The 113,989-nt window shown below is 72.1% G+C and carries 101 protein-coding genes and 3 pseudogenes (2 of these 104 only partly in view); 55 read left to right on the top strand and 49 right to left on the bottom strand.

Annotation, left to right across the window (positions count from 1 at the left end):
* Together IM778_RS02240 and IM778_RS02235 are read left to right on the top strand one after the other, a co-directional pair.
* Positions 1 to 77 carry the 3' end of a dihydrodipicolinate synthase family protein gene (locus IM778_RS02240; protein ID WP_194410490.1) on the top strand. 1,273 nt of this gene lie to the left of the window's left edge, so only the last 77 of its 1,350 coding nucleotides appear in the window; the start codon falls outside the window, past its left edge; its stop codon occupies positions 75 to 77.
* Entirely contained in the window at positions 74 to 970 is an 897-nt protein-coding gene (locus tag IM778_RS02235; RefSeq protein ID WP_194410489.1) for a sugar phosphate isomerase/epimerase family protein, read from the top strand. The genes IM778_RS02240 and IM778_RS02235 overlap by 4 nt, the downstream gene beginning before the upstream one ends.
* 103 nt (positions 971 to 1,073) lie before the next feature.
* Here IM778_RS02235 and IM778_RS02230 read toward each other — a convergent pair whose 3' ends face one another.
* Complete coding sequence (locus tag IM778_RS02230; RefSeq protein WP_194410488.1) at positions 1,074 to 3,377, bottom strand: beta-xylosidase family glycoside hydrolase; 2,304 nt, start codon at positions 3,375 to 3,377, stop codon at positions 1,074 to 1,076.
* Between the two features lie 215 nt (positions 3,378 to 3,592).
* On the opposite strand from IM778_RS02230, the gene IM778_RS02225 reads away from it, so the two are divergent.
* From IM778_RS02225 to IM778_RS02195, 7 genes are all read left to right on the top strand, one after another.
* Complete coding sequence (locus tag IM778_RS02225; protein ID WP_194410487.1) at positions 3,593 to 4,669, top strand: LacI family DNA-binding transcriptional regulator; 1,077 nt, start codon at positions 3,593 to 3,595, stop codon at positions 4,667 to 4,669.
* Positions 4,666 to 6,270 carry an FAD-dependent oxidoreductase gene (locus IM778_RS02220; protein WP_194410486.1) on the top strand — a complete coding sequence of 535 codons (1,605 nt, stop codon included), beginning with the start codon at positions 4,666 to 4,668 and terminating at the stop codon, positions 6,268 to 6,270. The genes IM778_RS02225 and IM778_RS02220 overlap by 4 nt, the downstream gene beginning before the upstream one ends.
* 10 nt (positions 6,271 to 6,280) lie before the next feature.
* On the top strand, positions 6,281 to 7,564 hold the full coding sequence (locus tag IM778_RS02215; RefSeq protein WP_194410485.1) for an ABC transporter substrate-binding protein: 1,284 nt from the start codon (positions 6,281 to 6,283) through the stop codon (positions 7,562 to 7,564).
* A gap of 93 nt (positions 7,565 to 7,657) precedes the next feature.
* Positions 7,658 to 8,536, top strand: coding sequence for a carbohydrate ABC transporter permease (locus IM778_RS02210; protein WP_228484699.1), 879 nt, complete (start codon positions 7,658 to 7,660; stop codon positions 8,534 to 8,536).
* Entirely contained in the window at positions 8,526 to 9,455 is a 930-nt protein-coding gene (locus IM778_RS02205) for a carbohydrate ABC transporter permease (protein WP_194410483.1), read from the top strand. The genes IM778_RS02210 and IM778_RS02205 overlap by 11 nt, the downstream gene beginning before the upstream one ends.
* A gap of 131 nt (positions 9,456 to 9,586) precedes the next feature.
* The gene (locus tag IM778_RS02200; protein WP_194410482.1) at positions 9,587 to 10,621 is read left to right on the top strand and encodes a LacI family DNA-binding transcriptional regulator; all 1,035 of its coding nucleotides are present in this window, start codon (positions 9,587 to 9,589) and stop codon (positions 10,619 to 10,621) included.
* 243 nt (positions 10,622 to 10,864) lie between these two features.
* Positions 10,865 to 11,875 carry a LacI family DNA-binding transcriptional regulator gene (locus IM778_RS02195; protein ID WP_194410481.1) on the top strand — a complete coding sequence of 337 codons (1,011 nt, stop codon included), beginning with the start codon at positions 10,865 to 10,867 and terminating at the stop codon, positions 11,873 to 11,875.
* Positions 11,876 to 11,887: 12 nt separating this feature from the next.
* On the opposite strand, the gene IM778_RS02190 is transcribed toward IM778_RS02195, so the two are convergent.
* Entirely contained in the window at positions 11,888 to 12,199 is a 312-nt protein-coding gene (locus IM778_RS02190; protein ID WP_194410480.1) for an NIPSNAP family protein, read from the bottom strand.
* A gap of 146 nt (positions 12,200 to 12,345) precedes the next feature.
* Between IM778_RS02190 and IM778_RS02185 the strand changes: the two genes are divergently transcribed.
* The 5 genes from IM778_RS02185 (at position 12,346) to IM778_RS02165 (ending at position 18,268) form a co-directional block, all read left to right on the top strand.
* Positions 12,346 to 13,707 (top strand): Gfo/Idh/MocA family protein, encoded by a 1,362-nt coding sequence (locus IM778_RS02185; RefSeq protein ID WP_194410479.1) that lies wholly within the window; start codon positions 12,346 to 12,348, stop codon positions 13,705 to 13,707.
* Positions 13,704 to 14,735 carry an NAD-dependent epimerase/dehydratase family protein gene (locus IM778_RS02180; protein ID WP_194410478.1) on the top strand — a complete coding sequence of 344 codons (1,032 nt, stop codon included), beginning with the start codon at positions 13,704 to 13,706 and terminating at the stop codon, positions 14,733 to 14,735. The genes IM778_RS02185 and IM778_RS02180 overlap by 4 nt, the downstream gene beginning before the upstream one ends.
* Position 14,736: 1 nt before the next feature.
* Positions 14,737 to 15,636: a 5-dehydro-4-deoxyglucarate dehydratase gene (locus tag IM778_RS02175; RefSeq protein WP_194410477.1), complete on the top strand. Its 900-nt coding sequence runs from the start codon at positions 14,737 to 14,739 to the stop codon at positions 15,634 to 15,636.
* The gene (locus tag IM778_RS02170; RefSeq protein ID WP_228484698.1) at positions 15,633 to 16,757 is read left to right on the top strand and encodes a mandelate racemase/muconate lactonizing enzyme family protein; all 1,125 of its coding nucleotides are present in this window, start codon (positions 15,633 to 15,635) and stop codon (positions 16,755 to 16,757) included. Before IM778_RS02175 ends, IM778_RS02170 begins: the two co-directional genes overlap by 4 nt.
* 65 nt (positions 16,758 to 16,822) lie before the next feature.
* Positions 16,823 to 18,268 carry an aldehyde dehydrogenase (NADP(+)) gene (locus IM778_RS02165; protein WP_194410476.1) on the top strand — a complete coding sequence of 482 codons (1,446 nt, stop codon included), beginning with the start codon at positions 16,823 to 16,825 and terminating at the stop codon, positions 18,266 to 18,268.
* 348 nt (positions 18,269 to 18,616) lie between these two features.
* On the opposite strand, the gene IM778_RS02160 is transcribed toward IM778_RS02165, so the two are convergent.
* Complete coding sequence (locus IM778_RS02160) at positions 18,617 to 19,756, bottom strand: glycerate kinase (protein WP_194410475.1); 1,140 nt, start codon at positions 19,754 to 19,756, stop codon at positions 18,617 to 18,619.
* 91 nt (positions 19,757 to 19,847) lie between these two features.
* On the opposite strand from IM778_RS02160, the gene IM778_RS02155 reads away from it, so the two are divergent.
* Positions 19,848 to 20,537, top strand: a complete 690-nt coding sequence (locus tag IM778_RS02155) for a ThuA domain-containing protein (RefSeq protein ID WP_194410474.1) — start codon at positions 19,848 to 19,850, stop codon at positions 20,535 to 20,537.
* Between the two features lie 284 nt (positions 20,538 to 20,821).
* Positions 20,822 to 21,802: a UDP-glucose 4-epimerase GalE gene (gene galE / locus IM778_RS02150; RefSeq protein ID WP_194410473.1), complete on the top strand. Its 981-nt coding sequence runs from the start codon at positions 20,822 to 20,824 to the stop codon at positions 21,800 to 21,802.
* Between the two features lie 598 nt (positions 21,803 to 22,400).
* Here galE and IM778_RS02145 read toward each other — a convergent pair.
* A pseudogene (locus tag IM778_RS02145) lies at positions 22,401 to 23,391 on the bottom strand (LacI family DNA-binding transcriptional regulator).
* A 60-nt stretch (positions 23,392 to 23,451) separates the two neighbouring features.
* Between IM778_RS02145 and galT the strand changes: the two are divergent.
* The 6 genes from galT to IM778_RS02115 all read left to right on the top strand — a co-directional run bounded on the left by galT (position 23,452) and on the right by IM778_RS02115 (position 29,466).
* On the top strand, positions 23,452 to 24,627 hold the full coding sequence (galT, locus tag IM778_RS02140) for a galactose-1-phosphate uridylyltransferase (RefSeq protein WP_194411683.1): 1,176 nt from the start codon (positions 23,452 to 23,454) through the stop codon (positions 24,625 to 24,627).
* Positions 24,624 to 25,817 (top strand): galactokinase, encoded by a 1,194-nt coding sequence (gene galK, locus IM778_RS02135; protein ID WP_228484697.1) that lies wholly within the window; start codon positions 24,624 to 24,626, stop codon positions 25,815 to 25,817. The genes galT and galK overlap by 4 nt, the downstream gene beginning before the upstream one ends.
* Before the next feature lie 332 nt (positions 25,818 to 26,149).
* Entirely contained in the window at positions 26,150 to 26,692 is a 543-nt protein-coding gene (locus IM778_RS02130; RefSeq protein ID WP_228484696.1) for a TetR/AcrR family transcriptional regulator, read from the top strand.
* Positions 26,692 to 27,474: an ABC transporter ATP-binding protein gene (locus IM778_RS02125; protein WP_194410471.1), complete on the top strand. Its 783-nt coding sequence runs from the start codon at positions 26,692 to 26,694 to the stop codon at positions 27,472 to 27,474. Before IM778_RS02130 ends, IM778_RS02125 begins: the two co-directional genes overlap by 1 nt.
* Positions 27,471 to 28,223 (top strand): ABC transporter permease, encoded by a 753-nt coding sequence (locus IM778_RS02120; protein WP_194410470.1) that lies wholly within the window; start codon positions 27,471 to 27,473, stop codon positions 28,221 to 28,223. Before IM778_RS02125 ends, IM778_RS02120 begins: the two co-directional genes overlap by 4 nt.
* Before the next feature lie 400 nt (positions 28,224 to 28,623).
* Complete coding sequence (locus tag IM778_RS02115; RefSeq protein WP_194410469.1) at positions 28,624 to 29,466, top strand: alpha/beta fold hydrolase; 843 nt, start codon at positions 28,624 to 28,626, stop codon at positions 29,464 to 29,466.
* Positions 29,467 to 29,562: 96 nt separating this feature from the next.
* On the opposite strand, the gene IM778_RS02110 is transcribed toward IM778_RS02115, so the two are convergent.
* The 4 genes and pseudogenes from IM778_RS02110 to IM778_RS02100 all read right to left on the bottom strand — a co-directional run bounded on the left by IM778_RS02110 (position 29,563) and on the right by IM778_RS02100 (position 35,608).
* Positions 29,563 to 29,880: an LPXTG cell wall anchor domain-containing protein gene (locus tag IM778_RS02110; protein ID WP_194411973.1), complete on the bottom strand. Its 318-nt coding sequence runs from the start codon at positions 29,878 to 29,880 to the stop codon at positions 29,563 to 29,565.
* A 678-nt stretch (positions 29,881 to 30,558) separates the two neighbouring features.
* Positions 30,559 to 30,801, bottom strand: a pseudogene (locus tag IM778_RS17965) (hypothetical protein); the annotation flags it as partial.
* 1,192 nt (positions 30,802 to 31,993) lie between these two features.
* Positions 31,994 to 32,710, bottom strand: a pseudogene (locus tag IM778_RS17960) (lamin tail domain-containing protein); the annotation flags it as partial.
* A 573-nt stretch (positions 32,711 to 33,283) separates the two neighbouring features.
* The gene (locus tag IM778_RS02100; RefSeq protein WP_194410467.1) at positions 33,284 to 35,608 is read right to left on the bottom strand and encodes a glycoside hydrolase family 3 C-terminal domain-containing protein; all 2,325 of its coding nucleotides are present in this window, start codon (positions 35,606 to 35,608) and stop codon (positions 33,284 to 33,286) included.
* A gap of 84 nt (positions 35,609 to 35,692) precedes the next feature.
* Between IM778_RS02100 and IM778_RS02095 the strand changes: the two genes are divergently transcribed.
* A complete protein-coding gene (locus tag IM778_RS02095; RefSeq protein WP_194410466.1) occupies positions 35,693 to 36,322 on the top strand; it encodes a TetR/AcrR family transcriptional regulator in 630 nt (209 codons plus the stop codon).
* Positions 36,319 to 37,812 (top strand): carboxylesterase/lipase family protein, encoded by a 1,494-nt coding sequence (locus tag IM778_RS02090; RefSeq protein WP_194410465.1) that lies wholly within the window; start codon positions 36,319 to 36,321, stop codon positions 37,810 to 37,812. The genes IM778_RS02095 and IM778_RS02090 overlap by 4 nt, the downstream gene beginning before the upstream one ends.
* Positions 37,813 to 37,852: 40 nt before the next feature.
* Here IM778_RS02090 and IM778_RS02085 read toward each other — a convergent pair whose 3' ends face one another.
* From IM778_RS02085 to IM778_RS02065, 5 genes are all read right to left on the bottom strand, one after another.
* Positions 37,853 to 38,839: an LLM class F420-dependent oxidoreductase gene (locus IM778_RS02085; RefSeq protein ID WP_194410464.1), complete on the bottom strand. Its 987-nt coding sequence runs from the start codon at positions 38,837 to 38,839 to the stop codon at positions 37,853 to 37,855.
* Positions 38,840 to 38,890: 51 nt separating this feature from the next.
* Positions 38,891 to 39,961 carry a DNA-methyltransferase gene (locus tag IM778_RS02080; RefSeq protein ID WP_194411681.1) on the bottom strand — a complete coding sequence of 357 codons (1,071 nt, stop codon included), beginning with the start codon at positions 39,959 to 39,961 and terminating at the stop codon, positions 38,891 to 38,893.
* 77 nt (positions 39,962 to 40,038) lie between these two features.
* A complete protein-coding gene (locus IM778_RS02075) occupies positions 40,039 to 41,088 on the bottom strand; it encodes a lipoate-protein ligase LplAB (protein WP_194410463.1) in 1,050 nt (349 codons plus the stop codon).
* 131 nt (positions 41,089 to 41,219) lie between these two features.
* Positions 41,220 to 42,788, bottom strand: coding sequence for a glycoside hydrolase family 6 protein (locus tag IM778_RS02070; protein ID WP_194410462.1), 1,569 nt, complete (start codon positions 42,786 to 42,788; stop codon positions 41,220 to 41,222).
* A 190-nt stretch (positions 42,789 to 42,978) separates the two neighbouring features.
* Entirely contained in the window at positions 42,979 to 43,830 is an 852-nt protein-coding gene (locus IM778_RS02065) for an alpha/beta fold hydrolase (protein WP_194410461.1), read from the bottom strand.
* 146 nt (positions 43,831 to 43,976) lie between these two features.
* Between IM778_RS02065 and IM778_RS02060 the strand changes: the two genes are divergently transcribed.
* Positions 43,977 to 44,441 (top strand): MarR family winged helix-turn-helix transcriptional regulator, encoded by a 465-nt coding sequence (locus tag IM778_RS02060; RefSeq protein WP_194410460.1) that lies wholly within the window; start codon positions 43,977 to 43,979, stop codon positions 44,439 to 44,441.
* 65 nt (positions 44,442 to 44,506) lie between these two features.
* Positions 44,507 to 45,847: an MFS transporter gene (locus IM778_RS02055; protein ID WP_194411680.1), complete on the top strand. Its 1,341-nt coding sequence runs from the start codon at positions 44,507 to 44,509 to the stop codon at positions 45,845 to 45,847.
* 192 nt (positions 45,848 to 46,039) lie between these two features.
* Here IM778_RS02055 and IM778_RS02050 read toward each other — a convergent pair whose 3' ends face one another.
* The gene (locus IM778_RS02050; RefSeq protein ID WP_194410459.1) at positions 46,040 to 47,410 is read right to left on the bottom strand and encodes a D-alanyl-D-alanine carboxypeptidase family protein; all 1,371 of its coding nucleotides are present in this window, start codon (positions 47,408 to 47,410) and stop codon (positions 46,040 to 46,042) included.
* A gap of 96 nt (positions 47,411 to 47,506) precedes the next feature.
* On the opposite strand from IM778_RS02050, the gene IM778_RS02045 reads away from it, so the two are divergent.
* Together IM778_RS02045 and IM778_RS02040 are read left to right on the top strand one after the other, a co-directional pair.
* Positions 47,507 to 47,827, top strand: coding sequence for a hypothetical protein (locus tag IM778_RS02045; protein WP_194410458.1), 321 nt, complete (start codon positions 47,507 to 47,509; stop codon positions 47,825 to 47,827).
* Positions 47,828 to 47,855: 28 nt separating this feature from the next.
* Complete coding sequence (locus IM778_RS02040) at positions 47,856 to 48,692, top strand: hypothetical protein (protein WP_194410457.1); 837 nt, start codon at positions 47,856 to 47,858, stop codon at positions 48,690 to 48,692.
* Positions 48,693 to 48,738: 46 nt separating this feature from the next.
* Here the strand turns inward: IM778_RS02040 and IM778_RS02035 are convergent, their stop codons facing one another.
* The 16 genes from IM778_RS02035 to IM778_RS01960 form a co-directional block, all read right to left on the bottom strand.
* Positions 48,739 to 48,945, bottom strand: a complete 207-nt coding sequence (locus tag IM778_RS02035) for a hypothetical protein (protein WP_194410456.1) — start codon at positions 48,943 to 48,945, stop codon at positions 48,739 to 48,741.
* Positions 48,942 to 49,442 (bottom strand): hypothetical protein, encoded by a 501-nt coding sequence (locus IM778_RS02030; RefSeq protein ID WP_194410455.1) that lies wholly within the window; start codon positions 49,440 to 49,442, stop codon positions 48,942 to 48,944. The genes IM778_RS02035 and IM778_RS02030 overlap by 4 nt, the downstream gene beginning before the upstream one ends.
* Positions 49,439 to 50,356, bottom strand: a complete 918-nt coding sequence (locus IM778_RS02025; RefSeq protein WP_194410454.1) for a phage tail protein — start codon at positions 50,354 to 50,356, stop codon at positions 49,439 to 49,441. The genes IM778_RS02030 and IM778_RS02025 overlap by 4 nt, the downstream gene beginning before the upstream one ends.
* A complete protein-coding gene (locus IM778_RS02020; protein WP_194410453.1) occupies positions 50,346 to 52,913 on the bottom strand; it encodes a baseplate J/gp47 family protein in 2,568 nt (855 codons plus the stop codon). Before IM778_RS02020 ends, IM778_RS02025 begins: the two co-directional genes overlap by 11 nt.
* A gap of 1 nt (position 52,914) precedes the next feature.
* Positions 52,915 to 53,361: a GPW/gp25 family protein gene (locus tag IM778_RS02015; RefSeq protein WP_194410452.1), complete on the bottom strand. Its 447-nt coding sequence runs from the start codon at positions 53,359 to 53,361 to the stop codon at positions 52,915 to 52,917.
* Positions 53,358 to 53,705: a hypothetical protein gene (locus tag IM778_RS02010; protein WP_194410451.1), complete on the bottom strand. Its 348-nt coding sequence runs from the start codon at positions 53,703 to 53,705 to the stop codon at positions 53,358 to 53,360. The genes IM778_RS02015 and IM778_RS02010 overlap by 4 nt, the downstream gene beginning before the upstream one ends.
* Positions 53,702 to 55,246: a phage baseplate assembly protein V gene (locus tag IM778_RS02005; protein WP_194410450.1), complete on the bottom strand. Its 1,545-nt coding sequence runs from the start codon at positions 55,244 to 55,246 to the stop codon at positions 53,702 to 53,704. The genes IM778_RS02010 and IM778_RS02005 overlap by 4 nt, the downstream gene beginning before the upstream one ends.
* Positions 55,243 to 56,073 (bottom strand): CIS tube protein, encoded by an 831-nt coding sequence (locus IM778_RS02000; RefSeq protein WP_194410449.1) that lies wholly within the window; start codon positions 56,071 to 56,073, stop codon positions 55,243 to 55,245. Before IM778_RS02000 ends, IM778_RS02005 begins: the two co-directional genes overlap by 4 nt.
* The gene (locus tag IM778_RS01995) at positions 56,073 to 57,161 is read right to left on the bottom strand and encodes a hypothetical protein (RefSeq protein WP_194410448.1); all 1,089 of its coding nucleotides are present in this window, start codon (positions 57,159 to 57,161) and stop codon (positions 56,073 to 56,075) included. The genes IM778_RS02000 and IM778_RS01995 overlap by 1 nt, the downstream gene beginning before the upstream one ends.
* Positions 57,154 to 57,639: a phage tail protein gene (locus IM778_RS01990; protein WP_194410447.1), complete on the bottom strand. Its 486-nt coding sequence runs from the start codon at positions 57,637 to 57,639 to the stop codon at positions 57,154 to 57,156. Before IM778_RS01990 ends, IM778_RS01995 begins: the two co-directional genes overlap by 8 nt.
* Positions 57,636 to 58,934: a phage tail sheath family protein gene (locus IM778_RS01985; protein WP_194410446.1), complete on the bottom strand. Its 1,299-nt coding sequence runs from the start codon at positions 58,932 to 58,934 to the stop codon at positions 57,636 to 57,638. Before IM778_RS01985 ends, IM778_RS01990 begins: the two co-directional genes overlap by 4 nt.
* A gap of 18 nt (positions 58,935 to 58,952) precedes the next feature.
* Positions 58,953 to 59,672, bottom strand: coding sequence for a carboxypeptidase-like regulatory domain-containing protein (locus tag IM778_RS01980; protein WP_194410445.1), 720 nt, complete (start codon positions 59,670 to 59,672; stop codon positions 58,953 to 58,955).
* A gap of 63 nt (positions 59,673 to 59,735) precedes the next feature.
* Complete coding sequence (locus tag IM778_RS01975) at positions 59,736 to 60,647, bottom strand: hypothetical protein (protein ID WP_194410444.1); 912 nt, start codon at positions 60,645 to 60,647, stop codon at positions 59,736 to 59,738.
* A gap of 39 nt (positions 60,648 to 60,686) precedes the next feature.
* Positions 60,687 to 61,553: a hypothetical protein gene (locus tag IM778_RS01970; RefSeq protein ID WP_194410443.1), complete on the bottom strand. Its 867-nt coding sequence runs from the start codon at positions 61,551 to 61,553 to the stop codon at positions 60,687 to 60,689.
* A 95-nt stretch (positions 61,554 to 61,648) separates the two neighbouring features.
* Positions 61,649 to 64,102 carry a glycoside hydrolase family 2 TIM barrel-domain containing protein gene (locus tag IM778_RS01965; protein ID WP_194410442.1) on the bottom strand — a complete coding sequence of 818 codons (2,454 nt, stop codon included), beginning with the start codon at positions 64,100 to 64,102 and terminating at the stop codon, positions 61,649 to 61,651.
* A complete protein-coding gene (locus IM778_RS01960) occupies positions 64,099 to 64,821 on the bottom strand; it encodes a TetR/AcrR family transcriptional regulator (RefSeq protein ID WP_194410441.1) in 723 nt (240 codons plus the stop codon). Before IM778_RS01960 ends, IM778_RS01965 begins: the two co-directional genes overlap by 4 nt.
* 196 nt (positions 64,822 to 65,017) lie before the next feature.
* Between IM778_RS01960 and IM778_RS01955 the strand changes: the two genes are divergently transcribed.
* From IM778_RS01955 to IM778_RS01925, 7 genes are all read left to right on the top strand, one after another.
* Positions 65,018 to 66,550, top strand: coding sequence for an ABC transporter substrate-binding protein (locus tag IM778_RS01955; protein WP_194410440.1), 1,533 nt, complete (start codon positions 65,018 to 65,020; stop codon positions 66,548 to 66,550).
* 59 nt (positions 66,551 to 66,609) lie between these two features.
* Positions 66,610 to 67,551, top strand: coding sequence for an ABC transporter permease (locus tag IM778_RS01950; RefSeq protein ID WP_194410439.1), 942 nt, complete (start codon positions 66,610 to 66,612; stop codon positions 67,549 to 67,551).
* Positions 67,548 to 69,410 (top strand): dipeptide/oligopeptide/nickel ABC transporter permease/ATP-binding protein, encoded by a 1,863-nt coding sequence (locus IM778_RS01945; protein ID WP_194410438.1) that lies wholly within the window; start codon positions 67,548 to 67,550, stop codon positions 69,408 to 69,410. The genes IM778_RS01950 and IM778_RS01945 overlap by 4 nt, the downstream gene beginning before the upstream one ends.
* Positions 69,407 to 70,270, top strand: coding sequence for an ATP-binding cassette domain-containing protein (locus IM778_RS01940; RefSeq protein ID WP_194410437.1), 864 nt, complete (start codon positions 69,407 to 69,409; stop codon positions 70,268 to 70,270). Before IM778_RS01945 ends, IM778_RS01940 begins: the two co-directional genes overlap by 4 nt.
* A gap of 85 nt (positions 70,271 to 70,355) precedes the next feature.
* Entirely contained in the window at positions 70,356 to 72,791 is a 2,436-nt protein-coding gene (locus tag IM778_RS01935; RefSeq protein WP_194410436.1) for a glycoside hydrolase family 3 protein, read from the top strand.
* Complete coding sequence (locus tag IM778_RS01930; RefSeq protein WP_194410435.1) at positions 72,788 to 73,924, top strand: serine hydrolase domain-containing protein; 1,137 nt, start codon at positions 72,788 to 72,790, stop codon at positions 73,922 to 73,924. The genes IM778_RS01935 and IM778_RS01930 overlap by 4 nt, the downstream gene beginning before the upstream one ends.
* Positions 73,925 to 73,940: 16 nt before the next feature.
* Positions 73,941 to 75,461 carry a glycoside hydrolase family 43 protein gene (locus IM778_RS01925; RefSeq protein ID WP_194410434.1) on the top strand — a complete coding sequence of 507 codons (1,521 nt, stop codon included), beginning with the start codon at positions 73,941 to 73,943 and terminating at the stop codon, positions 75,459 to 75,461.
* 24 nt (positions 75,462 to 75,485) lie between these two features.
* On the opposite strand, the gene IM778_RS01920 is transcribed toward IM778_RS01925, so the two are convergent.
* From IM778_RS01920 to IM778_RS01910, 3 genes are all read right to left on the bottom strand, one after another.
* A complete protein-coding gene (locus tag IM778_RS01920) occupies positions 75,486 to 76,976 on the bottom strand; it encodes a DUF1593 domain-containing protein (protein WP_194410433.1) in 1,491 nt (496 codons plus the stop codon).
* Positions 76,973 to 78,049, bottom strand: a complete 1,077-nt coding sequence (locus tag IM778_RS01915) for a nucleoside hydrolase (protein WP_194410432.1) — start codon at positions 78,047 to 78,049, stop codon at positions 76,973 to 76,975. The genes IM778_RS01920 and IM778_RS01915 overlap by 4 nt, the downstream gene beginning before the upstream one ends.
* A 529-nt stretch (positions 78,050 to 78,578) precedes the next feature.
* On the bottom strand, positions 78,579 to 79,316 hold the full coding sequence (locus tag IM778_RS01910; protein ID WP_194410431.1) for a FadR/GntR family transcriptional regulator: 738 nt from the start codon (positions 79,314 to 79,316) through the stop codon (positions 78,579 to 78,581).
* A gap of 136 nt (positions 79,317 to 79,452) precedes the next feature.
* Between IM778_RS01910 and IM778_RS01905 the strand changes: the two genes are divergently transcribed.
* The 8 genes from IM778_RS01905 to IM778_RS01870 all read left to right on the top strand — a co-directional run bounded on the left by IM778_RS01905 (position 79,453) and on the right by IM778_RS01870 (position 88,567).
* Complete coding sequence (locus IM778_RS01905; protein ID WP_194410430.1) at positions 79,453 to 80,844, top strand: MFS transporter; 1,392 nt, start codon at positions 79,453 to 79,455, stop codon at positions 80,842 to 80,844.
* Positions 80,841 to 82,601, top strand: coding sequence for a dihydroxyacetone kinase family protein (locus IM778_RS01900; protein WP_194410429.1), 1,761 nt, complete (start codon positions 80,841 to 80,843; stop codon positions 82,599 to 82,601). The genes IM778_RS01905 and IM778_RS01900 overlap by 4 nt, the downstream gene beginning before the upstream one ends.
* Entirely contained in the window at positions 82,588 to 83,073 is a 486-nt protein-coding gene (locus IM778_RS01895; RefSeq protein WP_194410428.1) for a ribose-5-phosphate isomerase, read from the top strand. The genes IM778_RS01900 and IM778_RS01895 overlap by 14 nt, the downstream gene beginning before the upstream one ends.
* Positions 83,073 to 83,966, top strand: a complete 894-nt coding sequence (locus tag IM778_RS01890) for a triose-phosphate isomerase (protein WP_194410427.1) — start codon at positions 83,073 to 83,075, stop codon at positions 83,964 to 83,966. Before IM778_RS01895 ends, IM778_RS01890 begins: the two co-directional genes overlap by 1 nt.
* Positions 83,963 to 84,757 (top strand): sugar phosphate isomerase/epimerase family protein, encoded by a 795-nt coding sequence (locus IM778_RS01885; RefSeq protein ID WP_194410425.1) that lies wholly within the window; start codon positions 83,963 to 83,965, stop codon positions 84,755 to 84,757. The genes IM778_RS01890 and IM778_RS01885 overlap by 4 nt, the downstream gene beginning before the upstream one ends.
* Positions 84,754 to 85,638, top strand: coding sequence for a phosphogluconate dehydrogenase C-terminal domain-containing protein (locus IM778_RS01880; RefSeq protein ID WP_194410423.1), 885 nt, complete (start codon positions 84,754 to 84,756; stop codon positions 85,636 to 85,638). The genes IM778_RS01885 and IM778_RS01880 overlap by 4 nt, the downstream gene beginning before the upstream one ends.
* Position 85,639: 1 nt before the next feature.
* A complete protein-coding gene (locus tag IM778_RS01875; RefSeq protein WP_194410421.1) occupies positions 85,640 to 86,395 on the top strand; it encodes an SDR family NAD(P)-dependent oxidoreductase in 756 nt (251 codons plus the stop codon).
* A gap of 423 nt (positions 86,396 to 86,818) precedes the next feature.
* Positions 86,819 to 88,567, top strand: coding sequence for a D-apionate lactonase family protein (locus IM778_RS01870; RefSeq protein WP_194410419.1), 1,749 nt, complete (start codon positions 86,819 to 86,821; stop codon positions 88,565 to 88,567).
* Positions 88,568 to 89,259: 692 nt separating this feature from the next.
* On the opposite strand, the gene IM778_RS01865 is transcribed toward IM778_RS01870, so the two are convergent.
* The 3 genes from IM778_RS01865 to IM778_RS01855 all read right to left on the bottom strand — a co-directional run bounded on the left by IM778_RS01865 (position 89,260) and on the right by IM778_RS01855 (position 92,693).
* Positions 89,260 to 90,777, bottom strand: a complete 1,518-nt coding sequence (locus IM778_RS01865; RefSeq protein WP_194410417.1) for an apiosidase-like domain-containing protein — start codon at positions 90,775 to 90,777, stop codon at positions 89,260 to 89,262.
* A gap of 67 nt (positions 90,778 to 90,844) precedes the next feature.
* Positions 90,845 to 91,861 carry a LacI family DNA-binding transcriptional regulator gene (locus tag IM778_RS01860; RefSeq protein ID WP_194410416.1) on the bottom strand — a complete coding sequence of 339 codons (1,017 nt, stop codon included), beginning with the start codon at positions 91,859 to 91,861 and terminating at the stop codon, positions 90,845 to 90,847.
* Position 91,862: 1 nt separating this feature from the next.
* Positions 91,863 to 92,693, bottom strand: coding sequence for an NAD-dependent epimerase/dehydratase family protein (locus IM778_RS01855; RefSeq protein ID WP_194410414.1), 831 nt, complete (start codon positions 92,691 to 92,693; stop codon positions 91,863 to 91,865).
* Positions 92,694 to 92,779: 86 nt separating this feature from the next.
* Between IM778_RS01855 and IM778_RS01850 the strand changes: the two genes are divergently transcribed.
* Positions 92,780 to 95,374 carry an alpha-L-rhamnosidase gene (locus tag IM778_RS01850; RefSeq protein ID WP_194410412.1) on the top strand — a complete coding sequence of 865 codons (2,595 nt, stop codon included), beginning with the start codon at positions 92,780 to 92,782 and terminating at the stop codon, positions 95,372 to 95,374.
* A 52-nt stretch (positions 95,375 to 95,426) separates the two neighbouring features.
* Here IM778_RS01850 and IM778_RS01845 read toward each other — a convergent pair whose 3' ends face one another.
* Positions 95,427 to 95,840, bottom strand: a complete 414-nt coding sequence (locus IM778_RS01845; protein ID WP_228484695.1) for an NUDIX hydrolase — start codon at positions 95,838 to 95,840, stop codon at positions 95,427 to 95,429.
* A 50-nt stretch (positions 95,841 to 95,890) separates the two neighbouring features.
* Here IM778_RS01845 and IM778_RS01840 point away from each other — a divergent pair, with 50 nt between their 5' ends.
* Positions 95,891 to 97,372 (top strand): SDR family oxidoreductase, encoded by a 1,482-nt coding sequence (locus tag IM778_RS01840; RefSeq protein ID WP_194410410.1) that lies wholly within the window; start codon positions 95,891 to 95,893, stop codon positions 97,370 to 97,372.
* Entirely contained in the window at positions 97,366 to 97,626 is a 261-nt protein-coding gene (locus tag IM778_RS17955; RefSeq protein ID WP_420488842.1) for a putative acetyltransferase, read from the top strand. Before IM778_RS01840 ends, IM778_RS17955 begins: the two co-directional genes overlap by 7 nt.
* Positions 97,627 to 97,806: 180 nt before the next feature.
* On the opposite strand, the gene IM778_RS01835 is transcribed toward IM778_RS17955, so the two are convergent.
* Positions 97,807 to 98,313, bottom strand: a complete 507-nt coding sequence (locus IM778_RS01835) for a hypothetical protein (protein WP_194410408.1) — start codon at positions 98,311 to 98,313, stop codon at positions 97,807 to 97,809.
* 101 nt (positions 98,314 to 98,414) lie between these two features.
* On the opposite strand from IM778_RS01835, the gene IM778_RS01830 reads away from it, so the two are divergent.
* Positions 98,415 to 98,795 carry a RidA family protein gene (locus IM778_RS01830; protein ID WP_194410407.1) on the top strand — a complete coding sequence of 127 codons (381 nt, stop codon included), beginning with the start codon at positions 98,415 to 98,417 and terminating at the stop codon, positions 98,793 to 98,795.
* 187 nt (positions 98,796 to 98,982) lie between these two features.
* On the top strand, positions 98,983 to 99,483 hold the full coding sequence (locus IM778_RS01825; RefSeq protein WP_194410405.1) for a nitroreductase/quinone reductase family protein: 501 nt from the start codon (positions 98,983 to 98,985) through the stop codon (positions 99,481 to 99,483).
* Positions 99,484 to 99,498: 15 nt separating this feature from the next.
* Here the strand turns inward: IM778_RS01825 and IM778_RS01820 are convergent, their stop codons facing one another.
* The 5 genes from IM778_RS01820 to IM778_RS01800 all read right to left on the bottom strand — a co-directional run bounded on the left by IM778_RS01820 (position 99,499) and on the right by IM778_RS01800 (position 103,401).
* Positions 99,499 to 99,666: a hypothetical protein gene (locus IM778_RS01820; RefSeq protein ID WP_194410403.1), complete on the bottom strand. Its 168-nt coding sequence runs from the start codon at positions 99,664 to 99,666 to the stop codon at positions 99,499 to 99,501.
* 83 nt (positions 99,667 to 99,749) lie between these two features.
* Positions 99,750 to 101,369: a VWA domain-containing protein gene (locus tag IM778_RS01815; RefSeq protein ID WP_194410402.1), complete on the bottom strand. Its 1,620-nt coding sequence runs from the start codon at positions 101,367 to 101,369 to the stop codon at positions 99,750 to 99,752.
* 332 nt (positions 101,370 to 101,701) lie between these two features.
* Positions 101,702 to 102,079 carry a YciI family protein gene (locus IM778_RS01810; protein ID WP_194410401.1) on the bottom strand — a complete coding sequence of 126 codons (378 nt, stop codon included), beginning with the start codon at positions 102,077 to 102,079 and terminating at the stop codon, positions 101,702 to 101,704.
* Between the two features lie 189 nt (positions 102,080 to 102,268).
* Entirely contained in the window at positions 102,269 to 102,661 is a 393-nt protein-coding gene (locus IM778_RS01805) for a hypothetical protein (RefSeq protein ID WP_194410400.1), read from the bottom strand.
* Positions 102,658 to 103,401: a CDP-alcohol phosphatidyltransferase family protein gene (locus IM778_RS01800; RefSeq protein WP_194410399.1), complete on the bottom strand. Its 744-nt coding sequence runs from the start codon at positions 103,399 to 103,401 to the stop codon at positions 102,658 to 102,660. Before IM778_RS01800 ends, IM778_RS01805 begins: the two co-directional genes overlap by 4 nt.
* A gap of 86 nt (positions 103,402 to 103,487) precedes the next feature.
* Here IM778_RS01800 and IM778_RS01795 point away from each other — a divergent pair, with 86 nt between their 5' ends.
* The 3 genes from IM778_RS01795 to IM778_RS01785 are packed head-to-tail and all read left to right on the top strand — an operon-like array spanning position 103,488 to position 105,888.
* Entirely contained in the window at positions 103,488 to 104,465 is a 978-nt protein-coding gene (locus IM778_RS01795) for a zinc-dependent alcohol dehydrogenase (protein WP_194410398.1), read from the top strand.
* Positions 104,462 to 104,857 (top strand): 6-pyruvoyl trahydropterin synthase family protein, encoded by a 396-nt coding sequence (locus IM778_RS01790; protein WP_194410397.1) that lies wholly within the window; start codon positions 104,462 to 104,464, stop codon positions 104,855 to 104,857. The genes IM778_RS01795 and IM778_RS01790 overlap by 4 nt, the downstream gene beginning before the upstream one ends.
* Positions 104,854 to 105,888: a glycosyltransferase family 4 protein gene (locus tag IM778_RS01785; protein ID WP_194410396.1), complete on the top strand. Its 1,035-nt coding sequence runs from the start codon at positions 104,854 to 104,856 to the stop codon at positions 105,886 to 105,888. Before IM778_RS01790 ends, IM778_RS01785 begins: the two co-directional genes overlap by 4 nt.
* 59 nt (positions 105,889 to 105,947) lie before the next feature.
* On the opposite strand, the gene IM778_RS01780 is transcribed toward IM778_RS01785, so the two are convergent.
* Together IM778_RS01780 and IM778_RS01775 are read right to left on the bottom strand one after the other, a co-directional pair.
* Positions 105,948 to 106,397: a hypothetical protein gene (locus tag IM778_RS01780; RefSeq protein ID WP_194410395.1), complete on the bottom strand. Its 450-nt coding sequence runs from the start codon at positions 106,395 to 106,397 to the stop codon at positions 105,948 to 105,950.
* A complete protein-coding gene (locus IM778_RS01775) occupies positions 106,397 to 106,669 on the bottom strand; it encodes a hypothetical protein (RefSeq protein ID WP_194410394.1) in 273 nt (90 codons plus the stop codon). Before IM778_RS01775 ends, IM778_RS01780 begins: the two co-directional genes overlap by 1 nt.
* Positions 106,670 to 106,683: 14 nt before the next feature.
* On the opposite strand from IM778_RS01775, the gene IM778_RS01770 reads away from it, so the two are divergent.
* The 4 genes from IM778_RS01770 to IM778_RS01755 all read left to right on the top strand — a co-directional run bounded on the left by IM778_RS01770 (position 106,684) and on the right by IM778_RS01755 (position 111,123).
* Complete coding sequence (locus IM778_RS01770; RefSeq protein WP_194410392.1) at positions 106,684 to 107,664, top strand: lysylphosphatidylglycerol synthase domain-containing protein; 981 nt, start codon at positions 106,684 to 106,686, stop codon at positions 107,662 to 107,664.
* Complete coding sequence (locus IM778_RS01765) at positions 107,661 to 108,419, top strand: RibD family protein (protein ID WP_194410391.1); 759 nt, start codon at positions 107,661 to 107,663, stop codon at positions 108,417 to 108,419. The genes IM778_RS01770 and IM778_RS01765 overlap by 4 nt, the downstream gene beginning before the upstream one ends.
* Entirely contained in the window at positions 108,403 to 110,049 is a 1,647-nt protein-coding gene (locus IM778_RS01760) for an alkaline phosphatase family protein (protein WP_194410390.1), read from the top strand. Before IM778_RS01765 ends, IM778_RS01760 begins: the two co-directional genes overlap by 17 nt.
* A 96-nt stretch (positions 110,050 to 110,145) precedes the next feature.
* Positions 110,146 to 111,123, top strand: a complete 978-nt coding sequence (locus IM778_RS01755) for a sugar-binding transcriptional regulator (protein WP_194410389.1) — start codon at positions 110,146 to 110,148, stop codon at positions 111,121 to 111,123.
* Positions 111,124 to 111,206: 83 nt separating this feature from the next.
* On the opposite strand, the gene IM778_RS01750 is transcribed toward IM778_RS01755, so the two are convergent.
* From IM778_RS01750 to IM778_RS01735, 4 genes are all read right to left on the bottom strand, one after another.
* Positions 111,207 to 111,875, bottom strand: coding sequence for an aspartate/glutamate racemase family protein (locus tag IM778_RS01750; RefSeq protein ID WP_194410387.1), 669 nt, complete (start codon positions 111,873 to 111,875; stop codon positions 111,207 to 111,209).
* A 20-nt stretch (positions 111,876 to 111,895) separates the two neighbouring features.
* Entirely contained in the window at positions 111,896 to 112,813 is a 918-nt protein-coding gene (locus IM778_RS01745) for a carbohydrate ABC transporter permease (protein ID WP_194410385.1), read from the bottom strand.
* Between the two features lies 1 nt (position 112,814).
* Positions 112,815 to 113,696 (bottom strand): carbohydrate ABC transporter permease, encoded by an 882-nt coding sequence (locus IM778_RS01740; protein ID WP_194410383.1) that lies wholly within the window; start codon positions 113,694 to 113,696, stop codon positions 112,815 to 112,817.
* 80 nt (positions 113,697 to 113,776) lie between these two features.
* On the bottom strand, positions 113,777 to 113,989 hold the 3' portion of the coding sequence (locus IM778_RS01735; RefSeq protein ID WP_194410382.1) for an ABC transporter substrate-binding protein. The gene runs 1,116 nt beyond the window's last position; only the last 213 of its 1,329 coding nucleotides appear in the window; the start codon falls outside the window, past its right edge; its stop codon occupies positions 113,777 to 113,779.

Genomic DNA, 113,989 nt, shown 5'->3' with positions numbered 1-113,989 from the left:
GCCCCGAGCTCGCGATGATCCGCTGGCACGGCATGCTCCGCCACAACGGCATCGACGTTCCCGGGGTGATCGCATGAGCCTCTCGCTCAACGGCGGCGTCGACCCTCGCCTGTCGATCAACCAGGCGACGATCAAGCACGCCGACCTCGCGACAGCGCTGCGCGTGACCTCCGATGCCGGCGTGCCGGCGATCGGGCTGTGGCGCGAGCCCGTGCAGGAGGTGGGGCTCGCGACCGCGGCGTCGATGCTCGCCGACTCGGGGCTGCGCTTCACGACCCTGTGCCGCTCCGGCTTCTTCACGATGTCCGAGGGCCCCGCGCGACGCGCCTCGATCGACGACAACCGCGTCGCGATCGAGGAGGCGGCCACGCTTGCGGCCGCGGGCGCCGACGACTCGACCGCGATCCTCGTCCTCGTGGCCGGGGGGCTCCCCGAGGGCTCCCGCGACCTGGTCGGCGCGCGCGAGCGCGTGCGGGACGCGATCGGCGAGCTGGCACCGGATGCCGCGGCCGCGGGTGTCACGCTCGCCATCGAGCCGCTGCACCCGATGTACGCCTCCGACCGCTGCGTGGTCTCGACGCTCGGGCAGGCGCTCGACCTCGCCGCGGACTTCGACCCCGCCGTGGTGGGCGTGACCGTCGACACGTTCCACATCTGGTGGGACCCCGATGTGCTCGCCTCGATCGAACGGGCCGGCCGCGAGGGGCGCATCGCGACGTATCAGGTGTGCGACTGGAAGACCCCGCTGGCCGCCGACGTGCTCCTGAGCCGCCACTACCCCGGCGACGGCGTCATCGACTTCGCGTCCCTCACCGCCGCCGTCGAGGCCACCGGCTACGACCGCGACATCGAGGTCGAGATCTTCAACGAGGAGATCTGGGCGACCGACCCGCTCGTCGCGGTGCAGCGGACGGCCGCCGGGTTCGCGGCATCCGTCTCTCCTCACCTGCGAGCGCGCGTGGCGGGCTGATCCGGCCCGCACGGCGCGGGTGGCGGTGCACGCCCCGCGCGGTCACGAGTCGACCACGCGGGTGCGGGATACGCCGGTCGGCGGCATCCCGCACCCGCCTCGGTCAGGTCTTCACGAGCACGCTCAGCACGGCGCTGCGCGTCGAGCCGGCCGCGTTCTCGAACTCGATCACATAGCGATGCTCGCCCCGCGCGCGGCCCTCGAGCGGGACCTCGACGCGCTGGGCGTCGGGCGTGGCCGCAGCCAGGTCGCCCGACGCGATCTCGACGTCGTCCTCGAAGAGCCGCCACGAGGTCGCATTGGTGCCCCACCAAAGGTTCGCGGCGATCGCGTAGTCGCCGTCGCCGTCACGGTTGGACGTCGACAGTCGCGGCACGCCGGGTGCGGCATCCGTCACCGTCACGGTGAGCGGAGCGGGACTGCTCACGCCCTGTGAATTGACCGCCTCGGCCGTGTACACGTAGTCGCCGTTGACGCGCCCCGCGACCGGCACCGTCACCACCTGGGCCTTCGGCCCGGCGGCAGCCAGATCCGCGGTGTGGATCAGCAGGCCGTTCTCGTAGACCTTCAGCCGTGCGGCGTTGGCTCCCCACCACATGTTCCAGCGAAGCTCGAAGGCGCCGTCGTGCAGGCCATAGGCCCATCCGCTCGTCGACGAGAGCACGCCCGCCCCCGGCACGGCCGTCTCGGCGTCGGGCGGGAGCGGTTGCTCCTGCGAGCCGGCGAGGCACTCCTCGTACTCCTCGGTCGTGGGCGACCAGCGGAACCAGTCGAAGCTGCCGGTGATCTCGGCCGCGGCGGTCGAGCCGCGGAACGCGTACGGGCCGACGTGCGTGAAGCCCGCGTCCGCCACCTGGATCGGACGCCCGAAGCCCGTGAAGGTCGCGCCGTCGTACGAGACGGATGCCGTGATCTGGGTCCCGTCGCTGGTCAGCCGCAGCCAGAGCTTGGTCGTTCCGGCGACGGCGGGCGGCGACGAGTCCTGGCGGTTCGAGCCGTTGCGGTGGTATACGAGCTCGACGGTGCGACCGGGCGTCGCGCGTCCGAGGTCGAACTTGGCGTAGTGCGTGTCGGTCGCGTAGAGCAGCAGACCGGCCTGCTGGAACGTCTGGGTCGGGTCGATCTCGACGGGTGCCGTGAGCTGCCACGCTCCCTCGGGAAGCTCCTGCTGCAGCAGCGGGGCCGCGGCGACTCCGCCGGTGTAGGTGGGCACGATGAGCTTGCCGTCGGCGACCGTGTGCCGCGCGGCTCCCTCCCGGACGACGCGATCCCAGACGTCGCCCAGCGCGCCGTCGAACTCGTCGGAGCCCTGCGCCGCGCACGTGTCGAAAACCGGGTTCTCGGGGTCGACGGGGAATCCGCCGGGCACTTCCACGACCGGATCCGCGCCCTCCTTGGCCCAGGCGATCGTCGCACCGAGGCGGTCGCCCGACTCGTAGAAAAGGTACGTCTCGCCCTCGTGCGTCACGATCTCCGGCGCCGCGACGCGGCCGACGTCGGCACCCAGGCCGCTCGACTGATGGAGCACGATCGGCTCGGTTCCCACCTCACGCAGGGTCTCGTCGATGGTGCGGGCATAGCTCTTGCCGCTGGAGGCGTGATAGATCACGTACAACTGGCCGTTCCATTCCCACAGGTCGGCGGCCGAGACGTTCTGCCCCTCCTCGGGGCCCGGTACGACGACGTAGGCGGGGTCGACCGTCCAGGTGATCCCGTCGACCGACTCCGCGAGGCGGATGCGGCGGATGTTGTCGCGCTCGTTGCCCATGTAGAACATGCCGTAGGCGAAGCCCGACTCGGCGTCGGGGTGCCGGAAGACGCGCGCGTAGCTGGTCTCGGTGACGTTCGGGCCGCCCATCGCGTTCGAGACGACGATGGCGCCGTACTCGAAGTGGATGCCGTCATCGGAGGTCGCGTAGCGGGTGACCGAGTTCTCGCCGTGGAAGTACATGAACATCTTCCCGGCCTCGTCGTTCCAGATCGCGTCCGGGCTCGAGGTGTGGCTGACGTTGTAGTGCGGCGGCCAGGCGCTCGCGATGATCGGGTTCGCCTCGTACTCGATCCACGGCCCCTCGAGGCTGTCGGAGTACATCAGGACGATTCCCGCCGGTGAGTCGTGCGGCGCCGTGTACAGGTACCACTCGCCGAGCGGATCGTCGAGATGGGCGCCGGCGTGGAAGACGCTCGGGAAGATGTACTCGTTCGTGGGGTTGTAGATCATCTTCGACTTGTCGGTGATGACGCCCTGGTAGCCGAACTCGGGCCAGCCCTCGGGGGCCGGGGCTGCCGCGGCCGCGATCGGCGCCGCGTGCGCGGAGGGCGCGATCAGCACCCCCGCGACCAGCACGGCCAGCGCCGTCCCGAGCGAGGCGATGGCGCGTGTGCGCCGTCTCGCTGTGGTTCTCATCCGTATCTCCTTTGATGGGATTCCGCGGCTTCCGATGATCGTTTGACACACCTGCGCGGTCTGTGCGTATACTCGGGCGGCATCTGCTAATGCGCATTACCAGCCACGAACCGCTATGCTAATGCGCATAACCAGAGTTCGGCTAGAGGCAACCACGATCTCGACCGAACCGGCAGGGCGCACGGCGACGACGCCGTCTCACCAGAGGAAGACCGATGACGACACCCCCGAGCACGCAGGGCCGGATCACCCAGCGCCGCATCGCCGAGCTCGCCGGCGTGAGCCAGGCGACCGTCTCGCTCGTCTTGAACGGCAAGGCGGACGCGTCCAGCCGCATTCCCGAAGAGACGCGCAAGCGCGTGCTCGACGTCATCAACAGCACGACGTACGTGCCCGACCCGGCCGCTCGGCGGCTGGCCGGCGTCGGCAACAAGATCATCGGCGTCTTCACCTACGAGCCGGCGTTCCCGAGCGCGAGCCTCGACTTCTACGCCGCCCTCCTCACCGGCATCGAGTCCGAGGCCGAAGGGCTGGGGTGCGACCTGCTGCTGTTCACGAGCGCCCCGGTCGAAGGCACGCGACGCCGGCTCTTCCACGAGAACAACCGGCTGCGCCTGGCCGACGGATGCCTCCTGCTCGGGCGCGAGATGGACACCGGCGAGCTCGAGCGACTGGTCGAGAGCGGGTTCCCCTTCGTCGCCATCGGCCGCCGCGAGGCGACCGGCGTCCCGTACGTCGCGGCCGACTACGTCACCGGCACCGCCGCGCTCGTCGCGCGGGCGTGGGATCTCGGCCACCGCCGCTTCGCGTACGTGCATCCCGACAGCACCGGCGAGTCCGTGCTCGACCGTCAGCGCGGCTTCCGCGAGGAGCTCGCGCGCCGCGGGGTCGACGCCGACGCGGTGACCGCCTTCATCGCGAGCGACGGCGACGCTCCCGCGGGCGACTGGGAACGCGTGCGCGACTCCGGCGCGACCGTGCTCTTCGTCGAGAACCCGACGTACGCCATCGGGATGCTGCCGCACATGGCTCGCGCCGGCGTCTCGATCCCCGGCGATCTGTCGGTCGTCGCCCTCGCCGACCCGTCCCGGTCCACCGACAGCGATCCGGACTTCACACGCTTGAGCCCGCCCCGCACTCAGCTGGGCTCGGAGGCGCTGGCGCTGCTCTCGCGGATCCTCGACCCCGCGGCCGAGGTGCCGCCGGCCGACCTTCGCCTCACCCTCGACTGCGCCGTCCACGACGGCGCCACCCTCGCCCGCCCCCGCACCACCCAGGAGAACACCCGATGACCGAACTGCGCACCGACATCCTCGTCGTGGGAGGCGGCCTCGGCGGCGTGGCCGCCGCGCTCGCCGCCCTCGAAGCGGGTCGCCGCGTGGTGTTGAGCGAGGAGTACCGCTGGCTGGGCGGACAGCTCACCAGTCAGGCCGTCCCCATGGACGAGCACAGCTGGATCGAGCAGTTCGGCGCCACCGCACGGTACCGGCGCCTGCGCGAGGGCATCCGCGATCACTACCGCCGGTGGTACCCGCTGACCGCCGCGGCACTGGCCGATCCCACCCTCAACCCGGGCAACGGCATGGTCAGCCGGCTGTGCGCGGAGCCTCGCGCGGGCGTCGCGGTCATTTCGGCGATGCTGGCTCCCCACCTGGCCAGCGGCGCCCTCACCCTCATCCAGCCCGCCGTGCCCACCGCCGTCGACGTCGACGGCGACCACGTCCGCGCGGTGACGCTGCACCACCTGACCGACGGCACCGACGTGGTGGTCGCGGCCGACTACGTCATCGACGCGACCGAGCTCGGCGACCTGCTGCCGCTCGCCGGAGCCGAGTACGCCACCGGATTCGAGGGACGCTCCGACACGGGCGAGCCGAGCGCGCCCGAGCAGGCGCAGCCCGCGAACCAGCAGGCGTTCAGCTGGTGCTTCGTCGTCGACCACGTCGACGGCGACCACACCATCGACCGGCCCGCCGACTACGACACGTGGCGCCGCCAGCAGCCGCCGTACTGGGGTGCGCCGATGCTCTCGCTCACCGGGCCCGACCCGCGCACCCTTGCCAGTCTCACCCGCACGTTCACGCCGCACGGGCCCCGGCCGTCGGCCGTCGCCGACCAGGGCAAGGACCCCGGAGACCGCGAGCTCTGGACATTCCGCCGCATCCTCGCGCGCGACAACTTCACCCCCGGCGCCTTCCCCAGCGACCTCGTGCTCGTCAACTGGCCGATGATCGACTACCTGGGCGGCACGCTCGTCGACGTCACACCCGAAGAGGCGGAGCATCACAAGCAGCAGGCGCGGCAGCAATCGCTGTCGATGCTGTACTGGCTGCAGACGGAGGCCCCGCGCCCGGACGGCGGCACCGGGTTCCCCGGACTCCGGCTGCGCGGCGACGTCACCGACGGCCCCGACGGCCTGGCGATGGCCCCCTACATCCGGGAGTCGCGCCGCCTGCTCACCGAGACCCGCGTCACCGAGCACGATCTGTCGATCGCCCTGCGCGGGCACGGCCGCCCGTTCACCACGACCGAGTCCGTCGGCGTCGGGATGTACCGGATCGACCTGCACCCGTCCACGGGCGGCGACAACTACCTGGATGTCGCGAGCGCTCCATTCGAGGTCCCGCTCGGCATCCTCATCCCCCGCCGGCTCGAGAACCTCCTGCCGGCGGGCAAGAACGCCGGCACGACGCACATCACCAACGGCGCGTTCCGCCTGCACCCCGTGGAGTGGAACATCGGCGAGGCCGCCGGGTCGCTCGCCGCCTTCAGCCTGCACCGCACGACCACCCCCCGCGCGGTGCGGAACACTCCTGCGCTCCTGCAGGAGTTCCAGTCCCTGCTCACCATCAACGGCGTCGAGCTGCACTGGCCCGACGTCACCGGCTACTAGGAGAAACCCGATGAGATCAGCAAAGCCGCTGACCGCCGCCGCCCTGCTCGCGGCGACAGCGTTCGTCGCCACCGCCTGCGCGGGCGGACCGGCCCCCGAGGCCGAGCCCGCGGAGGACATCGATCTGCGCATGACCGTGTGGACGTCCAATGAAGACCATCTCGCGCTCTTCGACTCGATCGCCGAGGAGTACATGGCCGATCACCCCGAGATCGCGTCCATCACGTTCGACCCGCTCCCGTTCGACGACTACACCTCGACGGTGACCACCCAGGTGGCCGGCGGCAACGCTCCCGACCTGGCGTGGATCCTCGAGAACTCGGCGCCCGACTTCGTCTCGAGCGGCGCACTGCTCCCGCTGAACGAGGTGCTCGAGGGCACCGAGGGCTACGACTTCGACGACCTCGCCCCGAGCGCGACCGCGCTGTGGGAGAGCGACGGCGCACTGCTGGCCTACCCGTTCAGCACGTCGCCCTTCGTCGTGTTCGCCAACGACGACCTGCTCGCCGCCGCGGGTCAGCCCACGTCCGCGCAGCTGCAGGCCGACGGCGCGTGGACGTGGGAGGACGTCAGCCGGATCGGCGCCGCGGTGAACGACAGCACCGGCAAGGCCGGCTTCGTCATCCGCGACTTCGACTACCTGAACTGGGACTACCTCAGCACCGTGTGGAACGGGTGGGGCGCCGCGCCGTGGAGCGAGGACGGCTCGACGTGCACGTTCGACGACGAGGAGATGGTCGAGGCGTTCGAGTTCCTCCACGACGCCGCTTTCACGTCGCAGTCGATGCCCGGGCCGGGCACGACGGCCGACTTCTTCGCCGGGGAGTCGGCCTTCACGGTCACGCAGATCTCGCGGGCGAACCTCCTCGCGGACGGCGGCTTCGCATGGAATCTGCTCCCGCTTCCCGAGGGTCCCGTCGGCGACTACTCCGTCACCGGCCAGGCCGGCATCGGCGTGATGAGCCAGGGCGAGAACACCGCGGCGGCTGCCGAGTTCCTCGCGTTCTTCACCAACCCCGAGAACGCCGAGAAGCTGGCTGCGTACTTCCCGCCGCCGCGAACGTCGCTGCTGAACGCCGAGACGCTCGCCGCCGCGAACCCGCTGCTGACCGAGGAGCAGATCGAGTCCGTGGTGGTGCCGGGCATCGAGAACGGCGAGGTGCGCCCGAGCCACACCGACTCGGCCGAGATCGGCCAGCAGGTGCGTGCGTCGCTCGACGACCTGTGGGTGGCGGGTGCCGACATCCCGGCGGTCCTCGAGGGTACCTGCGCGGCGATCGAACCGCTCCTGTAACCGGCGAAGGAAGACATGACCGTCACAACGGACGCACTCCCGGGCCGCACGTCGCGGCCCGGGGGTGCCCCCCGTGCCGCGAGGCGACCGTGGTTGACCTACCGACGCCGCGACGCGCTCAGCGGGTACCTCTTCATCGCTCCGCAGCTCGCCGGCATCGTCCTGTTCGTGCTCGTGCCGCTCGTGCTGGTCGTCTACTACTCGTTCCACGAATGGAACGTCCTCGCGGGCACATTCACGTTCGTCGGACTCGACAACGTCGAGAAGCTGTTCACCGATCCGCGGCTGGGCTCGGTGCTGACGGCGACCGCGGTCTTCTCGGTGGGTCTCGTCGTCTTCAACCTCACGCTGGCGCTCGTGCTGGCCGTGCTGCTCAACCGGCGCTGGCGCGGCATCACGGCCTTCCGCACGATCTTCTTCTCACCGGTCGTCGTCTCGCTCGTCGCCTGGACGATCGTGTGGGGCTTCCTGCTGCAAGACAACGGCGGCATCAACGGCCTCCTCGCCATGATCGGCATCGACGGTCCGAACTGGCTGCGAGAAGGCCCGACCGCGATGCTCAGCGTCATCGTCGTCCAGGTGTTCAAGAACGTCGGCCTCAACATGGTGCTGTTCCTCGCCGCCCTCCAGGGCGTGCCGCGCGAGCTGCAGGAGGCGGCACGGGTCGACGGTGCGAACGACCGCCAGATCTTCGGCCGGGTCGTCCTCCCCCTCATCTCGCCGACCATCCTGCTCACCCTCATCATCACGATCGTCGGCTCGCTGCAGGTGTACGCGCAGATCGCGGTGCTCACGCAGGGCGGGCCCGGCATCTCCACCACGGTGCTGGTCTACTACCTCGTCCAGCAGGCGTTCGACTTCCACCACTTCGGGTACGGCTCCGCCCTCGCGCTCCTGCTGTTCCTGATCGTCCTCGTGCTGACCATCGCCCAGTGGCAGCTGCGCAAGAGATGGGTCTTCTATGAGAACTGACGTCGCTGCGACGGCCGAGCCCGCGGCATCCCTCATTCCCAACCTGGACGAGATCGCCGACCACCCCTCACGCGCGCCGCGCCGCCTCTCGCCGGCGTGGAAGAAGGTGATCTTCTACGGGGCGCTCAGCGTCATCGCGATCCCCTTCGTCTTCCCGACGTGGTGGATGATCACGTCGTCGCTGAAGCCCGTCAACGAGATCTTCGCGTTCCCGCCCTCGTTGTGGCCCGCCGACCCGACCCTCCAGGCCTACGTCGACGCGTTCACCATCCAGCCGTTCGCGCGGCAGTACTTCAACAGCGTCTACATCGCCGTGTTCGTGACCCTCGGCACCATGCTCATCTCGGCGATGGCCGGCTACGCCTTCGCGCGCATCCGGTTCCCCGGGCAGAACCTGCTGTTCATGGTCGTCCTCGTGGGGCTGCTGATCCCCAGCGAGGTCACGATCGTGCCGCTGTTCCAGATGTTCAACTCGTGGGGCCTGGTGAACACCCACTGGCCACTGCTGCTGGTGACGACGTTCGGCGCCCCGAGCGTGCTGGCGACCTTCATCATGCGGCAGTTCTTCCTCACGCTGCCGGTGGAGCTCGAGGAGGCCGCGCGTCTGGACGGGCTCGGGCGCTGGGCGATCTGGTGGCGCATCGCCCTCCCGCTGTCGCGCACCGCGCTCGCGGCGGTCGCGATCTTCACCTTCCTCCACGTGTGGAACCTGTACCTCGAGCCGACCGTCTACCTCCTGTCGCCCGAGCTGTTCACGCTGCCGCAGGCGCTGACGCGCTACACCGACGCGTACGGCGGCGAGATGTGGAACGTGCAGATGGCCGCCTCCACCATGACCGCGCTTCCCGTGCTCATCGTGTTCGTCTTCGCGCAGAAGCAGTTCGTCGAAGGGCTCGCGCAGACAGGGCTGAAGGGCTGACGCCCGCGCCGGCGCGGCTGCTCTGCGCGCCGGCGCGGCTGCCCTGCCCCGTGCAGTCCGTCGGGGCGGGCGGAGGAAATCGCTTGCCGTGCTCCCTGGGGCGGCGCAGATCAGGCCCTAGAATCTGCCCTGTGAGCGACATCTCCGCGCCGCCCCGCGGCGCAGCCACCCTTCACGACGTCGCCCGCGAGGCGGGCGTCTCGCTCGCGACCGCGTCGCGCGTCCTGAACGGCTCGACGCGCAAGGTGGCCGACAGCTACCGCGAGCGCGTCGAGGCCGCCGCGGAGCGGCTCGGCTACACGGCGAACCTCTCGGCGCAGGCCACGGCGCGGGGCACGTCCGCCATCGTCGCTCTGCTGGTCGCCGACATCGCAGACCCCTACTTCGGGCAGCTCGCCTCGGGCGTCGCCCGCGGCGCCGACGAGGCCGGGCTCGTCGTGACCATCGCCATCACCGAGCGCGACCCGCAGCGAGAGGTCAAGCTCGTCCGGGCGCTGCGCGGGCAGCGGCCTCGCGGACTCATCCTCGCGGCGTCGCGCGTCGACGGTCCCGATGCGGTGGGCCTGCAGAGCGAGCTCGACGCCTTCTCGTCGATGGGCGGTCGCGTCGTGGTCGTCGGGCCCGGGGGCGGGCCGGCTCGTTCGGTCGCCGTCGACAACCGCTGGGCCGCTGCGGCCCTCGGCGCCGAGCTCGCCGCGCTCGGGTACCGCGACGCGGTCGTGCTCGCGGCATCCCAGGGAATCCGTACGTCGGATGACCGCCTCGCCGGGTTCACGGAGGGCTTCGCGGGCGGGGGCGGAGTGGTGCGCGAGGTGCGTCGCGCCGGGTTCACGCGCGACGCCGGCTACGACGCGGCGCGGGAGCTGCTCGCGGGCGACGTCGCGCCCGGCACGCTGATCTTCGGCATCAGCGACGTCGTCGCGATCGGGGCCATGTCGGCCGTACGGGATGCCGGACGCCAGGTCGGCGCCGATGTCGCGGTCGCCGGGTTCGACGACATCGCCACGGGTCGCGACATCCGTCCCGGCCTCACGACGGTGCGAGTGCCCCTCGAGGATCTCGGCTACCGCGCGCTGCACGCCGCGACCGACCCGGAGTGGGACTCTGCGGCGCCGCCGCTGAAGCTCGAGGTCGTCGTGCGAGGGTCCACCCCGCCGCGCGGCTGACGCGAGCGCGGGCAGGGTCGGCCGGGGTCGGCCAGGGTCGGCCGCGCGAATTTCGGATCCGGAAACCGGAGTCGCGGCCGTTTTCCGGGTCTGCGGCGGCGCGGCGCTCCGGAAACGGGCGCGAACTCCGATTTCCGGATCCGGCAAACCGCGTCCGCGCGCGCGGCCGCGTCCACCGCTGTCCCCGCACGGCGAGGAAGCGCTTCCTCCCGGTTAGGCTGAGGCGACCGGAAGGAGTCACGGATGCCTCGACCGCCGCGCCTGGACGGTTCGGCGCGCGTCACGATCGCGGACGTCGCCGCACGCGCCGGCGTCTCGCTCTCGACGGTGTCGCGCGCCCTGAACGGCAACCCCACGGTGGATCCGGCACTGGCGGCGAAGGTGCAGGATGCCGCGGCCGCCCTCGACTACACCGCCAGCCCCGTCGCGCGCAGCCTCGTGCTCGGTCGCACCCAGACGGTCGCGGTCGTCGTGCCCGATCTCGGCAATCCGACCTTCCAGGCGATCCTGCGCGGCCTCAGTCGCGCCGCCGCAGCCGACGACTACCACGTGCTCGTCGCGGACTCCGCCGAGTCCGTCGACGAGGAGCGCGTCCTCGCGACCGCGACCCGCCGTCGCACCGACGGCGTCATCCTGTGCGCGCCGCGCCTGCCGCAGGACGAGCTCGACCGTCTCGTCGGCGGGCTGCGACCCGTCGTGCTCATCAACCGCTCGTCGGGCGACGTGCCGTCGGTGCGCGCCGACTACCGCACCGCGCTCGCGGCCGAGCTCGAGCATCTGCACGCCCTGGGTCACCGCCGTGTCGTGTTCCTCGCCGGCGCGCCGGGCAGCGTGGCGAATGCGGCCCGCCTCGAGGCGATCGAGCAGTTCCGTGCCGGGCACCCCGAGACCGACGTGACCGAGATCCCGTGCGGCGTCGACTTCGAGGCCGGCGCGGCTGCGGCCCCGGCCGTGCTCGCATCCGGCGCGACGGCGGCGCTCGCCTTCAACGACCTCGTCGCGATGGGCCTGCTGAGCGCCGTGCAGGCGAGCGGATGCCGCATCCCGGACGACCTCTCGATCGCCGGGTTCGACGACATCCCGTTCGCGCAGTACACGACGCCGCCGCTGACGACGGCCGCCGTCCCGGCCGCCGAGCTCGGAGCCCAGGCGTGGTCGCGCATGCGCGGGCTGCTCGAGGGCGCCGAGCCGGGGCATCCGCTCACCCTCCTGCCCGAACTGACGGTCCGAGGCTCGACAGGCCCCGCGGCGTGAGAGCGAGGCGCGTCAGCTGAGGACGGGCGCGAGGAACCGCCGCTCGTAGCGGCGGATGCACCCGGTCTCGCGGGCGTAGTCGAACATCGCGACGCACTCCGGGTCGGAGAACGACGCCGTGCGGTAGGCCTCGTACTCGGCGAGCGACGGGAAGGTGAAGAGCGCGAACGCCTCGTCGCTGTCGCCCTCGCTCGGCAGGAAGTAGCCGTGGTGCGTGCCGCCGAGCTTGTCGACGAGGCGGATCCACTCACGCCCGTAGTGGGTGAACTCCTCGAGCTTGTCGGGGTCGATCTCGTAGCGGAGGTGGACGGTGACCTGGGGCATCCCCCGAGTCTGCCGAGCGCGAGACGACGGATGCCGCGATCCGAGGCATCCGTCGAGTCATTGGCCGGATGGCGTCCACACGTGGCAGTCCGCGCCGCACCGGAGGGGTCGTGGTAGCCTGAGAAAACGTTTCCTGAAGGAGTGAGATGACCCACCGCCGGTACGCCCTCGTCGGGGCGGGTCACCGCGCCCAGATGTACGTCGACGCGATCACGGGCCGCTACGCCGGCGACGCGGTGCTCGTCGCCATCTGCGAGCCGAACCCGGTGCGCGCGCAGTACTACGTCGACCGCGTCGTGGCGGCCGGCCACCCCGCGCCCGCCGTCTACGGCCCCGACGATCTCGAGGCGACGATCCGCGGCGAGCGCATCGACCGCGTGATCATCTGCGCGCGCGACGACCTGCACGCGCCGCTCATCGTGCGGGCGACGGATGCCGGAGCCGACGTCGTCGTCGAGAAGCCGCTCACGATCGACGGACCGTCGGCCGCGGCCATCGAGGACGCCATCGAACGCACCGGCCGCGAGGTCGTCATCACCTTCAACTACCGCTACTCGCCCCGCAACTCGGCGCTGCGCCGGGTCATCCAGGACGGCACGATCGGCGACGTGACCTCGGTCGACTTCACGTGGGTGCTCGACACCAAGCACGGCGCGGACTACTTCCGTCGCTGGCACCGTGAGAAGCAGCACTCCGGCGGGCTCCTCGTCCACAAGGCGAGCCACCACTTCGATCTCGTCAACTGGTGGATCCGCTCGGCACCGCGCCGCGTGTTCGCCTCGGGCGGCCTGCGCTTCTACGGTGCCGAGAATGCGGCGGCTCGCGGCATCCGGAACCGACCCGAACGCGGCACGCACGACGGGGGGCCTCGGGAGGACGCCGACCCGTTCGAGCTCGATCTGCGGGACGACGAGCGGCTGAAGGCGCTGTACCTCGACGCCGAGCAGCACGACGGTTACGTGCGCGACCGCGACGTGTTCGGCGAGGGCATCACGATCGAAGACAACCTCGCGCTCGTCGTCGACTACGCCTCGGGCGCGACGCTCAGCTACTCGCTCAACGCGCACGCGCCGTGGGAGGGGTACCGCGTGGCGGTCAACGGCACGCTCGGCCGCGCCGAGCTCGATGTCGTCGAACGGGGTGCGGTGCTCGCCGGCGAAGGGCTGCACCCGGTGCTCGACCCGTCGGCCGTGCACGCCGGCACGGCGCCGTCGCTGCGGCCCGAGGGAGAGCGGCTCGTCGTGCAGCGGCACTGGGAGGCCGCGTACGAGGTGCCGATCGAGAGCAGCGGCGACGGCCACGGCGGCGGCGACGTGCTGCTGCTCGCCGACGTGTTCGAAGGCCCCGGCGACGACCCGCTCGCGCGTCCCGCGGACTGGCGCGACGGCGTCCGCTCCATCGCCGTCGGCATCGCCGGCAACCGCTCGCTCGAGACCGGGCTCCCCGTCCAGGTCGCCGATCTCGGCATCCGTCTTCTCGTCGCCGGCGCCCGGGGCGAGCGCTCATGAGCCGCATCGTCGTCACCGGCGGCGCGGGCCGGCTCGGCCGCAGCCTCGTCGCGGGTCTCGCAGCCGCCGGGCATGAGCTGACCTCGCTCGACCGCACGCGGGCCGACGCCCTCGCGCTACCCGGTGTCGAGCAGGTCGCGGTGGACCTGACGGATCCGGATGCCGCGTCCCGCGCGATCGCCGCCGCCCGGGCCGACGCGCTCGTGCACCTGGCGGCGATCGCCGTGCCGTTCAGCGCGCCCGAAGACGTGATCCTCCGCACGAACGCGACGCTCGCGCTGAACGTCCTGTCGGCGGGGATCGAAGCCGGCATCCCGAAGCTCGTGACGGCGTCGAGCCCGACCGTGCTCGGCTACGGCGCGCCGACCGGCTGGCTCCCGGACCGATTCCCCCTCGACGAGGACACACCGCCCCGCCCGTGGAACGCGTACGCGCTGTCGAAGCACCTCGGCGAGCAGACCATCGCGATGCTCGCCCGCCAGACCGGCGATGCGACGCGGTTCGCGGCCTTCCGCCCGTGCTATGTCATCGCGCCCGAGGAGTGGGCGGGCGCGCCGACGCAGCAGGGGCACACCGTGCTCGAACGTCTCGACGACCCGGCCCTCTCGGCGCCGGCGCTTTTCAACTACGTCGACGCGCGCGACGTCGCGACGTTCATCGACACGCTGCTCGACGCGCTCGGCGACATCCCGAACGCCGAGGTGTTCTTCGTCGGCGCCGACGACGCGCTCGCGCGCGAGCCGCTCGCGCGCCTGCTGCCGCAGTTCGTGCCCGGCTCGGACGAGCTGGCGGCCGGGCTCACCGGCACCGCCCCCGCGTTCTCGAACGCGAAGGCGGGGCGCCTGCTCGGCTGGCGCCCCGCGCACTCGTGGCGCGGTGCGCTCGGCGAGGCGCCCGAACCCGACACCGCGTCCGAGGCGTTTCGGCCCGCTCGTTCCTCGCGGGTCCTGAGTGGCGAGGAACGAGCCGTATCGAAGAGCGCTCGACGACCGGGTGCGGACCTCCCCCGACCCGAAAGGACGCGCTGACGTGAACTTCGACGGCATCCTCTTCTTCCCCGTCACCCCGTTCGACGCCGACGACCGGGTCGACGACGACCTCCTGCGCGCACACGTCGGCACGGCGCTCGAGCACGCGCCTGGCGGCGTGTTCCCGGCGTGCGGCACCGGAGAGTTCCACGCCCTGTCGACCGCCGAGGTCGCGCAGGTCGTGCGCGTCGCGACCGAGACGGTCGCGGGCCGCGTGCCGGTGGTCGCCGGCACCGGCGGTCCGCTCGGGCACGCGGTCGAGCTCGCGCGTGCGGCGGCGGACGCCGGCGCCGACGCGCTGCTCGTGCTGCCGCCGTACCTCGTCGGCGGGCCGCAGGCGGGACTCGTCGCCTACGTCGAGGCGGTGGCCGCGGCATCCGACCTGCCCGTCGTCATCTACCACCGCGCGAACGCGCAGTACTCGGTCGACTCGGTGCGCCGGCTGGCACGCAACCCGAAGGTCGTCGGGTTCAAGGACGGCGTCGGCGACATCGGCCTCGCGCAGCAGATCGTGCGGGCGGTCGCCGCCGAGGGACGCGACGACTTCGCGTTCTTCAACGGTCTCCTCACCGCCGAGCTCACGCAGGGCGCGTACCGCGGCATCGGCATCCCGCTGTACTCGTCGGCGGCGTTCGCGATGATCCCCGAGGTCGCGAACGCGTACTACCGCGCGTACGTCTCGGGCGACGAGGCGCGCCGTGCCGAACTGCTCGACGGCTTCTACTCGCCGCTGGTGCGGCTGCGCGACGAGACCCCCGGCTTCGGCGTCTCCCTCATCAAGGCCGGCCTGCGCCTGGGCGGCCTCGCCGTCGGCTCGGTGCGCGCGCCGCTCGTCGACCCGACGCCCGAGCAGGAGGAGCGGCTCGCCGGGATCCTCGAGGCGGGACGGGCGCTGCTGTGACGACGGATGCCGCGACGCCCGGCTTCGCCGCCGGCCCCACGATCGCCAGGTTCGAGGCGCGGCTGCTGCGCGTGCCCCTCACGCGTCCGTGGGCGGCCGACGTCACCTCGGTCGGTGTGATCGCGACGCACGTCGTGCGCTCGGACGGCGCCGAGGGGTGGGGCTTCTCGTGGACCCCGCAGATCGGGGCGGAGGCGGTGCACGCGCTGCTGACGCACGACATCACCGCGTTCGCGATCGGTCGCCCCGCCGACCCGGGCTCCGAGTGGCTGGCGCTGTGGCAGCACCTCCACGAGGCCGGGGGCGGCGGCATCACGACGATCGCGATGGCGGGGCTCAACCTCGCGCTGTGGGATGCCGCCGTCCGCGCCCACGGCACGTCGCTCACGGGTTTCCTCGGACGACAGCGCGAGAGCGTCCGGGCGTACGGTTCGGGCGTGAACCTCCACTACACGCAGGACGACCTGGTCGCACAGGTGCGGCGCTGGGTCGACGCCGGGTTCGACGCGGTCAAGGTGAAGGTCGGCAAGCCCGACGTCGCCGAAGACCTCGACCGGATGCGCGCCGTGCGCGAGGTGCTCGGCCCCGACCGCGCGCTCATGATCGACGCGAACCAGCGGTGGGAGCTCGACCGCGCGACGCGCGCGCTCGAGGTGCTCGCCGAGGTCTCGCCCGCGTGGATCGAGGAGCCGCTGCGCGCCGACGACCTGTACGGTCACGTCGAGCTGTCGAAGCGCCTCGCGGCGTCGAGCGGCATCCCGATCGCGGTGGGCGAGAACCTCCACACCGTGTACCGGTTCGACGACTTCCTGCGGCTGGGCGCGGCGCAGATCGTGCAGCCGAACATCGTGCGGGTCGGGGGCATCACCCCGTTCCTCGGCATCGCGGCGATCGCGGCCGAGTACGGCGCGGCCGTGCACCCGCACCTGCTGCCCGAGCTGTCGGGACAGCTCGCCCTCTGCCTGCGCGCCGTGCCCGGCGTCCCCGAGCCGATGGCCGAGGACGTCGAAGACGCGGGCTTCGGCCGGCTCGGCGCGCTCCACGGCCCGTCGCCCGTGCGCATCGCCGACGGAACCCTGACCGAGGTCGAGCACGCCGGGCTCGGCATCCGCTTCTCCTGAATCGCCCCGGGAACGAGCCACGCCATCCCCCTCGACTCGCCCGCACGCTCCGAAAGGACACCGACATGACCACCACCCCTGAAGAGCTCGACGCCCTCGCGAATGCCGCCGCTGCTGCGGCCCCGATCTGGCGGGCGACGGATGCCGCGACCCGCGCCGCGTGGCTGCGCGCGGCCGCGGACGCCCTCGACGCGCACATCGACGAGCTCGTCGCGATCGCCGACGAGGAGACGCGGCTCGGCGAGCCCCGCCTGCGCGGCGAGGTGGGCCGCACCACCGGGCAGCTCCGGCTGTTCGCCTCGGTCGTGGAGGAGGGCTCGTACCTCGAACTCACCGTCGACGACGCCGATCCGTCGGCGGTGCCGCCGCGGCCGGACCTGCGACGCATGCTCGTCGGCGTCGGACCCGTCGCGGTGTTCTCGGCCTCGAACTTCCCGTTCGCGTTCTCGGTCGCCGGCGGCGACACCGCGTCGGCCCTCGCGGCCGGCAACCCGGTCATCGTGAAGGCGCACTCGGGGCATCCGCGCCTGTCGGAGCGCACCGCCGCGATCGTCGGCGAGGCCCTCGTCGCCGCGGGCGCCCCCGCCGGCTCGCTCGCGCTCGTCGAAGGGCGAGAGGCCGGCAACGCCCTGGTGCGGCATCCGGTCATCCAGGCCGCCGGCTTCACCGGCTCGCTCGGCGGCGGCCGTGCCCTGTTCGATCTCGCCGCCGGGCGTCCCGACCCCATCCCGTTCTACGGCGAGCTGGGCTCGGTCAACCCGGTCGTGATCACGCCGGCCGCCGTCGCCGCGCGCGGCGAGGCGCTCGCGCAGGGGCTCGTCGGATCGTTCACCCTCGGCGTCGGTCAGTTCTGCACGAAGCCCGGCGTCGTGTTCGTGCCGGAGGGCGCCGGCTTCGAAGAGCTCATGGCGGGCTTCGCGGCAGGCGCCGCGGGCGGACCCCTGCTCACCGACCGCATCACATCGGCGTTCCCGGCAGGCATCGAGCACCTCGAAGCCGACCCGTCGGTGTCGATCGTCGCGCAGGGTCTTCCGGCGGAGTCGGGCGCCGCCCAGCCGGTGGTGCTGGCGACGGATGCCGCGGCCGTCGCCGCGCGCCCCGAGACGCTCCTCGAGGAGTGCTTCGGGCCGGTCACCCTCCTGGTGCGCTACTCGTCGGAGGCCGAGCTGCTCACCGCGCTGCACGCGGTGCCGGGATCGCTCACCGGCACGCTGCACTCCGAGTCGGGCGACGACGTCGCCGCGGTGCTCTCGGTGCTCGAGCGCAAGGCCGGCCGTGTGCTCTTCGCCGGGTGGCCGACGGGCGTCGCCGTGACGTGGTCGCAGCAGCACGGCGGACCGTGGCCCGCCACCACCTCGCTGCACACCTCGGTGGGCGCCACCGCGATCCGGCGCTTCCTGCGCCCGATCGTCTTCCAGGACGCCCCGGCGGCCCTGCTGCCTCCCGTGCTGCGCGACGAGTCGCTCACGACGCTGCCGCACCGCCGCAACGGCGTGCTGCAGGTGCCCTGAGCCGGGAAACCCCTCCGGCGCCGCGGCGGGTCGGGCGGTCGGCGGGCCGGCGTGTCGGGCGGTCGGCGGGGCGCGGTCGGCGGGGCGCGGTCGGCGGGCGGCGGTCGGCGGGGCGGCGGTCGGCGGGTCGGCGGGGCGGTGGTCGGGCGGTCGGCGGGGCGGCGGTCGGCGGGGCGGCGGTCGCCTCGTGCGAAAACACCAGTCGGTCACGCCGACACGCCGACAGAGTCGTGCCACACCCGGCGTGTCGCACGACGGACTGGTGTTTTCGCAACCACGACGGATGCCGAACGCGAGATGCCGAACCCCGGGCATGCCGGACGGCGGTCCGGCAGACACCGCGGCGGCTCAGCCGTCGGAGAGGCTCCGGGCGAGCGCGGCGCCGGCCTCGGTGAGCCAGCGCACGGGGTCGGCCATCGCACCCCGGCTCGAGCCTGCGAGCTCGGTGAGCGAAGCCGTCGCGGCGAAGCCCGCGACGTCGGCGTCCGGGGCGATGCGCCCGGCCACGAGTGCGACCGGCACTCCCGCGGCCGCGGCCACCGCGCCGACGTGGGCGGGTACCTTGCCCGCGGCGGACTGCCCGTCGTACGACCCTTCGCCGGTCACGACGACGGATGCCGCGGCCACCGCGTCGTCGAGTCCGATGAGCTCGGCCACCGCCGCCGAACCGGGCACGAGCCGGGCGCCCCACGCCAGGAGACCGAATCCGGCACCTCCGGCGGCGCCCGCGCCGGGCGCGTCCGGGTCCGCGCCGAGCAGCGACGCCAGCCGGGCGAGCGCGGCGTCGAGAACCGCGACGTCGTCGGTCGCCGCGCCCTTCTGCGGTCCGAACACCGCGGCGGCGCCGTGCTCGCCGAGGAGCGGGTTCGTCACGTCGCTGAGCACCGTCGCGCCCTGCGGCGGGAGCGGAGCGAGCCGCGACAGGTCGGCGCGCGACACCGTGGCGAGCCCGCGCGCGCCGTCGGCGATCGGCGAGTCCGAGGCATCCGTGAATCGCGCCCCCAGCGCCGTCAGCAGGCCGGCCCCGCCGTCGGTCGACGCACTCGACCCGATGCCCAGCACCAGCCGCGAGACCCCGCTCGCGAGGGCGGCCGCGATCGCCTCGCCGAATCCGCGCGTGTGCGCGTCGAACGGGCGCAGGCGCGGCGGCGTGCCGAGCAGTTCGATGCCGCTGGCGCTCGCGAGCTCGACGACGCCGGTTCCACCCGGCGCGTCGGCCGTCGCGTCGGCCGTCGGCGGGAGGCGGACCCAGGATGCCTCGACCGGCGCCCCCTCCGGCCCCGTCACGGTGACCGGCATTCGGCGGGCCCCGGGCACGGCTGTCGCGAACGCGTCCACCGTGCCTTCGCCGCCGTCGGCCATCGGCAGGAGGCGCACGTCGTCCGACGGACGCTCGCGGCGCCACCCCTCGGCGATCGCCTCTGCTGCGGCCGCGGCCGCGATCGTGCCCTTGAAGGAGTCGGGGGCGATCACGACGGTGCCGGTCATGGCGTCATTCTCCTCGCCGGCGCGGGGCCCGCGTTCGACACGGGTCCGCTCCACAAATTGGGAAAGCGTTATCCTACGGATCATGGTAGCCATGGAGCGAACGCAAGCCCAACCCGCGCCGCGCGCCGTCATCGCCACGGGCACGGGCCGGTACGCGGATCCGTGGCATCCGTTCCCCGCGACCTCCGCCCGCCTCGCCGGCGCGCTGCGCGACGACGGATGGGACGTGACGATCGAGGACGACGTCGACCGCGCTCTCACACGACTCGACGGCGTCGATCTGCTCGTGGTCAACGCGGGCGATCCGTGGCGCGACGGCGACACCGAGCTCGCGCATCGCACCGACGCGGCAGCGGATGCCGGCCTGCGGTCGGCGATCGACCGCGGTATCGGCATCATCGCGGTGCACGCCGCGCTCTCGACGCTGCGCGACCATCCGGCGTGGCGCGAGGCGATCGGGGGCGAGTGGGAACCCGGCCGGTCGTGGCATCCGCCTCTCGGCGACGCCCACGTGCGGGTGGTGGATGCCGAGCACGCCGTCACCGCGGGCGTGCCGGGCTTCGACGTTCTCGACGAGCGCTACAGCGACCTCGCGGTCGACGACGGGTCGCACGTGCTCGCCGAGCACGACGTCGACGGCACCGCCCACGCCGCGGTGTGGGTGCGCGAGCGCCCGACCCGCGCGGTCGTCTCCTCGCTCGGCCACGACGAGCGCGCGTACGACTCCCCCGAGCACATCGCACTGTTGCAGCGGGCCGCACGCTGGGCCGGAAGGGTGTGATCCGGCGCCCGCCCGACGCGGAGCCCGGCGCGCGACCGCACGCCCGCCCCGCCGAGCACGGCCCGACGTCCGCACCGAACGCGGAGTGCGCCGCCCACCACGCCGAGCCCGGCGCGCGACCGCACGCCCGCCCCGACGCGCGGCGCCGGGTGCCGATTCAGTGACCAGCCGGGACGAGAGGGCGAGGCATCCGTCGCCTGCAACCACCGGTCGACACGGCCCGCGACCCGGAGCGGGCAGAATGGAACGCGGCGCCGCTCGGCGACCCCGACCCCCGGAGTGACATGACCTGGCTCGTGACCGGAGGCGCCGGCTACATCGGCGCCCACATCGTCCGCGCTCTCGCCGATGCGGGACTCTCGCCCGTCGTGCTCGACGACCTGTCGAGCGGGCACGCGTCGTTCGTTCCCGAGGGCGTGCCGTTCGTGCCGGGCTCGATCCTCGACCGCGACCTTGTCAAGCGCACGCTGCGCGATCACGACGTCGAGGGCGTCATCCATGTCGCGGGCTACAAGTACGCCGGGGTCTCGGTGCGCCGCCCTCTGCACACCTACGCGCAGAACGTCGAGGGCACGCGCGTGCTGCTCGAGGCGATGGAGGCGGCGGATGTCGCGAACATCGTGTTCTCGTCGTCGGCCGCGGTGTACGGCACCCCCGACGTGCCGCTCGTCACCGAAGACCTGCCCAAGCGCCCCGCGTCGCCGTACGGCGAGTCGAAGCTCATCGGAGAGTGGCTGCTGCGCGACCAGGCGATCGCGACGGCCGACTCGGCGCACCCCCTGCGTCACACGTCGCTGCGGTACTTCAACGTCGTCGGCTCGGGCGACCCGAGCGTGTACGACACCAGCCCGCACAACCTCTTCCCGCTCGTGTTCGAGGCGCTCCTCGACGGCCGGACGCCGCGAATCAACGGCGACGACTACGACACCGCCGACGGCACCAATGTGCGCGACTACGTACACGTCGCCGACATCGCCGCCGCACACGTCGTGGCGGCGAAGCGGCTCGCGGCGGGCGAGCCGGTGGAGCCCGCGTACAACCTGGGCTCGCAGAACGGGCTGAGCGTGCGCGAGATCATGGACGCGATGGCCCGGGTCACCGGCATCGACTTCACACCCCAGATCGGTCCGCGCCGTGCCGGCGACCCCGACCGCATCGTCGCCACCGGAGAGCTCGCGGCCCGCGACCTCGCGTGGGCCAACCGCTACAGCGTGGACGAGATGGTCCGCTCGGGCTGGGAGGCCCGTCGCGCCGCCGGCGCCTGAGGACCCGGCCCGGCGTGCCGCCGGACGCGCCACCCCCGCCGATCTTCGGATCCGGAAATCGGACATCCACACGCTTTCCGGATCCCACGAGGCGCGGCGATCCGAGAACCGACGCGAACTCCGAATTTCGGAGCCCGCGCCCCGCGCGGCGCCCGCGCGAGCGCCGAGTCCCGCAGCCCCACCCCACCCCGCTGGCCAGCCCTGAACGCCGAATCCCGCACCCCGCCCCGCCGATCTTCGGATCCGGAAATCGGACATCCACACGCTTTCCGGAGCCCACGAGGCACGGCGATCCGAGAACCGACGCGAACTCCGAATTTCGGAGGCCGCCCGCCGCGAGGCGCCCGCGCGGACGCCGAGTCCCGCAGCCCCACCCCACCCCCCTGGCCAGCCCCGAACTCCGAATCCCGCAGCCTCACCCCGCCGATCTTCGGATCCGGAAATCGGACATCCACACGCTTTCCGGAGCACACAACGCGCGGCGATCCGGCAACCGACGCGAACTCCGAATTTCGGAGGCTGCCCCGGCCCCCTCACCCCGCCCCGACCCTCACTCCACCCCGCCGCCAGCCAACCCCGCCCCGCGAGCCGCGCCGGCTCAGCGGGCGGGGGCGGTGCTCGCCCGCACGACGAGACGCGTCGGCACCGTCTCGAACTCGGCGGAGGCGCCGGTCTCGATCCCCTCGACGAGGGCGGTGACCGCGCGGGATCCGAGCGCATCGAAGTCCTGGTGCACCGTCGTCAGCGGCGGACGGTAGTCGGCGGCATCCGCCACGTCGTCGAACCCGACGACGCTCACCTCGGCCGGAACCCCCCGCCCCGCCTCCGCGAACGCGCGCAGCAGCCCGAGCGCCATCTGGTCGTTGGCGGCGAACACGGCGGTCGCGTCGGCGGCGACGAGGGCGGATGCCGCGGCATGCCCCGACGCGGACGTCCAGTCTCCGCGCACGATGGGCGGCACGGGCGCTCCTGCCGCGGCGAGCGCCTCGCGCCAGCCGCGTTCGCGCTCGGCCGCGGCGAACGATCCGGCGGGGCCCGCCACGTGGTGCACGCCGGTGCCCCAGCCCGAGCAGGTGCTCGACCGCGAGCCGCGCGCCGCCGGCGTGGTCGGTCTCGACGATGCCGAAGCGGTCGTCCCGCGGCGAGTCCACGACGATCAGCCGCAGGCCCGCCGCACGCAGGTCGGCCTCGCGCACCCGTTCGGTGGCCTCGTTCAGCACGATCGCGCCGTCGACCCCCTGCTCGGCCAGGCGTTCGAACGCGGCGGCCACGTCGCCGTCGGCGGCGAGCGTCACCACCGTGAGGGCGTAGCCGCGGTGGGCCGCGGCATCCGCCACCGCCTGCAGCATGCGGGAGTTGCCCACCGAGGCGAGAGTCGACACCACGAGCCCGATGGTGTGGGTGCGGCCGGTGCGCAGCGCGCGGGCGGCACGGTGCGGCCGGTAGCCGAGCTCGGCCATCGCCGCCTCGACGCGGCCCCGCGTCTCGGGGTCGACGCGCGGACTCGCGTTCACGACGCGTGACACGGTCTGGCCCGACACGCCCGCCCGTGCCGCGACGTCCGCCATCGACACCCGTCTGTCCGTCATGCGACCCCCGATTCCGTGTTGACGATAACATAGCGCCGCTGTTAGCGTGTTGACGTGAACATGCCTGGAAACGCGACGGATGCCGTCACCCTCGGCGCCGGTGTCGTCAAACGCCCGACGCGCCTCGCCGACGGCCGCGAGCTGATCTACTACGACGATCCGGGCACAGCTCTCGGCGCGGAGCGCGCGGTCGATTCGCGCGAGCTCGCCCCGCGGCCCGCCACAGCGACGATGCGCCGCGACGTGCTCACCGGCGACTGGGTCTCGATCGCCGCCGCGCGGCAGAACCGCGCGTTCCTCCCTCCGGCCGAGCTCGACCCGCTCGCGCCGCAGACCCCGACGAACCCGTCCGAGGTGCCCTCGCGTTACGACGTGGCGGTGTTCGAGAACAAGTCGCCCTCGTTCGGCCCCGCGCTCGCGGCCGCGCTCGGCGATGCGCCGGCGGGCGAGGACGCCCCGCGCGGCGTCGACGACCTCGACGCACCCGGCCTCGGCCGCACCCGCACGAGCGTCGGGCGATGCGAGGTGGTGTGCTTCAGCCCCGAGCACGAGGGGTCGTTCGGATCCCTCACCCCGACCCGCGCGCGCACGGTCATCGAGGCATGGGCCGATCGCACCGCGGCGCTGTCGGCGCTGCCCGGCGTCGAGCAGGTGTTCCCGTTCGAGAACCGCGGCGAGGCCATCGGCGTGACCCTCCCGCACCCGCACGGCCAGATCTACGCCTACCCCTACATCACCCCGCGCACCACGAGCCTCCTCGCGTCGATCGAGCGCGAGGGACCCGACCTCTTCGCGAGGATCCTCGAGTTCGAGCGCGCCGGCGAACGCGTCATCCTCGAGGGCGAGCACTGGACGGCGTTCGTGCCGTTCGCGGCGCGCTGGCCGATCGAGATCCACCTGCTGCCCCACCGTCAGGTCGCCGACTTCGCCGGGACGACGGATGCCGAGCGCGACGAGCTCGCAACGCTCTATCTGCGTCTGCTCCGGGGTGTCGACGCGCTCTACGACTCGCCCACGCCGTATATCGCGGCGTGGCACCAGGCGCCGGTGCACCGCGGTCGCGACACCGTGCGCCTGCACCTGCAGCTGACCTCGCCGCGCCGGGCCGCCGACAAGCTCAAGTTCCTGGCGGGCTCGGAGGCCGCCATGGGCGCATGGATCGGCGACATCCCGCCCGAGTCCGCCGCCGCGCGCCTGCGCGAGGCCGTCGCATCGATCCCGGAGGAGACCCTGTGACCACGACCGACACCCGCTCCGCCGATGCCGCCCGGGCGCTGTTCGCCGAGCGCTTCGGGGCCGAGGCCGCCGGGACGTGGTCGGCGCCGGGCCGTGTGAACCTCATCGGCGAGCACACCGACTACAACGACGGGTTCGTGCTGCCGTTCGCGATCCAGCACCGCACGCATGTGGCGCTGGGCGCGCGCGACGACGGCCGCATCCGCGTCGTCTCGGCGTTCGATGCCCAGGTCGTCGACGTGGCGCTCGATGAGCTCGACGCCCTCTTCCCCGAGCGGCGCGACAGCCTGCCGGAGTGGGCCCGCTATCCCCTGGGCGTGGCGTGGGCGCTGCTCGCGGCATCCGGAACCGCCCCCTCGTCGGCGATCGGCGTCGACCTCGCGTTCGCCTCCGACGTCCCCGTCGGGGCCGGGCTGTCGTCGTCGGCCGCGATCGAGGGGGCCACCGCGGTCGCCCTCGCCGAGACGTGGGGACTGGACCTCGACCGGGTCGCACTCGCGAAGGCCGGCCGCCGCGCCGAGAACGAAGCCGTCGGCGCGCCCACGGGCATCATGGACCAGATGGCGTCGATGCTCGGCCGCACCGACTCGGCGATCTTCCTCGACTGCCGCTCGCTCGAGACGCAGGTCGTCGACCTCGGATTCGCGGATGCCGGCCTCGAGCTCGTCGTGATCGACACCGGTGTCAAGCACTCGCACGCGACCGGGGGCTACGGCGAGCGCCGAGCCGCGTGCGAGCGCGGCGCGGCGGCACTCGGCGTGCCGGCGCTGCGAGACGTGACCCTCGGCGACCTGCCGCGACTCGCCGACCTCGTCGACGACGTGACCTTCCGCCGCGTGCGGCACGTCGTCACCGAGAACCAGCGCGTGCTCGACACGGTCCGCACGCTCCGCGAGCAGGGCCCTGCCGCGATCGGCGACCTCCTGGTCGCCTCGCACGCGTCGATGCGCGACGACTTCGAGATCTCGGTGCCCGAGCTCGACACCGCCGTCGAGTCCGCACTCGCGGCGGGCGCCGTCGGCGCACGCATGACCGGCGGCGGCTTCGGCGGCGCGGCGATCGCACTCGTCGCGCACGACCGGGTGCAGACGGTGACGGATGCCGCGACCGCCGCATTCGAGGCATCCGGTTTCGCCGCCCCGACGATCTTCACCGTCGCACCCTCGCCCGGCGCCGCCCGCGACGCCTGACCGTCGCGGGGCCGGGGCGTTTCGTCTCGCTCGTTCCTCGCTCGCTCAACGACCGAGACTCGCCCCGGTCGTTGAGCGAGGGAGCGCAGCGACCGAGACGAAACGCCGCCTCACCACCCACGACCCGGGCCTCGGTCTTCAGTCGTTGAGCGAGGGAGCGCAGCCACCCTGACCGTCGCGGGGCCGGGGCGTTTCGTCTCGCTCGTTCCTCGCTCGCTCAACGACCGAGACTCGCCCCCTCCCGGTCGTTGAGCGAGGGAGCGCAGCGACCGAGACGAAACGCGCCGGACCGGCGCTTGCCATCCACGAATGTTAGTGACTAACATTCACCCATGGCCAAGAAGGACGACACCCGTCGCGCGTTGCTGCACGCCGCGCTCTCGCTGTTCGGCGAGCGCGGCTATGACGCGACCACCACGGCCGCCATCGCGGCGCGCGCGGGCGTGACCGAGATGACGCTGTTCCGGCATTTCCCGACCAAGGCCTCGCTCGTCGTCGACGACCCGTACGATCCACTGATCGCCGAGGCCGTGCGTGCCCGTCCGGCGGCGGAGTCGCCGTTGCGCGCGACGATGGCGGGCGTGCTGGATGCGTGGGGCTCGGTCCCCCCGCCGGACTCCGCGGCCGTGCGCGAGCGCCTTCGCATCGTCGCGCTGACCCCCTCGCTCGGCGCGGCGCTCGCGGCCGGGAGCCGGGCGACCGAAGACGCCATCGCCGGCGCGCTGGCCGATCGCACCGATGCGGGGTCCGCGCGCATCGTCGCGGCATCCGTCATCGCCGCGCTGAACACCGCGCTCCTGGCGTGGTCACTGGGGGACGACCCCGATCCGGGCACGGCGCTGCGGGCGGCGGCACACGCGATGGACGCCGGCTGATGCTCGAGCTGCGCGCGGTGGACCGCTCCTTCGGCCGGCGTGGCGGTGGCGCCGGGGTGACCCGGCTCGACTTGACCGTCGCCGCCGGCGAGATCGTCGCTCTCGTCGGGCTGAACGGTGCCGGCAAGACCACCCTCATGCGCCTCGCTCTGGGGATGCTGCGTGCTCAGGCCGGCGAGGTGCTGCTGGCCGGCACCCCCGTGCACCGCGCACCGGCCGAGCTGTGGCGACGGGTGGGGCACCTCGTGGAAGTGCCGCTCGCCTACCCCGAGCTGACCGCGCGCGAGAATCTGCGCGCGGCAGCCGAGCTGCGCGGCGTGGATCCGGCGTGCGCGGACGACGCCCTCCGCATGTGGCGCCTGCAGCGGTGGGCGGATCAGCGGGTACGTCGCCTCTCGCTCGGCAACCGCCAGCGCATCGGGCTCGCCGCCGCGCTCCAGCACGACCCCGATCTCGTGGTGCTCGACGAACCCGGCAACGCCCTCGACCCCTCGGGCGTCATCATCCTGCGCGATGCGCTGGCCGCGCGGGCGCGGGCCGGTGCTGCGGTGCTGGTCAGCACCCATCACCTCGACGAGGTGTCGCGCATCGCCGACCGCATCGTGCTGATGAACCGGGGGCGCCTCATCGGCGAGCTCGACCCGGCCACCGCTGAGTTGGAGCGGGTGTTCTTCGAGCGCGTCCGCGAGGACGACGCCCGCGCAGACGCGGACGACGGCGAGGGCGAGGACTCCGCCGGCACCGCGCCGACGGGGTCGCGACCTGCCGGAGCATCGGCATGAACGCGGCGATCCCGGTGGAGCTGCGCAAGCTCCTGCGCTCGCCCGTCGGCGTCGTCGCGACGGCTGCCGTCGTCCTCGGGGTGACGGGCTTGAGCGGCGGGATGCTGTGGGCCGCGGCATCCGGCGATCCGCAGATCCTGGCGAAGCTGGGACCGGGTGCCGTGGGCGGGTGGGAAGGGCTGTTCGCGACCGCCGCGCAGATCACGGCGGCCGGAGGGCTCGTCGCCTACGGAGTCGTACTCTCGTGGCTGCTCGCGCGCGAGTTCGCCGATGGCACCATCACCGGCCTGTTCGCGCTGCCCATCGGCCGGGGCGCCCTCGCCGTCGCGAAGCTCGCCGTCTACATCGCGTGGTCGGTCGTCGTGAGCGGCTTGCTGGTCGTGGCGTTGGCCGTCCTGGGGCTCGCCTCCGGTCTCGAGCCGCCCGGCGACGGGATCTGGAGCGGACTCGCGCGCCAGTTCGTCCTGGGGATCCTCACCGCGGCGATCGCGCTGCCGGTGGCGTGGGTCGCCTCGCTCACCCGCTCCCTCCTCGGCGGCGTCGCGACGACGATCGGCCTGGTCGTCGTCGCGCAGGTCGGGGTGATCGCGGGCGCAGAGGCTTGGCTGCCGCTGGCCGCACCGGCGCTATGGGCGATGTCGGCGGGATCCGCAGCGACTCCTGTGCAGCTCTCGCTGTCGGTGGTGTTCGGCGCGTGCTTCGCCGCGGCCACCACCGTCGTCTGGCATCGCCTGCAGCTGGACCGCTGATCCTGGTGGTCGCTGCGTTTCGTCTCGCTCGTTCCTCGCTCGCTCAACGACCGGGGTCTCGCTCGTTCCTCGCTCGCTCAACGGCCGGGGGCTCCGCCCGCACCTCGCTCGCTCAACGGCCGGGGGCTCCGCCCGCACCTCGCTCGCTCAACGACCGGGGGCCCCGCCCGCACCAGCCGGGGGCTCCGCCCGCTCGACGACCTTGCTCCGGTCGTTGAGCGAGGGAGCGCAGCGACCGAGACGAAACGCCCCGCACCCGCCGGCACCGCGCGCCCGCTGAACTTGAACGGCGCGTGAACCCTCCGGCCGGCGGGCGCAACCCCTGGCGGCGACGGATGCCTCGGCCTAGCGTCGAAGGCGGGGCCGCGGCATCCGTTTCCCGGTCCCGGAAGGAGCGATCGTGGCGTACATCACCGTCGGGACCGAGAACTCGGCCGACGTCGACCTCTACTACACCGACCAGGGCCCGGCCGGAGCGCAACCCGTCGTGCTGATCCACGGATTCCCGTTGAACGGCGAGTCGTGGGGCAAGCAGCAGGCCGCTCTGCTCGACGCGGGGTACCGGGTCATCGCGTACGACCGTCGCGGGTTCGGCGCCTCGGCGAAGGCGGGTTCGGGCTACGACTACGACACGTTCGCCGCCGATCTGCACGCCCTCATGGAGGACCTCGACCTGCGCGAGGCCATCCTGGTGGGCTTCTCGATGGGCACGGGCGAGATCGCGCGGTACCTGTCGCGGTACGGCAGCGCACGCGTCGCGAAGGCCGCGTTCCTCGGGTCGCTCGAGCCGTTCCTGCTGAAGACCGACGACAACCCCGATGGCGCGGGGCCGCAGGAGTTCTTCGACGGCATCGCGCAGACGGTGCGCGATGACCGGTACGCCTTCGTCACGGGGTTCTTCAAGGACTTCTACAACCTCGACGACAACCTCGGATCGCGCATCTCGCAGGAGGCCCTCGACGCGAGCATCGAGGTCGCGAACCGTGCCGGCAACGCGGCCATCGCCGCCGCGCCGCTGTCGTGGCCGACCGACTTCCGCGCCGACATCCCGGCCATCGACGTGCCCGCACTCATCCTGCACGGCACCGCCGACAACATCCTGCCGATCGACGTGACGGCCCGGCGGTTCAAGGAGCTGCTGCCCGACGCCACCTACGTCGAGCTCGAGGGCGCGCCGCACGGCCTCCTCTGGACGCACGGCGCGGAGGTCAACGAGGCGCTGCTGGCGTTCGTGCGGTCCTGACGCGGACCCGCCTCGCCGTTGGAGACGGACGGGGCGACGGATGCCTCGGCACGGCGCCTGCGCAGGCGCGGTGCCGAGGCATCCGTTCGCGTGTCGTCAGGCGCGGGCCCGGCGGCGCCGCACGACGACGCCCAGGGCGCCGGCGGCGATGAGAGCGAACGCGAGACCTGCGGTCGCGGCGAGGCCCGCGCCGTTCGCACCGGTCGCGGCGAGGGCCGCGGTGACGGCGATCTCGGTCCAGCCGATGATGTTGCCGTCCGCATCGAGCACGACCAGGCGGTGGAGCCCGAGGTCGACTCCCGCGGGGAGCGTCACGGTCACCGTGCCGTCGGCCGCCACGACGTACGCCCCGAGCAGGACCGGCGTGGAGTGCAGCCAGACCCAGACCGTCTCGCCGGCGTAGGCGGTGCCCACTCGGATGGTGATGGTCTCACCCGGTGCCGCCGACGCGGGCGCCTCAATGCCGCCGCGGGTGGCGCCGGTGAGCTGGTCGTCCGAGACCGGCCCCGGCGCGCCGGTCGAAGGCAGCGTGGGCGTGGGGTTCGGCGTCGGCGTCGGCTCGCCGGGACCGCCCGGCCCGCCGGTCTCGGGGCACGGCAGCGTCCCCGCCCGCAACGAGTGGCCGCCGGTGTCGCCGTCGTCGGTCCACACGACCTCCTGGAAGCCGTCGACGCAGGTCGAGGCGGGAGCGATCGCCATGCCCTCGTTGTTGAGGTTCGGCATCCCCGCGGGACGGGAGTACGAGTGCTCGACCTCGAAGTCGCCGTCGACGACGGTCAGGAGGTTGTAGACGCCGCCGCAGCCGTCGTCGCACAGCGCCCACAGCGCCCCGCGATCGGCGTCGTACGCCACGTCCATCGACCACGGGAGACCCGAGGGCTCGACCTTCACCTCGACGGGTGCGGCGCCGAGCGCGAGCGAGAAGAAGTGCAGGGCTCCCGTCCCCTCGACCGCCGTCACGAAGAGGCCGGGAGTCGGGTGGTCGGCCGCAGCGTAGGCGGCGCCGCCGGCCTGGAAGCCGGACTCGACCAGGAACCCGTCGGGCACGTAGGTGATGCCCTCGAGACCGAGGTTGGTGCCCGTCGTCACGAACCCGTTCACATCCCACTCGTGGGTGGCCACGAGCTCGGTCGTCGCCGTGGTCACCGCGCTCACGTCGAATCGGGCGATCTTGTTGTACGACGTGCCCTTGGCGCGCGCGTTGTCGCGCTCGGAGGTGATGTACGCGGCGCCGTCGGGTCCGATCGTGACGCCCTCGGAGTCGAGTTCGCCGCCGCCGTCGGCGAAGCGCAGCGGGATGCCGCCCTCCCACTCCGGGAAACGCCTCGTAGACACCGCCCACCTTGTGCATCTTGAAGAGGCGGCCCTTGTTCATCGCGACCCAGAGGATGCCCGGGTCGGACGGGTCGAAGGCGGCACCCGACACGTCGCCCTCGTCGTTGGCGTCGAGGTCGGTGAACGCGTCCACGGCGTCGACGACGGTGATCTCCGCGGCACCGGGCCACGTCTCGGTGACGAGTCCGGGGCACGCGTTCGCGGCACCCCAGGTCGCCGTGGGGGTTTCGACGTACGAGACGGTTCCGAACAGCACGCATCGGCTGTACGACGCGTGGCCGTCCTCGTACCAGGTGTGGCCGACCATGCTGGCGCCGTCGCCGGCCCGGCGGATCGTCAGCGCGTCGACGCTCTCGAGCCCGGTGAGGTCATGCGCGACGTAGAACGCACCCGGCGCGAGGACGGTGCCGGCGGGGACGGTGTGGACCAGGGCGTCACCGGCGTCGAGCAGCTCCCAGCCCGAGATGTCGACCGGCTCCTGACCGGTGTTGAGGAGCTCGGCCTTGCCCGCGACGTTCGAGACCTCGTTCAGGACGATCGTGGTGTCGAGGGGGCGGAACCGGGTGTCGCATGAGGCGGTGTTGTCGCGGCCGAAGCTGCTCTCGGTCACCGACCAGAAGGCGTCCGACCCGTCCGGGCACGCGGCGGACGAGAGCGCGTTCGAGGCGAAGGTGTCGGACACGCCCGCCTCGCCGTCGCCGTACGCCTGCTCGTCGACGAGCTGGCGGGAGGCCGCATCGGCACCGGGACCGTAGAGCTTGACGGCGTCACCCTCGCCCGAGAGTCCCTTCTTCGACGAGAAGACGACGTATCCGCCCGCCGGAACGATCCACGAGCCCGCCGGCTCGAGCGAGTCGCCGTTCCACACCCGGAGGTCGGCGAGGGTCAGCGGCGACGCGCCGGAGGCGGCGCCGCTGTCGGTCTGATACCAGCCCTGGATCGACACGTCATGGCTGCCGGTGTTGACCAGCTCGACCGCGTCGCGGAGGCCGGGATTGCCGGGGTCGCCGTCGTTGAGCGACGAGATCTCGTTGATCTCGACGTCGTCCCAGTGCGGGTCGAGGGCGGGCGGCGGAGTGACAGTGCAGTCGTTCGCGTCGCCCGGCGTGGGCGTCATGGTGCGGAAGGCGCCGATGCCGTCGGCGCAGCGACCCCACGACGAGGCGTGGGTGTCGGCGGGCCAGGTGGTCGTGTCGACTCGCGTCGTGGCGTCGGCGAGGTAGAGGTTGGCCTCGTCGCCCTTGCCGAGACCGGCCGCGGTGTAGTCGATCGTGACGAACGCGCCCGGCTCGATCGTGGTCCCCGCCGCGATCACCTGGAGGTGGGTCGGGTCTGTCGTGCGCGCGTTGTCGGAGAGCAGCCAGCCCGAGATGCCGACGGTTGTGCTGCCGATGTTGGTGAGTTCGATCCAGTCCGCAGGGTCGGAGCTGACCTCGTTGATCTTGATCTGGGCGGCCCCGGGAACCGCCGGGCAGTCGTTGACCGCGCCGGGCGTCGCCGCGGTGGTCATGACGAAGCCGCCGGTGCCCTCGGGGCAGCGGCCCCACGACGGCGACGCGTGGGTGTCGGCCGGCCACGTCGTCGTGTCGACCTCGGTGCCGTCCGGCAGGGCGATCGTCATCGAGTCGCCCTTGCCGAGGCCGAAGCCGCCGGTGGGGAACTCGGTCGCGTCGTCGGGGTGGAAGACGTAGTGCCCGCCGGGCTCGATCAGCGTGGAGGTCTCGGCCAGCACCAGCGGCACGTGAGCCGGGTCGCCGTCGACGGCGGTCCACCCGGCGATGTCGATCGGGACCGAGCCGATGTTGACGAGTTCGACGAAGTCGGCGCCCGCCGAGAACACCTCGTTGATGCGGATCTCGTCGAGGCCCGGCGTCGGGCAGTCGTTCGCCGCGCCCTTCGTCGGGGTCATGGCGACCAGGCCCGTGTAGGGCGCCGGGCAGACACCCATCGACGTCGCGTGGACCCCGGCGGGCCACGTGACGGTGTCGACGAGCGTGGCGGTGCCGGCGTCGAACTCCGCCTTCCCGCCCTGGTAGACCGAGACGCTGTCGCCCTTGCCGAGGCCGTCGGGCGAGTCGACGGCGAGCACGCCGTCGGCCGGGACGACGCCTGCGAGAGGCACCCAGTGCGTCGGGTCGCCGGTGCCGCTGTCGACGAACCACATGCCGGTGAGGTCGATGTCGGCCCCTGTCGGGTTGGCCAGCTCGAACCAGTCGTCCGGGTCGGAGTTGACCTCGTTGATGACGAGATCGGTCACCGCGGCCGAAGCCGGCGCGGCGGCGAAGACCGTGAGGGGGACGAAGCCGACGATCGCGGCCAGGGCAGCGGCGAGCGCACGACGATGATTGGGCACCAGGGGACTCCTTGCGAGGCATGCCGATCCCCAGACCGGCATCCGAACGGGTGCCTGGATCTTCACAGCGCAGGACGAACGACAGGTGAACGGCGCGGGAACGCACTCCCCCGCCCCCGCCGTCGCGGACTACTCCTGCGGCGCGCCGCCGGCGTTGCCCAGCGCGATCAGGCCGTCGATCATCGCGGGATCGATGGCCCCGCCCGAGTCGGGTCCGGCGAACATCGCCGCCCGCCCGATGGGGAAGGACTCGAGCATCTTCGTGACCTCGACGCCCTCGGGCAGGATGCTCGTGACGCCGTCCATGCCGCCCATCATCTCGGCGATCGCGGCCTGCACCATGTCGCCGACCACGGGGTGGGCCATGACCTCGGCGATCGAGGAGTTGCGCGACAGCGGCAGCGTGAACTCGTCGCCGTCGACGTCCACCCGGACGCTGGAGCGGATGTCGCGGCTCGATGCGGCGACGTCGACGACGTACGATCCGCCCTCGACGAGCCAGCGGTCGACGCGGGTGTCCCAGTAGGCGAGGTCCTTCCGGCGCACGGTGAGCGCGACGTCGCGGGTCTCGCCCGGCTGCAGCGCCACCGACGCGAACGCCTTGAGCTCGCGCACCGGGCGGTGCACCTCGCCGCCGGGCAGCGACGTGTACACCTGCACGACCTCGCGCCCCGCGCGGTCGCCGGTGTTGGTGACGGCCACGGTCACCTCGACGTCGCCGTCCGCGTTCACGGCTGCCGAGGCATCCCCGTAGGCGAAGGACGTGTACGACAGCCCATGCCCGAACGGGAACGCGACCTCGATGCGGCGCGCGTCGTACCAGCGGTAGCCGACGAAGAGCCCCTCGCCGTACCGCACGTGCGAGAACTCGCCGGGAAAGTCGAGGTAGGCGGGCGTGTCTTCGAGCCGCAGCGGGATCGTCTCGGTGAGCTTCGCCGACGGGTTGACCTCGCCGAACAGCACGTCGGCGATCGCGCCGCCGCCGGCCTGGCCGAGCAGCCACGCCTCGAGGATCGCCGGCACGCGGTCCGCGAACGGCAGCGCGACCACGCCCCCGTTCGAGAGCACCACGACGGTGCTCGGGTTCGCCGCGACCACGGCGTCGAGCAGGGCGAGCTGCTCGGCGGGCAGATCGATGTCGTCGCGGTCGTAGCCCTCGGACTCGAGGCGCGCCGGCAGGCCCAGGAACACGACGGCGACGTCGGCGACGGATGCCGCGGCCACCGCCTCGTCGCGCAGCGCCGCCGTCTCGTCGGCCGAGACCTCGAGGGCGTTGCTGAAGCCCCGGGCGTAGGCGACGTCGCCCGCGGCGAGCGCGCGGATCTCGTCGAGCGCGGTGTCGAGGCGCGTCGGCCGGATCAGCGACGAGCCCGCGCCCTGGTACCGGGGCTGCGCGGCGAAGTCGCCGATGACCGCGAGCTTCGCGTCGTGGGCCAGCGGCAGGAGGGCTCCGCGGGCGTCGCCCGTTCGCAGCGCAGCCGCGTGCTCCGGGGCGTCGTTCTTCAGCAGCACGATCGATCGGCCCGCGGCCTCGCGCGCGAGCGCGTGGTGCGCGTCGACGTCGAGGGGCCCTGCGACGGCTCCTGCACCCGCGGTCGCCTTGCGCACGAGGTCGAGCGCGCGGCCCGCCGCGGCATCCACCACCTGCTCGTCGAGCGAGCCGTCGTGCACGGCGGCGACGATCTGCGCATCGGTCACGCCGCCCGACGACGGCATCTCGAGGTCCATGCCCGCTCTCAGGCCCGCGACACGGTCGTTGACGGCGCCCCAGTCCGAGACGACGAGACCTTCGAAGCCCCACTCGTCGCGCAGCACGTGCGTCAGCAGCCAGGGATCCTCCGACGCGTAGACGCCGTTGATGCGGTTGTACGAGCACATCACGGTCCACGGCTGCGCAGCCTCGACCACCCGCTGGAATCCGCGCAGGTAGATCTCGCGCAGCGGCCGCGGGTCGACGTCGCTCGAGGCGCGCATGCGGTCGTGCTCCTGGTTGTTGGCGGCGAAGTGCTTGAGCGACGCGCCCACGCCCTTCGACTGGATGCCTCGCACCATCGCCGCGCCGAGCACGCCCGAGACGATCGGGTCCTCCGAGAAGTACTCGAAGTTGCGGCCGCATAGCGGCGAGCGCTTGATGTTGATGCCGGGGCCCAGCAGCACGGCCACGTTCTCGAGCGAGGCCTCGGTGCCGAGCGCCTCGCCGACCCGATGCACGAGGTCGGCGTCCCACGCCGACCCCAGACCGACCGCCGGCGGGAAGCACGTGGCGGGCACGCTGTCGCCCAGGCCGAGGTGGTCGCCCCCCTCGCGCTGCTTGCGCAGACCGTGAGGGCCGTCGGTGACCATGATCGCGGGCACGCCGGCGCGTTCGATCGGCTTGGTCTTCCAGAAGCTCGCACCGCTGGTCAGCGACGCCTTCTCTTCGAGCGTCAGCTCCGTCACATCGGGGAGTGCCATCGGGGTCCTCTCATCGGGTGCTACTCGAAAACCATACGTCACTAGGTTTTGAGAAATCAAGCAAGATTCGGGTTTACTTCTCCTATGGCTGACAGCCGATCGGGCCGGCGGGGCTCCTACGCGAAAGGCGTGGCGAAGCGGGAGGAGATCCTCACGCGCGCCCTCGAGGTCATCGCGCGCGAGGGGTACCGCGGCGCCTCCGTGAAGGAGCTGGCGGATGCCGCAGGTCTGAGTCAGGCGGGCCTCCTGCACTACTTCGGCAGCAAGGAGGAGCTCTTCACCGAGATCCTGCGCAAGCGCGACGAGCTCGACTCCGCGGCATTCGGCCCCGACGGCGAGCACCCCGAGAACCACGATCTGCGCGACGCGTACGTCGCGGTCCTCGGCCACAACGCCGACGTGCCCGGCCTCGTGCAGCTGTACGCCCGGCTCTCCGTCGACGCGGCCGACCCGGGGCATCCCGCACACAGGTTCTTCCTCGAGCGCGGCGAAGCGCTGCGCGGCATGTTCGCCGACGAGATCGCACGCCGGCAGTCGGCGGGTGAGCTCACCGACCGCATCGAGCCCGCGGCCCTCGCCCGCGTTCTGCAGGCCGTCGCCGACGGGCTGCAGGTGCAATGGATGCTCGAACCCGACGTCGACATGGCCGCGACGGTGTCGGCGCTGCTCGACGCCCTGGATCCGCGTCCCGCCGCGGAAGGCGACGCACGATGAGCTGGCACGACGACGGTCCCGTCGTCGCCACCGCGAGCGGCCGGGTGCGAGGCTTCTGGCGCGGCGGCGCGGACGCGCGCGACAGGTCGGCGGCGTTCCTCGGCATCCCGTTCGCGAAGCCACCCGTGGGGGACCTGCGCTTCGCGGCCCCCGTGCCGGTCGACCCGTGGGACGGCGTGCGCGACGCGCTCGAGTTCGGCCCGACCGCGCAACGCGGTGACACCGGCATCACCCTGATCCCCGAGCCCTCGATCCCCGGCGATGCGACGCTCAACGTCAACGTCTTCACGCCCTCACCGCGGGAGATGGATGCCGCGCTCCCCGTGCTCGTGTGGATCCACGGCGGCGGCTACATCTCGGGATCGCCCGCGAGCCCGTGGTACGACGGCCGCTCGTTCAACCGCGACGGCGTCGTCACCGTGTCCGTCTCGTACCGGCTCGGCTTCGACGGGTTCGGGCACATCCCCGGCGCCCCGTCGAACCGCGGCGTGCGCGATTGGCTGCTCGCGCTGCACTGGGTGCAGGAGAACATCGCCTCGTTCGGCGGCGACCCCTCGCGCGTCACGATCGCCGGTCAGTCCGCGGGCGGCGGCGCGGTGCTGACGCTGCTCGGGATGCCGGCGGCCCAGCACCTGTTCCACTCGGTGTACGCGCTCTCCGGCGCCGTCGCCGACGTCTCCGCCGAGCGGGCCCGCACGGCGTCGGCCAGGCTCGCCCACCTCGCCGGCGTGGCCCCGACGCGCGACGGCTTCGCGTCGGCCTCCGAGGCGACGCTGCACGAACTGCAGACCACGGCCGGCGAGCCCGACTCGAAAGACCGGCTCGCCCCGGTGCGTGCGCTGCTCGCCGACGGGCTCCCGTGGGGTCCCGTGATCGACGGTGAACTGCTCGAGCAGCCCACGCTCGCATCCCTGCGATCGGGGGTCGGTGCCGGCAAGCCGCTGGTGCTCGGTTCGACCGACGACGAGTTCACGATGGTGATGGACGACGCCAAGCGGGCACTGCGCCTCGTGCCGCCCACCCTCGGTCTCGCCAACCTGGGGGTCCCCCGCGAGCGGCGACGGGCCTATCTCGCCGACAACGGGCCGCAGCGCCGCAAGGGGACGGCGGCCTTGCTCGGCCGGTACGTCACGGACGTGGTGTTCCGCTCCGAGGTGGTGCGGATCGCCGAGGCGCGCGGGAGCGCTCCGACCTGGGTCTATCGCTTCACGTGGCCCTCGCCCGCGCGCGGGTGGGCGATGCACTGCCTCGACGTGCCGTTCTGGTTCGACTGCCTCGACGACCCGCACGTGCGCGCCATCGCCGGCGACGCTCCCCCGCGGCGGCTCGCCGACGCCGTGCACGGCGCCGCCGTCGCCCTGGTCCGCGACGGGACGCCCGGCTGGCGGGCGTGGTCGGACGCACCCGGGACCACCCGCATCTTCGGGGCCGAGGGATCCGCCCCCGACGTCGTGCGCGACGGCTACCGGAGCGTGGCCGCTCTACTCTGATCCCGGCGACGCGACCCGGCCGCAATCGGGCCCGACGACGTCAGCTCAGGGCGGCGACGACCTCGCGTTCGAAGAGCTCGACCCCCGAGACGTCGTACGCGGCCTCGGGGAAGTAGTGGATGGCGTACGTGATGCCGTGCCGCTCGCGCTCGGCGAGACGCTCGGCGACCTGCTCGACCGAGCCGAACGCGGGCGAGTTGAGGTAGTCGCGCTCGAGGTGGTCGGCCCGCTCCTGACCGAGGTGCGGAGTCAGCCGGTCCATGACGGCCGCCAGGCGCTCACGCGCCTCGGTCTCGGTGGCACCCACGATCGTGTTGAAGTTCGAGGTGCGGGTGATCGACGCGAAGTCGCGGCCGATCGCGTCGCAGTGGCGGCGAAGCACGTCGCTCTTGCGGTCGATGTCTTCGAGCGATCCGGCGTAGTTGGTGTACGCGGCGTACTGCGCCGCGATCTTGAGCGTCACCTTCTCGCCGCCGCCGGCGACCCACATCGGGATGCCGCCGTCCTGCAGCGGCAGCGGGCGCACGATGGCTCCGTCGACCTGGTAGAACTCGCCGTCGAGGGTCGCGCGGCCGGTGGTCCACGCCTGCTGCATGATGTCGACTCCTTCCCGCAGCATCCGCAGGCGCTCCGGGATCGTCGGGAAGCCGTAGCCGTACGCGCGCCATTCGTGCTCGTACCACCCGCCGCCGATGCCCATCTCGACGCGGCCGCCCGAGACGATGTCGGCGGTCGCGGCGACCTTCGCGAGGTAGGCGGGGTTGCGGTAGCCCATGCACGTGCACATCTGCCCGAGGCGGATGCGGCTCGTCGAGGCCGCGAACGCGGCCATGAGCGTCCACGCCTCGTGCGTGGCCTCCTCGGAGTGCACCGGGGTGGTGTGGAAGTGGTCGTACACCCACAGCGACTCCCACGGTCCGGCGTCGGCGCGCTGCGCGAGCCCGTTCATCACCTCCCAGTGCTGCTCGGGGTCGATGCCCACGAGGTCGAATCGCCAGCCCTGGGGGATGAAGGTTCCGAAGCGCATGCCCCCCAGCCTAGGGCGAGGGCGGATGCCTCGGCCCGGCGCCGCGGCACCTCAGCGCACCGGGAAGACCCGGGCGTGCGGCATCCGTTCGCGCATGACGGCGACCGCCTCGGGGTTGTGGTCGACGAGCACGGCGTTCCGGCCGAGCGCCGACGCCACGGCGCCGGTGGTGCCGCTGCCGGCGAAGAAGTCGAGCACGCGATCGCCCGGCCGCGACGAGGCCTGCACGATGCGGCGGAGGATGCCCTCGGGCTTCTGCGTGGGGTACCCGGTCTTCTCGCGTCCGGTGGTCGGCACGATCGTGTGCCACCACACGTCGGTGGGGAGCTTGCCGCGCTCGGCCTTCTCGGGGGTCACGAGCCCCGGCGCCATGTACGGCTCGCGGTCGACGGCGGCCGAGTCGAACCAGTACCGCTGCGGGTTCTTGACGTACACCAGGATCGTGTCGTGCTTGGTCGGCCACCGCTTGCGCGTCTTGGCGCCGTAGTCGTACGCCCAGATCAGCTCGTTGAGGAACCTCTCGCGCCCCACGAGCGCGTCGAGCAGCACCTTCGCGTAGTGCGCCTCGCGGTAGTCGAGGTGCAGGTAGAGGGTGCCGTCGTCGGCGAGCAGCCGCCAGGCCTCGAGCAGCCGCGGCTCGAGGAACCCCCAGTAGTCGTCGAACCGGTCATCGTACGCGCGCAGGTCCCCGCGGATGCGCACATACTCCCGCCCGTGGAATCCGCGCCGCACGACCCCGCCGTCGTCCCCGCCGCCGTCACCGTCCGTGCCGCCGCCGCCGTCCCCGCCGTCCCCGCCGTCCCCGCCGTCCCCGCCGTCCCCGCCGTCCCCGCCGTCACCGCGAGAGTGCATGTGGTGGACCAGGGGGAGGGAACCACCCTTACTCTCGTCCGCCAGCTGCACTCTCGCGGAACCGGCGGCCGCGGAGACGCCGGCGGCCGCGGAAGCCGCGGCGGCGGCCGCGGAGACGGCGGCGGCGGAGGGGGACGGATGCCGCGACCGCGCCGTCTCGATCGACCGCTCCTGGGGGCGGCCGGTGTTGAACGGCGGGTCGAGGTAGATCAGGGTGAACGACTCGTCCGGCAGCCCGCGGATGACCTCGAGGTTGTCGCCCTCGTGGATCTCGACCGCTCCGAGCCCGGGCGGCGCCGGCGTGGTCCCGGGCTCAGCGGCCGCGGACACGGGGGCCGTGGCATCGGTCACGGCACGCGCCGCAGCCAGGCGTCGGTCGCGAACTTCGACGCGACGAGCGCCTCGGCCTCGGCGTACTCGTCGGCGGTCAGGTGCCCGGGCACCGCGCCGTACAGGTTCGCGAACGTGTCCTTGAGCTTCTCGATGATCGCCTCGCGCGGCAGCCCGGTCTGACGCCGGAGCGGATCGACGCGCTTGGCCGCCGAGGTGGTGCCCTTGTCGCTGAGCTTCTCGCGGCCGATGCGCAGCACCTCGGTCATCGTGTGACCGTCCATGTCGTAGCTGAGGGTCGCGTGGTGCAGCACGCCGCCGTTGGCGAGGCGCTTCTGCGCGGCGCCGCCGATCTTGCCCTGCGGCGAGGCGATGTCGTTGAGGGGCTGGTAGGTCGCCTCGATGCCGAGGGCGCGCAGCGCCTGCAGCACCCAGTCGTCGAGGAAGGCGTACGAGTCCGCGAACGTGAGGCCAGCGACGAGGGATGCCGGAACGTACAGCGAATACGTCACGATCGAGTTCGCGGCCATGAGCATGGCCCCGCCGCCCGAGATGCGCCGGACCACGTCGAACCCGTGCCGTGCGGCGCCGTCGGGATCGACCTCGTTGCGCAGCGACTGGAACGAGCCGATCACGACGGCGTTCTCGTTCCACTCCCACAGGCGCAGGGTCGGCCGGCGCCGGCCGTCGCCGACGCGCCCCGTGAGCACCTCGTCGAGCGCGAGGTTCATGCGCGGCGACACCGGCTTCTCGTGGACGATCTCCCAGTCGAAGTCGCGCCAGCCGGGTGCCGTGACCAGAGCGCGCCGCACCGCGGTGCCGACCGCCTCGGGCGTGAACCCGAGCAGCTGCGCGCCGTCGGGGAGCGCCGAGCGCACCGCGGCCGCGATCGTGGCGACGTCAGCCTCGACGGGAAGCCCGTTCACCGCCGCGTCGATGTCGTCCAGCGCGTCGTCGGGCTCGAGGAAGAAGTCCCCTGCGAGGTGGAAGTCCGCGATGCGCCCGTCGCGCTCCTCCAGGTCGACGACGACGAGCTTTCCGCCCGGTACCTTGTATTCGCCGTGCATCCCCTCAGCCTATGGGGCGCGAGACTCGGTCGTTGAGCGAGCGAAGCGAGACGAAACGCTGGCAACCGACGAGCGACGGAGGCCGGGGGCGTTTCGTCCCGCTCGCTCCTCGCTCGCTCAACGACCGTGGGTCAGGACGTGCAGGCGCGTCCGTCCAGCCAGAAGATCCACGGCAGGTCGGGCTCGCCCGTCACGTGCAGCAGCGCGCTCGGCGCGTTTCCGGGTCGCGCCGCGGCGGTCACCGTGACGCCGGCACCGTCCTGGGTGAACGAGCCCCGCGTCGCCTTGCGCACGGTCTGGTCGCCCGAGAAGAAGAACGCCAGGTTCCCCGCCTCAGACGTCCGCACCTTCGCCGCGAAGCCGTCGCCGTCTGCCTCGGCGTCCCACATCACGTGGCAGTCGAGCGGCGAGACGGCGGGGTTCGCGAACTCGACGAGCTCGCGGGCCTGCTCGACGAACCACTGCCCTGCGGCCGGGTCCTCGATCCCGCGTGCCGGGTCGAGCGGACCGCCGGTGCCGCGATGGCACTTGCCGTCGGACTCCCCGGGCACCTTGATCCACAGGTACGCGTCGACCAGCGGCACGCCGGTGTCGGTGTCGGGGCGCACGCCCAGGCCCCGGTCCGGCGGATTGCACCAGTCCTCGTGCTCGGGGAAGGCCCCGACGGGGTACTGCCACGGGCCGATGCCGTTGCGGCTGGTGTCGATGACGAAGTGAGTGCTCGCCTCGACGTCGCCCAGGATCAGGGCGTAGCGCGAATCCACGCCGCTCGTGTTCAGCGCCGGGTCCGCGGCATCCGCGGTCCACTCGCCGTACGGCGACATGCCGACGCCCTGCCAGTCCGTGGCGGGTCCGCCGTTCCAGTACTGGTTGCCGCAGTCCCCGAATCCGCCCGGGGTCACCTGCGTGACGTAGGCGATGCACTGCGAGACCCACGTGCCGTAGACGACCGAGTTCGTCGTGAACTGGTAGTTCGAGGCGTTCAGGAAGAAGCCGTCGGCCCGCTCCACGCCGCCCTTGATCAGCCGGTCCGAGATCTCGCCGACGTTCAGCCAGGCAGAGCTCGTGCCGTCGAGATAGACGGATGCCGCGGGCAGCGCCCCGAACGCGTCGACCGCGTGGTTGAGCTGCACGTAGCGGTCCGCGGCCGCGGTCTCGGCGGGGATCTCGGCCGGCTGGCACCACTCGGTGACGCCGTCGAGCGTGGTGTAGTGGGGGATGATGCCGAGCCCGTCGGGCTCCAGGATCACCGTCGCCGGGCGATCGCCGATGCCCGCCGCGAAACCGTCGATCCACGCGGTGTAGGCCGCGGTGTCGAGCGCGCCGCCGGCGGAGTACTGCGCGCAGTCGCGGAAGGGCAGGTTGTAGGCGACGAGCACCGGCATGCGCCCGGCTGCGGCGGCGGCGGTGACGACCTCGTCGACCGCGGCCTGCACCTCGGCGGGCGAGCCGCTGGTGAACCAGTCGGCCGAGGGGATCGAGCCCAGCAGCTGCGCGTCGGCGCGCGCCTGGCCGGTGAGGGACTGTGCCGCTTCGAGCGTCGTGCTCCAGGGGTTGAGGTACAGCTCCGACCCCGCGAGTCCGGAGTCGTCGGCGTGCGCCGCGCTCGCGCCGATCGGCGCGGCGAGGACTGCTGCGAGCACCACGGCGCCGCCGAGCGCGGCGGCTCGGCGGCGGCGGTGGGTGGGTTCATGGGTCATGCGGGGGCTCCTTCGGTCGGCGTCGACCACCGGGCACCGTCGCCCGGGGAGGACCGCCGTGGGATCATGGGAGCGCTCCCACGGCGGTCGCTGTGGAAAGGATGGCGCATCGGACCCGTGCGCGTCAACGGTCAGGGCGGCACGGTCGCCGCCTCCGGCCGAGCAGGCGGCCGAGCGGCGCGCGCGGCTGTCAGTCGCGCTCGGGGAAGCGGCGGTCGAGCCACGCGAGCAGATCGGCGCGCACGTCGGCCTGCATGACCTCGTTGAAGATCTCGTGGCGCGCCTCCGGGTACACCAGCGTCGTCACGTCGGTGAAGCCCGAGCGGGTGCGGTAGGCGTCGGCGAGCTTGTGGACGCTCCGCGGGCCGCCGACCGTGTCGTCGCGCCCCACCATGAGCAGGGTCGGGATGTCGCGACCGAGGTTCTTGCGCGGCAGGCCGTACATGCGGAGCGAGTCGCGCACGCCCAGGAGCCGGACCGGGTCCTCGGTGGTGGTGAGCGGGTCGTCGAGGAACGCCCGGCCGACCGAGAGATCGCTCGAGAGCCACTCCGTCCCCATCGCTCCCGGGGCGTCCCACCGCTTGTTGAGATTGCTCGCGCGCATCCAGCCCGGCCGGCGCAGCGCCGTGCCGGTGAGGACGAGGCCGTCGTAGGCCGGGGCGTTGTCGTTGACCAGCATCTGGGCGAGCACCGAGCCGCCGGAGTGACCGAGCAAAACGAGAGGCAACCCCGGATGCTCCGCCCGGATCTGCCGCGTCAGCTGGCTCATCGCAGCCAGCGCTGCGCGGAGTCCACCCGGACCTGGGCGCCCGAGCTTCGACAGGTCCCCGCCGTGGTGACCCATGCCGGTGCGCCCGTGCCCGCGGTGGTCGGCCGCGTACACCGTGTACCCGTCGGCGGTGAGCGCCTGGATGAGCGCGCCGTACCGACCGGCGTGCTCGCCGACGCCGTGCAGCAGCTGCACCACCGCACGAGTCTCGGTCTGCGCCGGGTGGACGTCGTAGAAGATCGCGACGCCGTGTGCATCCGTGAACTCGGGCATGCGGAGCAGTCTATGGCGCGGGCCCGGGCGCCCGGGCTGCGCGACGCGTGGAGGGGGAGTGGGGAGGATGCCGCGACCGCCGTGCGACGTGCGGTCGCGGCATCCGTTTTCTTTAGCGAAGCTAATGAGCTATGCTAACTAACTGCATGAGCACCTCAGAGAACCCCGCGAACGACACCGGCAACGACTCCCCCGATCACTCGGAGGCCGCCTCGACGCTGCGGATCGCGACGTTCCGCCTCGCTCGGCGCATGCGCACGCAGCGCGCCGTCGACTCGATGAGCGACGGCCAGTTCGCCGTGCTGGCGGCACTGTGGACGCACGGTCCGCACACCCTGGGCGAGCTCGCCGACCGTGAGCGCGTGTCGGCCCCGTCGATGAACCGCACCGTCAACTGCCTGCAGGACTCGGGCTACACCACCCGATCGGCCGACGAGAACGACGGCCGCAAGGTCGTGGTCTCTCTGACCGACGCGGGACGCGCGGTCGTCGCCGAGACGGCGCGGCGCCGCGACGCGTGGGTCGAGACGGCGCTGGCCGAGCTGACCCCGCACGAGCGTTCGGTCCTCGCCGAGGCCGCCGAGATCATGGCGAGGGTGGCTGCCCGATGACCCCCTCGTCCCCTCCACCCGCCGCCGGCACGTCGCGCGGGGCCTCCGGTCGCGGACGCCGTGGCATGTTCCGGTCGTTCTCGGTCTTCAACTACCGGGTGTGGTTCATCGGCGCGCTGGTGTCGAACACCGGCGCGTGGATGCAGGCCACCGCCCTCAGCTGGGTCGTGCTCACCGAGCTCACCGACAACGACGCCGCCGCGATGGGGATCACCATGGCGCTGCAGTTCGCGCCGCCGCTCCTCCTCGTCGGCGTGACGGGGTGGGTCGCCGACCGCTTCGAGCGACGGCGACTGCTCGTCGTGACGCAGACCCTGCTGCTCCTCCTCGGCATCGCGATCGGCATCCTGCTGCTCCTGGGCGTCATGACGCTGCCGATCATGTACGCGTTCGCGCTCGCGCTCGGCATCATCGCCGCGTTCGACAACCCGGCACGCCAGGCGTTCGTGTCGGACCTCGTCTCACGCGAGATCGCCTCGAACGCCGTCGCCCTCAACGCGGCATCCTTCAACGGCGCCCGCATGATCGGGCCCGCGATCGCCGGCGTCGTGATCGTCGCGGTCGGCACCGGCTGGGTGTTCCTCGTCAACGGCGTGACGTTCCTGGCGATGATCGTCGCGCTGATACTCATCCGCACCGACCAGCTCGTTCCCCGCGTGAGGGCGCCGGGCGCGTCGCGGCTGGCCGACGGGTTCCGCTACGTCGCACGGCGGCCCGACCTCATCGTGACGTTCGCGATGGTGTTCCTCGTGGGCGCCTTCGGCATGAACTTCCCGATCTTCGCCTCGACGATGGCGCTCGAGTTCGGCCAGGAGGCCGACGGCTACGGCCTGCTCAGCTCGATCCTGGCGATCGGCTCGCTCGCCGGCGCGCTGCTGGCGGCGCAGCGCGATCGCGCCCGCATCCGCGTCGTCATCGGCGGCACGCTGCTGTTCGCCGCCGCCGCCGCGGTGTCGGCCGCGATGCCGTCGTACTGGGCATATGCCGCGACGCTCATGTTCACCGGATTCGCCGTCGTGACGATGCTCACGACCGCCAACGGATACGTGCAGACCACGACCGACCCCGCGCTGCGTGGGCGCGTCCTCGCTCTCTACATGGCGATCCTCATGGGCGGAACGCCCATCGGCGCGCCCATCGTGGGCTGGGTCGCCGACCAGTTCGGCCCGCGCGCCGCCATCCTCCTCGGCGCTGCTGCCGCGCTCGTCGCCTTCGCGGTGGGCGCGACGTGGCTCGTCGTCTCGGGCCGCCTGCACCGCCACGAGCAGAAGCGCTTCCGCCTCACGATCGACGAGACGCGCCCCCTCTCGGTGGTCCCGCCCGAGGAGTTCAGCGACGCCGTCGCCGGCACGACCCCGATCCGCCTCCCCGTCGACCACGACCCGCGCCAGCGCCGCACCGCCTGACCCCTCGCCGAGGGCTCCGGGATCCGGATCCGCTCGTCGTGGTCGTCGAGCACGAACGACTCGATCGGGATGGCGCGGTACAGGCGGTGGCGTGCCGGCTCGCGCAGCCTGGCGTGGTCCCACTCCCCGAGGCGCCGCTGGTCCGACCGTGCGTTGTAGACCGCGGCGTCTTCGGGCCTCATGCCCCCCGCCCTAGGATCGCGGCTCGCCCGCGGCCAGTAGTTCGGCGGGGTGCGTGAGCCGCCACCACTCGGTGGGCGGGGCGATGTCGCCGACGATGTGGACGTCGGCGCTCGCCGTGTTCGGCCCCGCCGTCCACGTGATCGTGCCGATGACCTCGCCGTCGGCATAGTCGGCGGGCGTCCTCGTGTCGACCGTGACCGTGATCGGGGTGTCCGACCACGTGAAGATCGACGCGGAGTCGGCCACGGCGACCTCGGCGCTCTCGCCCCACGGCGTCGTGAACGAGCCGAGCCGGTCGCCGGTGCTCGCGAGAGGCACCTGGCGGAAGCCGCCGCGGATGCTGGCCAGCAGTTCGACGACGTCGCTGCCGAGCGACTGCCGTGAGGATCCGCCGAGCATGACGCCGGTCACGCTGAGCCGCTCCGGCAATCCGACGCCGAGCATCGCGGTGTACAGCAGACCGTAGCTTCCCTCCCCGAGGTTGCCGGTCTTGAGCCCGGTGATCCCCTCGGTGCCGAGGAGGTTGTTGGTGTTGGTCATGACGCCGATCGTCGGGTGCGAGAACGACGCGGCACCGGTGATCGCCGCGATCACCGGATGGGCGGCTGCGATCTTCCCGAGCGCGATCAGGTCGGCGGGGGTGCTGACGTTGCGCAGGTCCATGCCGGTGGGTTCGACGATCGTGGTGCCCGTGAGGCCGTGGGCACCGAGCCATCCGCGCGTCGCGCGGAGGAACGCGCCCTGCGAGCCGTACGCCCAGGTCGAGACCGCCTCGGCGTAGTTGCTCGCGGAGGGGATGAGCATCGCGGCGAGCGCGTCGTGCAGCGACATCGAGCTGCCGGCGGGCATCTCGGCGATCGTGGCCCCGCGCGCGTAGTACTCGTCGTAGAGATCGTGGTCGGCCTCGCTGAACGTGATCGTCGGACCGGGATCGCCGGCGCCGTCCAACGGCTTCGCCTCCAGGACGACGAGCGCCGTGATGAGCTTGCTGATGCTCGCGATCGACCGGGGTTCGTTCGTGCCGCTGGACGCCCAGATGCCGCTCGCTTCCGCCCCGAGATAGGCGTCCGCACCCGAGATGCTGATGGCCGACGCACCTTCGGTCGGGAGGGCGATCGCGGCCGCGGCGGGTGCCGGCGCCGGCGGTGCGCTCCACGTTCCCGTGGGCGGACTCAGCGGGGCGGTGAGCGCCCAGCCCGTGTAGCCGCCGATCGTCGCGAGGATCACGAGGATCACGACCGAGACGACGATGCCGGCGCGTCGGCGACGGGCACGCCGCACCTCTGGAGGAAGCCGCCCGCGCCCCTCGGCGAACTCCTGCTCGTGGCTCATCAGCTCGGCGAAGTCGGAGAGATCGTCCGGCGAGTGGTGCGTCGTCATCGATGGCCCTGTCGGTAGTCCTGGTCCATCATGCAACACGCGAGCGCCGCAGTCCCTGCCCGGTATCACGCGCGCCGCACGCGGGCTCTTCAAGGCATGAACACCACATCCGCCATCACCGGCAACCGCACTGTCAAGCTCGTGCTCTCGATCGCGGGCTACGTCCTGGGTCTCGCCGCCGGCGTCACGGCCATCGTGGTCGGCGCCACGCGCCCGGAGCCCGGGTTCATCGTCATCGGAATCGCGTTCCTCGCGGCGGTTGCCGTCGCGTTCATCGCGGGTGCGACGGCGAGCCCGCGAGGATCGCTCAAGCCCGAGTACGGGGGCAAGTTCGTCCCTCCGGACTGGGCCTGGTACGTCGCCGCGGCCATCCTCGTGGTCGGCGTCGTCATCGGCGCGATCATGATCGCGGTCTGACACCCGCCGACACCGCCGGCCGTCGACCGTGGACAGCCTTCGCCGCTGGGCGCTGTGGGTCGCCGTCGCGGCGATCCTGCTCGCGGTCCTCGCGTGCGTCGGTGCGGGTCTGTCGATCTCGCCGCCGCCGCTCGGCGAGCGCATCGCCGCGCTCACCTCTCCCGGCGCCGACCTGCCCGACGGCATCGGACCGGACGAGCTCGCGACTCTCGGCGAAGAGGGCGCGTTCGGCGAGGCGACGGATCCGCCGGGTCTCGGCATCCCCTATCTCGTCCTCCCGGTCGGCCTGCTGCTCCTCACCGTCGCCCTCATGGCACTGCCCGCCCTCATCGGCCACCGCGCGACCGCGCTCGTGAACGGGATCGTGAGCCTCGTCGGGGGCCTGGTCGCCACGATCGCCGGCTTCGTGATGGCGATCTTCGCGTTCGTCGCGCTGACGGCGATGGTGACGCTCTTCCTCGCCGCGCCGTTCGGCACGCTGGCCTATCTGGCGATCTTCGGCTTCTTCGACATCTGGGCCTCGGCCGCAGTACTCGGGCTCGTGCTCGTGCTGCAGCTCGCGGCCGTCGTCTTCCTCGTCGTGGCCGAGCGACGGATGCTGGGAAACAAGCGCCTTGTCGTCTTCCTCCTGCTCGCCCTGCTGCTGACGTTCGTCACGATGGTGCTGCATTCGATCGTGCCGATCATCCTCGTGAGCATCACCGACGCGGTGGCGGCCCTCGTCACGGCGATCGTCGGGACGGTGTGGGCGCTGCTGCTGTTCGTCGGAGGCATCATCGCGCTCCTCAAGCAGCTGAACCTCGCCCGCCAGGCGGGCGGGCCGCTGCGCCAGGCCGACGAGAGCGACAGCCCGCTCGCCACGTGACACGGGGCCTGCCCGGAACCGCCGACAGACTCCGGTCTTCAGCTGATCAGGAGGCCCCGCTGCGACGGCGGCGCGCGATACCGATCCCGATCAGCACCAGTCCCGCCACCAGGACGATCGGGCCGATGATCGCCCACAGCGCGGAGCCGCTCATCGCCGACCCGCCCAGCACGCCCAGACCCTGCAGCGTCCACACCAGCCCCACGGCGCTCAGGATCACACCGACGACCACGAACGGCCAGATTCGCTTCACGCGGCCACCCTAGTCCTCCCCCTGGCGGAATTCGCGTCCTCGGGCGACAGCACCCGCACCACGCATTCATCCGCGACCGCGACGCACGTGAGGGTGAGGACGGTGCCGTCGTCGTAGACGGGAATCGGCTCGGGCTCCGTACACGAGAGGTCTGCGGAGTCCACGTCCTGCGCGGGATACTGCGACCCCTTCGTGCGCACGATCATCGCGTCGGGGGCGTCGGTGCAGAGCACGAGACGCGCCGGCTCCGGCAGCTCGATGTCGCACGCCGTCTGCGCCGGCACGAAGAGCGTCTCGAGTTCTTCGATCGCGCACGGCGCATCCGCGACGTCGGCGAACGTCAGCGTGCGGCTCCTGTCGAGCCAGCCGAGGGGCCCCTCGACACCGCCGCGGGCGTCGTCGGGCGTCGCCGGGGGCCGCACCGCGCCATAGAAGATCACGAGCACGGCCGCGACGACGAGGGCCACGAGCACGACGACGAAGAACTTGACGTTCATCGGCCGGCCGGTTCCGCGTCGGGGCGCGGCGGCCGCTCCACCGCGATCGTGGGGGCGGATGCCGCAGCGTCGGCCGGATCGGCGGGCGAAGGCGGCAGCCCGCCGGTGATCGGCTCGGCCAGCGCGGCACCCGGAGGCAGCGGTGGCGGCTCGGCCGGCGCGTGGGAGATCACCGGCAGTCGCTCCGTCCCTGGGAAGGCGGGCTCGGGCGGAGCCGGAGGCGCCTCGACCGGCAGGGTCGGCGGCTCAGGCGGCTCGGGAACCTCCGACGCCTCGGTGCCGCCGGTCGCCCCCGGGCCGTCCGGCCCGCTCGGGGTCGCGTCCTCGAACACGATCTCCACGGTCACATGCGCGGGCTTCTCCTGCTCCACGATCCGCCGCACCAGCGGTTCGTATGCGGACGCGGCGTGCGGCAGCACGACCCTCGCGTGGAACCTGCGCCCCCGGCCCCCGGCCGGGCCCACGCCCCCGGCCGGGCCCTCGCGCCCGGAGGCTCCGCGCAGCGCACCAGCGCTGTGCGGAGAGGGCGTGGGGACCGGAGCCGTCTCTTCGACCCGCACGCCCGCAACACCCGTCGCCCACTCCAGTGCCTCGCGCAGCCCGCGCGCGGTTCCCCGGCGCCGCGACAGAGCCGCCGCGCCGGCGACGACCTGGCGCAGGCGCCCCGGGCCCGTGTCGAACTCGCCCGACGCGTCGTCGAGCCACCGTGCCAGATCGACCCAGTGCGCGAGGAAGGGCACGAAGTGATCGGGCGCGCGCTGCGGGTCGAAGTAGTCCGGCAGATCGGCGAGCGCCTGTTCGACCGGCGCGTGCTGCTCCGCCATCACGTCGACGAGTGCCGCGAGCGGAGTCCCGGGCACGATGGCGCGCCGGTACACGTCCGGCAGGAGGCGGGCGATCCGGTCAGCCCGCATCGCCGTACTCCACCTCGATCTCGTGGACGCCCGGCGCGAACAGCCAGTTGGGCGGCAGCGACACCTCATCGGTGAACTCCCCCGGCGACGCCAGGCGCCAGCCGCGGCCGTCGCCGCTGCGGAAGACCCCGTCGGGGCCGCCGGCCAGCGCGAGCGGAGGGACCGTGTCGCCCGCGGCGACGCTGTAGAGCGCCTGGAAGGCGCCGGACTCCCGCAGCGGCAGGCCGCAGTCGCGGGTCGGCGTGCGCCAGGTTCCGCTCTCCTGCCTCGGGTTGGCGACCGCGATGCCGGCACGCTCGGTGGCCGCGAGGATCGTCTCGCCGATGAAGGCGATGTCGCGGCAGCTGCCGCCGGTCCATTTCGCCCCGGCGGCCTCCCACCCCTTGGCGTCCAGTTCGGTGCCGATCAGCTCGACGCGGAAGACGCCGGCGCCCTCCTCCTGACCGGTCGCGTACGCTCCCGCGACGAGGAAGCGGCGATTGGCCAGTTCGAGCGTGCGCAGCACGCGGATGTCCTGGGCTTCGAGCCCGATGTGGGTGAATGTGCCCGGACGCCCCGCTTCGAGCGAGAGGTAGACGCCCTTCAGCTCCTGGGCGGCGGCCGCCACCCGCAGCGACCCCGACGAGTCGACGACGGTCGTGACCGCGTAGAAGCCCATGCCGGCGTCCTCGGCGGCCACGAGGATGCGGTCGCCGACCGCCCCCTCGGCGAGAGGCTGGCGGAAGAGTCCCGCGTCCGTCGCCAGGAACGCGTGCGGCGTGCCTTCGATGACGGCGAGCGCCACCTCTTCGACGTGGAATTCGAACTGTGCGATGCGCGTCCACGTCTCGCCGTAGTCGAACGACGCGCGGACGAGGCTCGACTCGGTCTCGCCCAGCCGTGTGCTGGCGACGACGCACCCGGGTGCCGTGGCCAGCACGGCGACGCGCTCCACAGCCTCGCCCTCGAAGCGGGCGACGGCGACCCAGCCCGTCGCATCGTCGACGCTGCGGAACACGCGCGCGCCGCTCGCGCAGAACCAGGTGCGCGGGTGGTTCGGATCGCGCACGACCGACGGCACGACCCCGGGAACCTCCTCGACGACCAGCTTCACGTCGGAGACGTACCGCACGCCGCGCTCGCTCTGCAGGGCGTCGTAGACGCGCGCCACCCGCAGGTGCTCGCCGAACGGCCAGCCGGTGGCCCCCTCCAGCGGCACCGGCGAGAGCATGCGGTCGAGCCGCTCGCGCAGGCGTCGCTCGACGGCGGCGCGGTCCTCGGCGCGGTGCACCACGACCGAGGCGTGCACCCGCATGGGCATGAGCCCGGCCCAGGTCACCCCGACGCGCGCCCCGATCGGCTGCCGCTCGTGCAGCGCGGCCGCCAGCCGGTCGAGCACGTGTGGTGTCATCGCGGCGTCGAGAGAGGCGCGATCGACCGCCGCGCTGCCGGGGTCGGCAAGACCCGGGACCACGTACACCTGGACCTCTCCGGGTGTCGCGCCGGTCCAGGCATCCGCCCTCGTCACGGCTCGCGCACGCGACACCCCGCCGCTGGAGGCCACCGCGAACTGCTCGTAGTCGCGCGCCGTGACGACGCGGTCGAGCGTGTGGATCGACTGGGGCCCGCGGACCATCGCGTTCTCGAGCGTCTCGCGATCGCGCCCACCCGTCGCAGCCGCGGGGTTCGTGACCGTCACGCCTGGTACGGGGTCCTTCAGGGTCGTGAGCGCGCCCGGAGCGACGTTGCCGTTCGCGCCGCCGCCGCGGCGGTACCACGCGACGATCCGCCGGCCGTGGGCGGGCACCTCGGCGAGCGCGACGGGCTGGGCGGTGAGCGCGCCGTCGGGCTGGGCGAGCTGCGCCGCGGGGGCGAACATGATCACGCCCTCGGCGCGATCGACCGTGTAGCGGTGGGCGTCCTCACCGGGGGCGGGCGGAGCGCCGAAGTGCTCGACCTCGGTCCAGATGCGGTACGTCGCGCCGCGGTGCTCGCGGGCGGGGGCCCGGTCGCCGAGTTCACCCGGTTCGGCCTGCACCCCGACGACGAGATCGAAGACGTCGCCCGTCGGCAGGGTGATGGGCGGTCGGGCGACCCGCACCGACTGTCCCGGCTTGCCCGTGCCCTCGCCGAGATCCTCCGCCTCGACGACCTCGCCTGCGTACGCGCGCACGACGGCGGAGCGATCGCCCGCAGCGATGCGGGCATCCTCGACCGTGGTGAAGACGGGGGACTCGGCATCCGCCCGCGCCGTCGAGACGTGGCTGCCGCGCGGGATGACGACGTCGGTCGCGGCGGGCGTCGCGAGCGAGAACTCCAGATCGACGGATGCCGCGGCCGGCGGCATGACGCGAACCCCGATGAGTTCGAGAAACTGCACGAAGGCCTTCTCGGGCAGCCGGTTCACGCGGTAGAGCAGGGTGTCGGTGAGGTACGCGAATACCTCGAGGAGGGTGATGCCCGGGTCGCCCGGCGAGAGGTCGGTCCATTCGGGACTGCGTGCGGCGATCATCGCCTTGGCGTCGGATACGAGCCGGTCGAAGTCGCGGTCGTCGAGGTTCGGGATCGGCATGGGCATGTCAGGCACCTCCCTGGAGGGGGATGGCGGCGACGAGGCGGTCGGCGGGTCCGCCCAGCCTCGGCCGGTAGTCGAGTACGACCTCCAGCCGGTCGGGGGCATCGGGCGCGGGGCCGGCGTCGACCGCGAGCACCACGACGCGCGGCTCGAACCGCTGCACCGCGCGCCGGACGTAGTGGATGGCGAGGCCTGCCGTCGTGTCGTCACCCGGCGAGAAGACGAGCTTCGCGAGGTCGCAGCCGTAGTCGGGGCGCATCACGCGCTCGCCCGGAGTCGTCGACAGCAGCAGCATGAGCGACTGCCGCACAGCGTCGGCGCCGTGCACGAGGTCGACGCGGCCGGTCGGCGCGATCGTGACGCCACTGAGCCCGTCGTCGAAGTCGGGGTGTCCGAAGCGCCACCCCGTCGAGACCGGGGGCGTGCGCCGCGTCGGAGCCTGCGGGGTCATGGCGCCTCCTTCACGAGCACCTGGCCGGGATGCTCCACCTCGTACGACACCCCGCCCTGCGGCGTGCCGTCGGTGAGACCCGACAGGTCGGCGCGGACGACCGGGCGACCCGCGATGGTGACGAAGCCCGACCGGCCCTTCTTCACATCGACCGTCTCGGTGCATGGCTTGATGTTGATGCTGACGTTCGGGCAGCCCTTCACGGGGCGTCCGATCGGGTCGTCGCCCGTGACGACCGGCCGGCCGCCGACGAAGACGAACTCCTCGGGCGCGACGACCTGGACCCTGCCGAGCTTGTGCGCGCATCTCAGATCCGCGTCGATCGTCAGCCAGTACCACATCACGCCTGCTCCATCTCGATGCGCTTCGCGCGCAGCGTCAAGGTCCGTCCGGGCGCCTCCACCACGAGGTCGCCGGCGGCGTGCACGACGATGCCGTCCTCCGTCAGCTCGACGCGGCTCCCGCCGCTGTTCGCCGCGGCGACCGCGTCGCCGTCGGCGCTGAGACGCAGCGACTGCCCGGTGGGCAGGCGCAGGCCGTAGACCCCGACCGCGCCGTCGACGACGCCCACGCCCGGCTCGCCGCCGTCGGACGAGCGCAGGCCTCCGAGCACGACGCCGCGCCCGGCATCCCACGCGTCGTGGGCCACCACGACGTGGTCGCCCACGTCCGGCTGCAGTGCGAGCCCCTTGGACTCGCCGGCGCCGAGCGCGAGCACCGGCAGCCACTCGCTCTCGAGGCCGTCGTAGGCGGGCAGCGTCACGCGAACCCGGCCGCGGCCTTCCGGATCGTCGATGCGCAGCACCTCGCCGACGGTGACCGCCGCCTCGCTTCTCGACCACGGCCGCCCGGCCACGCTCCGCAGTTGGAGGTGCTCGGGCGGGTGCGACGAGACCGTGCACGTGTAGCCGCCGACCGTGTCGATCACGTGGTCCGCGGCGAGCAGCAGAAAGCTCGCCGACGCGTCGGGCGTCAGCCCGGCGACCGTGAGGACGGTCCCGGGCGCGAGCGCCGGGTCGCCTTCGACGACGGCACGGATGCCGCGACTCGCGGCCTCCTCGTCGGCGGCGAGTCCCCGCGCCAGCGCGTCGGCGTGGTCCACCCCGGCGGTCAGGCTCCCGCCGAGGACGCCCTCCCGCGCCTCGGCATCGTCGACCGCGGCATCGGCGGATCCTCCCGCGACCTCCCCCGTCACCGGATCCCAGCCGAGCACCCGCCACCCCGAGCGATGCGCGAGCGCGCTCGTCGTCACGACGGCCTCGACGAGGTCCCGGCCGTACGCCGCGGTCGCCTCGCGCCCGGTCCCGGCCCTGTCGAACAGGCGCAGCGTGCTGCCGGCGGCGTCGATCTGCCACCACAGGCCGGCACGTCGCGTCGCGTGCGTGAGCAGGTCGAGCGCCGTTCGGCCGTCCTGCAGCAGTCGCGGCATCCGCGGTCCTTCGTCGGGCGCCTGCACGTCGAGGCCCGCCGGCGCGACGAGGTCGCGCGCCAGCTCGGCGACCGACACGTCCACGAAGGCCCGCATCCTCGAGTCGGCGCGCAGCCGGTGCGCGGCGTCCTGGCATCGCGCGGTCAGCAGCATCGTCCCGTCGGGCCGGAAGGCGCGCTCGAGCACGACGACGTCACCCGTGAAGAGCGGCTCGGCGAAGCCGTCGACGCCGACTTCGACATCGACTCCCGGTGCGAGGAGCCGCTCGAGCTCGGCAGCGCCCGCGGGATCGTCGAACGTGACCGCGCAGACGGCGGGCGCGCTCGCCTCGCGGCGCACGCGGACGGTCGTGAGCATGCCGACGCCGACAGGATCGACCTCGGCGCCCGCGACGCGCAGCCGCACGCCCGGCATCTGCGCCGGGGCGGGCGCGGGCAGCACGACCGGGAGGCTCATCTCGCGTCCTCCGGTCGAGCGAGGTCCTCGGGCGCCGCCGGGATGATGAGGTCACGCCCGGGCTCGGGCCAGATGACGTCGTCGAGCACGTTCACGTCGGCGATCCAGCGCCACAGGGCGGAGCGTCCGCCGAAGTAGCGCGCGGCCAGCTCCGGCAGCGTCTCGCCGCCGGCCGCGTCGCCGTTCTCGTCGGCGCCGGCCCCGACGACGGCGTGGACCGCGGCGGGCTCGGCCGCCGCGGCGACGGCGGCCGCGGCATCCGGAATCCGCACTGCCGGAGCGGTCTCGGGTGCCGGCGGATTCGGATCGGGCACGCGCACGAGGCGCATCGACAGCCACGACCGGCCCGGGGTGCCGCTCGCGTCGAACTTCTCGAACCGCTCGGACAGCGACTCCACGACCGCGAGCATGTTCCAGCCCTTGCCGAGCACCATGCGCACGTGCGGCGCGCCGCGCCCGGCGAGGTCGGTGTTCTCGGCGAGCTGCCACAGCGGCCGCGTGTAGTCGCGCACGTCGCGACGCCGCGGGCGCAGCGGCGGCGCGGGCGCGACCGCGGCGTCGGTCGTCGCGGTGCCGGGAGGAGACGGCGTCGGCACGAGCGGCTGCGGAACGAGGTCGACGTCGAACAGCAGCTGAAGGTCGAGCTCGGTGCGGCCGCCGCCGGTGTGCAGCAGCGGCGCGTCGCTCAGCCCCTGACCCGAGACGATGCCCGAGCCGCTGCGACGCGGCGCGAGTCCGGCCGAGCGCCGATGCACGATGTGCTCGGGGTTGAGCATGCACGAGATCCGCTCGCCGGTCTCCTCGACGATGAACGCGACGCGTTCCATCAGATCCTCCGCTGCTCCTCGACGAGGGCGTCACGGGCGACGATCGTGCTCCACGCGAGCCTTCCGGCGCTGCGGTCGTCGCGGTCGTCGCGCGGTTCCGGCAGATCGGGCCATCGTCCTGCGGTGGCGAGATGTGGCCGAGGTGCGCGCGGCCGCGCCGCGGTCACGGTCGCATGCGGCCGCGGCGAGCCGGCCGTGCCCGGGGGCTCGACGGCAAGCCCGGCGTCCGGGCGGCCGGGCTCGCGAAGCACGGCGGTCGCGTCGTCGCGAGGTGCCCCGGTGGCGGGCGGTGTCCACGGATGCCGCAGTCCCGGCTCCTCGCGGACGACCGATGCCTCCTCGGTCATCGGCGTCGGCGGTGCGGTGGGGACCGGTGAAAGACGGCCATCGTCCGGGCTGCCCGCGGTGGGCGGCGTGGCGTGGCCCACCGGCGGCGGTGCGGCGGAATCGCCGTCGTGCACGCGAACGGATGCCGCGGCCGGGCCCGCAGGCGAGGTCATCTGCTCAGGCGACCGATGCCCCGACGAGGCCCGGGCGCTCGTCGCCTCGGGCGCGCGGAAGCTCACGCGCGGCGGCGGCGACGCACTCGCGTCCTCGTCCCCCGCCACCGGCCCCTCGGCTGCCCTCGCAGCACCGGCGTTCGAGTGGCGCAACACGCGGGGTCGGGGTGGCGACGCCGCGTGTCGCGACCCGCGAGCGTCGCTCGGCGTCGGTTCCGCTTCCGCGGCGGGTCCGTCGGGTCCGTCGGCCCTGGCGCCGTCGGGGCCGTCGGCCCCGGCATCCGTCGCCGTCGCGCCGGCGTTCGAGTGGCGCAACACGCGGGGTCGAGGTGGCGACGCCGCGTGTCGCGACCCGCGAGCCTCCGGATGCCCGGCGCGCGACGGATCGTCCACGTCGATCGCGAACCACTCCGGGTCGTGTGCCGCGACGTACGCGGCGAGCCCGGAGTCGGCCTCGGCCAGCCGCGGATCATCCGGCGGCGGCGGGCCGTCCCGGAGCACGCGCCAGGCCTCGGCGAGCGCCGCCGTCACGCGCCGCGCGAACCCGGCGACTCCTCGCCGGGGAGCGGATCGGCGGCTGTCAGGCATCGCGCGCCCCGACCCTCTCGATCGACTCGTACTTCAGCGCGAACTCCTGGACGTAGACCTCGCGCGCGGTCGCGCGCAGGGTGGCTCCGGACCATCGAACCGGGAGGGCGTCGAACAGGTCCCACTGCACGACCGGCGTCGTGCCCCGCGAGTCGAGCAGGATGATCGAGACCGGCAGCCGCCGGATCTCGCCCGCCGCGGTCGCCATGAACCAGTCCCACAGCTCCGTCGAGCGGGTAAGGCCCTGCTTCAACGAGATCTCGCCGTGTGTCGTGATCGTCGGGATGTGGTGCACGACCTGCGACTGCCCGGCCTCGCGGTACTCGACCGTGTCGATCGAGACCTGTGGCGCCGAGCATTCGGTGAAGTGTCCCACCGCCATCCCACTGATCATGAGTTTGAAGTTGTAGACCCCGAACGGGTCGACCCATTGGCTCTTCGCGGCCGCCGTCCCTGTGGCCGCCGATGCGTCGCTCACTGTGCTTCCTCTCCTGCGGCGGCCGTGTACTGGCTCACCTTGAACACGATGAATTCGGCAGGCTTGACCGGCGCCATGCCGATGAGGGCCGTCACGATGCCGGCGTCGATGTTCTCCTGCGGATTCGTCTCGGCGTCGCACTTGACGAAGAACGCCTCGCGCTCGGTCGCGCCCATCAGGGCTCCGTCGCGCCACAGCCGGCGCAGGAACCCGCGCACGTCACGTCGGATGGCGTTCCACAGCACCTGATCGTTGGGCTCGAAGACGACCCACCCGGTGCCCTGCTGGATCGACTCCTCGGCGAACGCGAAGAGGCGGCGCACCGGCAGGTAGCGCCACTCGCTGGCGCTGCCGGCGAGCGTGCGCGCGCCCCAGATCTTGATGCTGCCGTGGATGTTGCGGATGGCGTTGATCCCGGCGCTGTTGAGCAGTCCCTGCTCGCTCGGCGTGAACGCGCGAGTGAGATCGAGCGCACCGCGCACCGTCTCGTTCGCGGGGGCCTTGTGCACGCCGCGGCTGCCGTCGGTGCGCGCCCACACTCCGGCGACATGCCCGGACGGCGGTGCCTCGACGAGGGTTCCGGTGAGCGGGTCGACCACAGAGATCCAAGGGACGTACTCCGCTCCCCATTCCGACGCGCGGGCCATCCCGCCCCCGGGACCTCCACTGCCACCGCCGCGTCGCGGGGTCGGTGCGGGCGGCGGGGGCGCCGATCCCTCCTCGCCCTCCCCGGTCGACTCCTCCGACCCCGCCGATGACCCCGAGGGCGAACTCGAGGACGAACTCGACGACGCGCTCGCCGCCGATGGTGTCGACATCGTCGCGGGCCGGATGAGGTCGTTCAGGTCGTCGACGTGCGCGGGCCCGTCGAGAACGGCGACGCGGTCTCTCATGAGCTCGCAGTGGCTCAGCACGGCGTCGTAGGACGCGGCATCCGTCATGCCGGGCGCAGCGACGATCGCGATCTCGTCGATGTGCTCGAGAGCCGAGATGCCGGGCTCGCCGGGTGTGCCCCCGACGGTGCCGTCGGGCCCGACGTTGAGGACGTAGCAGCGCTGGCCTCCGTTGAGGAAGAAGCCGTGCACCGCCAGCGTCAGCGGCGTGCTGGGGCCCTCCGTCCCGAAGATGCTGGTGTACTGCGTCCAGTTGTTGACGGACGTGGGGACGCCTCTCGGCGCCTCGTCGTCGTCGACGAACCCCACGAAGGCGGCGATCTCGGTGCCGACCCCTTCGATCGGGCGTGCACCGCCCATGAGTTCTTCGACGTAGACGCCCGGTGTCAGATATTGGGGCATGTCGAGCCTTTCTCGGCGTTATCCAGTGGGAACGGGGACCCGCAGGTCTCCGAGGTCGCCCGCGGCACCCAGGGCGGATGCCGCGAGCCGAAGCTGCACCGACGCGCCACGCGCCGTGATGCTCACCGTGAGCTCGTCGGATGCCGTGGCAAGAGGCATCCGGAACCGTCCGCGGTGGTCGGTCGTCGCCGGCGGGCCGTCGGCCTCGGCCAGCGACACGCGGGCCGCCGAGATCGGCCGCCCGTCCGGCCACACGACCCGACCCGTGACCATCCGCAGCGGCACGAACGTCCGCCGCAGGGGTTCGCGCACGAGAGGTGCCGGGTCGCGCTCGATGACGCGCCGCACCGGCACTCGCAGCACGATCGCGGGCACCGGCGGCTGCCCGAGGGCGCGCCACAGGTCGAGGCCGGGCGCGTCGGACGCGATCGCCCAGTCGTTCTCGCTCTGCGCCGCGAGCGCGAGGTCGCTCGTCGCCGCGGCAGCCTCGCTCGCGGTGGGGGCGATGACGGTCACGAGCAGGTCGAGTAGGAGCTCGGCGCTGCTCACCTGTCGCAGCACGGGACCGGATGCCGCAGCAACGGCGAGCGCCAGCGGCCGGAGCACGACGGCGCTCGCACCCTCGTCGCCCGCGTCCCAGTCGTCGACGACCTTCAGGCCGGTCACGTCCTGCGCCCACGCGCGGACGGGAGCGAGGGCCAGCTGGTAGTCCTGGCCGACGTCATCCCTGCGAGTCATGGGTCCGCACCTCTCCGTACACCTGGAAGAGCACCGAGGTCCTCGCGCAGATACCTTCGCGCGCTACTCGCCGCGAGCCCACACCGTCGTGTCGACGACGTGCAGGCCGGTCGCCGGCTCGCTCGGCTGGAACGCCATGAGCGCACGGCGTTCCTGATCGGTGAAGCGCACGCACACGAAGGTCTCGGCCTCGGCCGGGATCGTGATCGGCTCGCCGGTCGTGTAGTCCAGCGCGCTCTCGCACGCCTCGAAGGTCGGATCGTCGACGACGGCGAGCGACGCGTTGCCGTAGCCGACGACGCTCAGGAACCCGGTGCCGTGCAACGCGCCCGAGAAGTACAGGTCGGCGATCTCGAACTCGACCGAGTAGTCCACCGCGCGCTCGCCGTCCAGGTCGTACGACAGGTTGCCGAACGCGGGGAACGAGTACTGGGCGAACACGTCGTGCGTGCTCGTGGGCGTGGGCGTGGGGTCCGGCTGCGGATCGGGACGCGTCAGCAGCCACACCGCCGCACCGGCGCCGATGAGCAGGACGAGTGCCACCGCGGCGACGATCACGATCCACCACGGGAACTTCCGCCGGCGAGCGGCGGGCACCGTCAGCGCGACCGTCGGACCGGGCACCACCTGGTCGGGGGCCTCCTCGAGCGCCGCCCCGACGGTGAACGAGTACCCGCCCGGCGTGACCTCGCCCGGCACGCTCACTGCGACGTCGACCGTGGCCGTGCCCGCCAGCGGCAGCGCCCGCTCCGGGCCGCCCTCGATCGTGAACCACGAGGCATCGGCCCCCGCCCCCGGCATCACGAGCAGCCGAGCGCGCACGGGACGCCCCGACACGTTCGACACCGTGAACGACCCCGTCCCGGTGCGCGCGGGGTCCAGGGCCACCTGCGTCGGACCCGCGACCGCGAAGGGCGGCGCGCCCGAGGCCGTCGGCCCCTCCGGACCGAATCCGTCACCGGATGCGACACCCATGGCAGACCTCCTCGACTCGTGCTCGCACTCCCCGCATGATCACTCCCACACCGTCACGGCGATCGTCCTGGTCTGGTCGGCCCCGGTCGCGCCGATCTCGAGCAGGCCCGCGTGGCCCTCGCTCGTGAAGACGCACACGAACGTGGTCGCCGCGGCGTCCGCGATGTCGACCGACTCCTGAAGGAACACCTCGCGGCACACCTCGAAGCGAGGGTCGTCGACGATCGCGACGCCGCGCATCAGGCCGAAGACCGTCGTCGGACGATCGAACGGCACGACGTTCAGGTCGGCGTCGAAGATGGTGAGGTCCTGCACGCCGTCGAGGTCGAGATCAAGATCCAGCGGCGAGAACTCCATGAGCAGCTCATCGGTGCGCAGCACCGGCGGACCGGTGTCGGCCGGGGTCGGTTCGGGCTGCGGGCCGGGGCGCGTGAGGATCCAGATCAGGATGCCGCCGCCGACGAGGAGCAGGAGGGCCACGGCGGCGACGATCACGATCCACCACGGGAACCTCCGGGGCTGCGCGGCCGGCACCGTGAGGGCAACGGTCGGACCGGGCACGACCTGGTCGGGGGCCTCCTCGAGCGCAGCGCCGACGGTGAACGAGTACGCGCCCGCCGCGACATCGCCCGGCACGGTCACCGCGACCTCGACGGTCGCCGTGCCGGCCAGGGGCAGCGCGCGCTCGGGGCCTCCGCCGATCGCGAACCACGAGGCATCCGCCCCCGCCCCCGGCGTCACGAGCAGCCGCGCCCGCACCGGGCGCCCCGTCACGTTCGACACCGTGAACGACCCCGCCCCGCTGCGCGATGCGTCGAGCGCGAGCTGCGTCGGACCGGCCACCGCGAACGGCGGTGCCCCCGAAGCCGCGACGCCCGTCGGACCGAACTGATCGCCCGGGGTCATCGCGGGCCGTCCCGTCCCGGATCAGGTGTCGCGGATGCTCTCACACAATGAGGGAACGTGCGGCCGTCCGGCTGATACACGGGCCGGACGCGAGCTCACGGCGCCTCGGGCGCCCGGGCTCCGGCGATCGAGAGCCTCGTGACGGCCGTGGCGAGGCCGTCGGACGCGATCGTGACCGTCGCCGCGCCAGGACCGGTGGGTCGCACGATCGCGAGCGCCCGGCCGCCGAACGTCGTCACGGCGGGGCCTGCGAACGACTCCTCCGTCCGGATGCGCCCGGTGCCGAGCCCGGCGAGCTCGGCGTCGCCCTCGACCGTCACGGTCACGAGCCGATCGGCGTCGCCGGGCACGATGCCGTCGGCGTCGGTGAGCGCGATGCCGACGAAGCCGAGCCCGTCCTCGGCGATCTCGGGCTCTTCGGCGATCGCGGTGAGCCCGAGCCGGCCCGCGGTCCGCAGCGCGGTGCGGCCGATCTCCCGCCCACCGCTTCGGGCGACGGCGACGAGCTCGCCCGGGTGGTACCGCGTCTCGAAGCGTGCGCGGAACTCCTTCTCGGCGCCCACGGCGGCGACCCCGATCACGCGGTCGTCGAGCCGCAGCTCCACCTCCTCGGCCGCCGCGTACACGTCGACCGTGACGGGCGCGCCGGGCTCGGCATCCCACGTCCACGACGACACCGAGTCGTCCCACGACCAGGGCGTCGTGGCCGTCGGCCGGCCGTGGTGCTGCGGCGGATGGACTGCGAGGTACGGCTCCGTCCTCAGCCCGAAGACGATCTCGCGGTAGTACGACACCGGCCGGCGGTGACCGGTGATGTCGATGTCTCCGCAACCGGCGAGCAGGTGCGGGTACGGTCCGGCCGTGCCGGTGGGCTGGTATCCCTCCTCGTCGGGGTGGTCGACGCGGCCGATCCCCGCCTCTCCGAGGTAGTCCCAGCCGGTCCACGTGAAGTCGCCGATGACGTGGCTCAGGCTCTCGACGAGCGCCCACAACTTCTCGATGCGCGACGGGAAGGTCTCGGATCCGACGATCACGCGGTCCGGGAAGAGCTCGCGATCGAGCTCGTAACGGGACTCGGCGTAGTTGAACCCGACGATGTCGAGCACGGCCGCCGACTCCTCGGTCGAGGTCGTCACGAGCTCCGACGCGTTCGCGCGGGCCATCACGTCGCCCATCGCCGCCATCATGGTGTTCGGATCGGAGCCGGCCGCGTCGGCGCCCTCGCCGGTGTCGGCCTCCCTCATCCGGTCCAGGTTCGCGATGATGCCGTTGATGCCGTTGGTGACGAACCGCGTGTCGTCGCGCTCGCGGACGGCCTCGGCGAGGCGCCGGCTCCAGGCGGAGCCCGCCGGCGTCGCGAGCTCGAGGATCTCGTTGCCGATCGAGTACATGATCACGCTCGGATGGTTGAAGTCCTTGGCGACCATCGCCTCGACGTCGTGCCGCCACCGCGCTGCGAAGCCCGGGGCGGCATCGAAGGCGACCTTCGAGCGGGTCCAGGTGTCGGTCAGCTCGTCCATCACCAGCATGCCGTGCCGGTCGCACGCGTCGAGCATCGCGCGGCTCATCGGGTTGTGCGCGCTGCGCAGCGCGTTGAAGCCGGCGGCCTTGAGCAGGCGCACGCGCCGGTCCTCGGCGTCGGCGAACGTCGCCGCGCCGAGCGGTCCGCTGTCGTGGTGCACGCAGGCGCCGCGCAGCTTCACCGTCTCGCCGTTGATGCGCAAGCCGCGGCGCGCATCGACCTGCAGACGACGGATGCCGAAGGCCACGGCATCCGTGTCGATCGCGTGTCCGCCGTCATCGGCGAGAGTCGTCTGCACGCGATAGAGGGAGGGCGTCGCGTCGCTCCACAGCGCCGGGTCGCCGACCGCCAGGCGCAAGCGCGCGACGGCGTCCGAGCCGGGCAGCACCGTCACCGGCGACGTCCCCGCGGCGACCTCGGAGCCGTCCGGCCCCTCCACCACCCAGTCGAGCCGCAGGGTTCGAGTGTGCCGCGAGCCGTTGCGCACCGTCGTCGCGACGCGCACGACGGCGCGGTCGGCGTCGATGTCGGGCGTCGTCACGCGGGTGCCGTCGAGCGGGATGTGCACCGGATCGGCGACCACGAGATGCACCGGCCGGTAGATTCCCGCTCCGGAATACCACCGGCTGTCGCGGTGCGCCCGCGCTTCGACGGTGATCCGGTTCGGCTCGCCGTAGCGCAGATAGGGGTCGAGCACGGCCTCGAACGCGTTGTAGCCGTTCGGCTCGTGCACGACCGCGTCGCCGCCCACGAAGACGACCGCGTCACGGTAGACGCCCTCGAACTCGAGCCGCACCGTCTTGTCGCGCCACTCCTCCGGCACGTCGAACGTCTTGGCGTACTCGAACACTCCCCCCGGCACGTAGCCGGTGTGCACGCCCTGGTCGCTGTCGGCCGAGCGGGCCAGGTCGCGCACGGCATCGTGGGGCAGGCGCACGGGCTTCGGCGCGGACTCCGGGGTCGGCGCCTCGAACGCGCCGAGCTTGGGGCCGACCGTCCATCCGTCGAGGAACGGCGCGCGGATCACGCGTCCTGCTCGGAGACGTCGACGGATGCCGCTTCCTCCGACCGCGCGTCGAGCACCTGTTCGAGGCCGACGAGGTCGAATCCGCTGATCATCGCGCGGAACGCCTCGGCGAGCGCCTCCGCCATATCCGTGGACGCGGGATCGAGCAGCCACTGCACCTGCAGGCCGTCCATGAGGGCGATCGTCGCGACGGCGGCACGGCCCGGGTCCACCCCCGGCATCAGACGCCCCGCGTCGGCGACGCGCTGGAAGGAATCGGTCACACTCTCGCGTACGGACTCGTACCGGTTCACGAAGTAGGGATGCGCGGGGTGCGTCGGCGAGGTCGCCTCCGCCGAAAGCGTGCAGTACAGCTCGACGACCCCGGGGATGGACGCGTTGTAGCGGGCCAGGGTGACGAGACCGCGGAGCGCCTCGACGCCGTCCGGCATGTCGAAGTCGACGAGCCGGCGAGCCAGGTCGTCGCGGTGGTCGAGCACGGCCAGCAGCAGCGCGCTCTTGCTGCGGAAGTGGTGGAGCAGCCCGGCCTCGCTCATGCCGACGCGCTCGGCGACCTCTCGCAGAGAGCCGGCGCGGTAGCCGGACTCCGCGAACACCTCCAGGGCGGCATCCAGGATCGCCGTGCGCGTGGCCGCGGACTTCGCGTACTCGCCGCGCGGCTTGCCTCTCTTCGTGGGAGCGGTCCCCTTCCGCGCTGCGGCGGAGGTTGTCTCGGTCATCGTCTCACCGTATCCCCGGGTCGTCTCGCGCACCTCCTTCGGTGCCCGCCGGGATCCTTCCTCTCCGTTCTATAACGAATTCCGAGTCGTCGCTAGCTTTTTGCGTCAAAAACCTAGCGCGTCCTCGAAATTGGTGTTAGCGTCAGCCCGCAGTAGGCGATCCGCAGGGGCATCGCCGCAGATGAAGGGACCAAGGATGTTCCGTTGGAAGGCCACAGCAGCCACCATCGCGATCGCCGCTCTCGCCCTCACCGGCTGCGCCGGTGGCGGAGATGACGGATCGGGAGCGAGCGACTCCGGTCGCGCAGACCGACTCACCCTCACGGCGATCGTCGGCCCGACGAGCTACGACATCGGGCAGGGCGCCGAGTACGGCAACCGCAGCCCCTTCTTCCAGGCCGTCTTCGACACGCTGCTCCAGAAGAACGCGGAAGGCGAGATCGAGCCCTGGCTCGCGACCGACTGGGAGTACAACGACGACAACACGGTGCTCACCCTCACGCTCCGGGACGGCGTCGAGTTCACCGACGGCACGCCCCTCGACGCCGAGGCGGTCGTCGGCAGCCTCGAGCGCTTCCGCGACGGCACGTCGCCCCAGGCGGCCACGCTCGCCGGCAAGGAGTTCGCCGCGTCCGACGCCACCACCGTCACCATCACGCAGCCGGCGCCCGACCCCTCGCTCGTCAACCTGCTGTCGATCGCGCCGGGCCTGATCCAGGCGCCGTCGACCTTCGACGACCCCGACTCGGCGACCGAGCCGATCGGCTCGGGGCCGTATGTCCTCGACACGGCGGCGACCGTCACCGGCACGACCTACGTCTACACGGCGAACCCCGACTACTGGAACGCGGACGCGATCAAGTACGACAACCTCACGATCAACGTCATCGAGGACCCCACCGCGACGCTCAACGCCCTGAAGGCCGGCGAGGCCAACGGCGCGAAGATCGTGAACAACGACACGATCCCCGAGATCGAGGCATCCGGCTGGACGATCGAGTCGAACGAGCTCGACTTCCAGGGCCTGCTGCTGTTCGACCGGGCGGGCACCATGGCACCCGAGCTCGCCGACGTGCGCGTGCGCCAGGCGATCAACATGGCCTTCGACCGCAAGGCGCTGCTCCAGGCGCTGCAGGCGGGCTACGGCACCGTGACCGAGCAGGTCTTCCCCGAGACCTCGGTCGGCTATGACGACGCGCTCGACAGCACGTACGGATACGACCCCGAGGCAGCCAAGGACCTGCTCGCCGAGGCCGGCTACCCCGACGGCTTCACGCTGAACATGATGTCGACCCCGGCGTTCCAGACCACGTTCGACCTCGTCGCGCAGCAGCTCGCCGACATCGGGATCACGGTGAACTACACCGACCCCGGCACGGGCAACTTCATCACCGACATGCTCGCCCCGAAGTACCCGGCGACGTGGATGGCGCTGGAGCAGAACCCGGACTGGCAGCTGATCAACTTCATGATCGCGCCCGACGCGACGTTCAACCCGTTCCACTCCGAGGACCCGCAGGTCGACGAGTACATCACGACCATCCAGATGGGCACCCAGGACGAGGCCGACCAGGCGACCAAGGACCTCAACGCCTGGATCGTCGAGAACGCGTGGTTCGCGCCCTTCTACCGGGTGCAGGGCACCTACGCGGTCGACGCGAACACGAACCTCGAGTTCTGGCCGACCAACGCCTACCCGTCGATCTTCGGCTTCTCGCCGAAGAACTGAAGCCTCGCCCCGCCCGCGCCGAGTGCGCGGGCGGGGCGACACCACCCACGGGAATCGACATGCTTGCATTCATCCTCCGGCGCGTCCTGTCGGGCGTCGTCCTCATCGCGGTGATCTCGTTCCTCGCCTACGTCCTGCTCTACGTCAGCGGCGGCGACATCGCGCGGCGCATCCTCGGCGAGAACGCCACCGCCGACACGGTCGCCAAGAAGACCGAAGAGCTCGGGCTCGACCGGCCGCTGCTGGCGCAATACGGGGAGTGGGTCGTCTCGGCGTTCTCGGGCGACCTCGGCCGCAGCTGGTTCACCGGCGAGCTCGTCGCGACCAGCGTCAGCACCCGCCTCGCCGTCACCCTCTCCATCGTCATCGGCGCGACCGTCGTCTCGGCGATCGTCGCCGTCGTGCTCGGCGTCCTCGCCGCCCGCCGCGGCGGCGCCGTCGACGGCAGCGTCCAGGTGATCTCCCTCATCGGCTTCGCGATCCCGGGCTTCCTCATCGCCCTCGGCCTGGTGCTCGTGTTCGCGATCAACCTGGGCTGGTTCAAGGCCACCGGCTATGTGCCGGCGACGACCTCCCTCACCGGCTGGCTCTCTTCGGTGACGCTGCCGATCGTCGCGCTGTCGATCGGCGCCATCGCCGCCGTCTCGCAACAGGTCCGCGGCTCGGTCATCGACGCGATGTCGCGGGACTACGTCCGAACGCTCCGCTCGCGCGGGCTCAGCACCGGGTCGGTCGTCTACCGCCACGTGCTGCGAAACGCCGGCGGGCCCGCGCTCGCGGTGCTGGCCGTGCAGTTCATCGGCCTCCTCGGCGGCGCCGTCATCGTCGAGCAGGTCTTCGCCATCCCCGGCATGGGCCAGCTCACCGTCCGTGCCACGACGCTCGGCGACATCCCCGTGGTGATGGGGGTGGTGATCGCGTTCGCGGTCATCGTCGTCGTGGTGAACCTGCTCATCGATCTCGCCCAGGCGGCGCTGAACCCGAAGGTGCGACTCTCATGACCGCCATCGATGTCCCCCTCGACGTACCGGTCGCCCCGGTCCGCGTCTCGCTCTGGCGCCGCCTGCTGCGCCGTCCGCTCGGCCTCGCGTCGCTGCTCTTCCTCGCCCTGCTGATGGTCATCGCGATCGTCGGCCCGTGGCTGGCCCCGCAGGACGCGAACTACTCCGACATCCGCAACGTGCTGGCATCCCCCAGCGCCGAGCACCTCCTCGGCACCGACGGCAGCGGCCGCGACGTGTTCTCCCGACTGCTGGCGGCGACGCAGACGAGCGTGTTCGCCGCGCTGCTGGCGCTCGTCGTGGCGCTCATCCTGGGTGTGACCAGCGGACTCGTCGCCGGCTACTACCAGGGCTGGTTCAACAGCGCCGCCACGTGGGTCACGGAGCTCAACATGGCCCTTCCCGGGATCGTGGTGCTGCTCGCCGCCCGCGCGGTGCTCGGCCCCTCGGTGTGGATCTCGATGTTCATCTTCGGCATCCTGCTCGCCCCCGCGTTCTACCGCCTCGTCTACGCCTCGGTGACGGCGGTGCGCTCCGAGCTCTATGTCGACGCCGCGCGCGTGTCGGGCCTCAGCGACGCGCGCATCATCGGGCGCCATGTGCTGTCGGTCGTGCGCGCGCCGATCGTGATCCAGTGCGCGATCATCGCCGGCATCGCGATCGCGATCCAGTCGGGACTGGAGTTCCTCGGCCTCGGCGACATCGGGGTGCCCACGTGGGGGCAGATGCTCAACGACGGCTTCAAGAACATCTACAAGGAGCCCATCCTCATGCTGTGGCCCTCGCTGGCCATCGCCCTCACGTGCATCGCGCTGACGCTCCTGGCCAACGTGATGCGCGACGAGATCGAGCGGACCGTGTCGGTGCGCCGCAAGCGGCGCCGGGCGGTCGCGACGGCGACCGGGTCGATCGCGGCCGTGACCACCGCCGTCTCGACCGGCGGCGGCGACATCGTCGACCTCGACGAGCCGCCCGTCTACGAGAGCGCCGGCGTCATCGTCCACGAAGACGACGACCGCAGCAAGGCGTCGGTGAAGGTGCTCGAGGTGCGCGACCTGCGCGTCGGCTACGACCAGCCCGACGGATCGCACATCGAGGTCGTCCACGGGGTCTCGCTCGACATCCGCAAGGGCGAGGTCCACGGCCTCATCGGCGAGTCGGGCTCCGGCAAGTCGCAGACGGCGTTCGCCGTGCTGGGCCTGCTGCCCCGCGGCGGGCACGTCACGGGCGGGTCGATCCTCTACGAGGGGACCGAGCTCGCCGACGCCGACGAGCGCGCCTACGCGGGGGTGCGCGGCCGGCGCATCGGCTACATCCCGCAGGAGCCGATGTCGAACCTCGACCCCGCCTTCACGATCGGCAGCCAGCTCGTCGAGCCCCTGCGCAAGAACCTCGGGCTCTCGAAGAAGGCCGCCACCGACCGCTCCCTCGAGCTGCTGGACCGGGTCGGCATCCCGAACCCGAAGCGCACGTTCGACGCGTACCCGTTCGAGGTCTCGGGCGGCATGGCGCAGCGTGTTCTCATCGCGGGCGCCGTGTCGACCGATCCCGACCTCATCATCGCCGACGAGCCGACGACCGCCCTCGACGTGACGGTGCAGGCGGAGGTGCTCGATCTGCTGCGCGACCTCCAGGCCGAGCGGCACATGGCGATGCTGCTCGTGACGCACAACTTCGGTGTGGTCGCCGACCTGTGCGACCGGGTCTCGGTGATGCAGAACGGAAGGTTCGTCGAGCAGGGACCGGTGCGCGCCATCTTCCACGACGCACAGCATCCGTACACGCGAACGCTGCTGGACGCGATCCTCGACGAAGGCCCCGCGCGCGAGCCGCTGGCCATGAAGGGAGCACAGGCATGAGCACTGCGCAGCCGGGCACTCCGCTGCTCGACATCAAGGACCTCGTGGTCGAATATCCGGGCAAGGGCTTCCGGGCGCAGCCGTTCCGGGCGCTCAAGGGCGTCTCGCTCGACATCCTGCCCGGCGAGACCGTGGGCCTCGTCGGCGAATCCGGTTCGGGCAAGACGACGCTGGGTCGCGCGGCGCTGGGCCTGGCACCCGTCACCGAGGGCTCGATCGTCTACGACGGCCGCGACATCTCGCACCTCACCCGCCCGCAGCGCCGGTCGCTCAGCTCCGAGATCCAGGTCGTGTTCCAGGACCCGTACTCGTCGCTGAACCCGTCGATGACGGTCGAGCAGATCCTCACCGAGCCGCTGACGGCGGCGGGGCTCGCCACCGGCACGGCGAGGACGCGGGTGCGCGACCTCCTCGATCAGGTGGGGCTTCCCGCCGACGCACGCGACCGGCTCCCCCGCGAGTTCTCGGGCGGTCAGCGGCAGCGCGTCGCGATCGCGCGCGCCCTCGCGCTGCAGCCGCGGCTGATCGTCTGCGACGAGCCGGTCTCGGCACTGGACCTGTCGACCCAGGCTCGCGTGCTCGATCTGTTCATCGAGATCCAGGACCGCACCGGTGTCGCGTACCTCTTCGTGACGCACGACCTCGCCGTCGTCCGCCACATCAGCCACCGGGTGGCGGTGATGTACCGCGGCGAGATCGTCGAGACCGGCGACGCCGACCGCGTCACGTCGCGGCCCGAGCATCCCTACACGCAGCGGCTGTTCATGGCCGCGCCGGTGCCGGATCCCGACCGCCAGGAAGAGCGCCGCGTCGCCCGCCGCGCTCTGCTCGACGCCGAGGCGGCCGCCGACGCGGCATGACGAACCCGGATGCCGGGGCCCGTCCCTTCCTCGAAGGGCCGGGCCCCGCGACCTCCCCTGACCACCTGAGAGAGAACCGATCCCGATGACCGACACCGCCCTTCACCCCGCCACCGTCCAGCACCTCGTGCCGCTGCTGGACCGCCTGACCCTCGAGCGGAAGGCGGCCCTCGTGCAGGGCGCCGACTTCTGGACCACCATCGCGCTGCCTGAGATCGGCCTGCGCGCGATGACGCTCTCGGACGGTCCGGCGGGCGTGCGCGGACCCCGGTGGGACGAGCGCGAGCCGTCGCTCAACCTCCCGTCGGGCTCGGCTCTCGCCGCCTCGTGGGATGTCGACCTCGCCTACAGGTACGGCGCGGCCGCGGCATCCGAGGCCCGTCGCAAGGGCGTGGACGTCGTGCTCGGCCCGACCATCAACCTGCATCGCTCCCCCCTCGGCGGGCGTCACTTCGAGTGCTTCAGCGAAGACCCCGAGTTGAGCGCGGAACTCGCGGCCGCATATGTCCGGGGCCTTCAAGACAACGGCGTCGCCGCCACCCCCAAGCACTACGTGGCGAACGACTCCGAGACCGACCGCTTCACCGTCGACGTCCGCGTCGACGAGCGCGCGCTGCGCGAGCTCTACCTCGCGCCGTTCGAGCGGGCCGTCGAGGCGGGCGCCTGGGCGATCATGAGCGCCTACAACGCGGTGGACGGCGTCACGATGACCGAGAACGACCTGCTCGAGACGCCCCTCAACTCGGAGTGGGGCTTCGACGGCGTCGTCGTGAGCGACTGGACGGCCGTCCGGTCGCTGGGCTCGGTGCCCGCCGCGCAGGACCTCGCCATGCCCGGCCCCGCACCGGCGTGGGCAGAACTGGCCGAGGCGATCCGCGACGGGCGCCTGAACGAGGCCGACCTCGACCGCAAGGTGCTCCGCATCCTGCTGCTCGCCGAGCGCGTCGGCGCACTGGGCGACGCGACCGCGGTCGAGCCGGCCGCCGTGGACGGCCCCGCGTTCGCCCGTGAGGCGGCGACCCTGGGCACGGTGCTGCTGCGCAACGAAGGCGCCCTGCCGTGGGATGCCGCGACCCTGGGCCGCATCGCGGTCATCGGCCAGAACGCACGCGAGGCGAGGACCCAGGGCGGCGGCAGCGCGACGGTGATCCCCGAGGCCGTGGTCTCACCCCTCGACGCGATCCGCGCGGCGATGCCGGATGCCGACGTGCGGTACGAGATCGGCGCAGTGGTGCAGGAGGGCGTCGCCGAGATCCCGCTCGCGCAGCTGCGCAACCCCGCGACCGACGAGGCCGGCCTGCGCGTCGCGTTCCTCGACGCCGACGGCACCGAGCTCTTCGCCGAGAACCGCCGCTCGACGGCGCTGGTGTGGTTCGGCGGCGACGCGCCCATCGCGCAGAGCGCCACCGTGGTGTTCGAGACGGTGTTCACGCCGGCGCAGACCGGCGACATCGAGCTGGGCTTCGCCGGCGCCAATCCGGCCAGGCTCTACGTCGACGGCACCCTCGTGCTGGAGGATGCGCCGGTGATCGAGGGCACCGACCTCGGCGCCGCCTTCCTCAATCCGCCGTCGGTGACGACGACGGTCGCCGTCGAAGCGGGCCGCGAGATCGCGATCCGCGTCGAGTTCGTCCGCGAGCTCCGGGGCGCCCTTTCCGGGGCCATGAGCGCGACGCTGGGCATCGCCCCCGAACGCACCGACCCCGACGAGCTCATCGCGCGCGCCGCGGCCGCGGCCGCGGCATCCGAGGTCGCCGTCGTCGTCGTCGGCACGAACTCGAAGGTCGAGTCGGAGGGGTACGACCGCGTCGACCTCGATCTTCCGGGCCGCCAGGACGACCTGGTGCGCGCCGTCGCGGCGACCGGCACGCCCACCATCGTGGTGGTCAACGCGGGCTCGCCCGTCGTGCTGCCCTGGGCGCGTGAGGTCGCCGCGATCGTGCAGGGCTACTTCGGCGGGCAGGAGTTCGGCCACGCGCTCGCCGACGTGCTGACGGGCGCCGCCGAGCCCGGCGGTCGCCTTCCCACCACGTGGCCGGCCGCGCTCGCCGACGTACCGGTCGCGGAGGTCGCGCCGACGGACGGGCTCCTCGAGTACGGCGAGGGGATCCACATCGGCTACCGGGCCTGGTTGCGGGCGGATGCCGAGCCGGCCTTCCCGTTCGGCCACGGTCTCGGCTACACGACGTGGTCGTGGGGTGCGGCACGTCGCATCGGCGACACGATCGAGGTGACGCTCGCGAACACCGGCGAGCGCGCCGGGAAGCAGGTCGTGCAGGTCTACGCCGAGCGGACCGGCTCCTCGGTGGAACGGCCGGCACGCTGGCTCGTCGGCTTCGCGACCGTTCACGCCGCCCCCGGCGAGCGCGTCACCGCGACGATCCCCGTCCCGACGCGGCGTCTCGCCCACTGGGACGGCGAGTGGGTGGTCGAGCCCGGCGTGTACGCGCTCCGGGCCGGCGCCTCGGTCGCCGACCTGCCTCTCACGCTCGAGTGGCACGTCGCAGGAGGCGCGGCATGAGCCTCGTCACCCTCACCGCCGAGCGGCTGCACGGCGCCGCCGACGCCCGGCTCGCCGATGTCGTCGCGCGCCTCGACAGCCACCTCGGCGCCGACCCGGATCTGTCGTTCCAGGTGGCGGCGTTCCACGACGGCGTGCCGGTGCTGGATGCCTGGGGCGGACCGCACCTGGGCGAGGACTCGGTCATCGTGCCCTACTCGGTGACCAAGAACACGATCGGCCTCGCGGTCGGGCTCCTGGTGGAGCGCGGCGAGCTCGACCTCGACGAGCGCGTCGCGCACTACTGGCCGGAGTTCGCCGCGAAGGGCAAGTTCCGCGTCACGGTGCGGCAGCTGCTCTCGCACCAGGCCGGGCTGCCGCAGGCCACGCCGTCACTGGGCTGGGACGAGCTGCTCGACCATCACGCGGCGGCGGAGCGCCTCGCGGCGAGCCGGCCGTTCTGGCATCCCGGCAGCGCGTTCGGCTACCACGCCATCACGATCGGCAACCTGGGCGACGAGCTGGTGTTCCGCGTCACCGGGCGAACCCTCCACGACTTCTACGAGCACGAGATCCGCCGTCCCCACGGGATCGACTTCTTCCTGGGGCTGCCCGCCGAGCACGAGCACCGTCGCGCCGACGTGCTGCCGATGATCCAGCCGGTGTCCGACACGACGGCCCGCGAGTACTCCGCGCTCGGCCCCGTCGTCTTCGCCTCGATGGCAGGCGACGTCGACCTCGGCAACTCCCCGCGCAGCTGGCGGTACGGGCACCCGGCCGGATCGGGCACGGGCACCGCGCGCGGCCTCGCCCGCCTGATGGCGGCGGCCGTCACCGGGGTCGAGGGCGCGGCGCCGTTCCTCAGCGCCGACACGGTCGAGCAGATCAGCCAGCAGCAGATCCGCGGGTACGACGAGGTGCTGCACCAGCAGGACCGCGCGCACGCGATCGTGTTCCAGAAGCCGTCGCAGCAGCTCGCGTTCGGCGGTCCTCGATCGTTCGGCCACGACGGTGCCGCCGGCGCGCTCGCGTGCGTCGACCCCGACACCGGCCTCGCCTTCGCGTGGACGATCGCGCGCGGCCCGTGGCCGGGCGGCGCCGACCCCCGGGCCGTCGCGCTCGCGCGCGAGCTCGGCATCCTGCTCTCCTCCTGACCTTCGAAGGAGACTCGTGACGACCCTGTACAACCCGCTCGTCGGCGGCTTCCACCCCGACCCCAGCATCGTCGCGGTGGACGGCGTGTACTACCTCGCGACCTCGACGTTCGAGTACCTGCCCGGCATCCCGATCCACCGGTCGACCGACTTCGAGACGTGGGAGCTCATCGGCCACGTCGCGACGCGGCCCGGGCAGCTGGCGGTCGAGGACGTGCCCACCGGCGGCGGCGCCTGGGCGCCGACGATCCGCCATCATGACGGCGTGTTCCATCTGGTCGTCACCGACGCGATGGGGCGGGGGATGCTGCACTTCACGGCGACGGATGCCGCGGGTCCGTGGAGCGACGGCGACCTGCTGCGCACGGCGGACGGCTCGGGGACGCTCGAGGGCATCGACCCCGACATCGCCTGGGACGCCGAGGGCACGTGCTACGTGACCTTCTCGGGGCTGCAGCTGAGCGGTGCGCTCGACCCGAACCAGCCGGCTCACCTCGGCATCCAGCAGGTGAAGGTCGACCTCGGCGAGCACCGGGCCCTCGAAGAGCCCCGCGCACTGTGGTCGGGCACCGGGCTGATGTTCCCCGAGGCGCCGCATCTCTACGAGGTCGAAGGCTGGTGGTACCTGATGATCGCCGAGGGCGGCACCGAGCGCGGGCACAGCATCTCGATCGCGCGCGCGGCATCCCCCGAGGGGCCGTTCGCCGGAGCGCCCGGCAACCCGCTCGTCTCGGCCCGCTCGACGCCACGCCCGGTCCAGAACACCGGGCACGGCGACCTCGTCGTCGGTCCCGGCGGTCAGTGGCTGTGCGTGCTGCTCGGTGTGCGCCCGCGCAGCGGCACGCGCGCGTTCTCGGCGCTCGGCCGTGAGACGTTCGTCACCCCGGTCACGTGGCACGACGGCTGGCCGGCGATCGACCCTGTGCTGCTCAATCCGCGTCCCGGCACGCGCACCGAGGTGACGTTCTCGCCGGACTCCGGCCTCGACGGCGAGTGGATCGCGGTGCGGGCGCTGCCCTCCGCCCACGCCGATCTCGGCTCCCGGCCCGGATGCCTCGTCCTGCACGCCGACGGCTCGCGCCTCGACGACCTCCGGCCCGTCTTCATCGGACGGCGGCAGGAGCACCTGAACAGCGCGGTCACCGTGCGGATGGACGTCTCGCGCGGAGCCGGCGGCGTCGCGGTCCGCTACGACGAGCGGTTCTCCGTGCAGCTCGAGGCGCGCCAGGGCGAGGTCGTCGCCCGCGCGGCGATCGGCGGCCTCGTGCAGGAGTGGCGGACGCCGTTCGCGGGGTCGGAGCTCGACCTGCACGTGGAGTCGCGCAAGCCCGCGCCCAGCGGCGGCCTCGCGACCACGAGCGACGAGTTCCACCTCGCCGCGACGATCGACGGCGTGCGCACCGAGCTCGCGGTCGTGGACGGGCGCTTCCTGTCGTCGGAGGTGACGGAGTCGTTCACCGGCCGCGTGATCGGCGTCTACGCGGTCGAGGGCGAGGTGGCCGTGTCGAGCTGGGTGGCCGAGGGCGACGACGAGTGACCGCGCGGCGCGCGCGCACACGTCTCAGCGGACGGTGAGGATCACCCGCTGGTAGCTCTTCAACGGCGCGGGGGCGTCGTCGACGGCCTCGGCGATGATGTGGATGGTCGCGCCGGCTGGAGCGTCCGCGGGCACCGACACCACGGCATCCGTCCCCCGCGCCTCCACCGGCACCTCGCCGACGTACGTGCCGGCGTCGTCGTATATCCACCAGCGCACGGTGACGGCGTCGCCGTCGGGATCGGTGACGGATGCCGCGAGCACGACCTGCTCGCCGGGGACGACGTCGCGGTCGATGCCGCCGTCGACCGTCAGCCGGGGGTGGTGGTTGGCCTCGGCGTAGGACGACACCGTCCATTGCAGGCGCGCGGCGAAGTCCGCTTGGACATCGGCGAACCAGCGCACCACGGAGCCCTCGTCGGCGGTGGGGCCGCCGTCCGTCCACTCGGCGCCGCCGGGCCGGAAAGCGGCGTCGACGAGTCCCCACGTGTCGGCCCCGTCGGGGGTCGGCTCGTACCGCCCGCCCCATCCGCCGTACGAGGGATGCTCGTGTGCGCGCAGCCCCGGAACCAGGAGGTTCAGCATGTTCGTGGTGTCGCCCTCGGAGATCCACTCGCCCGCGGGCTGCGGCTCCATCCACACCTGGTATCCCTGTGCCCGCAGCTCGTCGGCCGACAGGCCCGAGAGGTGGAAGTAGTCGGTCGGGTCGCCCGGCACCATCTGCCGCCCGTCACCCCACACGCGGTACAGGGCCCCGAGCGCACCGACGCTCGTGACGTTCTCGCGCAGCCACTCGGCGCTCAGCAGCCGCTGGTCGTCGGGGCGGACGGTCTTGCGGGCCAGGTAGCCCCACGCCAGCGTCGCGACCTCGATCACGCGGATGCCGGGCCAGACGTGCGCGATGTAGTCGTCGTACGTGCCGTCCTGCGAGGCGAACTTCGTGATGACCGCCTTGGCCGACACCGCCGCGTGGACGCTCTCCCACTCAGGGGTGCCGTGGAACCGCTCCTCGACCGACCTGAGCGCCCGGGCGACGGTGCTCGGCCCGGCCCACAGCTGGATGAACACCGGGCCGGGACGGTCGTCGAGCAGCACGTCGGCGATGAGCTGCGACCCCGGGGTCTCTGACGACATGTCGCCTTCGAAGTCGACGTTGCCCTCGCGGACGACCGCCCGGAGGGCTTCCGGCGCGGGGTAGCGCGGATCATGCTGTCGCAGCGTTCCGTACACGTCGCCGTACGCGTCGAGGACATCGTCGATGAAGCGCTCGCCGGGCGCCCACCGCCACGACGTCTGTGGCTCGACGTACTCGCGATCGGGAAGGAAGAAGGTCGTTCCCCGGCCGTCCCCCCGCCAGTGGAACCGGCTGGACGCATAGACGAGCCCGGCGACCTCGACCTCGTTGCTGTACAGCAGGAAGCGGATCATCGAGTTCAGGTCATCGAGCTCAGGGTCGGCGGTCACGATCGTCCGGGGGCGCGGGCTCGTCGACGCGGCGCGCTCGTGCGCGGTCATCGGGTCACCTCCCATGCGGCGGTCGCGGCATCCGTCGCCGTCTGCCACCGGCCGAACTCGGCGAGCTTGAGGTACAGGTCCTCGAACATCAGACGCGTGTCGACCCACGTGTACACGCGCATCGGTCGCGCGCCGGCGACGTCGACGTACCCGCCGTCGTCGCCGATCGCGGGCGTGGGCCGCGCCACGTACCGGCTCGACGCCGGGTCGGGCTCGAAGACCGACTGCAGTGCCGTCAGCAGGACGAGCGGGGAGTCCCCGAGCGCGTAGGTCTCGGCGGCGCCGCCGAGGTACGACGAGACCGCGCGCATGACCTCGGCGACCTCGTCGTAGAGGTAGCGGCCGAGCGGGCCGGCCGTGGCGACGCGCAGGCGCAGCTCGGCGTCCGACACGAGGCACTGCCGGTAGACGTCGCGCGGCACCTGCCAGACCGGGATCGCCGAATCGGCGAAGACGACCTGCGCGGCGGCCACGTCGATGAGGAGGTTGTACTCGATCGGCATCGCACCGGGCGGCGGCACCGCCAGACCCTCGTGTTCGCCGCCGCCGATCCAGACCAGCGTGAGGCGCTCGGCGATCCGCGGCTCTCGAAGCCACGCCGACGCGAGGTCGGTGAGTCCGCCGCCGGCGACGTAGAAGAGCGGGGTGGCGACGTCGTCGCGAAGCGCCTCGGCGATGATCGCGTCGACGGCCGGCGCAGGTCGGGGGGTGGCGCGGTCGCTCAGCGGCTCGTTCGCCCCCTCCACGATCGCGTCGGCCGACTCCAGGCCCATGCGGGCGAAGACGTCGCGCGCGACCGCGGCGGCGTTGGCGGCCTGCTGCTCGCCGGGATCGAACGGATCCCCCGGCCTGAGGTGCGAGGCGACCACCAGCCGCACGTCCACGCTCGGCGACAGCACGTGATGGACGAGCTGGTAGAGGTCGTCGGGATCGCCCGAGAAGTCGTTGTCGACGATGACGCGCGCCCGCGGGGCGCCGATCGGCGGGATGACCTGCCACGGCGTCTCGCCCAGCTTCCAGGTGCGGGCCGCGCGCACGGCCTCGGTTTCGGCCGGTGTCGGCACCCTCGTCATCGCGGCTCCTCCGTTGCAAGCGCCATCTTCGCGAAACTGTACCACCGGTTGACCAATTTCGCCCCGTCACTCTTCTCGCCTCTCGCCCTGAGTTGCACCCGGCGCCGGACGCGGCATCCGTCGCCCCCGACGTTGAGCGGAGGGTGTGGAGGTTGAGAAACCACGCAGAGGTTGAGACACCACCGCTGGGGTGGCTTCTCAACCTACGTGTGGTTTCTCAACCTCAACCGATGCGCCGCAAGCACCCCGAGTTGCACCCGGCGCGGGACGCGGCATCCGTCGCCACCGACGGTGAGCGGAGAGTGTGGAGGTTGAGAAACCACGCAGAGGTTGAGACACCACCGCTGGGGTGGCTTCTCAACCTACGTGTGGTTTCTCAACCTCAACCGGTGCGCCGCGAGCACCCCAAGCACAGAGCACAGAGCACAGAGCACAGCGCACAGAGCCACCCCGAGCACAACTCGCACCGGAGCACGGTCAGCGACCGCCGTGCCGAAACCGCCGGCGAGAGGGCGTCAGCGCCCAGCGGTCACGCGGCCGACTCTGAGGAGAGCCGGGCCGACGCGGTCGCCATGTGGACGGCCATGGCGGAGGCCGCGGCATCCGCGTCCCGGCTCTCCACGGCACGGAACACCGTCTCGTGCTCGTCGATCGCCAGGCGGGCGGCTGCCTCGTCGTGGACCGCCCGGTCTGCGTACACCTGCAGCAGCGACCGCACCACGTGCAGCATGTCGACGAGGGTGTCGTTGCCGGCGGCCGCCGCGAGCGCGTTGTGGAATTCGGCGTCGGCGTGGGCGAACGCCTTCAGATCGGCGACGGATGCCGACATCCGGCGCAGCGAGGCCGCCAGCTCAGCGATGTCACCGTCGGTCGCCCGGCCGGCGGCGAGTCGGGCGACGTAGATCTCCAGGCCCGAGCGCAGCTCGAGCAGCTCCTCGGTGTTCTTCTTGCCGATGAGCAGGCCCCACCGCAGCGTCTGCGGCAGCAGGTCGCTCGCGGTGCCGCGGAGGTAGGTCCCCGAGCCCGGCCGTACGTCGACGATGCCGAGGATCTCGAGCGCGGCGAGCGCCTCGCGCACGGCGGAGCGGCCGACACCCAGTGTGGCGGCGAGCTGGCGTTCGGGAGGCAGGCGGGTGCCGGCGTCGAGCGAGCCGCCCGTGAAGAGGTCCATGAGCCGCCGGGCGACTTCCGACACCGGGGTGCCCGCCGGAAGCGCGCCGAGCGCGGCAGTGATCTCGGCGGAGCGGTCATCCGGAAAGGCGGGCACGGGAACAACATACGACAGCCGCCTCGAAGAACAGTGGCAATCGGTCAACCGGTTCTTGCAATTGGTCAACCGGTTTGTCACAATGGTCGGCGGTAACCCCGTACATCTCGATCGCCGTCGACGAGCAGGAGTCAGCGTGGACAGTAAGCAGAGCACCGCCGAAGGGCCCTCGGTCGCCCGGTCGGCGATCCGGAAGGTCTCGATCCGGCTGGTGCCGTTCGTGGCACTGATGTTCTTCATCAACTACCTGGACCGCACCGCGATCGGATTCGCCGCCCCCAACGGCATGAACGACGACCTGGCGCTCAGCGCGGCTCAGTTCGGCTTCGCGTCGGGCGTCTTCTTCATCGGCTACATCCTGCTCGAGGTGCCGTCGAACCTGGCGCTGCACAAGTTCGGCGCCCGGCGCTGGCTCTCGCGCATCATGGTGAGCTGGGGCATCGTCGCGCTGCTGTTCACGTGGGTGCAGAACTTCGAGCAGCTCGTGATCCTGCGCTTCCTGCTCGGCGTCGCGGAGGCCGGCTTCTTCCCCGGCGCGATCCTCTTCCTCAGCCTGTGGGTGCCCGCGCAGTACCGCGGCCGCGTGCTGATGCTCTTCTACCTGGCGCAGCCGCTCACCACCGTCGTCGGCGCCCCGCTGGCGGGGTGGCTGATCCAGCAGCACGAGGTGTTCTTCGGGCTCGAGGGCTGGCGCTTCATGTTCTTCGGCGTCGCGATCCCCGCGATCGTGGTCGGCGTCATCGCGTGGTTCTACCTCAAGGACAAGCCCGCCGACGCGAAGTGGCTCACCCGCGACGAGCAGGTGTGGCTGACCGATGCGCTCGACCGTGAGAAGGCGGCTACGCAGCAGCAGGAGCACGGCCACGTCTCGGCCCGCTTCGCGTTCCAGAGCGGCCGCGTGTGGGTGCTCTCCTTCATCTACTTCGGCTTCATCTACGGCCTCTACGCCCTGGCGTTCTTCCTCCCCACGATCATCGAGGGCTTCCAGGAGCAGACCGGCCAGACCTTCGACACCCTTCAGAAGGGCCTGATCACCGCGATCCCGTACCTCCCGGCCGCGATCGTCATGTACTTCTGGTCGCGGGATGCCTCGAAGCGAGGCCTCAAGACGTGGCACATCGCCGTTCCCGCCATCGCCGGTGCCGTCAGCATCCCGCTCGCGCTGTTCGCCGGCTCGCCGGCCGCCACGATCGCCGTCATCACGGTCACGGCGTGCGCGATCTTCGCGGCGCTGCCGAACTTCTGGACGTTGCCGACGCGCTTCCTCACCGGCGCCGCCGCAGCCGCGGGCGTCGCGCTCATCAACACGATCGGCAACCTCGCCGGCTTCTCGGCCCCGTACGTGACGGGCGCGGTGCACGACTGGACCGGCGGGTACGAGATCCCGATGTTCATCGTGGGGTTCTTCATGCTGCTCTCGGCCGTGCTGATGGTGCTGCTGGCTCGCAGCAGCCGCATCAGCCCGGTGGACGTGGCAGAGGTCACGCCGCCGTCGCAGGTCGCTGTCGCCGTGAAGGACGTGCGATGACCCGACTGTGGAACGACCCCGCCGACTTCGCCGACGAGATGATCGCTGGCTTCGTCGCGGCGAACGGGCGCTCTGTGCGGCGCGTGACCGGTGGGGTGGTGCGCAGCACGACCTCCCCGGCCGGTCAGGTCGCGGTCGTCGTGGGCGGCGGCTCGGGCCACTATCCGGCGTTCGCGGGACTCGTGGGGCCGGGCCTCGCGCACGGCGCCGCGATGGGCAACCTGTTCGCGTCGCCGTCGGCGCAGCAGGTGTACGCGGTCGCGAAGGCCGCCGACAACGGCGGCGGCGTGTTCCTCACCTACGGCAACTACGCAGGCGACGTGCTCAACTTCGATGCCGCGCAGGAGCGGCTTCGCGCCGAGGGTGTGGCGTGCGAGACCGTCACGGTGACCGATGACGTGATGTCGGCGGCCGCCGGTGAGCGGCACAAGCGCCGCGGCATCGCGGGCGACCTCGCGGTGTTCCGCACCGCCGCCGCCGCCGCCGAGGCGGAGTACGACCTGGCCGAGGTCGCGCGGGTGGCGCGGTTGGCGAACGACCGTACGCGGTCGTTCGGGGTCGCGTTCAGCGGCTGCACGCTGCCCGGCGCGGAGCGGCCGCTGTTCACGGTGCCCGAGGGGCGCATGGCGATCGGTCTCGGCATCCACGGCGAGCCGGGTGTCGACGAGACCGGCATCCCGACGGCCGACGAGCTGGCCGAGCTGCTGGTGGAGAAGCTGCTCGCCGAGGTGCCCGAGGGGGTCGACGCGGTCCGGGGGGCCCGCGTCGTCCCGATCCTCAACGGGCTGGGCTCGCTGAAGTACGAGGAGATGTTCGTCGTCTACCGGCGTATCGCCGAGCTCCTCACTGATGCGGGTGTCGAGATCGTCGACCCGCACGTGGGCGAGTACTGCACGAGCTTCGACATGGCCGGCACGTCGCTCACGCTGTTCTGGCTCGACGACGAGCTGGCCACCCTGTGGGACACCCCGGTCGACACGCCCGCCTATCGTCGCGGCTCGGTCGCGCCCCAGCAGCGCACGACGGATGCCGCGGCCGCCGCCGACGAGGCGGTCGCCGCCATCGAGCCCGGCGACGAGGCCTCCCGCGCCGCCGCGCGGACCGTGCTCGCCGCGGTGCGCACGATCGCCGAGACCGTCGACACGCACGTCGACGAGCTGGGCCGGATCGACGCGATCGCCGGCGACGGCGACCACGGCATCGGCATGCAGCGCGGCTCGCACGCCGCCCTTCACGCCGCGACCGCCGCCGTCGACGCCGGCGCGGGCGCACGGACCACGCTCGCGTACGCGGCCGACGCGTGGAGCGACAGGGCCGGCGGCACGTCGGGAGCCCTGTGGGGCGTCATCCTGAACGCGGTCGCGTCGAAGCTCGGCGACGAGGGTTGCCCCGATGCGGCGGCCGTCGCCGCCGGCGTGGCCGCGGGTTCCCGCGGCGTCATGGACTACGGCAAGGCAAAGGTCGGCGACAAGACGCTCGTCGACGCGCTGGTGCCGTTCAGCTCGACCCTCACCCAGGCCGTCGACGCCGGCGCCGGTCTCACCGACGCGTGGCAGACGGCAGCGGATGCCGCGACCCGCGCCGCTCACGCGACCGCCGACCTGCTGCCCCGCATGGGCCGTGCCCGCACGCACGGGCAGAACAGCGTGGGCACGCCCGACCCGGGCGCGATCTCGCTCGCGCTCATCGTGACCGCCGTGGCCGAGACCCTCGCCGCGGACACCCAGACGAAGGAGCACGCGAATGGCACAGCCTGAGAACGCCCAGCCGCTGCGGATCGTGGTCGGCGCCGACGACGCCGGCTTCGACTACAAGGAGATCCTCAAGAAGGACCTCGAGAACAACCCCGGCGTGGTCGAGGTCATCGACGTCGGCGTGAACGCCGATGGCCACACCCCGTACCCGAAGGTCGCGATCGAGGCCGCCCAGCGCGTCGCCGCGGGCGACGCCGACCGTGCCCTGCTCATCTGCGGCACGGGCCTGGGCGTCGCGATCGCGGCGAACAAGGTGCCCGGCATCCGCGCCGTCACCGCGCACGACTCGTTCTCGGTCGAGCGCGGCGTGCTGTCGAACAACGCCCAGGTGCTCACCATGGGCCAGCGGGTCGTGGGCATCGAGCTCGCCCGGCGCCTGGTGCGCGAGTGGCTGACCTACCGCTTCGACACGAGCTCGGCATCCGCCGGCAAGGTCGCCGTGATCGACGAGTTCGAGACCACGGGCTCCTGCTGATGTCCGCGCAGGTCACGGTCGGGGTGAGCCTGAAGACGTACTTCGGGCATGAGCGGGCGCGCGCGTGGTTCGCCGAGGTCGCGCAGCGCGCCGCCGCGCACCCCGCCGTGACCTCGGGGGCCGTCCGCCTCTTCGTGATCCCCACGTACCTGCAGATCCTGCCCGCGCTCAGCGCGTTCGCCGGCACGCCGGTGCTCGTCGGCGCGCAGGACGTCTCGGAGTTCGCACCCGGCGCCTACACCGGCGAGATCGCCGCGGCCGAACTCGCCGAGATCGGCGTCGCGCTCGCCGAGATCGGCCACGCCGAACGCCGCCGGCTGTTCGGCGAGACCGACGAGGTCACCGCCCGCAAGGCCGCCGCCGCGCTCTCCCACGGCCTCACGCCGGTGCTGTGCCTCGGCGAGCCGGAACGGATGGACGCGCAGGATGCCGCGGCCGCGGCCGTCGCGCAGCTCGAGGCCGATCTGCACGGCGCCCCCGAAGGCGCAATCATCGCCGCGTACGAGCCGGTGTGGACGATCGGCGCCTCTGAGCCCGCGCCCGCCGAGCACCTCCTCGCCGTCACGCGGGCGCTCACCCAGCGGCTCGCCACCGACCCCGCCCGCACAGGGAGCGTCGTCATCTACGGCGGCTCCGCCGGCCCGGGCCTGCTCACCGCTCTCGGCGACGCCGTCGACGGGCTGTTCCTCGGCCGCTTCGCGCACGACCCCGACGCCCTCGTCGCCGTGCTGGACGAGGCATCCGCCCTCGCCCATCGGTCGTCGACCGGGGAGCGCCGTGCCGAGGCGTCCGTTCACGTTTCGGCTCGCTTCGCGGTTCCTGCGCAAGGGAACGCCGGCGACCGCGTCGAAGGGCGCTCCACGACCGAGCGCAGCGCCGGAGGCCTCCCGTGATCGGCCTCGGCACGTACGCCTTCTTCTGGCAGCACTCCGACGAGGTGCCGGACCCGCTGTCGCTGGTCGGCGCGTTCGAGGCGACGAAGGCGCTGGGCGTCGACCTGTTCCAGATCTGCGACTACGCGCCGCTCGAGTCGATGAGCGATGCCGAGCTGACGGATGCCGCGGCCGCCGCACGCGACCTCGGCCTCACGATCGAGCTCGGCACCAAGGGCATCGAGCCCGCACGGCTCGCGCGCTTCGTCGAGCTGGCCGGCGTCTTCCGCGCCCCGCTCGTGCGCAGCATGCTGTACTCGCCCGAGACGCGCCCGTCTCTCGCCCAGGCCGAGGAATGGCTACGGGCCGCACTGCCGGCGTTCGAGGCATCCGGAGTCGACCTCGCCCTCGAGACGTACGAGCAGGTCGCGACCGACGACCTCGTCGGCCTGATCGAGCGCATCGGCAGCGACCGTCTCGGCGTGTGCCTGGACCCGGCGAACGTCGTCGCGCGCCTCGAGCGTCCTCGCGACTGCGTCGAGGCGACCGCGGCCCACGTGAAGAACATCCACGTCAAGGACTTCGCCTTCGCCCGACAGGCCGGCTGGGTCGGCTTCACCTACGGCGGCGCGCCGATGGGCGAGGGCCTGCACGACTATCCGCACCTGCTCGAGACCGTCCGCCCGCGCGAGCGCGGGATCAACGAGGTCGTCGAGCACTGGCTCTCCTGGCAGGGAGACGCCGAGACCACCATCCGAACCGAGCGGGAATGGACCCGCCGCACCGTCGACTACTTGAGGAGCACATCATGAGCACGACGACCACCATCCCTTCGACGAACTCGGAGACCTACAAGATCGCCGTCATCGGCGCAGGCGGCAAGATGGGCATGCGCGTGTCGAACAACCTCGCGCGCACCGCTCACACCGTCTGGTACGTCGAGAACTCGCCCGCCGGCCGAGAGCGCACGATCGACGCGGGCCGGGAGCTGACGGATGCCGCGACCGCCGTCGCCGACGCCGACATCGTCGTGCTGGCCGTGCCCGACCTCGCCCTCGCGTCGGTCACCGCGGAGCTCGTGCCGCAGCTGAAGCCGGGCGCGATCGTGCTGACGCTCGACCCGGCCGCCGCGTACGCCGGCCTGCTGACCACGCGCGAGGACGTCATCCAGGCGGTCGCGCACCCCTGCCACCCGTCGATCTTCCTGCAGCGCCAGACGCCCGAGGAGTGGGCCGACACGTTCGGCGGCATCGCCGCACCGCAGGACGCGATCGCCGCGATCGAGTCCGACGACGCGGCCAAGCAGGCGATCGTCGAGGCCACCGTCCGCGCCATCTACGCGCCCGTCATCGACGTGCACTGGGTGACGATCAAGCAGCTCGCGCAGCTCGAGCCGACCCTCGTCGAGACCGTCGCCTGCATGATCGGCGCGCTGCTGAACGAGGCGCTGCAGGAGGCCGTGAACACCATGGGCGTTCCCGAGGCGGCGGCCCGCAGCATCCTGTACGGCCACACGCAGGTTGCGCTCGCCAACGGACTGCGCGGCGACAACCCGTTCTCGGACGCCTGCCTGATTGCCATGGACTACGGGCGTGAGAGCATCATCAAGGAGGACTGGAAGAAGATCTTCCGCGACGACGAGCTCGACAAGAACCTCGCCCGCATGCTGCACCTCGACAGGATCGAGCGCTGAAATGGCACAACTCGAAGGCAAGACCGCGCTCATCACGGGCGCGGCGCTGGGCATCGGGCTGGCGGTCGCCCAGCGATTCGCCCGTGAGGGCGCACGCGTGATCCTCGCCGACCGCAACGGCGAAGGGGCCGTGGCGGCCGCGGCCGAGATCGGCGAGAACGCTCGCGCGGTGACGATGGACATCTCGGACGAGGATGCCGTCGCCGCTGCCTTCGCCGAGGTCGAGGCTGCCGGCTGGGCGCCGGACGTCGTCGTGGCCAACGCCGGCGTGCAGCTGTTCGGCCAGGACGCGCCCGCAGCCGACCTCGACCTCGACGTGTGGCGGCGGACGATCGACATCAACCTCACCGGGACGTTCCTGACCGTCAAGCACGCGGTGCGCTCGATGCTGCCCCGCGACGGCGGGTCGATCATCCTCACGGGTTCACCCACCGGCGTGAACGGCGAGGGCAAGGACTTCACCGCGTACAGCGCGTCGAAGGCCGGCATCCACGGCCTCACCCGCACCGTCGCCGCGGCATATGCGTCGCGCGGCATCCGCGTGAACACCGTGCAGCCCGCCTACACCGAGACCCCGCTCGTCGCAGCGATCAGCGAGGACCCCGAGTCGCGCGCCGCCATCATCGGCCGCATTCCACTCGGCCGCGCCGGCACGCCCGACGACGTCGCAGGAATCATGGTGTACCTCGCAAGCGACGACGGCGCCTTCGCGACCGGCGCGCTTTTCTCCGTCGACGGCGGCATGACCTCCCTCTGACCCCTCCCGGTCGCTCCCGGCCCCCGGGCCCGGCTCTCGGTCCTCGGGCCTCGGTCCCGGCCACGGGCTCGCGACCCTCCGGGCCCCGCCCTCGGCCCTGGGCCCGGCTCTCGGCCCTCCGATCCCGGCCCCTGGGGCCCCCTCCGGCCCTGGGCCCCGACCCCGGGCCCCGGCCCCTGGGGCCCCTCCGGCCCTGGGCCCCGACCCCGGGCCCCGACGCGATCACCCTCCCGCGAGAGTGCACCTGGTGGACGAGAGCAAGGGTGGTTCCCACACCCTCGTCCACCAGATGCACCCTCGGCGAAGGGGCACGGCGAAGGGGCACGGCGAAGGGGCGCGGCGAAGGGGCGCGGCGAAGGGGGGTGCCGCGGGGACGGATGCCGGGGCCTGCGGCGAAGGGGATGCCCGAGCAAGGATGGACACATGACCGAGCAATGGTGGGACGACAGCGTCCGGGAGTGGCGCAGCGGCCGATGGTCGCTCGAGCTCCGCGACGACGAATTCGCCGACATCGCGTACGACGGCCGCGTCGTGCTGCGGTCGGTCCGCGCCGTCATCCGCGACCGCAACTGGGACACCGCGAGCCTCATCGTCGACCGGATCGACTCGTCCGACCTGGCGCTGACCCTTCATACGCATTCCGAGGGGCTCGGATCCGACCTGCGTGGGATCGTGCGGGCCGAGGTGCGGGGTCCGGGACGCCTGCGGCTGGTGACCGACCTCGAGTCGGTCACCGCCTTCGAGACGAATCGCACGGGCCTGGTCGTGCTTCATCCGCCCGCGCTCGCGGACACGGAGCTCGACATCCGCCACTCCGGCGACGCGGTCGAGCACTCGCGGTTCCCCGCGCGCATCAGCCCGCACCAGCCTGCGTTCGACATCGCCGGCCTGTCGTGGTCGCACGACGGCCTCGACGTCGAGGTGCGCTTCGCGGGCGACGTGTTCGAGATGGAGGACCAGCGCAACTGGACGGATGCCTCGTACAAGACGTACAGCCGTCCGCTCGCGCTCCTCTTCCCCTACCCGCTGGCCCCGGGTGAGCGGGTCGTCCAGTCGATCGACGTCTCGGTGTCCGGCATTCCCGCTACCCGAGCCGACGATCCGGTCACCCGCATCCGCCTCGCGGAGGGACCGGCGATGCCGGCGATCGCGGTGTCATCGTCCACGGCGCCCGACCCCGCGCCCCCCACGTTCGACGCCGCGCGACGCACCGGATCCTGGCCCGCCGCGGTGCTGGTGGAGCTCGACCTCGCAACGCGCAATTGGCGCGCCGCACTCGGCCGGGCCGCGGCATCCGCTCTCCCCCTCGACGTGCGGTTCGTGCTCGCCGACGACGATCCCACCGGCATCGACGACGCCGTCTTCGCGCTGCGCGACCTGCCGGTCGCGCGGGTCACCGCGTTCTGGCCGACCGGGCCCGCGCGCCACGTGTCGGACCTCGAGGCGATCGGGCTGCTGCGCCACGCCCTGACCGAGGCAGGCGTGGACGCGCTGATCGTCGGCGGCGTCCGCTCGCACTTCACCGAGCTCAATCGCGAGCACCACCGCCTGCCGCGGCGGCTCGACGGCCTGGTCTTCAGCAGCACGCCCCTCTTCCACAGTCTGAGCACGGCGCAGTTGGTCGAGTCCCTGCCGATGCAGCGGCTCGTCGCGACTCAGGCGGTCGAGCTGGCGGGCGGTCCGCCCGTGCACATCGGCCCGATCTCGCTGCGCCCGCACTTCAACGACGTGGCGACGACTCCGCCGCCGATGCCCGCGCACGACGACCTGCGCAACGGCTACGGCCCGGCGCTCCTCGACGCCGTCGACCCGCGCCAGTCGGCTCCCGAGCTGGCGGCGTGGACGGTGGCGAGCGCGGCGGCCTTCGCGGTGCCTGGAGTCGCGACGCTCGCGTACTTCGAGGAGTGGGGGGCACGTGGCATCCGCTCGTCCGACGGCTCAGCCCGGCCGGTGCTCGACGCCGTCATGGCCCTCGCCGCGCTCTCGGGCGCGCCGGGCCTGCGCGGTGACTCGCCCGACGGCCTCGTGTGGGCACTCGGCGCGCGCACAGCTGACGGCGACGCCGTGCTGGTCGCCAACCTCGATCGCCGCGAGCGCCGAGTCGAGATCGAGGTGCCGGGCGCAGAGCCTCGCATCGCGGACGTGCCGCCCGGCTCGTTCCTGCGCCTCTGACCGGGCGCCCCCACGTTCACTGGATCCGGAAACCGGATGCCCCTCCGTTCGCCGGATCCGGAAACCGGACCGCGGTCGCCTTTCCGGAGTCCGGGACGCCCTCAGCTCCGGAAAACGTCAGCACCTCCGGTTTCCGGATCCGAAAACCCGCGCCTCCCCTTCGCCGGATCCGGAAACCGGATGCCCCTCCGTTCGCCGGATCCGGAAACCGGACCGCGGTCGCCTTTCCGGAGTCCGGGACGCCCTCAGCTCCGGAAAACGTCAGCACCTCCGGTTTCCGGATCCGAAAACCCGCGCCTCTCCTTCGCCGGATCCGGCAACCGGACTTCCCTCCCTCTCCGGGCCGGAAACCGGATGCCCCTCCGTTCGCCGGATCCGGAAACCGGACCGCGGTCGCCTTTCCGGAGTCCGGGACGCCCTCAACTCCGGAAAACGTCAGCATCTCCGGTTTCCGGATCCGAAATTCGTAGCGCCGCGCCACCCGCGGTCACCCGATCTCGCGGCGCCCTTTCGGGCGACGGATGCAACACCCCACCCCCGCACCCCGCGTCGCCACCCCCGCACCCCACACCGCGCCCCACACCCCGCGGCGCCTGCCCCGCACCCCGCGGCGCGTCGCCACCCCCGCACCCCGGCGCCACCACCCCCGCACCCGCACCCCGCGGCGCTGCCCGCGTCTGCGCGGCCCCGAGTCAGGCGTCGACGCGGGTGATGCGCAGCGCGATCGCCTCGCCCTCGGGCAGGTCGACCGGCGCCGACGTGCGGTCGTACGCGTCGTTGCGCTGCACATCGTCGAGCATGAAGACGCGGCCGACCGGAGTCACGGTCATGTTCCACGTGTCGATCACCTCGACCTCGAACCGGTCGCCGGGCTCGGGCCGCTCGCCCGGCACGCCGATGGGCAGCCGGAACGCCCACGTCGCGGGAGCGCTGCGGCCGAGATACTGCACGTAGAGACGGCGGGGGATGCCGGCGGCATAGGCCGGGTCGTCCCACTTGTCGATGGGGTCGAGGCCGGGGCCGTCGACGTCCTCGAGGATGCGCCGCAGGAACGCCAGCCGGGCGGGGGAATCGCCGCGCAGCGGTCCGCCCTCGACCATATGCAGGCTGCCCGACTCGGTGACGAAGCTCTCGCCGTGCGAGGCGTAGCATCCGGCCACGGTCGTGATCCAGAACTGGTGCACGAGCTGCTCGGCGTCGAGATGTCCCCAGCGGTCGGGGATGTCGCCCTCGTACTTGATCTCGTCGAGCACGACGGGCTTGCCGTAGACGTCGCGGTAGAGGTTGGCGCGGCCGAAGTCGGTCGTCGCCGACCCGTTCTGGATCGACGCGTGGGTGATCCAGGGCTGGTTGTTGTCGTGCAGCTCGATCCAGTTGTGGATCGACCGCAGGTGGTCGTAGGGGTCGATCTCGGCGAGCAGCGCGCCGGTGCGGTCCCAGCGCTCGGCCGGGCGCTCCAGCTGGTCGAACTCGTTGCACAGCGACCACCACACGTGCGGGTACGCGGCCAGGCGCGCGACGAGGTAGCGCAGGTAGATCGCGTCCTCTTGTTCGGTGAGCTCGTTCAGACCGAACTGCCCTCGGTCGTAGGCGTTGTAGATCAGCACGTCGGCCTGGATGCCGCGGTCGCCGAGCACCTCGACCGCACGGTCGAGCCGCTGGAAGAACGCCGGCACGGGCTTCGTGACGTCCCATCTCCCGCCCGTGCGCTCGAACGGCAGGAGGTCGGGGACGTGCTCGATGTAGCCGCCGCCCTGCGGAAAGACCATGAAGCGGAACTTGTTGAACCCCGCCTCGGCGATCGCGTCGACGGTCGACGAGTAGAGCGGCTCGTTCTGGTGCAGCCAGTTGTACGCGGTCGTGCCGACGGGGCGGAACGGCGTGCCGTCGGCGTGCGCGAAGTGGAAGCGGTGCGCGACGCGCACCGGTCCGTGGTCGGCTCCGCGCACGACCTCGACCTCTCCGGTCGCGCCGTCGAGCGCGGTGTGCTCGCTCTCGCTGGTCCACGTCCAGCGGCCCTCGAGGTCGGGCGCGAAGCGCGCACGATAGGTCGTGCCGCCGTCCCAGAACCCCGGCACCACGCGTTCGGATGCGGATGCCCCGTGCCGCACGCGCACCGTGAGCGGCGCGCGGTCGGCGGGAAGGGCGTCGGTGCCTTCGAACGTCAGCTCGAGCGGGCGGTACAGCGCGTGCGGCTGCGGGTGCGACACGTGGTTTCTCCTTCGATGTCGTGTCCAGCGAGTGGGATGGCGGGGGCAGAACCGGCGAACGGCAGCGTCAGGCGCGCCGCGAGCTCTCGCGCACGACGAGCTCGGGCTCGTACACGCGCTGCGGATCGTTCGCCGAGCCGTGCTCGATGGCCTCGAAGAGCAGGTCGACCGCGGCGGCTCCGAAGCCCTCGTGTCGCGCTCGGACGCTCGTGAGCGGGATCAGCGATGCATCGGCGAACTCGTTGTCGTCGTAGCCGACGAGGGCGATATCGCGCGGCACCGAGACGCCGCCGGCGACGAGGGACTGCAGGATGCCGAGGGCCAGCACGTCGTTCGCCGCGAAGACGCCGTCGGGCCGCTCCCCGGCGGAACGTCGCGCGAGCTCGGCGCCGACGGCGCGGCCGGCCGCGATCGAGCGCTCCTCGACCTCGATCACCTCGAGCGCCGGGGCCGCCTCCCGGGCGCCGGCGAGACGGTCGGCCACCTGCTGCACGGGCAGCGGACCGCCGACGAACGCGAGGCTGCGGCATCCGTTCTCGATGAGGTGGCGGGCCGCCTGCCGGCCGCCCGAGACGTCGTCGATCGAGACCGACGGCTGCTCGGCGCGGCGGGCGCGGCGTCCGACGAGCACCGAGGGCGTGCCACGGTCGCGCATCGCGGAGAGCCGGTCTTCGATCGGCGCGAACGAGGCGACCAGCAGCCCACGCACCTGCCGCTGCTCGAACGCCTCGAGGTACGCGTTCTCGCGGTCATGGTCGCCGTGCGAGTGGGCGAAGAACACGGTCATGCCGAGGCGCTCGGCGCGGCGCTCGACCTCTTCGGCGATCTCGCTGAAGTGCGGGTTGCTGACGTCGGGCGACAGGTAGCCGATCAGGGTGCTGACGCCCAGGCGCAGCTGTCGTCCGGCGATGCTCGGCACGAACCCGAGCTCGTCGATGGCCTCGGCGATGCGGCGTGCCCGCGCGACAGAGACGCGGTCGGGGTGGTTGAGATACGCCGACACCGTGCCGACGGCGACTCCCGCGCGCTCGGCGACCTGGCGGATGCCCGGCCGCTGGCTGCTCGAACCGCTCTGCCGCGCCACGTCAGCGCCAGTCGTGCTCGGCGGCGAACCCGAGGCGCTCGCGGATCTTGCGCGTCGACATGAGCGACTCGTACTCGCCGAGGTCGTCGGCGATCGGCGTGCCGGGGAACCAGCGCTCCGCGACCTCGCGCGACGGAGCCGCGACACCCGACTCGGGTGCGGCGACGTTGTAGACCTCGTACCCCGGCGCGGCGTGAGCGAGCGCCAGCGCGACCGCCTGGGCCCCGTCGCGCGCGTCGATCCACGAGCCGATCAGGTCACGTCGGTAGCCGGGCTCGGCGGCGCGCTCGAACGTCGCGTACTCGTCGGCTCCGACGACGTTGGTGAATCGCAGCGCGGTGATCGACGTCTCGGGGGTCCACCGCACCAGCTGCGCGGCGATCGCCTCCTCGGCGACCTTGCCGAGTCCGTACGTGTTGTTGGCGCTCGTGTAGGTCTCGTCGACAGGGAGCGCGAGCGGGGCCTCGTCGAAGGGGAAGCCCATCGCGGTGATGCTCGAGGCGAGCACGATGGTGCGGATGCCCGCGCGGTGGGCGGCGAACAGCGCGTTGAACGACACGGTGATGTTGTTGTGGAAGGTCGCGGCATCCGGAACCAGTCCGTTCACCGGGATCGCCGCCAGATGCACGAGCGCATCGAGGCCGTCGTGGCGGGCGGTCACCGAGAGGAACGCGTCGAGGGTCTGCCCGAAGTCGGTGAGATCGACACGCGTGAAGCCGGCTCCCGGCGTGCCGGCGAGGTCGAACCCGATCACGTCGTGGCCGTCGACCCGCAGTCGCTCGACCGTCGCACGGCCGAGCTTGCCGCCGCTTCCCGTGACGCCGATCCTCATGCCGCCCTTTCTCCGGCCTTCGCTTCCGTGCGGTGAAGCCGTCCCGTAAGCTTACTTGAAACGTTTCGAAATGCGAAGGAGCCCGCATGTCCGTCATCGTCGACGCGCCTCGGATCGAACACCACCGCGAACCCCTGGGGATCGGCGAACGGATGCCGCGGCTGTCGTGGATCGTGAGCTCCGCGCCGACGGGCTGGCGGCAGGCCGCCTACCGCGTCGACGTCGAACGCGACGGCGCGACGGAGTCCTTCGAGGTCGAGAGCGATGAGCAGGTGCTGGTCGACTGGCCCGCCGCACCGCTGGGCTCGCGCGAGATCGCGACGGTGCGGATCGCGGTGCGAGGCGCCGACGGCACGTGGTCCGAGGCATCCGTCCCCACCGCTGTCGAGACGGGACTGCTCGAGCCGTCGGACTGGATCGCGAGGCCCGTCGGAGCGACGCGTAACGAGAACCCGCAGTCGGATGAGCGGCGGCCGTCGCTCGTGCGTCGCGAGTTCGAGGTGCGCGACGACCTCGTGCGGGCGCGGCTCTACGCCACGGCGCACGGCTTGTACGAGGCCGAGCTCAACGGCGAGCGCGTCGGCGACGACACGCTCTCGCCCGGATGGACCGTGTACGGTCCGCGCCTGCGGTACTACACGTACGACGTGACCGACCTGGTGCGGCCGGGCGCCAACGCGATCGGCGCGTGGCTCGGCGACGGCTGGTACCGCGGCCGGCTGGGCTGGCGCGGCGGGTTCCGCAACGTGTACGGCACCGACCAGTCGTTCCTCGGCCAGCTCGAGCTGACCTATGCCGACGGCACGCGCGAGGTCGTCGCGACCGACCACACGTGGCGCACCGCCGCGAGCCCCATCCTGCACAGCGGCATCTACGACGGCGAGGACTACGACGCCCGCGAGGAGCAGCCGGGCTGGTCGACGCCGGGCTTCGACGAGACCGGGTGGGAGATCGCCCAGGAGCGACACCGCGACCCGGCCACGCTCGTCGCACCCACGGCTCCCCCGGTGCGCTGCACCGAGGAGCTGCGCCCCGTCGAGGTGCTCACCGGCCCGAGCGGCTCGCGCATCCTCGACTTCGGCCAGAACCTCGTCGGCCGCGTGCGCCTCCGGGTCTCGGGCGAGGCGGGGACGACGGTGAGGCTCCGCACCGCCGAGGTGATGCAGGACGGCGAGATCTACACGCGCCCGCTGCGCGCCGCGCGCTCGGCCGACAACTACACGCTCGCCGGGCGCGACATCGAGGAGTGGGAGCCGCGCTTCACCTTCCACGGCTTCCGCTACGTCGAGGTGTCGGGCTGGCCCGGCGACCTCGACGCCGATATCGCCGCGGGAGCACTCGTCGCGCGGGTGTACCACACGGATCTGGAGCGCACCGGCTGGTTCGAGTCGTCCGATCCCGCGCTCAACCGCCTGCACCAGAACGTGCTGTGGGGCATGCGCGGCAACTTCGTCGACATCCCCACCGACTGCCCGCAGCGCGACGAACGCGTCGGCTGGACCGGCGACATCCAGGTGTTCGGCCCGACCGCCGCGACGCTGTACGACGTCTCGGGAATGCTCGCCGGATGGCTGCGCGACGTCGAGATCGAGCAGCTGCCCGACGGCACCGTGCCCTGGTACGTGCCGGTCATCCCCGCCGACAGGATGTGGACCCCGCTGCGGCCGGGAGCCGCGTGGGGCGACGTCGCCACCCTGCTGCCGTGGACGCTGTACGAGCGGTTCGGCGACACCGGCGTGCTGCGCGCGCAGTTCGACAGCGCGCGACGCTGGGTCGACCTGATCGAGCGCATCTCGGGACCCTCGCGACTGTGGAACACCGGTTTCCAGCTGGGCGACTGGCTCGACCCGGCTGCTCCTCCGAACGACCCTGCCGATGCCCGCACCGACCGCTACCTCGTGGCCACCGCGTACTTCGCGAAGTCCGCGCGCACCGTCGCCCGCATGGCGGAGGCGCTGGGCTGGGATGCCGAGGCTGCGCGGTACGACACGCTCGCCGACGAGGTGGCCGCCGCCTTCACGGCCGAGTACGTGAACGACGACGGCACCATGACCAGCGACGCGCAGACGGCGTACGCCCTCGGCCTGCAGTTCGACCTCCTCACCGATCCGAAGATGCGGGATGCCGCGGCATCCCGTCTCGCGCAGCTCGTGCACGAGGCCGGCAACCGCATCGCGACCGGGTTCGTCGGGACGCCTCTCGTGTCGGACGCGCTCAGCGCGAACGGGCACATCGATGCGGCGTACGACCTGCTTCTGGAGCGCGAGTGCCCGTCGTGGCTCTACCAGGTGGAGCAGGGCGCGACCACGGTGTGGGAGCGCTGGGACTCGCTGCTGCCGGACGGCACGGTGAACCCGGGCCAGATGACCTCTTTCAACCACTACGCCCTGGGCGCGGTCGCGGACTGGATGCACCGGGTGATCGCGGGGCTCGCTCCGGCATCATCTGGGTATCGGCGGATCCGCTTCGCGCCGCGGCCGGGCGGCGGATTGACGTCGGCTTCGGCTCGGCAGTTGACCCCGTATGGAGAGGCTGCGATCGCGTGGCAGATCGAGGGCGGGACGCTCGAAGTCGAGGTGCGAGTACCGGTCGGGGTCGAGGCGGTGCTGGATCTCGAGGGCGCTGACGAGGAGACGCTGGGCAGCGGCATCCATTCGCGGACGGTGCCGCTTTCGAGCTGACATCCACGCGACCCCGCCTCAGCCCCCGCTCGTTGAGGAGCGGGGAGGGGAGTCAGGGGAGGAAGTTCTGTCGCGCCAGCGGCGCGACTTCCAGTTGCGCGGCTTCCGCTCGCGCGACCCAGCGCAACTCCTCGATCTCCGCCGCGATCACCGGCAGCTGATCCCCGATATCGGCCTCGAAGACGTCCGCCACCACCACGAATCCGGGCTCGTTGGCTGCCGCCGCGGTGAACGATCCGAGCGGGCGCAGGTCCGCAGCATCCACCGACAATCCCAGCTCTTCATACAGCTCGCGGCTCAACGTCTCAGCCGGGGTCTCGTGGGGCTCAGGCTTGCCCCCGGGCTGCATGAATGCCGTTGTGCCGGTCTTGCGCACCAGCAACAGCTCGTCGCGGTCGTTCACGATGACCGCGGCAGACACGCGGATGCTGCGCGCGCGAGCCGGCGCCGCGTTCGAGGTGCTCACGAAGGCACGCTAGCAGTGAAGCGGCGAAGCCGCCCGGCGTAGAATCACGTGTGCTTCCCAACTCCCCCGCGCCCTCCGCTTTGCCGCCGAGCGGCATCGACCCGGACGATCTGGCGACCACCTTGCGGGTGCTCGGCAGCGTGTCCAGTGTCGACGAGACGCACCCCGATTACATCGCCGTGCGTCGTGCGACCGCCGCGATGTTCAAGGCCGTGAAGAAGGAGCGCCGTCGCGAGATCCGTGAGGCGATCGCCGCCGCCGACCGCGCGGTCGTCGCGGCCACGGCCACCGGCGCGCCCGACCGCATCGACGACGAGACGCGCGGCATCCCCATCTCGAGCTCGACAACCGCTCGAACCGCGGGAACCTTGCTCAAGCCGCGCGCCTGCTACATCTGCAAGCAGCCCTACACGGTCGTCGACGCGTTCTACCACCAGCTCTGCCCCACCTGCGCGGCGATGAGCCATGCGAAGCGCGATGCGCGCACTGACCTCACGGGCAAGCGCGCGCTCCTCACCGGCGGCCGCGCGAAGATCGGCATGTACATCGCGCTCCGGCTGCTGCGCGACGGCGCGCACACGACGATCACCACCCGCTTCCCACGCGATGCGGTGCGCCGCTTCAGCAGCCTGCCCGACGCGCCGGAGTGGATCGACCGGCTCAAGGTCGTCGGCATCGACCTGCGTGACCCGGCGCAGGTGATCGGGTTGGCGGAGGACGTCGCGGCCGCGGGGCCGCTGGACATCCTCATCAACAACGCGACGCAGACCGTGCGCCGCTCGCCCGGCGCGTATCAGCCGCTCGTCGACGCGGAACTGGCTCCGTTGCCGTCTGGCCCACTCCCCGAGCTGGTCACGTTCGGCCACACCAACGACCGCCATCCGCAGGCGCTCGAGCGCTCGGTGACCGCGCACCCGATCCTCGCCGCAGCCGCCGCACGCGCCGACGAACTCACCGAGCAGGCGATGGCCGCGGGCTCGAGCTCACTCGAGCGCCTCGCCGCAGGTACGGCGATCGACGCCGGTGGGCTCATCCCCGATCTCGACCGCACGAACTCGTGGGTGCAGAGCGTCGACGAGGTCGATCCGCTCGAGATGCTCGAGGTGCAGCTCGCGAACACCACCGCGCCATTCCTGCTTGTCTCGAAGCTGCGCAGGTCGCTGGCGGCGAGCCCGGCGCGGCGCACCTACGTGGTGAACGTGAGCGCGATGGAGGGTGTGTTCAATCGCGGCTACAAGGGTCCGGGGCATCCGCATACCAACATGGCCAAGGCGGCCGTCAACATGCTGACGCGCACGAGCGCGCGCGAGCTATTCGAGACCGACCGCATCCTCATGACGAGCGTCGACACCGGCTGGATCACGGACGAGCGCCCGCACCCGACGAAGGTGCGGCTCGCCGAGGAAGGCTTCCACGCTCCGCTGGACCTCGTCGACGGCGCTGCTCGCGTCTACGACCCGATCGTGCGCGGCGAGGCCGGAGAGGACCTGTTCGGCATCTTCCTCAAGGACTACGCCCCGGGCCAATGGTAAACGGTGATCGAGTAGCGAGGAACGAGCGTATCGAGATCCCCGAGCCCGGTCATCGCGTGGTCGTGCGCTACATCCTGCCGACCGGGCAGGCGACCGACGCTCTCGGTGAGCTTCTGAGCACGGACGCTCAGACCGTCACGGTCGACGGCAAGCGCGGCGTCGAGCGCATCCCTCGTGGCGCGATCATCGCCGCGAAAGAGGTGCCTCCCCCGCCCGCCCCTCGCCCTCGACGCAACTCATCGTCCCCGGCGTGAATCTCGCTCCCGGTCGTTGAGCGACCGCGATCGAGCTGAATGACGGGCCAGATGGCATCCCATACCAAGCTCGACCGCACGTAGAAACCTCCGACGATTCGTCAACGAGACGAGGAAGTACCTGCAAGTCCGGCGTTCAGTCCTCGGAACCGTCGCGGGTACCGCCGGCGCGTGAGCGGTTCACCCGCCCGTGAAGGCCACGGTGAACAGCTCGTACCCGGCCTCACGGCAAGCATCGACAAGCTCCGCCGAGCTGTACCACTCGCTGGTCCCGATGTCGGTCGGACCGGTTCCGCCTGCGGGAATGGCCGGCGCGCCCTGCTTCAGCGCCGCGATCGCGTCACTCACGGCGCCTTCGCCTCTCGTGGGCACCCGATCCAGCACACGCGTGGCGAGCTGGAGCCACCCGGTGTACTCCTGCCGGATCATTCGGCCCTCACGCAGGCCCGTCTCGGCGTTGAACAGGATGGTCGACACGTCGACGAACGCCTCGCACGACTGCTCGTCCGTAACCTCCGCCGAGACGACGACGGGACCGGGGGCGGCCGTCACGGTTACCGTTGCAGCCGGCGTGGGGTCGGCCTGCACCGTCGGCGCGGCGCACCCTGAACCGCCTGCACCGATCGCAACGAGCCCGACGATGACGGCAAGGCGGGTCACCAGAGGGTGCACTCGAGCGCTACGCATGGACTGAAGCATAGGGGGCATTCTCTCCGGCTCTGGCGCCGCCCGTGAACGTCTGCGAGCATGCTGGGCACGAGCGGAACCCAGTAGCAAGGAGGCTCAGGATGCCGAGGGAGATCATCACGACGCCGGACGCTCCGAGCTCGCCGCTCTACAGTCAGGCAGTGCGCGCGGGGACGCACATCTATGTCTCGGGCACGGTGGGCGTAGACATGGCGACGGGCGCTCTCGCCGGCGACACCATCCAGGAGCAGACCCGCCAGGCATTCGCGAACTGCGAGGCGATCCTGAAGGCGGCCGGCGCGGGGCTCGAGGACATCGTCGAGATCGGCGTCCTGCTCACGCGCCCGGAGGACTTCGCGGGCCTCAACGAGGAGTACGCGCGCTGGTTCCCGTCAGCATCCCCCGCACGGTACGTCGCGAAGCTCGGCGTCGACCTGCCCGGCATTCTCGTATCCATCCGGATGACCGCCGTCACTGCGTAGTTCGTGATCCCGCGGCGGCGGGCCCTGACCAACTCGCATCGTGACACCACCGCAGGGTCTCGAGGTGTCTGTGCGCTCGTACGTCTCGGGCGGGAAGAGCCCCGACCACTCGGGGTTGTCGGTGCCACCGAGCGCGTGCGGGCAGTCACGCCTTGCGCGTGCCCGACGGTATGGCGAGAGTGGGGACATGACCATTGCGCGCACGCTCTCCTTCTTCCTGGCACTTCTGGTCGGTTCGGCGCTTGTCGCTGTGGTCGGGATCGTCGTGGGAGTGCGCACTCGAAACCCCCGCGTGCTGCGCTTCACACGTACCATGCAGCGCGACGTGCTGAACCGGAGAGCGCTGCAGGATGCCGGCACCCCCGGCTCGCCCTGGGCCGTTGTGCGCGTACCCGGTCGGACCAGCGGCAGGGTGTACGACACGCCCGTCGGGGTGCAGCGCGTGGGCGACGAGCTGTACATCTCGCTCCCCTACGGCGAGGGAGCCCAATGGGTTCGCAACGTCCGCGCCGCCGGCGGTGCGACCGTGGTGCACGATGGCCGCGAGATCGAGGCGACCACGCCCGAGCTGGTTCCGATCGCCGGCACGCCGATGTCCGGCGCCGATCGCGTCGCCGTCGCGATCTTCGGCGTCACGCATGCGCTGCGGCTGCGCGCGGAATCCTCGACGCCCGTCTCCGCTCGTTAGGCGGGCCGCCGCGCGTCAGCCCGCCGGCTTGAGTGCGCGCTCGGTGAAGTAGCCCACCGCGCCGTCGGAATCCTCGACTCCGAACACCCACTTCCCCGAGGGAGTCGCGCGGACGTCGATGACCGTGCCGCGGGCGTGAGGGGTGAAGACGTCGTCTCCGGGCTTGAATCCAGTGCCGCTCATAGTCACAGACAGTACCCAAGGATGCAGAGCTCGTCCGGTGGCGCGGAGGAACGCGCTACCGCATCCGACCGTGAAGCTCTGCGCTACCCGCAGTTCGGGCGACAGCCGCGCTGGGTGACCGCGTCGATCAGGACGGTGCCGATGTCGGTCGGCTGAAGCGCCTGATACGCCGCGCCGTCCGTCGCAGCGGCGATCTGCTCCAGGGCGGCCTGGTCGGTGTCGGGACCGTAGCCGATCGCGATGACGGCGACGGGCTTCGCCGGATCCCGCAGCTTCTCCAGCTCGGTGAGCAGTCCCTGCAGGTCGAGGCCCTCGTCGTCCTCGTTGTACCCGTCGGTGTTCAGCAGCACCAGGTTGACCTGACCGGGCACGTACGTCTCGCGCATGTACTTCACCGCCGCGAGCACGCTGTCGTAGAGTCCGGTGCCGCCGCCGACCAGGCTGTCGAGGTTGTTCGCCGTATCGATCGTGCGCTGCTTGTGCGCGGCATCGCTCAGCGGACCGAAGGGAACGATCTCCTGCCAGTCCTGCGCGCCGATCCGCTGGCTCGAGAACACCCAGGTCGCGAGCGACGAGTCCGTCGACAGGGAGTTGATGGCGCGGACGGCGGCCTGCTCGAACAGGTCGATGCGCCGCATGTCGGCGGTCGCCAGCTGGAACATCGAGCCTGAGACGTCGTTGAGCGACAGCATCCGCGACGGCGCGGTGAGGATCTGCCAGGTGCGCAGCACCGCGGCCTGGTTGACGCCGTCAGTGAGGTCGGATGCCGCAACCACGCCGTCGGTGCCGTCCGAGGTCGGCTCGGGCGCACTCCCCGCGGCGTCGCGCAGACCGTGCTCGGCGAGGTGATCGCCTCCGTCGGCCACAGCGGTCGAGAGCGCCTCGACGGCCGCGCGGGTCTCTTCCGAGGCACCCGCCAGCGTCACGATCGGCACAGCCACCGCAGGCTTCACGTCGGCCGGATAGACCGGCACCAGCGGGGTGGCGGCATCCTCGTTGAACTCCCGCACGGCCTGCTCGGTCGTCACGGCGATCGTGGGCGCGGTCGCAACGGATGCCGCGGCGAGCGCCTCGTCGGCGGTCGGAACGACGCCGGCGTCGAGACCGAGCGCGAGCGTGGTGAATGCACGAGCATCGCCGGCGAGCGCAGTCTGCAACGCCAGCAGCGCGGCGGAGCTCGCAGAGACCGACGACGGATCCGGCAGCACCGGAGCGACCGTCCGGGCCGCCAGGCTCGCGAACCCGGCACCCTCCGCGTCGAGTGCGGCGGCGGTGGGCTCCGTCGCCGCGAAGACGATCGGGGTGCTGGCGATGGCGGCGCCGACTTCGAGGTCTGCCGCATCCACGCCCATGAGCTCGGCCTGACCCGCCGCACGCGCCGGCCACATCGCGGAGTCGGGTACCCATACGTCGAAGTCGGGCTCGGATCCCGCTGCCAGCGCCTCGGCGGTGACCGAGCTGTCTTCCGTCTTGATCGTCACGTCGGGGCAGTCCGAGCGAGATTCCGTCAGGTCGTCGACGATCGCCTCGAGCGCTCCCGCGACCGCCGGATCCGCGGTGATACGCAGGCTCGATGCCAGGCAGTCCCCAGCGGGCGCCGCCTCGTTCTCCGGTTCAGCCGCGGTTTCGCGCGTCAGGAAGATCCCGAGCACGACGGCGAGCGCGACGACGAGGACGAGGATCACGCCCAGGAGGATCAGCAAGCGCCTCCGCCGTTGCGCGGCACGCGCGGCAGCGCGCGTCGGCGTACTGCCGGTGGCGGGCGAAGTCGGCTGCATTCGAACCACATGCACTCCGATGGACGGCGGGTGGGGGCCCGCTTGCGGGATACGACGTCGTATCTGGGGAAATACGGCATCGTACGTGGGGGATACTTCAGTGGAGTATAGGCGAGGGCAACGGGACCCACCGTCTGCGGGCCCTGCCACTACGCTTCGAGCGTGAGTTCACCGCATCGAGCCTCTCGGGCAGCGGCGCTGCTCGTTGCCATCGCCCACCGCTGACCCGGAGAACCCCGTCCTCGGGTGCGCGACGCTCAGGCCTCGGGCGCCTCCTGGAGCGCCCGGACCTCGATACGACTCTGCAGGACCACAGCGATCTTGGACGCCCACTCGACGGCGGCATCCTCGTCGGGCGCTTCGATCACCCAGAATCCGCCGACGTACGAGTCCGCCTGGACGAACGGCTCATCGAGCACGCGGGGTTCACCGGAGGTCACGTCGACGGTCTTCGCGGTCGAGGGCGGGTTGAGCCCGCCGGCGAAGAGCCATGCACCGGAGTCCTTCAGCGCGGTGTTGAACTCGTCGACCGCCGCAATCACGGCGGCGAACTCGGCGGGGTCGAACTCCTGCATCGACTCCATCGTCGGCTCGGTCGCGGTGTCGCGCGGCATGGTCAGGAAGTACTGCGTCATCGTCGGATCCTCTCGTAGGTGGGCTCCCTGGTGTCGCCCTCACCAACGCGTCGAACGAGCCGGGCGAGAATCGACATCGCCATCAGATGATCCGCGAGATCGATTCGGCCACGCGCCCCGGCAATGCCTGCTCAGCCGACGCGGCGGGCGCTGCGCCGGCGAACGGCTGAGTCCGCGCCCGACCCGCAGTCAGTCGCGCGGCCTGCGCAGCACCACCACGGTCGTCACCGCGAGCACCACCACGCCGACCGACTCGACGATCACGGTCTCGGGCACCAGCGTGAAGTCCCACTCGGTGCGGATGCCGAACAGCCCGACGGTCAGCGCCAGCAGGAGCGACCCCAGCGTGGCGATGAGGAACAGCAGGCTCAGCACGGTCGCGGCCTGCAGCATCCGTCCCCGCAGTGCCACCATCGCGATCGCGAGCACCAGCCCGCCGACGGCGTTCAGGATGAACATCACACCGAGGATGCCGCCGACCCCGTTCAACGCGAGGTACAGGTGGATGCCTCCCGCGGCCAGCAGGAACGCGGCGCTGAGGATGCGCAGGACCCACAGGACCCGCTGGTTGGTTCCGGTCATCGGATCACTCCATTCCTTCTTCTCCGTCCCGCGTCCATGCGGGTCGACACACGAGGTCGGTGAGCGACGAGCCACAGCACGTCCCGCCCGAACGATTCCACGAGCAGCGCGAGGGCGATCAGCACCACGGCCATCGACGCCCACGCGGGCAGCAGCCCGCTGGCAGCCGCCGTCAGCGCGATGCCCGCGACCGCTGTGGTCACCTTGCGCCAGTAACGCGGCGGCAGCGTGGCCCGCATCCACGGCAGGAACCACCCCGCGACGACGAACGCGTACCGCAGCAGCCCGATCGTGAGCACCCACGGGCCCAGTGCCGGGGCGACATAGACGCTCAGCACGAGGAGGAGGAAGGCATCCACCTCCATGTCGAACTGTGCGCCCAGCTCGCTCTCGGAATGCGTGCGCCGCGCGAGCCAGCCGTCGACCGCGTCGAGCACCAGGGCGATGCTCGCGAGCACCACCAGCAGCGGCACCGACACGGGCGAGACGAAGGATGCCGCCACCAGCGCGGTGACGAGCGCGACGAGCGTCGAACGCGTCGCGGTGGCCCAGTTCGCCCACCCGAAGACGGTCATGCCGCTGCGATGCAACCCCCTGGTGAGGAGTCCGTTCGACACGACAAGGTAGAGGAGTCCGGCGGTCCATCCGACCGCGGAGAGCGGTGAGAACCGGTCGATCGCCCAGAGGCCCAGCAGCCCCGCCGCGATCGACGAGAGCGGAGCGAGATGAACTTTCGGCATGCTGACCTCCGTTCCTCCGTCATGGATACCACTGGGAACACGTTCTGGCAGTGGGTCTCGGTTCAATCGATCGGGGCTCCCCGCCGATGAGGGCCACCGCGTACTGGATCGACGCTCCCGCACGCGGGGCGCTTCGGGGCGAGGCGGTGCCCGGTCCCGGCGCCGGCGAGGTGCTCGTGCGCACGCTGTACACCGGCATCAGCCGCGGCACCGAGTCGCTCGTGTTCCGCGGTGAGGTGCCGGCCGGCGAGCGGGAGCGCATGCGGGCGCCGTTCCAGGCGGGCGACTTCCCGGGTCCGGTGAAGTACGGCTACCTCAACGTCGGCGTGGTCGAGCAGGGCCCGACCGGCCTCGTCGGGCGCACCGTGTTCGCCCTGTACCCGCACCAGTCCGCCTTCGTGGTGCCCGCGGGGTCCGTCGCGATCGTGCCCGATGACGTCCCGGCGCGGCGGGCGGTGCTCGCGGGCGCCGTCGAGACCGCGGTGAACATCGTGTGGGATGCCGCACCGCTCGTCGGCGACCGCGTCACGGTGGTCGGCGCCGGGATGATCGGGTGCGCGGTCGCGCACCTGGCCCGCGGCATCCCGGGCGTCGAGGTGGTGATCGTCGACATCGACGGCGCGAAGGCGGAGGTGTGCGAACGGCTCGGCATCGCCTATGCCCGACCGGCCGACGCCCCGCCGGATCGCGACCTCGTGATCGACACCAGCGGGTCGGACGAGGGCCTGCAGCTGGCGATCGACACGGCCGGCGCCGAGGGCGAGATCATCGAGGCGAGCTGGTTCGGCGACCGGGCCGCGAGCGTGCGGCTCGGGGGCGCCTTCCACTCGCGGCGGCTCACGATCCGCTCCAGCCAGGTCGGGATGGTCGCGCCGCGCCGGCGCGGCACCCGCACCACGAGCGACCGCCTCGCCCTCGCGCTGCGGCTGTTGCGAGACCCCGTCTTCGACCACCTGCTCAGCGGCGAATCGTCCTGGCGCGACCTTCCCGACGTCATGGCGGCGATCGCGGCGGGGTCGCTGCCGGGCCTGTGCCACACGATCGACTGGAGGGACGCCGGATGACGTACTCGCTCACCGTCCGCGACCACATGATGATCGCCCACAGCTTCACGGGCGAGACGTTCGGCCCCGCCCAGCGGCTGCACGGTGCGACGTACGTCGTGGACGCGACCTTTCGCGCCGGCGCGCTCGACGCCGACGGCGTGGTGGTCGACATCGGGCGCGCGTCGGACGCGCTGCGCGGCATCCTGTCGACGCTGTCGTACCGCAATCTCGACGACGAGCCGGAGTTCGCCGGCGTCAACACGACCACCGAGCGCCTGTGCAGCGTCGTCGCAGAGCGCCTTGTCGAGATCGTGCGGGCGGACGGCCTCGGCGGCGGGAACCTCACGGGGATCGAAGTGACGCTGCACGAGTCGCACGTCGCATGGGCGTCGTACGCGGTGGCGCTGTGAGCGCGCCCGCACCGGTCGTGTGGTTCGTCGTTCCCGGCGGTTTCGACGATCCCGGCCGTGTGAGCGGAGGCAACGTGTACGACCGGCGCGTGAGCGCCGAGTTGCGCACGCTCGGGTGGGACGTGCGCATCGAAGAGGTCGCCGCCGACGCGCCCGACGGGGACCCGCTCGAGCATCTCCCCGACGGCGCGCTCGTGCTCGTCGACGGCCTCATCGCGATCGGCTCGCCGGCGGCGATCGAGGCGGCCTCGGTGCGGCTGCGCGTCGTCGTGATCGCGCACATGCTGGCCGACGCGTTCCCCGACCCCGACCCCGCGGCGATCGAGGGCGAGCGGCGGGCACTTCCCCGCGCACACCGCGTCATCGCCGCCAGCGCCTGGCTCCGCGACGAGCTCACGCGGCGCGGGCTCGTCGCTCCCGAGCGGCTCGTGGTCGCGGCGCCGGGGTCGGACCAGGCGCCGCTCGCGACGGGCACCACGACGGGCGGGTCGCTCCTGTGCGTCGGCGTCGTCGCCGCGCACAAGGGCCACGACACGCTGGTCGAGGCGCTCGCGCGGCTCGGCGACGTCCCGGCGTGGACGTGCACGTTCGCCGGATCCGTCTCGACCGACCCCGGGTTCGCGACGCGCGTCGCCAGGGCAGCATCGGCCGCCGGCCTGTCGCCGCAGATCTCGTGGGCCGGCGTCCTGAGCCCGCGCGAGCTCGACGGGGCGTACGCGAACGCCGACCTGCTCGTCGCGCCGTCGCGCACCGAGACGTACGGCATCGCGATCGGCGACGCGCTCGGCCGCGGCATCCCGGTCATCGCCAGCAGCGTGGGGGGCATCCCCGAGGCGACCCAGCCGCCCGAGGCGGCCCTGCTCGTGCCGCCCGGCGACCCCGCGGCGCTCGGCGACGCGCTGCGGCGCTGGCTGGAGGACCCGCGCCTGCGCGCGAGCATGTCGGCCGCAGCCCGCCACGCCGCCCCGGCCCGCAGACGGTGGAGCGACACGGCGCGCGCCGTCCACTCGGCGCTCGAGGCACTGTCATGAGCGTCGTCATCCCGGTGTCGGCGGACTGGCTGACGCTGCGAGAAGACGCGGACGCCGCCTCACGTTCGCGCGCGCTCGCCACGAAGGCAGGACGGATGCTGCGGCCACCCCTCGTCGTGCACGACCTGGGCACCGGCACCGGTTCGATGGTGCGGTGGTGCGCACCGCTGCTTCCCGGCCCGCAGACGTGGGTGCTGCACGACTGGAACGACGCACTCCTCGAACATGCGGCGAGCGCTGCCGCCCACGACCACGACGGGACGCCCGTCACGGTGCGCACCCGGGTCGGTGAGCTCGGACTCCTGCAGGGCGCGGATCTGACCGGCGCGTCGCTCGTGACGGCATCGGCGCTGCTGGACGTGCTCTCGGGCGACGAGGTCGCCACGATCGTCGCCGCGTGCGTCGCCACGGGAGCGCCCGCGCTCTTCGCGCTCTCGGTCACCGGGCGGGTGACGCTCGACCCGGTCGACGCCGGCGACCGCGTCTTCGAGGCGGCCTTCAACGACCATCAGCGGCGCGCGGTCGAGGACCGGGGGCTGCTGGGGCCGGATGCCGCGACCGTCGCGGCGGACCTCTTTCGGTCTGCGGGCTGGTCGGTGCGCGTCGCGGACTCGCCCTGGCACCTCGGGCCGGGCGACCCGGCGCTCATCGCCGAATGGCTGGACGGCTGGCTCGCCGCCGCCGTCGCACAGCGGCCGGCGCTGCTCGAGTGGGCGGCGGAGTACGCCCGCATGCGCGCGCGCAGCTCGCGTCCGGCAGCCTGCGGGTCGTCGTTCACCATGTCGACCTCCTGGCGTGGCCGCCGTGAACGCCGCGATCCCGCAGTCGACGAGGCCGGCCCGCGCCGCGCCGCGATGGCAGCCGTGGGCGCGGGCCGCCGTCGGCGTCGGCATCCTCGGTGCGATCGTCGCCGTCACCGGCGCGGAGCCGTTCCTCCGCGGCATCGCGTCGGTGTCGCCCCCGGTGATCGCGGCGGCGCTGCTGCTCGCCGCCGCGGCGACGGCCGCCGCCGCCTGGCGCTGGCGCGTCCTCGCCGGACGCCTCGGCCTCCGGCTGGGCTGGCGGCAGTCCGTCGCCGCGTACTACCGCTCGCAGTTCCTCAACACGGTGCTCCCCGGCGGCGTCGTCGGCGACGTCGAGCGGGCGATCTCGCACGGGCGCAGCCTCGACCGCGTCGCCCAGGCCGCGCGGGCCGTGGTCGCCGAGCGCACCGCGGGGCAAGCAGTGCAGCTCGTGCTGGCCGTCGTCGTGGTGGCCGCGATCGGGTTCTCGGCCGACGCTCCGGCGATCGCGCTCCTGCTCACGGCTCTCGGAGCGGTCGCCGTCGGGGCCGGGATCGCGATGGCGAACGGGCGGGCCCGGCGCGCGGTCGCTCGCGAGCTGGCCATCCTGCGCGAGGCGTTCCGCACCGCGCGAACGGTGCTGGCGGTGGTCGCGGCATCCGTCGTCGTCGTCACCGCGCACGTCGTGACGTTCGTCGTCGCCTGCGCCGCCGCCGGCGTCGTGGCATCGGCCGAGCAGGTGACGCTCGCGGCCATCGCCGCCGTGCTCGCGTCGTCCCTTCCGATCGGCATCGGCGGGTGGGGACCGCGCGAGGGCGCCGCCGCGTGGGCGTTCGGGGCGGCCGGGCTCGGCGCGGCGGCGGGGATCACCGCCGCCACCGCGTACGGCGTCCTGGTGATGATCGCACTGACCCCCGGCGCGCTCGTCATCGCGGTGTCGCTGCTGCGCCGCCGCCACGCGTCGACGGATGCCGGAAGGCGGGCCGCGACATGACGCTGCCGTACGTGACCCTCAGCTGTGCCATGTCGCTCGACGGCTACCTCGACGGCGCGGCGCCGCAGCGCCTCATCATGTCGAACGCCGAGGACTTCGACCGCGTCGATCAGCTTCGAGCCGACAGCGACGCCATCATGGTCGGGGCGTCGACCGTGCGCCGCGACGACCCCCGGCTGCTCGTGCGCAGCGAGGACCGGCGGCGCGGGCGCGTCGAACAGGGCCGGAGCGATTCACCGGTGAAGGTCACCGTCACCGGCAGCGGCGACCTCCCGGCGGACTCGCGCTTCTTCACCGCCGGCGACGTGGAGAAGCTCGTCTACTGCCCGCGCTCGGCCGCCGCCCGCATCGCGAGCGCCCTCGGCGGCACCGCCACCGTGGTCGCCCTCGGCGACCTCGTGACGATGCGCGACGTCGCGCACGACCTCGCCGCCCGCGGCATCCGCCGGCTCATGGTCGAAGGCGGCGGCAGGCTGCACACCCAGTTCCTGCGGGAGGACGTCGCCGACGAGCTGCAGCTGGTGATCGCCCCGTTCTTCGTCGGAGAGCCTCGTGCGCCGCGGTTCGTCGAGGGCGGCGCCTTCCCGTGGACCGCGACACGGCGGGCCCGCCTCGCCGAGACGCGGCAGATCGGCGACGTGGTGCTGCTGCGGTACGCCCTCTCGGAGCGGGCCGCATCCCGCTGGCCGTCGGCCGAGCCCGATGCCGTGGCGACCGCACATCGCCGGGGCGTGGACCATGGCTCGTCGCGGTGACCACGCCGTCCACGCTCGCAGCGGGCTGCGCGGGGGGATGCCGCTGACGCTGGTCGCGTGCGCGGTCCTGGTCGTCGCACCGCTCGTGCCGGCGGCATTGGGCAGCGGGAGCCCGAACGCGCTCCTGGGTCTTCCGGGGGAGTCGGTCGTCGCCCTGGTCGTGCTCCTCATCGTCGTGTCGCGTTCCCTGCAGTCGGTCGCGGCCGGCGTGTACGCGGCGGCCGTGGTCGCAGCGATCCTCGTCGCCTCGCTCGATGCGGCGTTCCGCGCCACCATCGACCGTCCGTTCAATCTCGCCGAGGACGGCGGCGCGATCGCCGACGCCTTCGGCGTCGTGCAGGACGCGATCGGGCCCGTCAGCGCCGCCCTCGTCGTCGTGCTCATCGGCGCCGCCGCCGCGGGGCTGGCCGTCGTCGTGGCCGTCTCGGCGCTGCGGGTCGGACGCGCCGCACGCGAGGAGGGGGCGCGCGGTCGCGCCGCGGTCACCGCGGTCGCGGCCGCCTGGGTGATCTTCTCCCTCGCCGGCACCGAGGTCGCGCCGGGGGCGCCGGTCGCGGCATCCGGTGTCGGCGACACGCTCGTCGCGGCATCGACCCGCGCGGCTGCCAGCGTGCAGGAGCAGCGGGCCTTCGAACGCGCGCTGGCCTCCGACCCGGTGGCGGCCGACCCCCCGGCGCGCCCGATGGCCGTGCTGGCCGGCAAGGACGTCGTCATCGCGTTCGTCGAGAGCTACGGCCGCGTCGCCGTCGAGCCGTCGCCCTTCACCGACGGCATCGCACGCACGCTCGACGCGGGCGCCGACACCCTCGAGCGTCACGGGTATGCCGCGCGCAGCGCGTTCCTCACGTCGCCGACGTTCGGGGGCGTGAGCTGGCTGGCCCATGCGACGCTGCAGAGCGGGGTGCGCGTCGACTCTCCCCGGAAGTACGAGCGGCTGTTCGAGCACGGTCGCTCGACGCTCACCGGGCTTTTCGGTGCGGCGGGCTGGCGCACCATGGCGGTCGTGCCGTCGAACTCGCGAGCGTGGGAGGCGGGCGAGGCGTTCTACGGGTTCGACGCCGTGCTCGACTCCCGCACCATGGGGTACCGCGGGCCGGCGTTCGGCTACGCGCGCATGCCCGACCAGTACACCTGGCACGTGTTCCACGAGCACGCGGCGCTCGACGGCACGCAGCCGGTGATGGCCGAGATCGACCTCGTCTCGTCGCACGCGCCGTGGACGCCGTTCCCCCGCATGGTGCCGTGGGACGAGCTCGGCGACGGGTCGGTGTTCTCCGGCCAGGTCGCGGGCGCCGAGTCGCCGGTCGGCGCGTGGACCGACCCCGAGCAGGCCCGCGCGCTCTACGGGGAATCGGTGGCGTACTCGCTCGAGGCGACGTTCTCGTACCTCGAGACGTTCCCGCAGGACGACCTCGTGCTGATCATGCTCGGCGACCACCAGCCGGCTCGCATCGTCACCGGCCCGGACGCCGGCTACGACGTGCCGGTCACGGTCATCGCGAAGGACCGCGCGGTGTGGGAGGCGATCGAGTCGTGGGGATGGGAGGCGGGCGTGCGTCCATCGGCGCAGGCGCCGGTGTGGGCGATGGACGACTTCCGCGACCGCTTCGTCGACGCGTTCAGCCGATGAGGGGCAGTTCGGCAGCCGCCTCTAGCCGAGCAGGCGCAAAGTGAATATCCTTTCGTAAGCGAATCCTCATCCGGGATTGCTTCGATCGGAGTCATCGTGTCACTGGCCCGCTACACCCGCCCCGTCGACGGTCAGGTGCGCCTGCTGACCAAGGTCGCGCGCATGTACCACGAGCGCGGCGTGCGGCAGGCCGACATCGCATCCGCGCTCAATATCTCACAGGCGAAGGTCTCGCGTCTGCTCAAGCGTGCCGAGACCCTGGGCATCGTGCGCACGATCGTCACCGTCGCGCCGGGCGTCTACGCCGAACTCGAAGAGCAGCTCGAGGAGCGGTACGGCCTCGCCGAGGCGGTCGTCGTCGACGTCGACCCCGATGCCGACGAGCGCGAGCTGCTGGCCTCGGTCGGCGCGGGTGCCGCCGCCTACCTCGAGGCGACTCTCTCGGGCTCCGAGCGCATCGGCGTCTCGTCGTGGAGCCAGACGATCCTCGCGATGGTCGACCGCATGCGCCCGTTCACGGTGCGCGCGGCCACCGAGGTGGTGCAGCTGCTGGGCGGCGTGGGTGCGCCGGAGGCGCAGAGCCATTCCAACCGCATCCTGGGCGAGCTCGCGCGCATGCTCGGCGCCGAGCCGGTCTACGTGCAGGCCCCGGGCGTGGTCGCCGACCCCGCGATCCGCGACAGCCTGCTGCGCGACCCGTCGATGCAGGACGTCGCGCAGCATTGGAACGACCTGACGATGGCGATCATGGGCATCGGCAGCATCGAGCCTTCGGACGTGCTGGCCACCAGCGGCAACGCGTTCGCCGCCGAGGAGCGTGAAGGCCTTCTCGCGCAGGGGGCCGTGGGCGACATCTGCCACCGCATCTTCCGCGCCGACGGCACCCTCGTGCGCGGCGAGCTGGACGACCGCATCATCGCGATCCCCGTCGAGAACCTGATGCGCATCCCGCGTCGCGTCGGCGTCGCCGGCGGCGAGCGCAAGCTCGAGGCCATCCACGGCGCGCTCGCCGGCGGCTGGGTCACGACGCTCGTGACCGACCTCCGCTCCGCCGAGCAGCTCGCCACCCGCTGACCCGGTCCGGCCGTTTCGTCGCGGGCGCCAGAGCGCCCATCGCTCAACGACCGGGGGGGGGCGGGCGCCGGAGCGCCCGACGCTCAACGAGCGAGGGTGGCGACCGCTTCGCTGAGGCGACGGATGCCGGGCTCGAGGCTTGTGAGCACCGGCACGTCGACCGACACGGCCTCGGCCGCGCTCGCCATCGAGGCCTGCGCGAGCACCACGACATCGGCATCCGTCGCCGCCCGCTCGATGGCGGCCGCGACGAGCCGGTCGTGCGTGGCGCGGTCGCCCGCTGCGACGGCCTCGAACGCTCCCTCGATCACCTCGCTCACGAACTCCGGTGCACGCCCCGCGAGCTCGGCGCGCTCGCGCAGCAGGCCGAGGGTCGGCGTGAGGGTCGTGGGCAGGGTCGCCAGCACCGCGACGCGGTCGCCGGCGCTGACCGCGGCATCCGCCATCGCCTCGTCGATGCGCAGCACCGGGATGCCGACGGCTTCGGCCGTGGGCGCCGCCAGGTGCGAGATCGACGAGCACGTCAGCATGACGACATCCGCCCCCGCGCTCTGCGCCGCCTTCACGAGATCGGCGAGGCGTTCGGGAACGGATGCCGCGCGCTGCGGATCGCCCAGATCGGCCACGATCTTGTCGTCGAGGTAGTTCACCGTCGTCGCGCCCGCCAGGTGCTCGCGTGCGAGCTCGGCGACCGGCGGGATCACGACGGCGCCGGTGTGGACGAAGGCGATGCGGGGTGCGTCGGCGGTCATGCCATCAGCCTTTCAGGCTCTCAGCCCTTGAGGGCGCCGCCGGCCATGCCGGCCATGATCTTCTTGTTGAGCGTCAGGAACACGATCAGCAGCACCACGATGTTGATGCTCACGGCGGCGAAGAGCGGCCCGTACTGGGTCGACCCGTACTCGTCGCTGAGGCTCAGCAGTCCCACCTGGATCGTCGCCAGCTGCGGTCGTGTCGTGAAGGTCAGCGCGATGAGCAGGTCGTTCCACACGCTGAAGAACTGGACGAGGCCGACCGTGAGGATCGCGTTCTTCATCATCGGCACGCCGATGATGAAGAACGAGCGCAGCGGACCCGACCCGTCGACCGTCGCCGCCTCGAAGATCTCGCGCGGCACCGACCGGAAGTACGTCGCCATGAGGAACGTCGTCAGCGGCAGCCCCATCACCGTGTACGTGATGATGAGCGGGAGCAGCGAGTCGGTGATGCCGATCCGGAAATAGACGATGAACAGCGGCACCAGGATCATCTGACCCGGAACCATGATGCCGGCGAGGATGTACAGCAGCGTGCCGTTGCGGCCCTTCCAGATCATGACCTCGAGGGCGTACCCCGCGGCGACGCCGATGAACACGATGGCCACCACCGACGGGATCGTGACGATGATGCTGTTGAGGTAGTTCTGGCCGACGTTGCCGGTCGTGAGGGCGACGACGTAGTTGCTGAAGTCCCAGGTCTCGGGCAGCGCCAGCGCGGGGTTGGAGAGGAACTCGGACTGCGTCTTGAACGAGCCGAGCACCATCCACACCTGGGGGTAGAGCACCACCACCATGAGGATCGCGACGATGATCCACACCGGGATGCGGCGCACCAGGCGCAGGGCCTTGCGGCGCACCGGGCTCGGAGCCGGCTTGCGCTTGGTCGGCACGGCCACGGTGGCCGGGGCATCCGTCTGCGTCATGGTCGTCATGTCACACCTCCGCCTTGCGACGCGACGACCGGAAGATCGCGAGCGTGAACACGAGGCACAGCAGGGTCAGCACCAGGGCGATCGTCGAGCCGTAGCCGTACTCGGCGTACTCGAACGCGGTGCGATACATGTACAGGGTGAGCGGAGCCGTGGACGTGCCGGGCCCGCCGTTGTTGAGCGCGAGCAGGCTGTCGAAGACCTTGAGCGTCGCATTGAGGCTGAAGATGATCGACGACAGCAGGATCGGAAGCGACAGCGGGAGCACGATGTGCCGCACCAGGCGCAGGCCGTTGGCTCCGTCGAGGCGGGCCGATTCGATGATCTCTTCGGGGATGTCGAGCAGCCCGGCGTAGAGCAGCACGGCGTAGAAGCCCATCGAGCCCCACAGCGTCATGACGATGGCGGTGGCCATCGTGCCCGCGGTGGACGCGAGCACCTCGACGCTGTCGCCGCCGAAGAAGTTGATGATGTCGTTGACAGGACCCTGATTGTCGCCGACGGCGACGAAGCTCTTGAACAGCAAGGCCACCGCGACCGTCGGCAGGATCGCGGGGAAGAACACGATCGTGCGGACGAACGACGAGCCCTTGCGCAGCACGAAGACGTACAGCAGCGCCAGGCCGTAGCCGAGCGCGACCTGGCCGACGGTCGCGACGAGGGCGAAGAAGATGCTGACCCACATCGACTGCAGCGCAGCCCCATCGGAGAAGAACGTCGCGAAGTTCTCAAGCCCCACCCAGTCGAAACCGCGGAGGGTGTTGCCCTCGAAGAACGACAGCCCGAACGACCAGGCCACCGGGACGACCTTGAGCAGGGTGTAGAGCAGCAGCGCAGGCGCCAGCAGGATGATGATCGTCCTGCGATCGCCGAAGATCGAGTTCATCTCCGTCGCTTTCTGTGGGGAGCCGGCCCCCCGAGCCTAGGCGTGGGGGGCCGGCTCGAGGCGGGCCGGCGGGGCGAGCGTCAGCTGTTGGCGTCGATGCTCGCCTGGAGTTCGGCCATGTAGTCCTCGGGGCTCATCTGACCCGTCGCGAGGAGCGTCGCGTTGGACGACGCGAGGGAGTTGCTCTTCGGGTCGAGCAGCGCCTCGAACCACAGCACGGTCTCGTCGATCTCGGCGATGCGCTCCTGGATCTCGGCGGTGTTCTGCGAGATGTCGGTGACCTCGCCGTTGAC

The organism is Microbacterium cremeum (assembly GCF_015277855.1).
In the GTDB taxonomy this organism is placed as follows: domain Bacteria; phylum Actinomycetota; class Actinomycetes; order Actinomycetales; family Microbacteriaceae; genus Microbacterium; species Microbacterium cremeum.
The sequence above is the reverse complement of the archived record's forward strand: the minus strand, read 5'-3'. Positions and strand labels throughout refer to the sequence as shown.

Coding starts and splice junctions, on each gene's coding strand:
- IM778_RS01970 (WP_194410443.1), bottom strand. CDS start 61,553: ATGACCCCGGGCGATCAGTTCGGTCCGACGGGCGTCGCGGCTTCGGGG.
- IM778_RS01880 (WP_194410423.1), top strand. CDS start 84,754: ATGAGCACGACGACCACCATCCCTTCGACGAACTCGGAGACCTACAAG.
- IM778_RS01920 (WP_194410433.1), bottom strand. CDS start 76,976: ATGACCGCGCACGAGCGCGCCGCGTCGACGAGCCCGCGCCCCCGGACG.
- IM778_RS02160 (WP_194410475.1), bottom strand. CDS start 19,756: ATGACCGGCACCGTCGTGATCGCCCCCGACTCCTTCAAGGGCACGATC.
- IM778_RS02225 (WP_194410487.1), top strand. CDS start 3,593: ATGACGACACCCCCGAGCACGCAGGGCCGGATCACCCAGCGCCGCATC.
- IM778_RS01740 (WP_194410383.1), bottom strand. CDS start 113,696: ATGAACTCGATCTTCGGCGATCGCAGGACGATCATCATCCTGCTGGCG.
- IM778_RS01810 (WP_194410401.1), bottom strand. CDS start 102,079: ATGACGCAGTACTTCCTGACCATGCCGCGCGACACCGCGACCGAGCCG.
- IM778_RS01935 (WP_194410436.1), top strand. CDS start 70,356: ATGACCGACACCGCCCTTCACCCCGCCACCGTCCAGCACCTCGTGCCG.
- galT (WP_194411683.1), top strand. CDS start 23,452: ATGCCTGGAAACGCGACGGATGCCGTCACCCTCGGCGCCGGTGTCGTC.
- IM778_RS02075 (WP_194410463.1), bottom strand. CDS start 41,088: ATGCACGGCGAATACAAGGTACCGGGCGGAAAGCTCGTCGTCGTCGAC.
- IM778_RS02165 (WP_194410476.1), top strand. CDS start 16,823: ATGACCACCACCCCTGAAGAGCTCGACGCCCTCGCGAATGCCGCCGCT.
- IM778_RS01930 (WP_194410435.1), top strand. CDS start 72,788: ATGAGCCTCGTCACCCTCACCGCCGAGCGGCTGCACGGCGCCGCCGAC.
- galE (WP_194410473.1), top strand. CDS start 20,822: ATGACCTGGCTCGTGACCGGAGGCGCCGGCTACATCGGCGCCCACATC.
- IM778_RS01850 (WP_194410412.1), top strand. CDS start 92,780: ATGTCCGTCATCGTCGACGCGCCTCGGATCGAACACCACCGCGAACCC.
- IM778_RS02130 (WP_228484696.1), top strand. CDS start 26,150: ATGGCCAAGAAGGACGACACCCGTCGCGCGTTGCTGCACGCCGCGCTC.
- IM778_RS01955 (WP_194410440.1), top strand. CDS start 65,018: ATGTTCCGTTGGAAGGCCACAGCAGCCACCATCGCGATCGCCGCTCTC.
- IM778_RS01790 (WP_194410397.1), top strand. CDS start 104,462: ATGACGTACTCGCTCACCGTCCGCGACCACATGATGATCGCCCACAGC.
- IM778_RS01890 (WP_194410427.1), top strand. CDS start 83,073: ATGTCCGCGCAGGTCACGGTCGGGGTGAGCCTGAAGACGTACTTCGGG.
- IM778_RS02185 (WP_194410479.1), top strand. CDS start 12,346: ATGACCCACCGCCGGTACGCCCTCGTCGGGGCGGGTCACCGCGCCCAG.
- IM778_RS01780 (WP_194410395.1), bottom strand. CDS start 106,397: ATGGTCGTTGAAGGCCGCCTCGAAGACGCGGTCGCCGGCGTCGACCGG.
- IM778_RS01855 (WP_194410414.1), bottom strand. CDS start 92,693: ATGAGGATCGGCGTCACGGGAAGCGGCGGCAAGCTCGGCCGTGCGACG.
- IM778_RS02235 (WP_194410489.1), top strand. CDS start 74: ATGAGCCTCTCGCTCAACGGCGGCGTCGACCCTCGCCTGTCGATCAAC.
- IM778_RS02095 (WP_194410466.1), top strand. CDS start 35,693: ATGGCTGACAGCCGATCGGGCCGGCGGGGCTCCTACGCGAAAGGCGTG.
- IM778_RS02055 (WP_194411680.1), top strand. CDS start 44,507: ATGTTCCGGTCGTTCTCGGTCTTCAACTACCGGGTGTGGTTCATCGGC.
- IM778_RS01940 (WP_194410437.1), top strand. CDS start 69,407: ATGAGCACTGCGCAGCCGGGCACTCCGCTGCTCGACATCAAGGACCTC.
- IM778_RS01825 (WP_194410405.1), top strand. CDS start 98,983: ATGACCATTGCGCGCACGCTCTCCTTCTTCCTGGCACTTCTGGTCGGT.
- IM778_RS01960 (WP_194410441.1), bottom strand. CDS start 64,821: ATGACCGAGACAACCTCCGCCGCAGCGCGGAAGGGGACCGCTCCCACG.
- IM778_RS01750 (WP_194410387.1), bottom strand. CDS start 111,875: ATGACCGCCGACGCACCCCGCATCGCCTTCGTCCACACCGGCGCCGTC.
- IM778_RS02030 (WP_194410455.1), bottom strand. CDS start 49,442: ATGAACGTCAAGTTCTTCGTCGTCGTGCTCGTGGCCCTCGTCGTCGCG.
- IM778_RS01915 (WP_194410432.1), bottom strand. CDS start 78,049: ATGACGAGGGTGCCGACACCGGCCGAAACCGAGGCCGTGCGCGCGGCC.
- IM778_RS01975 (WP_194410444.1), bottom strand. CDS start 60,647: ATGGGTGTCGCATCCGGTGACGGATTCGGTCCGGAGGGGCCGACGGCC.
- IM778_RS02155 (WP_194410474.1), top strand. CDS start 19,848: ATGGAGCGAACGCAAGCCCAACCCGCGCCGCGCGCCGTCATCGCCACG.
- IM778_RS01945 (WP_194410438.1), top strand. CDS start 67,548: ATGACCGCCATCGATGTCCCCCTCGACGTACCGGTCGCCCCGGTCCGC.
- IM778_RS02125 (WP_194410471.1), top strand. CDS start 26,692: ATGCTCGAGCTGCGCGCGGTGGACCGCTCCTTCGGCCGGCGTGGCGGT.
- IM778_RS02180 (WP_194410478.1), top strand. CDS start 13,704: ATGAGCCGCATCGTCGTCACCGGCGGCGCGGGCCGGCTCGGCCGCAGC.
- IM778_RS01985 (WP_194410446.1), bottom strand. CDS start 58,934: ATGCCCCAATATCTGACACCGGGCGTCTACGTCGAAGAACTCATGGGC.
- IM778_RS02015 (WP_194410452.1), bottom strand. CDS start 53,361: ATGACCCCGCAGGCTCCGACGCGGCGCACGCCCCCGGTCTCGACGGGG.
- IM778_RS01995 (WP_194410448.1), bottom strand. CDS start 57,161: ATGCCTGACAGCCGCCGATCCGCTCCCCGGCGAGGAGTCGCCGGGTTC.
- IM778_RS02050 (WP_194410459.1), bottom strand. CDS start 47,410: ATGACGACGCACCACTCGCCGGACGATCTCTCCGACTTCGCCGAGCTG.
- IM778_RS01830 (WP_194410407.1), top strand. CDS start 98,415: ATGCCGAGGGAGATCATCACGACGCCGGACGCTCCGAGCTCGCCGCTC.
- IM778_RS02085 (WP_194410464.1), bottom strand. CDS start 38,839: ATGCGCTTCGGAACCTTCATCCCCCAGGGCTGGCGATTCGACCTCGTG.
- IM778_RS02065 (WP_194410461.1), bottom strand. CDS start 43,830: ATGCCCGAGTTCACGGATGCACACGGCGTCGCGATCTTCTACGACGTC.
- IM778_RS02025 (WP_194410454.1), bottom strand. CDS start 50,356: ATGCGGGCTGACCGGATCGCCCGCCTCCTGCCGGACGTGTACCGGCGC.
- IM778_RS01765 (WP_194410391.1), top strand. CDS start 107,661: ATGACGCTGCCGTACGTGACCCTCAGCTGTGCCATGTCGCTCGACGGC.
- IM778_RS01900 (WP_194410429.1), top strand. CDS start 80,841: ATGACCCGACTGTGGAACGACCCCGCCGACTTCGCCGACGAGATGATC.
- IM778_RS01820 (WP_194410403.1), bottom strand. CDS start 99,666: ATGAGCGGCACTGGATTCAAGCCCGGAGACGACGTCTTCACCCCTCAC.
- IM778_RS02020 (WP_194410453.1), bottom strand. CDS start 52,913: ATGCCCATGCCGATCCCGAACCTCGACGACCGCGACTTCGACCGGCTC.
- IM778_RS01745 (WP_194410385.1), bottom strand. CDS start 112,813: ATGACGACCATGACGCAGACGGATGCCCCGGCCACCGTGGCCGTGCCG.
- IM778_RS02005 (WP_194410450.1), bottom strand. CDS start 55,246: ATGAGCCTCCCGGTCGTGCTGCCCGCGCCCGCCCCGGCGCAGATGCCG.
- IM778_RS01835 (WP_194410408.1), bottom strand. CDS start 98,313: ATGCGTAGCGCTCGAGTGCACCCTCTGGTGACCCGCCTTGCCGTCATC.
- IM778_RS01775 (WP_194410394.1), bottom strand. CDS start 106,669: ATGGTGAACGACGACCCGCAGGCTGCCGGACGCGAGCTGCGCGCGCGC.
- IM778_RS02060 (WP_194410460.1), top strand. CDS start 43,977: ATGAGCACCTCAGAGAACCCCGCGAACGACACCGGCAACGACTCCCCC.
- IM778_RS01805 (WP_194410400.1), bottom strand. CDS start 102,661: ATGACCGGAACCAACCAGCGGGTCCTGTGGGTCCTGCGCATCCTCAGC.
- IM778_RS01980 (WP_194410445.1), bottom strand. CDS start 59,672: ATGACTCGCAGGGATGACGTCGGCCAGGACTACCAGCTGGCCCTCGCT.
- IM778_RS02100 (WP_194410467.1), bottom strand. CDS start 35,608: ATGGCACTCCCCGATGTGACGGAGCTGACGCTCGAAGAGAAGGCGTCG.
- IM778_RS01870 (WP_194410419.1), top strand. CDS start 86,819: ATGACCGAGCAATGGTGGGACGACAGCGTCCGGGAGTGGCGCAGCGGC.
- IM778_RS01875 (WP_194410421.1), top strand. CDS start 85,640: ATGGCACAACTCGAAGGCAAGACCGCGCTCATCACGGGCGCGGCGCTG.
- IM778_RS02000 (WP_194410449.1), bottom strand. CDS start 56,073: ATGGAACGCGTCGCGTTCATCGTCGAGGAGACCGGCGAGCGGATCTCG.
- IM778_RS02220 (WP_194410486.1), top strand. CDS start 4,666: ATGACCGAACTGCGCACCGACATCCTCGTCGTGGGAGGCGGCCTCGGC.
- IM778_RS01950 (WP_194410439.1), top strand. CDS start 66,610: ATGCTTGCATTCATCCTCCGGCGCGTCCTGTCGGGCGTCGTCCTCATC.
- IM778_RS01800 (WP_194410399.1), bottom strand. CDS start 103,401: ATGCCGAAAGTTCATCTCGCTCCGCTCTCGTCGATCGCGGCGGGGCTG.
- IM778_RS02230 (WP_194410488.1), bottom strand. CDS start 3,377: ATGAGAACCACAGCGAGACGGCGCACACGCGCCATCGCCTCGCTCGGG.
- IM778_RS17955 (WP_420488842.1), top strand. CDS start 97,366: ATGGTAAACGGTGATCGAGTAGCGAGGAACGAGCGTATCGAGATCCCC.
- IM778_RS02215 (WP_194410485.1), top strand. CDS start 6,281: ATGAGATCAGCAAAGCCGCTGACCGCCGCCGCCCTGCTCGCGGCGACA.
- IM778_RS01895 (WP_194410428.1), top strand. CDS start 82,588: ATGGCACAGCCTGAGAACGCCCAGCCGCTGCGGATCGTGGTCGGCGCC.
- IM778_RS02120 (WP_194410470.1), top strand. CDS start 27,471: ATGAACGCGGCGATCCCGGTGGAGCTGCGCAAGCTCCTGCGCTCGCCC.
- IM778_RS02070 (WP_194410462.1), bottom strand. CDS start 42,788: ATGACCCATGAACCCACCCACCGCCGCCGCCGAGCCGCCGCGCTCGGC.
- IM778_RS02190 (WP_194410480.1), bottom strand. CDS start 12,199: ATGCCCCAGGTCACCGTCCACCTCCGCTACGAGATCGACCCCGACAAG.
- IM778_RS02205 (WP_194410483.1), top strand. CDS start 8,526: ATGAGAACTGACGTCGCTGCGACGGCCGAGCCCGCGGCATCCCTCATT.
- IM778_RS02045 (WP_194410458.1), top strand. CDS start 47,507: ATGAACACCACATCCGCCATCACCGGCAACCGCACTGTCAAGCTCGTG.
- IM778_RS01795 (WP_194410398.1), top strand. CDS start 103,488: ATGAGGGCCACCGCGTACTGGATCGACGCTCCCGCACGCGGGGCGCTT.
- IM778_RS01760 (WP_194410390.1), top strand. CDS start 108,403: ATGGCTCGTCGCGGTGACCACGCCGTCCACGCTCGCAGCGGGCTGCGC.
- IM778_RS02195 (WP_194410481.1), top strand. CDS start 10,865: ATGCCTCGACCGCCGCGCCTGGACGGTTCGGCGCGCGTCACGATCGCG.
- IM778_RS02090 (WP_194410465.1), top strand. CDS start 36,319: ATGAGCTGGCACGACGACGGTCCCGTCGTCGCCACCGCGAGCGGCCGG.